113 protein-coding genes, 1 tRNA gene and 3 pseudogenes (1 of these 117 only partly in view) are annotated in these 113,328 nt (G+C 51.9%); 57 read left to right on the top strand and 60 right to left on the bottom strand.

Annotation, left to right across the window (positions count from 1 at the left end):
- Positions 1 to 246: the 3' portion of an ExeA family protein gene (locus tag CODIS_RS03175; RefSeq protein ID WP_069121283.1), read on the top strand. The gene continues 1,515 nt to the left of window position 1, outside the view; 246 of the gene's 1,761 nt are visible here — the last part of the coding sequence; the start codon falls outside the window, past its left edge; the stop codon is at positions 244 to 246.
- A gap of 1 nt (position 247) precedes the next feature.
- Positions 248 to 931, top strand: coding sequence for a general secretion pathway protein GspB (locus tag CODIS_RS03170; protein WP_069121282.1), 684 nt, complete (start codon positions 248 to 250; stop codon positions 929 to 931).
- A gap of 13 nt (positions 932 to 944) precedes the next feature.
- Here CODIS_RS03170 and CODIS_RS21145 read toward each other — a convergent pair whose 3' ends face one another.
- Positions 945 to 1,382 carry a ComF family protein gene (locus CODIS_RS21145; protein WP_083220524.1) on the bottom strand — a complete coding sequence of 146 codons (438 nt, stop codon included), beginning with the start codon at positions 1,380 to 1,382 and terminating at the stop codon, positions 945 to 947.
- 4 nt (positions 1,383 to 1,386) lie between these two features.
- On the opposite strand from CODIS_RS21145, the gene CODIS_RS21140 reads away from it, so the two are divergent.
- Complete coding sequence (locus CODIS_RS21140; RefSeq protein WP_162420113.1) at positions 1,387 to 1,527, top strand: hypothetical protein; 141 nt, start codon at positions 1,387 to 1,389, stop codon at positions 1,525 to 1,527.
- Here CODIS_RS21140 and CODIS_RS21685 read toward each other — a convergent pair.
- Positions 1,515 to 1,658, bottom strand: a pseudogene (locus CODIS_RS21685) (double zinc ribbon domain-containing protein); the annotation flags it as partial. The gene CODIS_RS21140 and the pseudogene CODIS_RS21685 overlap by 13 nt on opposite strands.
- 89 nt (positions 1,659 to 1,747) lie before the next feature.
- On the opposite strand from CODIS_RS21685, the gene bioB reads away from it, so the two are divergent.
- From bioB to bioD, 5 genes are read left to right on the top strand one after another with little or no spacing between them, the layout of a single operon-like run.
- Complete coding sequence (gene bioB, locus CODIS_RS03160; protein ID WP_069121280.1) at positions 1,748 to 2,743, top strand: biotin synthase BioB; 996 nt, start codon at positions 1,748 to 1,750, stop codon at positions 2,741 to 2,743.
- A 50-nt stretch (positions 2,744 to 2,793) separates the two neighbouring features.
- A complete protein-coding gene (bioF, locus tag CODIS_RS03155; protein ID WP_069121279.1) occupies positions 2,794 to 3,954 on the top strand; it encodes an 8-amino-7-oxononanoate synthase in 1,161 nt (386 codons plus the stop codon).
- Positions 3,951 to 4,724, top strand: coding sequence for a pimeloyl-ACP methyl ester esterase BioH (bioH, locus tag CODIS_RS03150; protein WP_069121278.1), 774 nt, complete (start codon positions 3,951 to 3,953; stop codon positions 4,722 to 4,724). Before bioF ends, bioH begins: the two co-directional genes overlap by 4 nt.
- On the top strand, positions 4,717 to 5,595 hold the full coding sequence (gene bioC / locus CODIS_RS03145) for a malonyl-ACP O-methyltransferase BioC (protein WP_069121277.1): 879 nt from the start codon (positions 4,717 to 4,719) through the stop codon (positions 5,593 to 5,595). Before bioH ends, bioC begins: the two co-directional genes overlap by 8 nt.
- Positions 5,592 to 6,278 carry a dethiobiotin synthase gene (bioD, locus tag CODIS_RS03140; protein ID WP_069121276.1) on the top strand — a complete coding sequence of 229 codons (687 nt, stop codon included), beginning with the start codon at positions 5,592 to 5,594 and terminating at the stop codon, positions 6,276 to 6,278. The genes bioC and bioD overlap by 4 nt, the downstream gene beginning before the upstream one ends.
- Here the strand turns inward: bioD and CODIS_RS03135 are convergent.
- The 10 genes from CODIS_RS03135 to ftsY form a co-directional block, all read right to left on the bottom strand.
- Positions 6,211 to 9,063 carry a choice-of-anchor U domain-containing protein gene (locus tag CODIS_RS03135; protein WP_069121275.1) on the bottom strand — a complete coding sequence of 951 codons (2,853 nt, stop codon included), beginning with the start codon at positions 9,061 to 9,063 and terminating at the stop codon, positions 6,211 to 6,213. The genes bioD and CODIS_RS03135 overlap by 68 nt on opposite strands.
- Positions 9,064 to 9,245: 182 nt before the next feature.
- Positions 9,246 to 9,758 (bottom strand): MOSC domain-containing protein, encoded by a 513-nt coding sequence (locus tag CODIS_RS03130; RefSeq protein WP_069121274.1) that lies wholly within the window; start codon positions 9,756 to 9,758, stop codon positions 9,246 to 9,248.
- Positions 9,759 to 10,193: 435 nt separating this feature from the next.
- Positions 10,194 to 10,496, bottom strand: coding sequence for a hypothetical protein (locus CODIS_RS03125; RefSeq protein WP_069121273.1), 303 nt, complete (start codon positions 10,494 to 10,496; stop codon positions 10,194 to 10,196).
- Positions 10,489 to 10,923: a hypothetical protein gene (locus CODIS_RS03120; protein WP_069121272.1), complete on the bottom strand. Its 435-nt coding sequence runs from the start codon at positions 10,921 to 10,923 to the stop codon at positions 10,489 to 10,491. Before CODIS_RS03120 ends, CODIS_RS03125 begins: the two co-directional genes overlap by 8 nt.
- Before the next feature lie 21 nt (positions 10,924 to 10,944).
- On the bottom strand, positions 10,945 to 11,610 hold the full coding sequence (locus CODIS_RS03115; RefSeq protein ID WP_235615115.1) for an HAD family hydrolase: 666 nt from the start codon (positions 11,608 to 11,610) through the stop codon (positions 10,945 to 10,947).
- A gap of 19 nt (positions 11,611 to 11,629) precedes the next feature.
- Entirely contained in the window at positions 11,630 to 12,004 is a 375-nt protein-coding gene (locus CODIS_RS03110; protein WP_069121271.1) for a hypothetical protein, read from the bottom strand.
- A 566-nt stretch (positions 12,005 to 12,570) separates the two neighbouring features.
- Positions 12,571 to 13,416, bottom strand: a complete 846-nt coding sequence (gene rpoH, locus CODIS_RS03105; protein ID WP_069121270.1) for an RNA polymerase sigma factor RpoH — start codon at positions 13,414 to 13,416, stop codon at positions 12,571 to 12,573.
- A gap of 212 nt (positions 13,417 to 13,628) precedes the next feature.
- A complete protein-coding gene (gene ftsX / locus CODIS_RS03100; protein ID WP_069121269.1) occupies positions 13,629 to 14,573 on the bottom strand; it encodes a permease-like cell division protein FtsX in 945 nt (314 codons plus the stop codon).
- Complete coding sequence (gene ftsE / locus CODIS_RS03095) at positions 14,563 to 15,246, bottom strand: cell division ATP-binding protein FtsE (protein ID WP_069121459.1); 684 nt, start codon at positions 15,244 to 15,246, stop codon at positions 14,563 to 14,565. Before ftsE ends, ftsX begins: the two co-directional genes overlap by 11 nt.
- A gap of 19 nt (positions 15,247 to 15,265) precedes the next feature.
- Entirely contained in the window at positions 15,266 to 16,255 is a 990-nt protein-coding gene (gene ftsY / locus CODIS_RS03090) for a signal recognition particle-docking protein FtsY (RefSeq protein ID WP_069121268.1), read from the bottom strand.
- Between the two features lie 158 nt (positions 16,256 to 16,413).
- Between ftsY and CODIS_RS03085 the strand changes: the two genes are divergently transcribed.
- The 7 genes from CODIS_RS03085 to CODIS_RS03055 all read left to right on the top strand — a co-directional run bounded on the left by CODIS_RS03085 (position 16,414) and on the right by CODIS_RS03055 (position 22,988).
- Positions 16,414 to 17,778, top strand: a complete 1,365-nt coding sequence (locus CODIS_RS03085; protein ID WP_069121267.1) for a M16 family metallopeptidase — start codon at positions 16,414 to 16,416, stop codon at positions 17,776 to 17,778.
- 16 nt (positions 17,779 to 17,794) lie between these two features.
- On the top strand, positions 17,795 to 19,126 hold the full coding sequence (locus tag CODIS_RS03080) for a M16 family metallopeptidase (protein ID WP_235615114.1): 1,332 nt from the start codon (positions 17,795 to 17,797) through the stop codon (positions 19,124 to 19,126).
- Positions 19,127 to 19,147: 21 nt separating this feature from the next.
- Entirely contained in the window at positions 19,148 to 19,723 is a 576-nt protein-coding gene (gene rsmD / locus CODIS_RS03075) for a 16S rRNA (guanine(966)-N(2))-methyltransferase RsmD (RefSeq protein ID WP_417903648.1), read from the top strand.
- Positions 19,724 to 19,785: 62 nt separating this feature from the next.
- Positions 19,786 to 20,262, top strand: coding sequence for a pantetheine-phosphate adenylyltransferase (gene coaD, locus CODIS_RS03070; protein ID WP_069121264.1), 477 nt, complete (start codon positions 19,786 to 19,788; stop codon positions 20,260 to 20,262).
- A gap of 106 nt (positions 20,263 to 20,368) precedes the next feature.
- Entirely contained in the window at positions 20,369 to 20,623 is a 255-nt protein-coding gene (locus CODIS_RS03065) for a YfhL family 4Fe-4S dicluster ferredoxin (protein ID WP_069121263.1), read from the top strand.
- 11 nt (positions 20,624 to 20,634) lie between these two features.
- Positions 20,635 to 22,338, top strand: a complete 1,704-nt coding sequence (ggt, locus tag CODIS_RS03060; RefSeq protein ID WP_069121262.1) for a gamma-glutamyltransferase — start codon at positions 20,635 to 20,637, stop codon at positions 22,336 to 22,338.
- 377 nt (positions 22,339 to 22,715) lie between these two features.
- Positions 22,716 to 22,988, top strand: coding sequence for an Lpp/OprI family alanine-zipper lipoprotein (locus CODIS_RS03055; protein WP_069121261.1), 273 nt, complete (start codon positions 22,716 to 22,718; stop codon positions 22,986 to 22,988).
- 78 nt (positions 22,989 to 23,066) lie between these two features.
- Here CODIS_RS03055 and CODIS_RS03050 read toward each other — a convergent pair whose 3' ends face one another.
- A complete protein-coding gene (locus tag CODIS_RS03050; protein ID WP_235615113.1) occupies positions 23,067 to 23,963 on the bottom strand; it encodes a L,D-transpeptidase family protein in 897 nt (298 codons plus the stop codon).
- A gap of 596 nt (positions 23,964 to 24,559) precedes the next feature.
- On the opposite strand from CODIS_RS03050, the gene CODIS_RS03045 reads away from it, so the two are divergent.
- The 4 genes from CODIS_RS03045 to CODIS_RS03030 all read left to right on the top strand — a co-directional run bounded on the left by CODIS_RS03045 (position 24,560) and on the right by CODIS_RS03030 (position 27,033).
- Positions 24,560 to 25,315, top strand: a complete 756-nt coding sequence (locus CODIS_RS03045; protein WP_069121457.1) for a ParA family protein — start codon at positions 24,560 to 24,562, stop codon at positions 25,313 to 25,315.
- Positions 25,316 to 25,372: 57 nt separating this feature from the next.
- Complete coding sequence (locus CODIS_RS03040) at positions 25,373 to 25,678, top strand: STAS domain-containing protein (protein WP_069121259.1); 306 nt, start codon at positions 25,373 to 25,375, stop codon at positions 25,676 to 25,678.
- A gap of 132 nt (positions 25,679 to 25,810) precedes the next feature.
- A complete protein-coding gene (ychF, locus tag CODIS_RS03035; RefSeq protein ID WP_069121258.1) occupies positions 25,811 to 26,902 on the top strand; it encodes a redox-regulated ATPase YchF in 1,092 nt (363 codons plus the stop codon).
- A 54-nt stretch (positions 26,903 to 26,956) separates the two neighbouring features.
- Positions 26,957 to 27,033 (top strand) — tRNA-Met (locus tag CODIS_RS03030).
- Between the two features lie 153 nt (positions 27,034 to 27,186).
- On the opposite strand, the pseudogene CODIS_RS21280 reads toward CODIS_RS03030, so the two are convergent.
- From CODIS_RS21280 to CODIS_RS03020, 3 genes and pseudogenes are all read right to left on the bottom strand, one after another.
- Positions 27,187 to 27,318 (bottom strand): annotated as a pseudogene (locus CODIS_RS21280) (DUF4172 domain-containing protein); the annotation flags it as partial.
- Between the two features lie 306 nt (positions 27,319 to 27,624).
- Positions 27,625 to 28,389 carry a HEAT repeat domain-containing protein gene (locus CODIS_RS03025; protein WP_069121257.1) on the bottom strand — a complete coding sequence of 255 codons (765 nt, stop codon included), beginning with the start codon at positions 28,387 to 28,389 and terminating at the stop codon, positions 27,625 to 27,627.
- Positions 28,390 to 28,444: 55 nt separating this feature from the next.
- Entirely contained in the window at positions 28,445 to 29,206 is a 762-nt protein-coding gene (locus CODIS_RS03020; protein ID WP_069121256.1) for a hypothetical protein, read from the bottom strand.
- A 161-nt stretch (positions 29,207 to 29,367) separates the two neighbouring features.
- Between CODIS_RS03020 and CODIS_RS03015 the strand changes: the two genes are divergently transcribed.
- Positions 29,368 to 29,613 (top strand): PepSY domain-containing protein, encoded by a 246-nt coding sequence (locus tag CODIS_RS03015; RefSeq protein WP_069121255.1) that lies wholly within the window; start codon positions 29,368 to 29,370, stop codon positions 29,611 to 29,613.
- A gap of 253 nt (positions 29,614 to 29,866) precedes the next feature.
- Positions 29,867 to 31,210 carry an alginate export family protein gene (locus tag CODIS_RS03010; RefSeq protein ID WP_069121254.1) on the top strand — a complete coding sequence of 448 codons (1,344 nt, stop codon included), beginning with the start codon at positions 29,867 to 29,869 and terminating at the stop codon, positions 31,208 to 31,210.
- A gap of 7 nt (positions 31,211 to 31,217) precedes the next feature.
- Here CODIS_RS03010 and CODIS_RS03005 read toward each other — a convergent pair whose 3' ends face one another.
- From CODIS_RS03005 to CODIS_RS02995, 4 genes are all read right to left on the bottom strand, one after another.
- On the bottom strand, positions 31,218 to 32,645 hold the full coding sequence (locus CODIS_RS03005; protein WP_069121253.1) for an ATP-binding protein: 1,428 nt from the start codon (positions 32,643 to 32,645) through the stop codon (positions 31,218 to 31,220).
- 6 nt (positions 32,646 to 32,651) lie between these two features.
- Complete coding sequence (locus CODIS_RS21680; protein WP_083220536.1) at positions 32,652 to 32,846, bottom strand: winged helix-turn-helix domain-containing protein; 195 nt, start codon at positions 32,844 to 32,846, stop codon at positions 32,652 to 32,654.
- Between the two features lie 3 nt (positions 32,847 to 32,849).
- A complete protein-coding gene (locus tag CODIS_RS03000; protein ID WP_162420111.1) occupies positions 32,850 to 33,305 on the bottom strand; it encodes a response regulator transcription factor in 456 nt (151 codons plus the stop codon).
- 944 nt (positions 33,306 to 34,249) lie between these two features.
- Positions 34,250 to 35,161, bottom strand: a complete 912-nt coding sequence (locus tag CODIS_RS02995; protein WP_069121252.1) for a hypothetical protein — start codon at positions 35,159 to 35,161, stop codon at positions 34,250 to 34,252.
- A gap of 276 nt (positions 35,162 to 35,437) precedes the next feature.
- On the opposite strand from CODIS_RS02995, the gene CODIS_RS02990 reads away from it, so the two are divergent.
- The gene (locus tag CODIS_RS02990; RefSeq protein ID WP_305782079.1) at positions 35,438 to 36,751 is read left to right on the top strand and encodes an ammonium transporter; all 1,314 of its coding nucleotides are present in this window, start codon (positions 35,438 to 35,440) and stop codon (positions 36,749 to 36,751) included.
- Between the two features lie 76 nt (positions 36,752 to 36,827).
- On the opposite strand, the gene CODIS_RS02985 is transcribed toward CODIS_RS02990, so the two are convergent.
- A complete protein-coding gene (locus CODIS_RS02985; protein ID WP_069121250.1) occupies positions 36,828 to 37,250 on the bottom strand; it encodes a 6-pyruvoyl trahydropterin synthase family protein in 423 nt (140 codons plus the stop codon).
- Between the two features lie 124 nt (positions 37,251 to 37,374).
- Here CODIS_RS02985 and CODIS_RS02980 point away from each other — a divergent pair, with 124 nt between their 5' ends.
- The gene (locus tag CODIS_RS02980; RefSeq protein WP_069121249.1) at positions 37,375 to 37,863 is read left to right on the top strand and encodes a hypothetical protein; all 489 of its coding nucleotides are present in this window, start codon (positions 37,375 to 37,377) and stop codon (positions 37,861 to 37,863) included.
- 16 nt (positions 37,864 to 37,879) lie between these two features.
- Here CODIS_RS02980 and CODIS_RS02975 read toward each other — a convergent pair whose 3' ends face one another.
- Positions 37,880 to 38,548, bottom strand: coding sequence for a 4'-phosphopantetheinyl transferase family protein (locus CODIS_RS02975; protein WP_069121248.1), 669 nt, complete (start codon positions 38,546 to 38,548; stop codon positions 37,880 to 37,882).
- Between the two features lie 385 nt (positions 38,549 to 38,933).
- Here CODIS_RS02975 and CODIS_RS02970 point away from each other — a divergent pair, with 385 nt between their 5' ends.
- Complete coding sequence (locus CODIS_RS02970) at positions 38,934 to 41,792, top strand: cadherin-like domain-containing protein (protein ID WP_069121247.1); 2,859 nt, start codon at positions 38,934 to 38,936, stop codon at positions 41,790 to 41,792.
- A gap of 344 nt (positions 41,793 to 42,136) precedes the next feature.
- Positions 42,137 to 43,045, top strand: a complete 909-nt coding sequence (locus CODIS_RS02965; RefSeq protein WP_069121246.1) for a DMT family transporter — start codon at positions 42,137 to 42,139, stop codon at positions 43,043 to 43,045.
- Here CODIS_RS02965 and CODIS_RS02960 read toward each other — a convergent pair.
- From CODIS_RS02960 to CODIS_RS02935, 6 genes are all read right to left on the bottom strand, one after another.
- Positions 43,003 to 44,277, bottom strand: coding sequence for a TRAP transporter large permease (locus tag CODIS_RS02960; RefSeq protein WP_069121245.1), 1,275 nt, complete (start codon positions 44,275 to 44,277; stop codon positions 43,003 to 43,005). The two genes, CODIS_RS02965 and CODIS_RS02960, sit on opposite strands and share 43 nt — an antisense overlap.
- On the bottom strand, positions 44,274 to 44,762 hold the full coding sequence (locus tag CODIS_RS02955) for a TRAP transporter small permease (RefSeq protein ID WP_069121244.1): 489 nt from the start codon (positions 44,760 to 44,762) through the stop codon (positions 44,274 to 44,276). Before CODIS_RS02955 ends, CODIS_RS02960 begins: the two co-directional genes overlap by 4 nt.
- A gap of 55 nt (positions 44,763 to 44,817) precedes the next feature.
- On the bottom strand, positions 44,818 to 45,120 hold the full coding sequence (locus tag CODIS_RS02950) for a cupin domain-containing protein (RefSeq protein WP_069121243.1): 303 nt from the start codon (positions 45,118 to 45,120) through the stop codon (positions 44,818 to 44,820).
- A gap of 189 nt (positions 45,121 to 45,309) precedes the next feature.
- Positions 45,310 to 46,314 (bottom strand): TRAP transporter substrate-binding protein, encoded by a 1,005-nt coding sequence (locus CODIS_RS02945; protein WP_069121242.1) that lies wholly within the window; start codon positions 46,312 to 46,314, stop codon positions 45,310 to 45,312.
- Between the two features lie 247 nt (positions 46,315 to 46,561).
- Positions 46,562 to 47,470, bottom strand: a complete 909-nt coding sequence (locus tag CODIS_RS02940; protein WP_235615112.1) for a TRAP transporter TatT component family protein — start codon at positions 47,468 to 47,470, stop codon at positions 46,562 to 46,564.
- Between the two features lie 80 nt (positions 47,471 to 47,550).
- Entirely contained in the window at positions 47,551 to 47,913 is a 363-nt protein-coding gene (locus CODIS_RS02935) for a cell division protein BolA (RefSeq protein WP_069121240.1), read from the bottom strand.
- A 328-nt stretch (positions 47,914 to 48,241) separates the two neighbouring features.
- Here CODIS_RS02935 and CODIS_RS02930 point away from each other — a divergent pair, with 328 nt between their 5' ends.
- A complete protein-coding gene (locus CODIS_RS02930) occupies positions 48,242 to 49,594 on the top strand; it encodes an alanine/glycine:cation symporter family protein (RefSeq protein ID WP_069121239.1) in 1,353 nt (450 codons plus the stop codon).
- 49 nt (positions 49,595 to 49,643) lie between these two features.
- The gene (locus CODIS_RS02925; protein WP_154722993.1) at positions 49,644 to 50,768 is read left to right on the top strand and encodes a S1C family serine protease; all 1,125 of its coding nucleotides are present in this window, start codon (positions 49,644 to 49,646) and stop codon (positions 50,766 to 50,768) included.
- 8 nt (positions 50,769 to 50,776) lie between these two features.
- Here CODIS_RS02925 and CODIS_RS02920 read toward each other — a convergent pair whose 3' ends face one another.
- The 4 genes from CODIS_RS02920 to arsC form a co-directional block, all read right to left on the bottom strand.
- The gene (locus CODIS_RS02920; protein ID WP_069121238.1) at positions 50,777 to 51,097 is read right to left on the bottom strand and encodes a BolA/IbaG family iron-sulfur metabolism protein; all 321 of its coding nucleotides are present in this window, start codon (positions 51,095 to 51,097) and stop codon (positions 50,777 to 50,779) included.
- Positions 51,098 to 51,207: 110 nt separating this feature from the next.
- Positions 51,208 to 51,888, bottom strand: coding sequence for a DnaA regulatory inactivator Hda (gene hda / locus CODIS_RS02915; protein WP_069121237.1), 681 nt, complete (start codon positions 51,886 to 51,888; stop codon positions 51,208 to 51,210).
- Positions 51,889 to 51,892: 4 nt separating this feature from the next.
- Positions 51,893 to 52,486, bottom strand: a complete 594-nt coding sequence (gene wrbA / locus CODIS_RS02910) for an NAD(P)H:quinone oxidoreductase (RefSeq protein ID WP_069121236.1) — start codon at positions 52,484 to 52,486, stop codon at positions 51,893 to 51,895.
- Between the two features lie 56 nt (positions 52,487 to 52,542).
- Positions 52,543 to 52,890: an arsenate reductase (glutaredoxin) gene (gene arsC, locus CODIS_RS02905; RefSeq protein WP_201259004.1), complete on the bottom strand. Its 348-nt coding sequence runs from the start codon at positions 52,888 to 52,890 to the stop codon at positions 52,543 to 52,545.
- Between the two features lie 200 nt (positions 52,891 to 53,090).
- Here arsC and CODIS_RS02900 point away from each other — a divergent pair, with 200 nt between their 5' ends.
- The 3 genes from CODIS_RS02900 to CODIS_RS02890 all read left to right on the top strand — a co-directional run bounded on the left by CODIS_RS02900 (position 53,091) and on the right by CODIS_RS02890 (position 56,107).
- Positions 53,091 to 54,323, top strand: coding sequence for a virulence factor BrkB family protein (locus CODIS_RS02900; protein ID WP_069121235.1), 1,233 nt, complete (start codon positions 53,091 to 53,093; stop codon positions 54,321 to 54,323).
- Between the two features lie 156 nt (positions 54,324 to 54,479).
- Entirely contained in the window at positions 54,480 to 55,838 is a 1,359-nt protein-coding gene (locus CODIS_RS02895; protein ID WP_069121234.1) for an SGNH/GDSL hydrolase family protein, read from the top strand.
- Positions 55,835 to 56,107, top strand: a complete 273-nt coding sequence (locus CODIS_RS02890; protein ID WP_069121233.1) for a hypothetical protein — start codon at positions 55,835 to 55,837, stop codon at positions 56,105 to 56,107. The genes CODIS_RS02895 and CODIS_RS02890 overlap by 4 nt, the downstream gene beginning before the upstream one ends.
- Before the next feature lie 42 nt (positions 56,108 to 56,149).
- Here CODIS_RS02890 and CODIS_RS02885 read toward each other — a convergent pair whose 3' ends face one another.
- Positions 56,150 to 57,805: a hypothetical protein gene (locus CODIS_RS02885; protein WP_069121232.1), complete on the bottom strand. Its 1,656-nt coding sequence runs from the start codon at positions 57,803 to 57,805 to the stop codon at positions 56,150 to 56,152.
- Between the two features lie 365 nt (positions 57,806 to 58,170).
- On the opposite strand from CODIS_RS02885, the gene CODIS_RS02880 reads away from it, so the two are divergent.
- Genes CODIS_RS02880 through CODIS_RS02860 form a run of 5 tightly spaced genes read left to right on the top strand, consistent with a single transcriptional unit; the run spans position 58,171 to position 61,652 of the window.
- The gene (locus tag CODIS_RS02880; RefSeq protein ID WP_069121447.1) at positions 58,171 to 58,653 is read left to right on the top strand and encodes a TlpA disulfide reductase family protein; all 483 of its coding nucleotides are present in this window, start codon (positions 58,171 to 58,173) and stop codon (positions 58,651 to 58,653) included.
- A gap of 11 nt (positions 58,654 to 58,664) precedes the next feature.
- Positions 58,665 to 59,204, top strand: coding sequence for a thioredoxin family protein (locus tag CODIS_RS02875; RefSeq protein WP_069121231.1), 540 nt, complete (start codon positions 58,665 to 58,667; stop codon positions 59,202 to 59,204).
- Positions 59,205 to 59,225: 21 nt separating this feature from the next.
- Positions 59,226 to 60,542 (top strand): TolC family protein, encoded by a 1,317-nt coding sequence (locus tag CODIS_RS02870; RefSeq protein WP_069121443.1) that lies wholly within the window; start codon positions 59,226 to 59,228, stop codon positions 60,540 to 60,542.
- Positions 60,543 to 60,568: 26 nt separating this feature from the next.
- Positions 60,569 to 61,363: an efflux RND transporter periplasmic adaptor subunit gene (locus tag CODIS_RS02865; protein ID WP_162420109.1), complete on the top strand. Its 795-nt coding sequence runs from the start codon at positions 60,569 to 60,571 to the stop codon at positions 61,361 to 61,363.
- Positions 61,356 to 61,652 (top strand): acylphosphatase, encoded by a 297-nt coding sequence (locus CODIS_RS02860; protein ID WP_069121229.1) that lies wholly within the window; start codon positions 61,356 to 61,358, stop codon positions 61,650 to 61,652. The genes CODIS_RS02865 and CODIS_RS02860 overlap by 8 nt, the downstream gene beginning before the upstream one ends.
- A gap of 40 nt (positions 61,653 to 61,692) precedes the next feature.
- On the opposite strand, the gene CODIS_RS02855 is transcribed toward CODIS_RS02860, so the two are convergent.
- A complete protein-coding gene (locus tag CODIS_RS02855) occupies positions 61,693 to 62,388 on the bottom strand; it encodes a hypothetical protein (protein ID WP_069121228.1) in 696 nt (231 codons plus the stop codon).
- A gap of 145 nt (positions 62,389 to 62,533) precedes the next feature.
- Here CODIS_RS02855 and sfsA point away from each other — a divergent pair, with 145 nt between their 5' ends.
- Positions 62,534 to 63,244, top strand: coding sequence for a DNA/RNA nuclease SfsA (gene sfsA, locus CODIS_RS02850; protein WP_069121227.1), 711 nt, complete (start codon positions 62,534 to 62,536; stop codon positions 63,242 to 63,244).
- A gap of 27 nt (positions 63,245 to 63,271) precedes the next feature.
- Here sfsA and cpdA read toward each other — a convergent pair whose 3' ends face one another.
- Positions 63,272 to 64,111: a 3',5'-cyclic-AMP phosphodiesterase gene (cpdA, locus tag CODIS_RS02845; protein ID WP_069121226.1), complete on the bottom strand. Its 840-nt coding sequence runs from the start codon at positions 64,109 to 64,111 to the stop codon at positions 63,272 to 63,274.
- A gap of 237 nt (positions 64,112 to 64,348) precedes the next feature.
- Between cpdA and CODIS_RS02840 the strand changes: the two genes are divergently transcribed.
- A complete protein-coding gene (locus tag CODIS_RS02840) occupies positions 64,349 to 65,299 on the top strand; it encodes a hydrogen peroxide-inducible genes activator (protein ID WP_069121225.1) in 951 nt (316 codons plus the stop codon).
- Between the two features lie 73 nt (positions 65,300 to 65,372).
- Here the strand turns inward: CODIS_RS02840 and CODIS_RS02835 are convergent, their stop codons facing one another.
- The 6 genes from CODIS_RS02835 to CODIS_RS02810 all read right to left on the bottom strand — a co-directional run bounded on the left by CODIS_RS02835 (position 65,373) and on the right by CODIS_RS02810 (position 73,648).
- Positions 65,373 to 67,340 carry a bifunctional aldolase/short-chain dehydrogenase gene (locus CODIS_RS02835; RefSeq protein WP_069121224.1) on the bottom strand — a complete coding sequence of 656 codons (1,968 nt, stop codon included), beginning with the start codon at positions 67,338 to 67,340 and terminating at the stop codon, positions 65,373 to 65,375.
- 74 nt (positions 67,341 to 67,414) lie between these two features.
- Entirely contained in the window at positions 67,415 to 68,659 is a 1,245-nt protein-coding gene (locus tag CODIS_RS02830; protein WP_069121223.1) for a NupC/NupG family nucleoside CNT transporter, read from the bottom strand.
- 12 nt (positions 68,660 to 68,671) lie between these two features.
- Complete coding sequence (gene fabA, locus CODIS_RS02825; RefSeq protein ID WP_069121222.1) at positions 68,672 to 69,187, bottom strand: 3-hydroxyacyl-[acyl-carrier-protein] dehydratase FabA; 516 nt, start codon at positions 69,185 to 69,187, stop codon at positions 68,672 to 68,674.
- A gap of 383 nt (positions 69,188 to 69,570) precedes the next feature.
- Complete coding sequence (locus tag CODIS_RS02820; protein ID WP_069121221.1) at positions 69,571 to 71,283, bottom strand: proline--tRNA ligase; 1,713 nt, start codon at positions 71,281 to 71,283, stop codon at positions 69,571 to 69,573.
- Positions 71,284 to 71,381: 98 nt separating this feature from the next.
- Entirely contained in the window at positions 71,382 to 72,083 is a 702-nt protein-coding gene (locus tag CODIS_RS02815; protein ID WP_069121220.1) for a cytochrome b/b6 domain-containing protein, read from the bottom strand.
- Positions 72,080 to 73,648, bottom strand: a complete 1,569-nt coding sequence (locus CODIS_RS02810) for a tetrathionate reductase family octaheme c-type cytochrome (RefSeq protein WP_083220535.1) — start codon at positions 73,646 to 73,648, stop codon at positions 72,080 to 72,082. Before CODIS_RS02810 ends, CODIS_RS02815 begins: the two co-directional genes overlap by 4 nt.
- 456 nt (positions 73,649 to 74,104) lie before the next feature.
- On the opposite strand from CODIS_RS02810, the gene CODIS_RS20810 reads away from it, so the two are divergent.
- A complete protein-coding gene (locus CODIS_RS20810) occupies positions 74,105 to 74,281 on the top strand; it encodes a hypothetical protein (RefSeq protein ID WP_154722991.1) in 177 nt (58 codons plus the stop codon).
- 53 nt (positions 74,282 to 74,334) lie between these two features.
- On the opposite strand, the gene CODIS_RS02805 is transcribed toward CODIS_RS20810, so the two are convergent.
- A complete protein-coding gene (locus CODIS_RS02805; protein ID WP_069121218.1) occupies positions 74,335 to 74,679 on the bottom strand; it encodes a phenylpyruvate tautomerase MIF-related protein in 345 nt (114 codons plus the stop codon).
- 6 nt (positions 74,680 to 74,685) lie between these two features.
- Positions 74,686 to 75,129, bottom strand: a complete 444-nt coding sequence (locus tag CODIS_RS02800) for a DUF4124 domain-containing protein (protein WP_162420107.1) — start codon at positions 75,127 to 75,129, stop codon at positions 74,686 to 74,688.
- A gap of 198 nt (positions 75,130 to 75,327) precedes the next feature.
- Here CODIS_RS02800 and CODIS_RS02795 point away from each other — a divergent pair, with 198 nt between their 5' ends.
- The 3 genes from CODIS_RS02795 (at position 75,328) to ilvC (ending at position 78,709) form a co-directional block, all read left to right on the top strand.
- Positions 75,328 to 77,046, top strand: coding sequence for an acetolactate synthase 3 large subunit (locus tag CODIS_RS02795; protein WP_069121216.1), 1,719 nt, complete (start codon positions 75,328 to 75,330; stop codon positions 77,044 to 77,046).
- A complete protein-coding gene (ilvN, locus tag CODIS_RS02790; protein ID WP_069121215.1) occupies positions 77,046 to 77,537 on the top strand; it encodes an acetolactate synthase small subunit in 492 nt (163 codons plus the stop codon). The genes CODIS_RS02795 and ilvN overlap by 1 nt, the downstream gene beginning before the upstream one ends.
- 161 nt (positions 77,538 to 77,698) lie before the next feature.
- Complete coding sequence (gene ilvC, locus CODIS_RS02785) at positions 77,699 to 78,709, top strand: ketol-acid reductoisomerase (RefSeq protein ID WP_069121441.1); 1,011 nt, start codon at positions 77,699 to 77,701, stop codon at positions 78,707 to 78,709.
- Between the two features lie 97 nt (positions 78,710 to 78,806).
- Here ilvC and CODIS_RS02780 read toward each other — a convergent pair whose 3' ends face one another.
- Together CODIS_RS02780 and CODIS_RS20360 are read right to left on the bottom strand one after the other, a co-directional pair.
- Positions 78,807 to 79,586, bottom strand: a complete 780-nt coding sequence (locus tag CODIS_RS02780; RefSeq protein WP_235615110.1) for a tellurite resistance TerB family protein — start codon at positions 79,584 to 79,586, stop codon at positions 78,807 to 78,809.
- Between the two features lie 343 nt (positions 79,587 to 79,929).
- Positions 79,930 to 80,688 (bottom strand): sensor histidine kinase, encoded by a 759-nt coding sequence (locus CODIS_RS20360; protein WP_083220519.1) that lies wholly within the window; start codon positions 80,686 to 80,688, stop codon positions 79,930 to 79,932.
- A gap of 376 nt (positions 80,689 to 81,064) precedes the next feature.
- Here CODIS_RS20360 and CODIS_RS02770 point away from each other — a divergent pair, with 376 nt between their 5' ends.
- Both CODIS_RS02770 and CODIS_RS02765 read left to right on the top strand, forming a co-directional pair.
- On the top strand, positions 81,065 to 82,705 hold the full coding sequence (locus CODIS_RS02770; RefSeq protein WP_069121213.1) for a tetratricopeptide repeat-containing response regulator: 1,641 nt from the start codon (positions 81,065 to 81,067) through the stop codon (positions 82,703 to 82,705).
- Positions 82,692 to 83,396, top strand: coding sequence for a sensor histidine kinase (locus CODIS_RS02765; RefSeq protein WP_069121212.1), 705 nt, complete (start codon positions 82,692 to 82,694; stop codon positions 83,394 to 83,396). The genes CODIS_RS02770 and CODIS_RS02765 overlap by 14 nt, the downstream gene beginning before the upstream one ends.
- Before the next feature lie 108 nt (positions 83,397 to 83,504).
- Here CODIS_RS02765 and CODIS_RS02760 read toward each other — a convergent pair whose 3' ends face one another.
- Entirely contained in the window at positions 83,505 to 84,083 is a 579-nt protein-coding gene (locus tag CODIS_RS02760) for a diguanylate cyclase (protein WP_069121211.1), read from the bottom strand.
- A gap of 4 nt (positions 84,084 to 84,087) precedes the next feature.
- Positions 84,088 to 84,753, bottom strand: a complete 666-nt coding sequence (locus tag CODIS_RS02755; RefSeq protein ID WP_083220517.1) for a Tll0287-like domain-containing protein — start codon at positions 84,751 to 84,753, stop codon at positions 84,088 to 84,090.
- 215 nt (positions 84,754 to 84,968) lie between these two features.
- Here CODIS_RS02755 and CODIS_RS02750 point away from each other — a divergent pair, with 215 nt between their 5' ends.
- The 3 genes from CODIS_RS02750 to CODIS_RS02735 all read left to right on the top strand — a co-directional run bounded on the left by CODIS_RS02750 (position 84,969) and on the right by CODIS_RS02735 (position 89,607).
- A complete protein-coding gene (locus tag CODIS_RS02750; protein WP_069121209.1) occupies positions 84,969 to 86,189 on the top strand; it encodes an argininosuccinate synthase in 1,221 nt (406 codons plus the stop codon).
- Between the two features lie 398 nt (positions 86,190 to 86,587).
- Positions 86,588 to 87,520, top strand: a complete 933-nt coding sequence (locus CODIS_RS02740) for a cytochrome-c peroxidase (RefSeq protein WP_069121207.1) — start codon at positions 86,588 to 86,590, stop codon at positions 87,518 to 87,520.
- Positions 87,517 to 89,607, top strand: a complete 2,091-nt coding sequence (locus CODIS_RS02735; protein WP_069121206.1) for an EAL domain-containing protein — start codon at positions 87,517 to 87,519, stop codon at positions 89,605 to 89,607. The genes CODIS_RS02740 and CODIS_RS02735 overlap by 4 nt, the downstream gene beginning before the upstream one ends.
- A 353-nt stretch (positions 89,608 to 89,960) precedes the next feature.
- On the opposite strand, the gene leuA is transcribed toward CODIS_RS02735, so the two are convergent.
- The gene (gene leuA, locus CODIS_RS02730; RefSeq protein WP_069121205.1) at positions 89,961 to 91,649 is read right to left on the bottom strand and encodes a 2-isopropylmalate synthase; all 1,689 of its coding nucleotides are present in this window, start codon (positions 91,647 to 91,649) and stop codon (positions 89,961 to 89,963) included.
- Between the two features lie 332 nt (positions 91,650 to 91,981).
- On the opposite strand from leuA, the gene CODIS_RS02725 reads away from it, so the two are divergent.
- The gene (locus CODIS_RS02725) at positions 91,982 to 92,443 is read left to right on the top strand and encodes an Lrp/AsnC family transcriptional regulator (protein ID WP_069121204.1); all 462 of its coding nucleotides are present in this window, start codon (positions 91,982 to 91,984) and stop codon (positions 92,441 to 92,443) included.
- Positions 92,444 to 92,469: 26 nt separating this feature from the next.
- Here CODIS_RS02725 and CODIS_RS02720 read toward each other — a convergent pair whose 3' ends face one another.
- Positions 92,470 to 92,877, bottom strand: coding sequence for a DUF7793 family protein (locus tag CODIS_RS02720; RefSeq protein WP_069121203.1), 408 nt, complete (start codon positions 92,875 to 92,877; stop codon positions 92,470 to 92,472).
- 819 nt (positions 92,878 to 93,696) lie between these two features.
- Between CODIS_RS02720 and CODIS_RS02715 the strand changes: the two genes are divergently transcribed.
- Together CODIS_RS02715 and CODIS_RS02710 are read left to right on the top strand one after the other, a co-directional pair.
- Positions 93,697 to 95,151 (top strand): DUF5666 domain-containing protein, encoded by a 1,455-nt coding sequence (locus CODIS_RS02715; protein WP_069121202.1) that lies wholly within the window; start codon positions 93,697 to 93,699, stop codon positions 95,149 to 95,151.
- Positions 95,152 to 95,470: 319 nt separating this feature from the next.
- Positions 95,471 to 96,643: a GGDEF domain-containing protein gene (locus CODIS_RS02710; protein WP_069121201.1), complete on the top strand. Its 1,173-nt coding sequence runs from the start codon at positions 95,471 to 95,473 to the stop codon at positions 96,641 to 96,643.
- 119 nt (positions 96,644 to 96,762) lie between these two features.
- Here the strand turns inward: CODIS_RS02710 and CODIS_RS20805 are convergent, their stop codons facing one another.
- The 3 genes from CODIS_RS20805 to argE all read right to left on the bottom strand — a co-directional run bounded on the left by CODIS_RS20805 (position 96,763) and on the right by argE (position 99,530).
- A complete protein-coding gene (locus tag CODIS_RS20805) occupies positions 96,763 to 96,903 on the bottom strand; it encodes a hypothetical protein (protein ID WP_154722990.1) in 141 nt (46 codons plus the stop codon).
- Between the two features lie 135 nt (positions 96,904 to 97,038).
- On the bottom strand, positions 97,039 to 98,367 hold the full coding sequence (argA, locus tag CODIS_RS02705) for an amino-acid N-acetyltransferase (protein ID WP_069121200.1): 1,329 nt from the start codon (positions 98,365 to 98,367) through the stop codon (positions 97,039 to 97,041).
- A 17-nt stretch (positions 98,368 to 98,384) separates the two neighbouring features.
- Positions 98,385 to 99,530: an acetylornithine deacetylase gene (gene argE / locus CODIS_RS02700; protein WP_069121199.1), complete on the bottom strand. Its 1,146-nt coding sequence runs from the start codon at positions 99,528 to 99,530 to the stop codon at positions 98,385 to 98,387.
- Between the two features lie 270 nt (positions 99,531 to 99,800).
- Here argE and CODIS_RS02695 point away from each other — a divergent pair, with 270 nt between their 5' ends.
- Positions 99,801 to 100,208, top strand: coding sequence for a PilZ domain-containing protein (locus tag CODIS_RS02695; RefSeq protein ID WP_069121198.1), 408 nt, complete (start codon positions 99,801 to 99,803; stop codon positions 100,206 to 100,208).
- A gap of 113 nt (positions 100,209 to 100,321) precedes the next feature.
- Here CODIS_RS02695 and CODIS_RS02690 read toward each other — a convergent pair whose 3' ends face one another.
- Complete coding sequence (locus tag CODIS_RS02690; protein ID WP_069121197.1) at positions 100,322 to 100,639, bottom strand: hypothetical protein; 318 nt, start codon at positions 100,637 to 100,639, stop codon at positions 100,322 to 100,324.
- Positions 100,640 to 100,919: 280 nt separating this feature from the next.
- On the opposite strand from CODIS_RS02690, the gene CODIS_RS02685 reads away from it, so the two are divergent.
- A complete protein-coding gene (locus CODIS_RS02685; protein ID WP_069121196.1) occupies positions 100,920 to 101,303 on the top strand; it encodes a DUF302 domain-containing protein in 384 nt (127 codons plus the stop codon).
- On the opposite strand, the gene CODIS_RS21485 is transcribed toward CODIS_RS02685, so the two are convergent.
- Together CODIS_RS21485 and CODIS_RS20355 are read right to left on the bottom strand one after the other, a co-directional pair.
- The gene (locus tag CODIS_RS21485) at positions 101,298 to 101,708 is read right to left on the bottom strand and encodes a helix-turn-helix transcriptional regulator (RefSeq protein ID WP_268805688.1); all 411 of its coding nucleotides are present in this window, start codon (positions 101,706 to 101,708) and stop codon (positions 101,298 to 101,300) included. The genes CODIS_RS02685 and CODIS_RS21485 overlap by 6 nt on opposite strands.
- A pseudogene (locus CODIS_RS20355) lies at positions 101,691 to 102,212 on the bottom strand (cupin domain-containing protein); the annotation flags it as partial. The gene CODIS_RS21485 and the pseudogene CODIS_RS20355, both read right to left, overlap by 18 nt.
- A gap of 117 nt (positions 102,213 to 102,329) precedes the next feature.
- Between CODIS_RS20355 and CODIS_RS02670 the strand changes: the two are divergent.
- Positions 102,330 to 102,533: a glutaredoxin domain-containing protein gene (locus CODIS_RS02670; RefSeq protein ID WP_069121193.1), complete on the top strand. Its 204-nt coding sequence runs from the start codon at positions 102,330 to 102,332 to the stop codon at positions 102,531 to 102,533.
- 148 nt (positions 102,534 to 102,681) lie between these two features.
- On the opposite strand, the gene CODIS_RS02665 is transcribed toward CODIS_RS02670, so the two are convergent.
- Positions 102,682 to 102,963 carry a DUF427 domain-containing protein gene (locus CODIS_RS02665; protein ID WP_069121192.1) on the bottom strand — a complete coding sequence of 94 codons (282 nt, stop codon included), beginning with the start codon at positions 102,961 to 102,963 and terminating at the stop codon, positions 102,682 to 102,684.
- A gap of 141 nt (positions 102,964 to 103,104) precedes the next feature.
- A complete protein-coding gene (locus CODIS_RS02660; RefSeq protein ID WP_069121191.1) occupies positions 103,105 to 103,779 on the bottom strand; it encodes a cysteine hydrolase family protein in 675 nt (224 codons plus the stop codon).
- A 443-nt stretch (positions 103,780 to 104,222) separates the two neighbouring features.
- On the opposite strand from CODIS_RS02660, the gene CODIS_RS02655 reads away from it, so the two are divergent.
- The 4 genes from CODIS_RS02655 (at position 104,223) to CODIS_RS02640 (ending at position 108,862) form a co-directional block, all read left to right on the top strand.
- Entirely contained in the window at positions 104,223 to 105,398 is a 1,176-nt protein-coding gene (locus CODIS_RS02655) for a mechanosensitive ion channel family protein (protein ID WP_235615109.1), read from the top strand.
- A 98-nt stretch (positions 105,399 to 105,496) separates the two neighbouring features.
- Positions 105,497 to 106,879, top strand: coding sequence for a M1 family aminopeptidase (locus CODIS_RS02650; RefSeq protein ID WP_162420103.1), 1,383 nt, complete (start codon positions 105,497 to 105,499; stop codon positions 106,877 to 106,879).
- Positions 106,880 to 107,514: 635 nt separating this feature from the next.
- The gene (locus tag CODIS_RS02645; RefSeq protein WP_162420101.1) at positions 107,515 to 108,486 is read left to right on the top strand and encodes a GGDEF domain-containing protein; all 972 of its coding nucleotides are present in this window, start codon (positions 107,515 to 107,517) and stop codon (positions 108,484 to 108,486) included.
- Entirely contained in the window at positions 108,476 to 108,862 is a 387-nt protein-coding gene (locus CODIS_RS02640; RefSeq protein ID WP_069121189.1) for a bacteriohemerythrin, read from the top strand. Before CODIS_RS02645 ends, CODIS_RS02640 begins: the two co-directional genes overlap by 11 nt.
- Positions 108,863 to 109,451: 589 nt before the next feature.
- On the opposite strand, the gene CODIS_RS02635 is transcribed toward CODIS_RS02640, so the two are convergent.
- The gene (locus tag CODIS_RS02635) at positions 109,452 to 109,808 is read right to left on the bottom strand and encodes a TusE/DsrC/DsvC family sulfur relay protein (protein ID WP_069121428.1); all 357 of its coding nucleotides are present in this window, start codon (positions 109,806 to 109,808) and stop codon (positions 109,452 to 109,454) included.
- Between the two features lie 189 nt (positions 109,809 to 109,997).
- Here CODIS_RS02635 and CODIS_RS02630 point away from each other — a divergent pair, with 189 nt between their 5' ends.
- The gene (locus tag CODIS_RS02630) at positions 109,998 to 110,681 is read left to right on the top strand and encodes an HAD family hydrolase (protein ID WP_154722989.1); all 684 of its coding nucleotides are present in this window, start codon (positions 109,998 to 110,000) and stop codon (positions 110,679 to 110,681) included.
- A gap of 264 nt (positions 110,682 to 110,945) precedes the next feature.
- On the opposite strand, the gene CODIS_RS02625 is transcribed toward CODIS_RS02630, so the two are convergent.
- Both CODIS_RS02625 and CODIS_RS02620 read right to left on the bottom strand, forming a co-directional pair.
- Positions 110,946 to 111,560, bottom strand: a complete 615-nt coding sequence (locus tag CODIS_RS02625; protein WP_083220511.1) for a DUF2799 domain-containing protein — start codon at positions 111,558 to 111,560, stop codon at positions 110,946 to 110,948.
- A 399-nt stretch (positions 111,561 to 111,959) separates the two neighbouring features.
- Positions 111,960 to 112,193 (bottom strand): hypothetical protein, encoded by a 234-nt coding sequence (locus CODIS_RS02620; protein WP_069121186.1) that lies wholly within the window; start codon positions 112,191 to 112,193, stop codon positions 111,960 to 111,962.
- Positions 112,194 to 113,328 lie beyond the last annotated feature (1,135 nt).

Here is a 113,328-nt window from a genome sequence, read left to right as displayed (position 1 = left end):
TCCGGCAACGCGGTTACCTGGTTGCGCAAGCGTCTGCAGCGAGTGGACGGTATCGAACCACCGGCGATCGAGGGTCTGGACCGTTTTGATGCCGAATTGGAGGAGCGCTTGAAGGCGTTTCAGCAGCAGCAGGGATTGGTGGCGGATGGTGTGGCCGGTCAACAGACCATGATCTATCTGAACAATCTGGCAATTCCGGCGGGGACGCCGGTCCTGATCTCAACCCAAGATCTGGCGGGAGGTTGAGATGTCCCTGATTCTTGAAGCGCTGAAAAAGGCTGAACGCCAGCATAAACTGGGGGAAGTGCCTAAAATCAACCCCGATGCGGAGCAACCGACTTCGACTGCATCTCATCGGTTGGGGTGGCTGATGATGGTGATGTTGGCCATGATTCTGCTCGGCACCGGCATCTATCTGGGAAGTAGTAGTTGGTGGTCGCAGCAACCGCAACAGCATGGGCCGTCCGTCTCCAGCACAGAGCCAGTGCCGCAGGGTGGTGTGCAGGAACGTGCACCCGCTGAATTGACGCTACCCGACACTGAGGGGATGGTCGGCGACTCTGATCCGGCTATATCTGTCAATCCACCGCAGGCGGCCATTGAACCGCAGCCGGTCATAGCAACATCACAAGCGAAAGAGATCGAATTGCCACAGGTGGTGGAATCGGAACCTCCGCAACCTCCACCGCCGCCTCAACCGCCAAAACCCTTGTATGAGATGCCGAGCGGCTTTGTCGCCAACCTGCCTTCCATGAATATCGATATACATAGCTACGATCAACGACCGGCAAAGCGATATGTACTGATCAATATGGAGAAGTATCGCGAGGGAGACTATCTCGCAGAGGGACCGAGGGTGTTGGAGATACTGCCACAGGGGGCTGTCATGGAGCATATGGGGGAGCGCTTCATTCTGCCCATTGGCAACTAGCTGTCTGCTGGCGTTAGGATTTAGGTGTTCTTGCAACTGCCCAGACATCGACCCGTTCTGCTCCCGCTCTTATCAGTGTCTTACTGAGTTCGGTGACGGTCGCCCCTGTTGTGATGACATCGTCCACCAGCGCCAGATGGGCCCCCTTGACATCAGCACATATCTGAAATGCATTATGCAGGTTCCTGTGCCTCTCCTGTTCGCTCAGCTCCGACTGTGCCTTGGTCTCCTTGACACGCCGGCAGAGCCGCCAGTCGAATGGAAGCCGGCATTGTCTGGCCACCGCCCGTGTGATTTCGACGGATTGATTGAATCCCCGCGCGCGAAGTCTTAGGGGATGGAGCGGGACGGGAACCAAGATATCGGGCTGCTCATATTTCTCACCCAGGCGTTCCATAAGCAATCCGGCCAGGGGTTCTGCGAGATGGAGTTTTTGCCGGAATTTGAGCATGCCAATGAGTCGATTGACCGGGGCCTCGTATGTGAAGGCGGTGAGGCTGTTCGTAAAGGGCGGTTGTCGTCTGACACAGCGTCCGCACCATTGCGTCGATGGGACATGTGGCGGAAGCGGAAGGGCGCAGCAGGGACAGGCGTGATAATTGAAGGGCAGGGAATTTTGGCAAGGGCGACAGAGGTGGTGTGCAAAATCACCCTCGGCGCCACACAGGATGCAACTCCTGGGATAGAGAAGGGATCGTACATATTTTATACAGTTGTCGACTTTCATAACCATCCTTGGTTGACAGGGGGCGGACAATCCTTACCATAGGCCCTCCGCTACGCGCCGCACAAATCATACACACAGGCTGGATCATCATGACCGAATCAATTTTACGCCACGACTGGAGTCTGGACGAGATAGAGGCGCTGTTCGAGTTGCCGTTCAATGATCTCCTGTTTCAGGCACAGAGTGTACACCGGGCCAACTTCGATCCCAATCAGGTACAGATGAGCAGTCTGCTCAGTATCAAGACAGGCGCCTGTGCCGAGGATTGTGGCTATTGTTCCCAGAGTGCGAAAAACGCCACAGGATTGGAAGCGGAAAAACTGATGCCGCTGGAAGATGTCGTGGCGGCGGCAGAGGTGGCGAAAGCGAAGGGAGCAAGCCGATTCTGCATGGGCGCTGCCTGGCGAAATCCGACCGACAAGAACCTGGAGCGGGTGGTCGATATGGTGGAGGCCGTTCACGACCTGGGCATGGAGACCTGTCTGACCCTGGGTATGCTGACCCAGGCACAGGCAAATCGCCTGCGTGACGCCGGTCTCGATTACTACAATCACAATCTCGACACTTCACCGGAGTTTTACGGCAACGTGATTACCACCCGCACCTTCGATGATCGGCTGCATACCCTGGCCCACATCAGGGATGCAGGCATCAATGTCTGTTCCGGCGGGATTTTGGGAATGGGTGAGTCGCGGCGGGATCGCGCCAGCATGTTGCGCGAGTTGTGCAATTTGCCCCGCCATCCGGAATCGGTTCCGATCAACATGCTGGTAAAGATCGAGGGTACACCCCTCTACAACGCGGAGGAACTCGATCCCTTCGAGTTTGTACGCACCATCGCAGTGGCGCGACTGTTGATGCCGCGCTCCTATGTGCGCCTCTCCGCCGGTCGAACGGAGATGGGTGATGAGATGCAGGCACTCTGTTTCCTCGCCGGGGCGAATTCGATTTTCTATGGCGAGCGCCTTTTGACTACAGACAATCCTGAGGCAGACAGAGACATACGACTGCTCCGGCGGCTGGGAATGAGCACCGAACAGCTGCAGGAGACGGAGGTCAAGGCCGCCAAGGTTTCCTGCAGCTAGGCAAAGGCCGGATAGAATCCCATTGCTTTCATATCCGAGGATTCACGCTGATGAAAGGGCTGGCTGAAGCGTTACAAAAACGCCGTCACGATGGGCTCTATCGGTCCCGCCGGGTGGTATCGACGGCACAACAGCCCGAGCTGGTGGTTGACGGTAAACGGGTGATCGCTTTTTGCAGCAACGATTATCTCGGTTTGGCCAATCACCCCGAAGTGGTAGAGGCGATGCAGCGTGCTGCCGGGAATTATGGTGTGGGGAGCGGTGCGGCACATCTCATTACCGGTCACAGCAATTCCCACCATCGATTGGAAGAGGCACTTGCGGAGTATACCGGCAGGTCCAGGGCGCTGCTTTTTTCAACCGGTTATATGGCCAATATTGGCGTGATCAGCGCTCTCCTGAAGCAGGGTGACAGGCTATTCGAGGATCGTCTCAACCATGCCTCCCTATTGGATGCGGGTCAACTCACCCGGGCCAGGATGCAACGCTACCGGCATGCCGATCCGGAGAGCCTGCGCAGCCAGTTGAAGGGCAGCGAACAGGGACAGGCGTTGATCGCCACGGACGGTGTATTCAGTATGGATGGCGACCTGGCTCCCCTGCCATCCCTGGTCGAGCTCGCGCGTCGTCATCAGGCCTGGTTGATGGTGGATGACGCCCATGGCCTCGGCGTACTGGGTGAAGAAGGCGGCGGCGTTCTCAGCCACTTCGATCTGGACAGTGACGACGTACCCATATTGATGGGGACCCTGGGTAAGGGATTCGGTACCTATGGCGCATTTGTCGCAGGTAGTGAGGAGCTCATCGAGACACTCATTCAGCATGCCCGAAGCTATATCTATACCACCGCACCACCGGCCGCACTGGCGGAAGCAACCCTGGTCAGCCTGCGTCTTGCCCGGCAAGAGACCTGGCGGCGTGAGCGGTTGCAGGATCTGATTGCCCGTTTTCGTCAATCGGTGCGACAGATCGGCCTGCCCCTGCTGGATTCCATGACCCCGATACAGCCGATCCTCGCCGGATCATCCCAGCAGGCCGTGGCCTGGAGCCGGCTGCTTGAAAAGCAGGGTGTACTGGTCAGTGCAATCCGGCCGCCGACGGTACCGGATGGGAGCGCTCGGCTTCGCATCACCCTCAGCGCCAACCATACGGACCGGCAGTTGGATCGACTGCTGGATGCCCTGTCCACACTGCCACTGGTGGTGGAATGAAGCTGGCGGCAGAGAGTCTTGGTGCGGGACCGGACTTGGTGATGCTCCATGGCTGGGGCATGAACTCATCCGTCTGGGCGGATTTTGCCGCCCGGCTGGCGGACGACTACCGCGTCACCCGAATCGACCTGCCGGGCCATGGCAACAGTCCATTCGATGGTCGGCAAGAGCTCACCGCCTGGGCCCGTGCCTGTCTCGATGCAGCCCCTGATCGGGCTGTCTGGATCGGCTGGTCATTCGGTTCCATGCTCTGTTTGCAGTGCGCTCTGCTGGCGCCGTCACGTATCGAGGGGGTTGTTGCGTTGGCCGGTATGCCGCGTTTCATCCAGGCCATGGATTGGCAATATGCCATGTCGCCGACGACCCTCGATCAGTTCATTAAGGCCTTGCATAAAGATCACGTTCAGACCCTGGAGCGTTTTCTTGCCCTGCAGATGTTGCGCAGTGATCACGCGGTACAGATGTTGAAGCGACTCAAGTCCCTATTGCGTGAACGGCCGGATCCGCTGCCGGAGGCGTTGCGGTCTGGATTGGAATTATTGAAATCTGTCGATCTTCGAGAACAACTGACCAAACTCAGCTGCCCCACAACATGGATCTACGGCAACCGGGATACCCTGGCACCGGCAAAGGCATCCGATGATCTGCGTCAGTGGCTGCCCGGAGCGTCCATGCACATCGTGGAGGGAGCCGCGCATACTCCGTTCCTCTCTCACCCGGAAGAGACCCATCAGCTGATACTTCGTAGTCTGGAGTCGATGCATGGATAAAGGGCAAACCGGCGCCATCGACAAACGGCAGGCGCGGGCCGCCTTCTCCCGTGCCGCTTCCCACTATGATGAAGTGGCTGAGCTTCAGCGGGAGATCGGCAGGCGTATGTTGCAGAGACTGACATACATCCGTCACCAGCCCCAGGTCGTGCTGGATGTGGGTGCAGGGACAGGTGAAGCGACACTGGCATTGAAAAAGCACTACAAGAAGGCGCGTACCATCGCCCTCGATTTCGCCATGCCGATGCTGCACCAGGTGCGTAAACGGGGCGGTTGGCTGAGGCGACCCGTCTGCATCTGCGGCGATGCAGAACAGCTGCCACTGGCCGATCAGTCCGTGGATATGATCTTTTCCAATGCGGTGCTGCAATGGTGCAATGACCTGCAGGGTACCTTCAGCGAGTTTCTGCGGGTTTTGCGTCCTAACGGTATGCTGTTGTTCTCCACGTTCGGTCCCGACACCCTGCAGGAGCTGCGCAAGAGCTGGTCACACGTGGATGGCCACAGCCACGTCAGCCCCTTTCCTGATATGCATGATGTAGGTGATGCCATGGTGCGGGCCGGTCTGGAGGAACCGGTGGTGGACGTGGATCGCATGCGGCTTGACTACGATGATGTGTCTTCGTTGATGCGCGATCTGAAGACGCTGGGTGCGCATAATGTGACCCGTAACAGGCCGCGGGGATTGACCGGAAAAGGACGATTGCGGGCGATGTACGAGGCCTATGAGTCTTTTCGCATGGACGGTAGGTTACCGGCCAGTTATGAAGTGGTCTACGGACATGCCTGGGCGCCCCAACAGCGTCAGATCGATGGTGTGACTGCCATTCCCGTGGATCAAATCGGCATCGGAAGGTGGGGTCAGGGATGAGCGGCGGTTTATTTGTCACCGGTACCGATACCGGCTGCGGTAAGACAGAGATTACCCTTGGGATGATGCACAACCTGCAGCAGCAAGGGGAGTCGGTGCTTGGGATGAAGCCTATCGCATCGGGCGCGGAGATGACCCAGGATGGATTACGCAATGAAGATGCGTTGCGGATACAAGCCCAATGCAGCAGGGAGATTCCCTATTCCTCCGTGAACCCCCTGGTCTATCAACCCCCTATTGCCCCGCATCTCGCCGCCATGGCCAAAGGTCAGCCGATCAGGCTGGATGAGATAATGCAGGGTTATAGCCAGCTGCAGGAGCTGGCCGACAGGGTGGTCGTGGAGGGAGTCGGCGGATGGCACGTGCCCTTAGGTGACAGCATCACCCTGGCCGATCTGGTCCGCACCCTTGATCTGCCGGTGATACTGGTGGTAGGTATCAGGCTTGGCTGTCTCAATCACGCCTTGATGACGGCCGAGTGTATGCTCAACAGCGGGGTCCCGTTCAAAGGTTGGGTTGCGAATCTGATCGATCCGCAGATGCAGGCCTTGGAAGAAAATATCATCACGTTGCAGTCCTGGTTGCCGGCGCCATGTCTGGGAGAGGTTCCCCGCCTCAAGTCGCCGACACCGGATCGTGTTGCGGAATACCTCGATGGGCCGTTGTTGGACGCAATCCAGTGACAGCCGGACAGCGCCTCATTGCGTCTATCCCATCAATGCTGTCACTTTCACGCTGCTGTTTCATCGCCTCGAGTAGTGCTGGTATGACATTCAATCCGACTCGCAGACAATGAAACATCACCAGCAGTAAAAACAGCCATGGTGAGAATATGCCGCCGCCACCGCTGCCGGACCCGCTATCGTCAGACAGGGTTGTGGTGACACCGCCCGGGTCCGCAATTCTTCCGTTGGCTCGGCCGTCGGCATCGTTGGGTCCGCCGTCCTCGATCGTCAGCTCGACACACCAGGCCCCCTCGCTCAATCCGGCCTGATAGGCGTTATCTCCGGGGGAGGGGCAGAGTCCGGCCTCACCGGGGGCCGACTTGATCAAATTGTGTTCATCGGCGACAAACTCACCCCAACCCGTCGGTGTCAGCTTGCGATAGACGGATCCCGACTCAATCACCTGCCGTTGCGGTATCACGACTTTCACGCTCGCGCCCACCTGGTTGATGCCGTCGATGCGAAAGTCGAACAGGCCGCCTGCATAGGGATAGCGTTCCGCGTCCGCTTCGCCATCCAGACCGTTGGCGATATATTCGAGAATATCGCTACGGCTGATCAGGGCCCCGTGATGCTGGGCAAAAAAGGCGATATCCCCCAGGGTAAGCAGTAATCCCGATTCGGCCTCCATCAGGTAACCGTTATCACTGCCGGACGTCTGGGGCAGGACATTGCCCGGTAATCCGGCGGGATCCAGATAGTCGGGTATGCCGTCTGCATCACTATCGCCGTTGCCTTCAGCGAAATCGGTTTCGCCGTCGCCATCGCTGTCGACGTCGGTCAGTTCGGATGTCGCGTCCACCACCCTGAGACTCAGCTCGGTGTCGGCGCTCGCAGTGGCGTCACTGACACTCAGTCTCACCCGGTAGAGACCGGGTTCGAGATCCGCGGGGTCGAATGTCAGGCTGCCTACCTCACTGTCGAGATCAGTCAGGCGCCCGTCGCTTTCACTCCAGTCATAGCTGTGGCTGTCACCGCTATTCAAATCCTCGACGGTGGCAGTCAGGGTAACGGCGCCACCGGTTTGGCTCACGATGCGTGAAGGCAGCTCACCCTGGTGAGCGGTCAATGTCACATCGGGGGCAAAATTATCGCTGCTCAACAGGATTCGGCAGGTGTTCTTTTCACCCATTACCGCATTGGTCGGTGGGGCCATCGTCAATTGCAGGCTCGCATAGTCCGATAGTTGCTCAAACAGGCCATCGGGTAGTGCGAGCATGGACTCCGGTTGAGGTTGTGCAATCTGATACGTCGCCGTCTGCAACAGCCGTTCGCTGCCATCCGCCAGCAAGGTTCCGGACAAGGTGTAGGGGACTGTGACCGGGAAACGGGCCGCTTCCCCGTTCAATATCAATGGGCAGCCAAGGTTGCCGTCAACAGGGCCGTTGCGATCCCCACCAAAGTTGACGATCGGATCGATCCTGACGATTTGAATCCCTTCGCCGGTGATTCCGTCGCTATCATCCGCCGCCCATGTCAACAGATGGGTACCCGGTGGAAGATCGAGCTGTCCCTCAGTGGGAGGCGGGGTGACAATTCCGTTACTGACCAGCTGTCTCAAATCCGTGTCGAGTACGCCTTCGTCATCGTCCCGGGCGGTTGCCATGCCTGGATCCACACGCGTCAGGGCACCGGTGGCTGGTAGTGTCAGGTCGATGGGAGGCGTCACAACCGGACGGTCAGTGGGTACCAGGCGGCCGGTAATGTTTGCCTCTGCACGTTCACGGGTGCCGTGAAGATCGGTATATGTCACGACGGCCGTTAGATAAAAGTAGCGATCGTTAATGGTCGGCACATGGGTACTGCTATTCGATCCGATATCCTGAGCCAGTGTAGAGTAGGTCCGATAACGGCGTTTCCAGTGATAGTTGAGTTCGGCGATTCCGTCCGGGTCGTAAAGGCCACTGGTATCGATCGTCAATGTTGATCCTTCTGACACCGAACCGCGTATGTATACTGAGCCCACCGGCTGATCATTGGTGTTGGCGACTTCGCCGGGTGCGCCGACAGGCAGGGATATGACACTTTCAGTGACCCCCAGGCCATCCTCGAAAATTATGGCGCAATGTATGTCATGACCGACATCATCGTCCGTCAGCAGATAGCTCTCATATATCGCCCCGGGGATTGGCTGGCCATTGCGGTACCATTGATAGCGGATCTCACCCATGCCGTTGCTATCGCTGACTGTATGACTGGTTGCGACCACATGATCCTCAGCAGCCTCACCGCTGATGATGACACGGCCTGCGGCAGGCTCATTTTCACTGACCTTGTCGATCACGATATTTTGAGAATCATGTAGCAGAAAGGGTCCTCCATTTTCGGATGTGTAGTAATTAATCGTATAGCTGCCCGAAGCAAAGGGTCCGACTTCTACGCTGTTGTCGTAACATGGCGCCACAAAACCACTCTGATAGACGCTGGCATAGATACTAATCTCGTCTCCCTCCGCGACCGCGCCAAAAAATTTGTCAATGCCATATGAGGGGCATCTCGAGCTAAGGGTAAATGGTTCAAAGTTGTTGGGTGTCTCGGAGGGAAGGTCCAGTATGTCTGATTGGACCTGGGTGTGATGGCAGAACATCATCGCCAGTATGAACCAGTGTGCTCTAGGCATGATACGCCCTGTCTCTCCGTTTCCCTGGGGGGATGAGCAGTCTAACGGGGAACAGGTTGGTGGCGCAATAATCCGGGCTTTGACGCTTTCAATGCGTCGAATGATGAGGGTAAGCAGTGCCATTGATATAACCTCCTCAAGACGGGTGACACTTCCAGTGCATGCTGAAAGATGGTTCTCCCACATCATCCGAGGGGGTCGCGGCGGCATAGGCTCCCAATATTGGCTGTAGACCGGCTGCGCATGCTAGAAAAAGCCTCCATCAAGTGTGATTGGGTCTTCCGCCAATTGCTGTAGCGTTCAATCTATTTCGCTTCTGTTGGCTTAGCGCGGGAGTATGAGACTCTGTCATGGATGCGAACCAAACCGGCTTTACAGATTCTCGCAGTAATGCCCCCATGACCTCGCATGGCGTTATATCCTCCCGCTCCAAGCTGCCTTTCCATTTTGCCGCAGGGATGACAAAGACCGCTGAATTCCAGCATCGCCTCTCCGATCCGAAAGACTTTGTCTTTTAACGCCAGCAGGTTAATGCCGGAAACCGCGATATTCCGCCGCAGCAGGGAGGGGGAGACGGATTCCACGCCAAGACAGGCGGCAATCACTTGCAGGTGTTCATGTTGAATCAAAGTCACCTGCCTGGGGTTCCCGGCACTGCCATTGAAGCGATCCCCATCCAACCCCTTGCCAACCGTCAGCAGGACAGAATCCAGGGTTATCATGGCCTCTCCCCGAGAAGGTCTGATGCCGATCCACTCGACACGTCCAACCTGTGGAAGCGTTTGCAGCAGACTATAAAGGGGCTTTGATTCTGTCAAATTCCGACACCTGTTGCGGCGGAAAAAACCAGCATCTGCATGAATGTGGCTGGGCCTGGTGCCGTATCAATCAACAATCCGGTATTCTCCTTGATATTTTCCTATGATAATGCGCGTAGGTAACTTGCACTGATACGTTTTAGAAGAGCAGAGACAGGTTTTGTTCTCTTATTAAGTTTTGTAGTTATTATTGCCGCTAACTGAATTTCAAACAGCATCAGGAACAGTTCAAGTCCTATGGCATCAATAAAAAGGTGCTAGGGCCTGTTAACACTAATCCAATACGCCCTGCTGGGGCTGTTTTTGTGCCCAGCAAGGCAGAATGAGCGTAGTGTAGTTATTCTACATGAGCGAATGATAACGCCGCTGGGGGCGAAAACAGCCCCAGCCCTTCGGGTTGCGCCTGAAAAAGCGCCACTCGGCGTTGCTCGTCGCTCATTTGGAATCACCAAACCTCTCTCCTCGCGCCCCGAAGGAAGTGCCCTTGGGGTGCGCCTTGATTGGCGCTTTTTCAGGCACAACAGGGTGCATTGGATTAGTGTTAACAGGCCCTAGCTCAATCATTTCGGGATTGAAAATGATAAACACCACAACAATCGCGGTTGCGTATTTCCATGCTTTGCTTTTCATTTTCAAATCAGATTCCTGAATTTCTGGCATGCCGATATATGGGGTGGCTGGCGATACCAGGCATTCCGACAGCTCCCAGAGGCTGTGCTTGAATATAGGGTTAGTCACCAAGCCTGCTGGCGTAATTGTCCATCCACGCCAGGTACCTTTCCATTGCCGCAGGTGTGATTTCCTCTTCCATGGATTGTATCAATTCACCTTCAAATATATATCTTGCTTCACCTTCCACAACAAGATCGGGTGCCCCGGAAAGTTTGTATGTACAGCGCCAGTTCCGAGAGAGTTTATCTCCAACCACTGTTGGTTCCGTTATCGCCTGCAATCTGCGGGAATCAAATTTACGATCGTTGCTTGAAACATCGTTTTTCAGAAATTTGATTATTGAATGCCGGCCTTTGATTTTTGGATCAGATCCACCAACGTTCCAATACGTAGCATTCTCGGCGAAATGTTTTTCAAGTCGATCCCAACGGTCATCGACAATACAGGCCTCGAAATCTGCAGCGAACGAGTTGAAACGATCAATGAGATTCATGTTGTTGTAGCTAATGTCATGTTATAAGCCAATGTATTCCATTGCCTGTTTTGCATTTTTGAAATCCATGATATTTTGATCATGCCTTGTCCTGTTTCCTACCAGCACAAAGTTGTAGCCCAACTCCTCACAGGCCATTTTGTCCCATTCCCCGTCTCCAAAATATGTACAGGGAACTTTAATTTTACCAACGGCTTTTTCTTTGGCGATTTTCATTATTTCGATGCGTGAAAAATGATTGTTTGAGGATGCAATTGGGATACCCGAAATATCAATTGCTGCGGATTCCAATTTCATTAGAGCGGTTTCATACCAGCCGCCGGTGGCGACCGACAAGCTTAAATTCTCCAGTCGGCGCAGTTCGGTAATAAATTTTGCGGCGCCAGGTACCTGCTGTGCCGGATTGTTTTTGAGGCGGCAGGCTATTTTACTCGTGAAAACCTCTTTTACTTCAGCGCGTATACTCTCTCCCTCGGCATCAAGTCCATTTTCAATAATATGCTGTTCAAGAATACCTGCGTCGCTAATGTAAGAGTACTTCGTCCAGTCGGTATCTAGATGATGACCTAAAACCTCATACACTGCCTCGAGATAGCAATTTTCATCAAGCTCGTATGATCTTACCAGCGTTCCGTCTACATCAAACATTACATGGTGCAAGATGGCTCTCTCCTTGGCTTGTAACATTTGAGTCAGACGTCATAGCTCACGGTTTGCCGAGGAGCCATTCAAGCGCTGATTGTTCATCCCTGAATACCTTAACGTAACCCCCTCTGTTCAGCCATGCTGTTTCAACAAACTGGAAGAAATCCTCGGTCTGCTCACCTACCAAATGTGCGGATCGGATGTGCTTCAGAGATGTGTCTACCGGGTCGTAATAGTCCTTGAACCAATTGACAGCATCGACAAGAGACAGGTAGTTGTCTGATTCGCTGAAATCAAACAGCAGCACGTAATTCAACTCCTTAGCCTTGGCGCGAGTTGCGGCTGCCGCCGGCCCGAGTTCATCCCGTAGCAAGGGTCCCGTAGTTTTTACGAAGATGATCCCCCTGCTATCGTCGACGCTCTCTTCATATTTCATTCAAATGCCCCTATTTGAGGAACTATAATTCGATGGCCAGACAGGCATGATGCAACATGCCTGCAAGTCGCTTAATCTCCTGGTTGCTGTCGCAACTCTTTATTTATAATTGGTTATATCCCACCTAGTTATTATATAACCAATGTTACAAATACAAAGAAACTGCCCCAAAGGGAAGAGAACCACACCTGCTCGATCGAGTCAGAGCATCCATTCAAAACCTGTAGTACGATCCTGGTACGGATCAGGCTTATGTAGACTCGATTCGCAGGTTCATCAAGATGTAAAACAAACGCCACATGCTAGAGATGGGTATTACGGAAATCGAGGCTCTTCCGATCCGTCATGCCGTTAGTCGAAATACTGTTGCGCACAAACTAGCGTTGAAAAAGCTGCATTTTCCTTACCGGGAGGCGCATGAGTGTGATCCGCCTTGGCGCCGTGGCGAAACCCGGACGAATAAGTCGAGCCGCTCAGAAGATTTTTCAGAGGTCTGGCTTTATAGTGCACAGGTTCCCTGCCACTCCCTTGGTAGGTGCAAATGACCTGATCGGTATTTAATGGCCCTAGAGAAGTTGTGCCTTGAGCTTTTTCATGGCGTTTTTCTCGATCTGACGAATGCGTTCCGCCGAGACTTGAAAACGCTCCGCCAGTTCATGCAGGGTCGATTTCTTATCGCCCAGCCAGCGGGCTTGCAGTATCTCCCGGCTGCGTTCATCGAGATCCTGCATGGCGTTGATCAGACGCTGTTTCATCTGCGACTCACTGTCCGAGGACTCGAGCAGGGATGCGGGTTCCATGCGCATGTCGCTCAGGTAACCGGCCGGGGTCGCTGTCAACTGGTCATCATCGTCTTGCATGGGGCCGTCGAAGGCGATGTCCTGGCCTGAGAGGCGCGATTCCATCTCCATCACGGTTTCGGGTTTTACACCCAGGTCCTGGGCCACGTCATTGACCTCCTCCTTGGAGAACCAGCCCAGACGCTTCTTGGAACTGCGCAGATTAAAGAACAGCTTGCGTTGGGCCTTGGTGGTGGCCACTTTGACGATGCGCCAGTTTTTCAGGATGTACTCGTGGATCTCCGCCTTGATCCAGTGGACGGCGAAGGAGACCAGGCGCACCCCCATCTCGGGATCGAAGCGTTTGACCGCCTTCATCAGGCCGACGGTGCCTTCCTGGATCAGGTCGGGCAGGGCAAGGCCATAGCCGCTGTAGTTGCGGGCAATGCGAACGACGAATCGGATATGCGAGGTGATCAGTGTCTGTGCAGCCTGGAGATCCTTGTGATCACGCAGCCTGATCGCCAGGGATTTCTCCTCCTCGGCGCTCAGCATGGGCAGTTGGAAAGCGGCGCTGATATAGGCATCCATACTGCCTGATGGCAGTGCTGTCAGTGCGTTTTCATTGCTCATCGAGTATCCCCTCATAACTGCTGGTTGAATATTAGCACTCTCTACAGAGGAGTGCCAATCGATTAGTATGACCGAGAGTCATAGCAAAAGTTCCCACTGGTCGATGGAGGTAAATTACCTTAAAAACAATAAGTTAAATTGCATGTTCTGGTTTCGTCCCAATTAGGCTGGGATTCTTGTTCCCACACCGGAGTGTCGGGTGGATGGGGGGATCAAGCGGGTTCAATGGCGCTGAGGTGTCTGCCCACCGCCAACCAGGCGCCGGCCAGTCCCAGCAGGCTGCTGCCGAGCAGGAGCGAGGCGATGGTCGCGATGTCAAACGACGCAAGATTGAAGCTGCTTTCGTATAGATTGGCCAGATTGGCGATCGGTCCGCTCAGCAGGGTGATGGCAATAGCGATCAGCAGCCAGGCGATGATGCCCCCGAACAGACCGTACCAGAAGCCGGTATAGAGAAAGGGTCTACGAATGAAGGCGTTGGTGGCGCCGATGAGCTTGGTGATCTCTATTTCGGCATGCCGATTCTGGATCTCGAGGCGAATGGTGTTGCCGACAATCAGCAGCACCGCCATGCCGAGCAAAGCGGCCAGTACCACAACCGCCCTTTGGGCGATGACCGTGAGCGCCTGCAATCTTCGCACCCACTGCAGATCGAGTTGCACAATGTCGGCATCGGGCAGGAGCTTCAGCTCACGTACCAGAAGTTGTGCCGTCTCAGCCGTAGTGAATTCCACCTTCGGTTGGACGATCAGCACTGCCGGTAGGGGATTGCTGTCGAGGGCTTCCAGGGCATCGGCATAGCCGCTGAGTTGTTGGAACTCATCCAGCGCGGCCTCCCGGGTGATCAGTTCCACAGTCTCGATGCGTTGATGCCGGCGCAGTTTATCCGCCAGGGATGCCGCCTGTTTATCGGAAACGCTCTGTTTCAGGAAAAGCGATATGCTGGCACCGCTGTCCCAGGCACCGCTGACATGCTGCAGGTTTCCAAGCAGCACGTGCAGGCCAACCGGCATCGCGAGGGCTATGCCGATCACGGCACAGGTCATCAATGATGCAAGATGGTTATTCACTAATCTGCCGAGGCTGGCGAGGGCCACTTGCGCATGCCGCTGGAGCCAGATCTTTGGCGTACTCAATAGCGGCTTTTTAAGAGACATTGCCGCACTCCGTCCGGGTGTCGCCAACCAACTGCCCCTTGCTCAGTGTGAGTACACGTTTCTGCATGCGATTGATCAGGTCGATGTCGTGGGAGGCTATGAGCAGGGTCACGCCGACCTGGTTAAACTGCCCGAACAGCGCCATGATCTCCTCGGAGAGTTCCGGGTCGAGGTTGCCGGTGGGCTCGTCCGCAAGTACCAGGGGAGGCTTACTGACCACTGCGCGGGCAAGGCCTACACGCTGCTGTTCTCCTCCGGAGAGGGTAACCGGTGCATTGCGTTCCTTGTACAGCAGTCCTACCTTGTCGAGGGCGGCCCGGACCCGGCGTCCGATCTCTTTATGGCCGACACCGGCCACCACCAGCGGCAGCGCCACATTGTCGAACACGGTACGGTCATGCAGCAGTCTGTGATCCTGGAAGATCATTCCCACATCGCGGCGGTGATAGGGGATCTGGCGACTCTTTAAACGGGTCAGGTTACGATCGTTGACATGCAGCTGTCCGTTGCTGGGCCGCTCCAGCAGGCCGATCAGTTTCAGCAGGGTACTCTTGCCGGCACCGGAATGGCCGGTGAGAAACACCATCTCTTCAGCCTCAATACGCAGACTGACGTTGCTCAGGCCGGTATGGCCCCCGGGATAGCGTTTGCTGACATTGTCGAAGTGAATCAAGGTGCTGGTGGTTTCGTATTTAGTTTTCAAACAGGGCGTCTACAAATTCGTCAGGGTTGAATTCCCGTAGGTCATCTATGGCTTCACCGACACCGATGAAACGGATCGGCACCTTGACCTTGTCGGCGATGGCAAAAACCACACCGCCCTTTGCCGTGCCGTCCAGCTTGGTGATCACCAGTCCGGTCAAGCCAACGGTCTGGTTGAACTGCATGGCTTGATTGACGGCGTTCTGTCCTGTACCCGCGTCCACCACCAATAGTACTTCATGGGGGGCTTCCGGATCGATTTTCTTCATCACCCGGCTGATCTTCGCCAACTCCTCCATGAGGTTGGATTTGGTATGCAGACGACCCGCAGTGTCGGCGATCAGGACATCGATATTGCGTGAGGTGGCCGCTTGTAGTGAATCGAATACCACTGAAGCCGCATCGGCGCCCGTATGCTGGGCGATGACAGGGATCTGATTGCGCTCGCCCCAGGTTTGCAGCTGTTCCACCGCGGCGGCGCGGAAAGTATCACCGGCGGCGAGCATGACAGATTCGCCATCCAACTGAAACTTGCGTGCCAGCTTTCCAATGGTTGTGGTCTTGCCGGCACCATTGATACCTACCATCATCATCACCAGAGGCTTGTCACCGCTGCGTTGGCTGACTGGCTTTTCGCATGCCTGAAGAATCTCTCTGAGATGCTGTTTCAACAGCTGCATCAGCATTTGCGGATCGCTGAGCTCCTTGCGATCGACCCGTTCCGTCAGATCGTCGATGATACGGCTGGTTGCCTCGACACCCACATCGGCCGTGAGGAGCAGGGTTTCGAGTTCCTCCAACAGCTCATCATCGATGGTCTTCCGTCCAAGGAGCAGATTGGCCAGCCCATCGGTGAGGTTATGGCGGGTACGTGAGAGGCGCTCCTGCAGTCTCGTAAAGAGACTGCGTTTCTCCTCTTCCGGCGGGGGGGCTGCACTACCCTGCAGTTCCTGCTTCTTGCGTTTGCCAAATCCGAACATACGGCGATTTACCAACTCCGGCGTTGGAACTCTGTGAGGATCACAGGTTCATAGTTGTTGTTTGGACAATCCCGATGGCCTCTGAAAGAATGCCCGTGATCATCGAGGACGCTATTCTACAGTGCCATGGGTCCATATATAAAGAGAGGATGTATTTAATGCGAAGATTAATCACAGGCCTGGTATTGTCGGCGCTCTGCGTGAGTTATGCTCAGGCGGGTGTTGTGGAACAACAACTCGATAATGGCATGAAGGTGATTGTAAAGCAGGATCGTCGTGCCCCGATCGCGGTCTCCCAGGTCTGGTACAAGGTGGGATCGAGTTACGAATTCGGTGGTATCACCGGTGTTTCCCATGTTCTTGAGCATATGATGTTCAAGGGCACCAAAAACCATCCGCCCGGTGAATTTTCCCGCATCATCGCAGCCAACGGCGGGGATGAAAACGCCTTCACAGGGAGAGACTATACGGCCTATTTTCAGACCATGGCGAGCGACCGGCTGGAGGTCTCGTTCGAACTCGAGGCGGACCGTATGCGCAATCTGCTGTTGCTTCCCGAAGAGTTTGCAAAGGAGGTCGAGGTGGTTAAAGAGGAGCGACGGATGCGCACCGAAGACAAGCCCCAGTCACTGACCTATGAACGCTTTCTGGCCGGTGCCTATGAGAGTTCCCCCAATCGCAATCCCGTGATCGGCTGGATGGCGGATCTGGATTCCATGCAGGTGGAGGATCTGCAGGTCTGGTACCGCAAGTGGTATGCGCCGAACAACGCCACCCTGGTAGTGGTGGGTGATGTGGAACCCGATAAGGTAATCGCGCTGGCGCAACGCCATTTCGGTCCCCTCAAGCCGGAACAGGTGGCGCGACCCAAACCGCGTATGGAGCCGGCCCAGCGCGGCACTAAACGATTTACGGTCAAGGTGCCTGCAAAGCAGCCCTATATGGTGCTGGGTTATAAAACACCTGTGGTGGGCAAGGCCGATGAGGCCTGGGAACCCTATGCCCTGGAGATGCTTGCCTATGTACTGGACGGCGGCAGCAGTGCCCGTCTCAGCAACAACCTGATCCGCGGCAGCAAGCTGGCGGTTGCGGCAGATGCCAGTTACAGCGCCTTTTCCCGACTCCCGGGGATGCTGGTGATGGATGCGGTGCCGGCTCCGGATACAACCGTCGATGTGGTTGAAAAGGCCCTGCTGAAGGAGGTTGAACGGTTCAAAACGGAGCTGGTCAGCGAGGATGAAATGGAACGGGTACGCAATCAGATTATCGCCGCCAAGGTGTATGAGAAGGATTCGGTTTTCTATCAAGCAATGCTGTTGGGACAGTTGGAGACAGTGGGACTCGATTGGCGTCTGGCGGATGATTATGTGGATCACTTAAAGGCCGTAACCGCGGAGCAGATCAGGCAGGTCGCGCAGAAGTATCTGGTTGAGGACAACCTCAGCGTTGCGGTATTGGAGCCACTGCCACTGGGCGATTCGCTGGTCAAACCCGTAGGTAAGGGGATTGCACATGCTCACTAATGCTTGGATCAGGTACATGGTTTTCTGCAGTGGTCTGCTGCTGGCTGGCTGGGCAACAGCCGCGCCGCAAATCGAGACCTGGCAGACGGCAAACGGGGCAAAGGTGCTATATGTCGAAGCGCCCGAGATAGAGATGGTGGATGTGCGCATCGTCTTCGATGCGGGCAGCGCGAGAGATGGCGGCAAACAGGGCGTCACCTCATTCACCAACAGCCTGTTGAGCGAAGGCGCCGGCGATTGGAACGCCTACCAGATCGCCGAACGTATCGAGGGCGTGGGGGCGCAGCTCGAAACCGGGTCGTTAAGGGATATGGCATGGGTTTCGGTGCGCTCGTTGACTGAATCCAAGGCCCTCTCCACAACCCTTGAGACATTGGCTGCGGTGGTCGCCGAACCCCGTTTTGCCGATGAAGATATCGAGCGGCAACGCCAGTCCATCCTGGCGGGCCTGGTCCAGGATGAGCAGTCCCCAGGCAGTCTGGGTAAAAAACGCCTCTATCAGCTGGTCTTCGGGGATCATCCCTATGCCGGTGATCCGGGGGGGAGTATCGAGTCGGTAAAGGCCATAACCCGCAAGGATATTGTGGCTACTCACAAGCGGCTCTATGTGGCAAAGAATGCCCAGGTGGCGATTGTCGGAGCGGTCAGCAGGCAACAGGCCGAGTCGATTGCAGATCGGGTGACAAGCGGACTCGAGCCGGGGCAAGCGGTGCCGAAACTGCCCCCCGTTAGACCACTGCAGGCGGCTGTCGATGAGCAGATACCCTTCCCCTCAACCCAGTCCCATCTCTACATCGGACAGCCGGGCATGCGCCGTGGCGACCCGGACTATTTCACCCTCTATGTGGGCAATCACATCCTGGGTGGCAGCGGCCTGGTTTCTCTCCTGAGCCATGAGGTTCGGCAGAAGCGCGGCTTGAGCTACAGTGTCTACAGTTTTTTCCTGCCGATGCGCCAGATCGGGCTGTTCCAGATGGGACTGCAGACCAAGAACGATCAGGCCGGCGAGGCACTGCAGGTCGTCAGGGAAACACTAAAGCGCTTTATCAGAGAGGGGCCGACAGAAAAGGAACTGGAAGCGGCGAAGCAGAATATCACCGGTGGATTTCCGCTGCGCATCGCTTCCAACGGTAAAATCGTGGAGTATCTGGCGGTCATCGGCTTTTACGATCTGCCTCTCGACTATCTGGACAGCTTCACCGATAAGGTGACTGCCGTGACCCGTGAACAGGTTCAGGATGCATTCCAGCGTCGGATAGATCCCGACCGGCTGGTCAGGGTGCAGGTAGGACGTATCACACCTCTGGCTCAAGTCTCCAAACAATCAGACGCTGATAGCAGCAAGTGACACGATAAGTACAAGGTATATATAGTGAAGTCACCTCAATCGGCTTTTCAGGTAAGAATCATCGGTGGCATGCATCGTGGTCGGCGGCTGCAATTTGCCGACCTGCCGGGCTTGCGACCGACAGGAGATCGCATACGCGAGACCCTGTTCAACTGGTTGCAGCCCTATATTGAGGGCGCCCGTTGCCTCGATCTGTTCGCCGGCAGCGGTGCGTTGGGTCTGGAGGCCGCCTCCCGTGGCGCATCCGAGGTGGTGATGCTCGATACCGCCATGGCGGTGGTCAGACAGTTGGCTGAGAACAAGCGTCTGCTGGGTTTCGATCAGGTCTCGGTTGTCAGGGCGGATGCATTGCAATGGTTGGAGCAGGATGCGACACCCTTCGATATCGTTTTCCTGGATCCGCCTTTCGTCGGTAACTTGCTGGAACCCTTGTGCCAGCGGCTGAGTATGGGATGGCTGGCGGATGGAGCCCATATCTACTTGGAAGATACCGCTTCCCGCGACATGCCGACTCTGCCCGAAGGTTGGGAGTTGAGGAAACAGAAATCAGCCGGTCAGGTGCACTATGGCCTGGCTTATGCCCCGCTCCCCGGCTGATAATTATCATTCATAGGTTCGGTTTCTGGTAATATCATGCCTTTTACCCAGACCGTGAGCTTATGATAACTGCCGTTTATCCTGGAACCTTCGACCCCATCACCAACGGTCACAGTGACCTGGTGAGGCGGGCATCCGATCTTTTTGATCATGTCATTCTGGCCATCGCTAAGAACAGCGGTAAAAATCCGGCGTTTGATCTGGATCAGCGAAAGAGCCTGGTCGAAAGGGTATTGAATGGCGTACACAATGTTGAGATACGCGTATTTGACAATCTGTTGGTTGATTTCGTGCAGGAGTGCAATGCAAACGTGATTCTGCGAGGATTGCGTGCGGTCTCCGATTTCGAATACGAGTTCCAGTTGGCGGGTATGAATCGTCGCCTGGCGCCTGAAATCGAGACGCTGTTTCTTACCCCGGCTGAGCAATTTGCATTCATTTCATCCGGTTTGGTGAGGGAGATCGCCTCATTGGGCGGGGATGTCACAGAGTTTGTCCATCCAGATGTGCAGGCGGCCCTGAGTAAACGCTTCAGCTGAAACAAATTCCCCGGGTGATACAGGGTTGAATAGACCAACTATCGATGCCACCTCACGGCTAGTGAATAGAATTCTGATCATGTGATTTTGTTAGGAGAGTAAAGATATGGCGTTAATAATCACTGACGAGTGCATCAACTGTGATGTCTGTGAGCCTGAATGCCCAAATGGTGCCATCACCCAGGGTGATGAGATCTACGAGATCGAACCGGATCTCTGTACCGAATGTGTCGGACACTACGACACCTCGCAGTGTGTCGAGGTGTGTCCGGTGGACTGTATTCCCAAGGATCCCGATCATGAGGAGAGCTATGAGCAGTTGTACGGCAAATACCTCAAGATCACCGGCGAATCCGAATAGTCGCAAGGTCAATGCGGTCAAACGTTCTCAAAAAGGCTCCCACGTGGGGCCTTATTCTTCTCTTCTTCATCTGTTTTCAGCTGGCGGCGGCTGAAAGACCCGGATCTGCCGCCATCGCCACGGCCCACCCGCTGGCCACTGCAGCGGGCCATCATCTGTTGCGGGCCGGGGGGAATGCCTTTGACGCGGCGGTGGGCGTGAGTGCGGTATTGGCGGTGGTCGAACCCTACAGTTCGGGTATCGGTGGTGGCGGCTTCTGGTTATTGCATCGAGCCAGTGACGGTTTCGAGACCATGCTGGACGGTCGCGAACGGGCCCCCCTGGCAGCTGATCGCGATCTCTATCTGGATCAAGCGGGAAAGGTTATCCCGAATCTTTCGATCGATGGAGCACTGGCGGCCGGAATACCCGGTGAACCTGCTGCCCTGGCCCATTTGGCTCGGTACTACGGACGCCTGTCGCTTGCCGACTCACTGGGGCCGGCGATCAGATTGGCCAGGGAGGGATTCAAGGTCGACAGCCACTACCGCAGAATGGCAGGCTGGCGTCTGGCTGTCTTGCGTGCCCATCCCGCTTCGGCCGAGCAATTTCTGCAGCAGGGTGAGGTGCCTGTGGAAGGTACCCTGATCAAGCAGCCGGATTTGGCGGAGACCCTGGAAAGGATTGCCCTGCATGGGGCGGATGGTTTCTACAAGGGCGAGACTGCCCAACGCCTGGTAGATGGCGTGAGGGCGGCAGGCGGTATCTGGAGCCTCGATGATCTGGCCAGCTACCGGGTAGTCGAACGGCAACCGATTGTCGGTCGCTACCGGGGATTGAAGATCACCAGCGCGGCGCCTCCCTCATCGGGGGGTATAGCCCTGGTGACCATGTTGAATATCCTGCAGGGTTTTGATCTGCAGTCCCAGGATGAACCGTTGCGCACCCACCTGCTGGTGGAGGCGATGCGACGCGCCTATCGGGATCGCGCCGATTACCTGGGTGATCCCGACTATGTCGACATCCCCGTGGATGCCCTGACGCATCCCTGGTATGCAGCCGGTATGGCACACGATATTCAGCTTCACCGCGCCAGTCCGAGTGTGGGTAACATTCCGCCTGCGCCGGAGGGGCAGGACACCACCCACTTCTCCATACTCGATAAGGAGGGAAATCGGGTGGCGGCCACCCTCAGCATCAACTATCCCTTCGGCTCCGGTTTCGTGGTGCCGGGTACCGGGGTGCTGTTGAATGATGAAATGGATGACTTCTCCGCCAGTCCCGGCGTGCCCAATGTGTATGGTTTGGTCGGCGGTGAGGCGAATGCCATTGCAGGTGGGAAACGTATGTTGTCGAGTATGACGCCGACCTTCGTCGAGGATGATCGGCGGGTAGCTATTCTGGGCACCCCTGGCGGCAGCAGGATCATTACCATGGTGTTGCTGGGTATTCTGGAGATGGCTGACGGAAAGGGGCCGGACAGCTGGGTGGAAAGGCCGCGTTTTCATCACCAATACCTGCCCGACATGATTCAATTCGAACCGGATGCATTCAGCGATTCTCTCAAGCAGCAACTCACGGCAATGGGTCACAATCTAAAGCCTCTCGATCGCCAATACGGGAACATGCACGGGATATTGTGGGACAAGAGAGAGGGTAAGGTTGAAGCGGCATCCGATCCCCGAGGTCTGGGATTGGCCCAGGTAGTGAAGACGAGTTCTCAAAATAGAGAGTAAACAGGCCACGAAGTTGTGGGAAAAATTTGAAAAAAGTTCTTAAATTTGGAAACTTGCCATTGAATTTGTTTGAGTTTTAGCTCAAGCTTTCGTGCCAGATGCTGCTACTCCTTCACCTGGTTCTTGTGGATGCAGCAAGATAGGGAGCCAGCAGCGACCACTGTCATGCCGGTATTGGTAGAAATCTTTACCTTCGGTTTGACACGTAGAGGACTGTTTGTTGAGGGTCCTTGGGGAGGAGTATCCCAAATTGGCCGTGCATGCAGTTTATTCCAGGGCCTATTTGGGAAGCTCTACATCAGCGCGACCAGGTAGAAGGGGTGTGTAGCTTTTGCACACAATGTAATAAGTAATCCGTAGAGAGATCGAGAGTAATTATGAAAACCACCATGATGAAAACCGCCGCAATGATTCTTACTGTTGGCTTGTTTGCAGGTTGTGCTACAAACAACGGTCTGAAAGAGGAAGTCGCCAACGCACAGGCTGCTGCTGATGCTGCCATGAAAGCAGCCAAAGAGGCGCAACTGGATGCAGCCACCGCTCAAGGTACTGCTGATGCTGCTCTGAAGGCGGCCAACACCGCCAAAGACGCCGCTGAAGCTTGTAGCGAGCGTTGTGGCCGTATGTCTGAGAAAGCAATGGCCAAATAAGACCGGCGCCGATCGACGATAGAACCCACGATGGGTGGGTTTTAAGACCCCGGCAAGTAGAACGCCTGCCGGGGTTTTTTAATTGCCGTCCGCGACGGCATTCTCCCGCCACAGGTAAAGTGGCATGGGTATACCGGTCTTCTGTTCAATGAAACTGTGCAGCTGATCCCAGTCCGGCCGACGCTTATCCTCGCCCAACTTCCCGATCACCGCATTCACCAACTCGGTGTAGTTGTTGCCCCGCTGTTCGACATACTCGGACAATGGTGGATGTACTTGGACATAGAGTTCACCCTTCCGCCAGCCGGCTTTAAAGGGTTTGTCGATAATTCTGACCGGGGCGCCAACATCCACTTCCTCAAAAAAGTGTTCGACATTTTCAGGGTAGAGGCGGATACAACCGTGACTGACCCGCATCCCTACACCATAAGGTTTGTTTGTGCCATGTAACAGATAGCCGTTCATGCCCAGGTAGATGGCGCGATTTCCCAATGGGTTATCGGGTCCGGGCGGTACGACGGGCGGTAGTGGATCACCTCCCTCTTCATGCTCTTGAAGGATCGATTCCGGCACAGTCCAACTCGGGTTCTTCTTCTTGCCGATGATGGTGGTCTCGCCGGTAGGGGTGCTCCAACCCTCTCGACCTATGCCGATCGGGTAGGTGATTACCACGGGGCGGTCTTGCGGAAAGTAGTAGAGGCGTAGTTCTGCCAGGTTGATGACCAGTCCCTTACGAGGTCCCGGGGGCAGGAGATACTGCTGGGGTATGACGATTTCCGAGCCTTCTCCAGGCAACCAAGGGTCCACATCGGGATTGGCCGCGACCATCTGCCGATAGCCGATGTCATAGGTGCGTGCGATATCGGAGAATGTCTCTTCATAGCGCGTGGTCAGCATAAAGATCTGTCCCACCACATCATCTCCCTCGGAAGGCAGATCAAAAGTGACGGCCCGGGCAGTTCCCAGGGCGTACATACTCAATAAAAATGTTAATAACAATTTCAAAGGCATAACTACATTCGCGCTAACAGCTACTAGGGTCTGTTAACACTAATCCAATACGCCCTGCTGGGGCTGTTTTTGTGCCCAGCAAGGCAGAATGAGCGTAGTGTAGTTATTCTACATGAGCGAATGATAACGCCGCTGGGGGCGAAAACAGCCCCAGCCCTTCGGGTTGCGCCCCGAAGGAAGTGCCCTTGGGGTGCGCCTTGATTGGCGCTTTTTCAGACACAACAGGGCGCATTGGATTAGTGTTAACAGGCCCTAGTTTACCTGAGGATTGACTGTTTTAGGTGAAAAATATGGGGCAGTTACTGCTTCACAGGGATATGGATTGTGTAAATCGCTATGCAGTTCCTGAAATCGCTGCGTTGGATCGGATTCTAAAGAATTGGGTTCCCGGGTCGATAGCTTGGATGATATTGGTATTTTTCTTTTAAGATCAAGAACCTCTGAAATTTTGGCGCCTGGCAGGCCGATTCGTGGATCAATCCGGGGTGTCGACATAAGGCGGTTAGGTCTCTTACACGGTGATGGCGGCAGAATTCCCCTCAGCGGCGGACAGGACAGGCATGCGACGAATTGCGTTAATCAATCAAAAAGGTGGTGTGGGAAAGACCACGATCACCACCAATTTGGGGCATGCGCTGGCGCTTGTCGGTCACAGGGTCACTGTGATCGATCTGGATCCGCAGGGTCAGCTGGCGTCCAGCTACGGTATCTTTCGCGCGCCTTCGAAGGGGATCGATCAAGTGATGTTGAAGTCTCAGGATCCGGCCTCGGTGAAACAGGGGATCAGGGATATGCTGACATTGATTCCCGCCGGTAATCGTTTACAAGAGATCGAGTATCTGCATGACGGAGGCGCATCAAGGGCCCGGCTACTGAAGCAGGCACTGGACGGTGTATTGGATGATCAGGCATTTGTCCTCTTCGATTGTCCACCTTCGTCGGGGTTGTTGGTGGCGAATGCCATCTTTGCCGCCGATGAAGCGCTGATTCCCGTAAGCGGTGATCACATGTCATTGAACGGATTGGCCAAGATGCTGATCACCATAAAGAAGTTCGAACCCTACCTGGACAAACCCTTGCGCAAGTGGATTGCATTAAATCGCTACTTTCCCCGTAGACGGCTCTCCATGGAGGTTTCTGAGAAGTTGAGGAAGCACTTTCCTGATCAGCTGGTCAATACCCCGATACGGGAGGCGGCAGTGATTGCAGAGTGCCCGGGCATCGGGCGCACAATTTTCGAATACAAGCCAGGCAGTCAATCGGCGAAGGAGTTTCAGACGCTGGCAACGGAGTTGCTTGAGGGCGATCCCGGGTAAAGCTTGGCCGATACATGACGATATTTAAAGCATGCATACAAGTGGCAAGGAGATACAATGTCCATATCCAGCGAGCTTTCCTCCGATGAAAAAAGCGTCACCATAGTGGTATCCGGACGGTTTGATTTTTCCACCCATCAGGCGTTCATGCAGGCGTATAAGGCCTTTCCAAGGGGTGAGAAAAATTATGTTGTAGATCTGACCAATGCCGAGTATCTGGACAGTTCCGCGATGGGCATGCTACTGCAACTTCGTGAGCACAGTGCCAAAGATACCGATGGTGTGATTCTTAAAAACGGTAACGAGGCAGTGCAGGATGTGCTGCGAATAGCCAATTTCGGTAAACTATTCGTCATTCAGTAGTGATTGATCTCGGCACAGCACTGTTTTCTGACAGCGGTTCATAAAGCAGGGCGCCGGTAATGACATCAGAGGGCTGCCCATCGGCCCTCCTTTCCGGTATGCTTGCCCCTTTTTTTCCAGGGGTCGTTCCAGATGGGATTCAAATGCGGTATCGTGGGTCTGCCGAATGTCGGTAAGTCAACCCTGTTCAATGCCTTGACCAAGGCTACAATCGCAGCGGAAAACTACCCCTTTTGCACCATCGATCCCAATGTCGGTGTGGTGCCCCTGCCGGATGCCCGCCTGGATGTGATCGCATCGATAGTCAACCCGCAAGCCGTCATCCCCACCAGTATGCAGTTCGTGGATATCGCGGGTCTGGTCGCCGGCGCGTCAAAAGGGGAAGGATTGGGGAATAAATTTCTCGCCAATATCCGCGAGACAGACGCCATCGCGCAAGTGGTACGCTGTTTTGAAGACAGTGACGTGGTGCATGTGGCCGGTCGGGTCGATCCGGTCAGGGACGTGGAGGTTATTAATACCGAGCTGGGCCTGGCCGACCTGGAGTCGGTTGAGAAGGCGCTTGAGAAAAGCGTCAGACAGGCCAAGACCGGTGACAAGAAGGTATTGGCGCGTAAGGCCTTGCTGGAGAGGGTACGCGACCATTTGAACGAGGCGAAACCGGTTCGCAGTATGGAATTGGACGACGACGAAAGGGAGGAGCTCCGCGATCTGTTTCTGCTCACGATCAAGCCGGTACTCTATATCGCCAATGTGGCGGAAGACGGTTTTACAGGCAATCCTCATCTGGATGCCTTATCCGCCTTGGCGGCTGGTGAAGGCGCGGAGGTGGTCCCGGTTTGCGCCGCCATTGAAGCTGAAATAGTCGAGCTGGATGAAGACGAAAGAGGTGAGTTCCTGGCCGACCTGGGGCTGGAGGAGCCGGGTTTGAACCGGGTGGTCAGGGCAGGTTACAAACTACTGGGCCTTGAAACCTATTTCACCGCCGGTGAGAAAGAGGTGAGGGCCTGGACCATACCTGTCAGCGCCACGGCACCACAGGCGGCCGGTGTCATCCATACAGATTTCGAACGAGGCTTTATTCGTGCCGAGGTCGTGGCCTACGAGGATTTTGTCGCTTGTAAAGGGGAGCAGGGTGCGAGAGAAGCCGGTAAACTACGATCCGAGGGCAAGGAGTATTTAGTCAGGGATGGCGATGTCATCCACTTCCGATTTAACGTCTGATATTGACAGGGGGGTATGGCAACAGTATATTCCACGCCCTTCACAACAACTTCTGGCAAGGTAGCTCAGCTGGTTAGAGCACAGCACTCATAATGCTGGGGTCGGCAGTTCGAATCTGCCCCTTGCTACCATATGCAAAAAGGCCTGACGAGCATCAGGCCTTTTTCATTTCTATAGCTTTCAGGTCGTCTGGTCAGTTTTGATTCAGGGTTCTGCGTATTGCTCCAGGCCAGTTGGACCTGAGTACTAGGCCTGATCTCGGTCAGTCTATCCCCAGCGTTGTTCTAGACGCCCATAATGGCCGGTACAAGCGAATAACTAGTGCTGCGTCCACCACCTGGGTCTTTTTGTAATGCATTTCGTTCAATAAGATCCAGAATGTCCCGGTAAGCTGTATCTTGCGAGCACTTTGCAAGATTATTCTCCGTATTGACCTCTTCCATGCCCGTTTCAGCTCTGGTTGGACGGCTAATTCGATTTAGATACCAGCCCATGCTTACTGGTCACAGTGCGGATAGTATTGCGGACACCTGCCTAAGCTATTGAATTAAAAGGCTAGAATTCGATATTGCCCATCATGCAAAGATTTATACCGATCTCAATAGATTATTCTCGTATCCAAACTAGAGATAAAAACATTAATGGTAGTGATTGTATTCAGCTGGTTCTGTCCTTTTGAGAAAGGGTGGAACAGAATTAACGAACATAGCTGAGATCTACCGTTAAAAGTCAATTGCTATTTCATCCAAGATAGCAGCTACATTTCGGCGTATTCTCTCTTCGGAATCATGCCTTAGATTGTTTAGATAATGCATTGATGTTTCTCTCCCGATCTCTCCCAATGCCGCCACGGCATTTAACCGTATATCATCATTTTGGTCCGACAACAGAGCTGCCAACGCATAAACCCCCTGTTCGCTTTCAAGTTCAGCGATAGCCCAGATTGCCGCGATCCTCACTTGCAGGTTTGGGTCATAGAGAGCGGGCTCTATATAGGCGATCATAGAGTCATTCATTTGCATACTGAGTGACTCAACGACTGTTGCCCGTATGACAGGATTGGGATCGTATAGGACATCAATAAGGGGATGATTAATTTCACTATGCTTATATCCGCTGATCGCATTTACTGCTGCTAGACGCAGTACAGCTTCACTATGGGATAACATGGGTTGTAAGTGATGCATTGTATCTATAGCGGATAGATTTTTATCTTCAACCATTTCTATCCATTGGAGCTCTGCAGAATATCTCTCTTCTGGCGGGTTAATTGGGGTATTATTCAATATTTCCGGATTTTCGCCCTGCACAGTTTTATCTACGTTGCTCGAGTCTTGGTGGGATATGTCTTGTGCTGGAGACGGCTTATTAGATTGTTCTATAACATTCTCGTAAATAGCTATCTCGTTGTGACTCTGGGTACTACAAATCCAATAACCACCAACAATCACGAATAGAGCCAGCAGTATAGATCCTGTAACTTTCATAGCAGTCTAGCTCCTGTCTTAATGCCCCTCCCTAACGGGAGGGGTTTGGTCAGTATCATTCAACAATAAAGCAGCTTTCAACCGCAGATTTATTACCGCTCTCTGCCCTAACGAGAATTTCAAACTTATATTCACCCTCCTCTGACAGAGTAAAAAAATCTGGATCAGCGACGGTCCATTGTGTTAGGTCACCAGGTATGATGCTTGTTGACTTGTAATCCGTGTCATCGATCTCAACAACAACTTCATAGTAACGAACCACTACATCACCTTCCTTTCCCAGTTCGTTGTGTGAACCGAGTACCGGTTCCCATGTCAAGGTTACCGGTGCATTAACGACAGGTAGTAGATCAGCATCACAGTCTTCTGCTGCTGGCATACCATTGACGGTTACATTGTCAGGAGCGGCAGGAATAACATGAGATAGAAATACTTCATTTTCACGCTCCTCCCCATCCAGAGTGATGCCCTCTATTTCGTAAATTCCCTCAGGAAACCGTTTAAAGAAATGCGCAGGTTCAAGTTCATCGAAAGTCGGTTCAGCACTCTCGAAAAAAAGCTCGGTGATACCCTGTCGTTTGAGGCGTCCATTTGCCCGTAAAGTCATCATGCGGCGCTCATTGGGATCCTCAATTTCTAGACGTTTCCACTCATCCCCATCCACTTTGCCATGAATACCGAGATCGCCATCAGTATCATTCAATTCGAAGAATAGTTCAGCTTCATCGAATGGTATATCCTCACCTGCAATACCAGTTGATGATGCAAGAATAAAGCCCGCAGTGATAAAATAGATGGGTAGATTTACATGGTTCATTTTACTTTCTCCTCTGTTGATATTTGATATTTACAGACTCCATGCATAAGATATTTTGTACCCATGACCTGAAATTAGCCTGATATTAAACTGAATGTTTACTGAATATCTTTAATCAGATTACACTCATGTCGTTATGAATCATCTTCAGGAAGCAACACATGAAAATAACCACATCGATTTTTATTGGGTTTATGCTTTTTGCTAGCCAAGCTGTTGCGCTAAGTAAAAGTGATGTCAGAAAAATTATAAAAGAAGCCTATCCCGGTGCGAGAATTAGTGAAGTTGAAAAAGAGACTTATAAGGGAGAAAAGATCTATGAAGTAGACTTCAGACATGATGGCAATAGACTTGAGGCCATCATTGGGCTTGATGGAAGTATCATTAAGGTTGATATCGACGATTGAGTACATAATTAGGCAGTGACAGAGACAATAAAACCTTTACCACAAACTCTATATAAATAATTTGCGGTTCAGGAAATTATTATTTTTTATTCAAGATTGTTTTTGCTATGCTTTTTTCTAATCCTTGCGTCCTCGTTTTAATGGTGAAGATGTAAGCTGGTGAGCATATACCAGCTCCAGATTAGGCCCTGCTAGCCTCATACTTCATGGAGAGTTTAATTTACCTATCTGAAGATAACCTGAGGATTGGGCATTGCGGCAATTAATTCCGGTCACCATTATTTTTAGCCTCTTGCATGCATCGCCTGCTTCTGCGCAGAGCGGCGGACACCTTTATGCCGATTTCGAAATTGACATTGAATTCAACGAATTAGATGGCTTGAGCCTTGGCAGTGAAGCTGAGCATAATCGACTGGTAGAGCAGGAAATGGAATTCGAATTCGATTTCGAATACTGGGTAAACGACAAATTTAATCTGTTCTTTACCGGCGCATTGATTGATGAAAAAGAAACCATAAAAAGTGCAGACATGAAAAACACGCGCACTGGATTGGAGTTCAGAGAACTGGGAGTTGCCTTTTTATTTGGCGATATCATAGATTCTGAAATAAATCTTGGGCGCGTAGAACATGAAAGCATCAGCCAGTGGTGGTCCTGGTGGGACGATGAATTGGATATCATCAGTTTGCAGTTGTGGTTTGGTGACTTTGAGACTTTTCTTGCCATGGCTGAAGAGCAGGCGCCAGAATCTACGGATGAGGATTTTATTGATCCTGAACTGGACGATGTTCAACGTCTGATTTTCAGTATGAGCTGGGAGATCATGGATGGACAGTTCCTCAACTTTTATTACCTCAAGCATGATGACAAATCGCCTAACTATCGGGTAGGCGATCTTGAAGATATTGAGAAGATCGATGAAGAAGATGCTGACTTAATCTGGAAAGGAATCAGTTATGTTGCCGGGATTGAACATCACGTGATAGGAGAGATCGATCTGGAACTTCACTATTCCGAGATAAGCGGTAGATCTGCTATCTATGAGTTCGAGGATTCATCTTCAGGTATCGTTGAAGTCAGTGAACGGGAAGATGAACATATCAATGGCACGGCCAGCGGCTACTTGCTGCGCTGGACACCTCGCGAAATGGATGAGTTCTCACTGATTATCGCTGGCGTAAATGGGTCTGGTGACTCTGATCTGGGAGACCGTCATAACAAATCTTATCGTCAAACCGGTTTGCAGGGAGATCTTGAATCCTACGGCGAGCTATATCAGCCGGAAATATCCAATCTTAAGGTCAACATGTTTGGCCTTCAGTGGCGGATAGCTGAGAACATGTCGTTTGCATTGATGCACTTTGACTACAGGCAGGATAAGTTATCGGATGAAATACGCGACGCTACTATCGAGGTGGACCCATCTGGGGCTAGCCGTGATTTAGGCAAGGAGTTGGATCTGGTCTATAGCATAGAATATGAGGAAACCTTGGAACTGTTTTTCACTTACGCTAAATTCAAGCCAGGCAGTGCTTATGCCGAATACCGGCAAGACTCTATTGACTATATCGGTATCGACTTCGCCTATAAATTTTAATAGCCGATCACTCCAGTACCAGTGGTACACCGGAAATAGTTACCATAAACATGCTCTGGCTATCCAGATCCAAGCTAATATCAAGTTTAAGAATTCGTGCCAAAGCATACACTAGTGTGAGACCAAGGCCTGAGTGACTGGTTTTTCCTTGTGATTTGTTTTTACGCCAGAAGCGATCCTTCATGTGTACTATATCTTCCGGTCTCAAGTCAGTAGCGACATTCTTGACCCTGAGTACGATGTGGTCATTCTTAATTTCCACGCTTAACTTAATATCTGCTTCCTGTGGACTATAGTTGATCGCGTTGACAAATATATTGCTGAGTATCATCGCGAATTTTTCCCGATCTGTGGAGATTATCAGGCCCTCTGGTATATGTTTGACCAAATTTTTACTAACCTCATGCTCATTGATCGCCATTTGCCAGACCGAATCACAAAAATCAGATAGCAGGATCTCTTGCGGATCGCTATTCAACAGGCCTGCATCAGATCTCGCCAGCTCAAGAAGGGTGATGACCACCTTCTCCATCTGGTTGGAAATTTCACTCACATCCCTGAAAAATTCAGTGAGCTGTTCTCTGTCATCCGGTATCATCTGTCCCACTTCGGAGAGCGTTTTCAATTCGGAGAGTGGTGTGCGCAGTTCGTGAGCAACATTGGACGAAAAGCGCTTTTCCCGCTCAAATGCAGATTGCAGGCGTACTAGAAAATTGTTTAATTGGTCTATAATTGGCTTGATTTCAAGACTTTGCTCACCTTGTTGACTCAGACGCACGCTTAAGCTGGATTCATCAATTTCGCTCACCTGTCTCGCCAGTGTCGAGAGTGGCAATAGACCTCTTCCAACCAGGTGCCAGACCAGTAAAGAGGTGGCCATAAGTACAACAATGACGATGGTAAAGATGGTGAGCCCAATTGCAAAAAGTGTATCATCAAGGGTTCTTCTTTCTCGGGCATAGACCAGCGAGATCGGTTTGGGCTCAGGAATCTCGACAACTCCCTCCTCATCATCTATCTCAACACGGGGCATAAAGTTGATCTCAATCAAGCGCCCGGCACGACCATCCGGCAGTTTTACATCAGCGAAATGATGCCTCTCCAGCCCAATACCGATCAACGGCAGGTTAGAGTCCGATAGCGATGGTGATTTAATGAGTAACTGAGTGCCAAGTTGCCAAAGCTGGTAATAGTGTGGATTCGGTCCTAACTCGAATTCGTTCATTACGCCATCCTCGGCAAAATCAAATTCAAGACCCTCCTCGTCGAGTTCTGTCAGGGAAATCAAGGCCTTAGCCTTGTCGAGCAATGAAGTATCATAAACTGTGATTACTTGCTGTGAAATCCGCAAATAGAGGAACACCGCAGTTAATGATAAAACCACGACCAAGGTACCGATGATGGTGAGATTTAATCTGCTGCGGATCGATTTCACGGGACTCTATTCAACCAAATAACCGAATCCGCGCCGCGTTTTCACAAGCCCAGGGGCACCTGATGCCTTCAAACGTTTACGTAGCGAACTTATATGTGCCTCTACTGCATTACGTGTTACGTAGCTGGCAGCGTCGTAAAGCTGATCTATGAGCTGATCGTGGGAAAAAACGCGTCCACGTCGGCGAGCGAGATATTCCAGTAGTTAAAACTCATGCGGTGTAAGACTAACTACATTTTCATTAAAGCTTACCTGGCGCTCCACTGTATCTATTTTGACACCCTCTATTTCGAGAACAGGATTTTTGATTCCAGAGTGACGTCTGTTCAAAGCCCGAAGTCGCGAAACGAGTTCATCAAATGAAAAAGGCTTGACCATATAGTCATCCGCACCGAGATCAAGACCACGAATTCGATCTTCTGTCTGATCATTCGCAGACAGAATCAGTACTTGGCTATTATTGCCTTGACTACGCATGGTCGATAGTACATTCAACCCATGTATCTTCGGCAAAACCAAATCGAGTATGATCGTGTCATACCGATTCAGTTTTATAAAAGTCAACGCCTGTTCACCGTCAAATGCCTGATCTACTGAAAAACCATGTCTTTTCAGACCGGCATATAGTGATCGTTGCAGGCGAATGGAATCTTCAACCAATAGTATTTTCACAATCAATATATGGCTTGAATTACAGAACAATCAGCAATGTAGTTGATCATCTTAGATAAAATCTGCTCAGATATACACTCTAGTCTAGCGTATCAACCTGATATTTTGCTGAATATTAGAGTATGGGTTCATTGGGTTTTTAATTAGTAAAAAAGTTAGGATTTATGTTGCTTTAATTATAATTAGCAGATCTCGATTCCGATTTTAGTCTGTTGGGTATTTATCAATCCCCGGGACAACACCACTGCCGCATCTATCTGAGTTATTAATGTTAGAGTGTTAACAGGCCCTAAGATAATTTTCGCTACAGAGAGAAAATTATCTAACATATTTTCCCGAGGTTTTTATTGTCGCTATTATAGAATGTGACCGGTCGATGTGAATTAACTTGGTTTGAAATAATTTCAATCAGAGAATCGGGATATTATTTTAATAATACGAAACCCTTGCTCTCTTTATTTTCAGCAACAGCAGAATAGATAGAATTCTTAATTATCGTAATTGATTTCTTTCTAGTCTTTGTTATCTCTCGGAGCAACCTTAAAAAACCGCAATACAAGAATGCTGCCGAAGAAATGGTTTCCTGGAATTAGTATTTGTGCCTACGCCTTTCAATGTTACGGGGCCGTGATTGGGGAATTTGGCTTCTACCGTGACAGGCTTCATTTCCGGAGTTGCAAAATTCATTACAATACCTCGATATCTGTTTTCTTCTTACTGTCTAAAGTGGTGCTGATATGAGAGGCTGCTGTCTCTGCAAGACTTGAACATTCATCATGTGCCCAAGGATATAGCGCTGAGCTGTGGATATCTGGCGACGTTCAAAGGTTGTCATGATCTCTGCTGCTTGTGCCCCTTGCTACCATACGTAAAAGGCCTGACGTTCATCAGGCCTTTTAAGTTTCAGTAGATCTCAGCCAGTCCGCAATGGTTCAGGATTCTGCCGTGTTGCTCCAGGCAAGTTGGATCTGGGTGCTGCGTCGGATCTCGGTCAGCCTCTCACCGAATTCATGGATATTTTCATCCAATAGGGCGGATAATTCGATCTTTCCTGTGCGGGCGGCGACCAGTTCCTGACGCTTTTCTCGCAGTTGTTCGAGCTCTTTGCGGAGATGGATATCTCTGAGGTAGATCACATTGGGGGCAGTCACCTGACTCATATTCTTTCGCAATGCTCTGCTTGTGAGCAGGATCTGCTTGTCCAGTAGGTAAATTTCATTGCTCAGGTTATTGATCACATCCAGTTGCTCATCCCAGATTGCAAACAGATTGTCGACACCCTCTTCCACCCAGTTTTGTATCTCCTGCAGGTGCTGCTCCTTAAGCATCCGCAACACATGGGAGTCGGACATGGAAATAATGTACTCAAATACCTCGAGCCAGCTCTCTTCCCGATCGTTGAAGAGTTTATCCATGTAATGCAGCATGAGTCCTACCGGTTCGGTGTAGTCGTAACCCGCGTAGGATTTGCTGACTGTATTCATGATATCGGCGTAATTCACGGCGGTGCCGATAAAGGCCTTGTCGTCTTCCAGTTGGATGCCTTTGGCGTAGATCGTAGTCAGCCGGTTGAGCATGCGAATATATCCGTCGTCCTTGATCTGGCTCTTTTCCGAACGGATGAAACCGGAGATTTCGGTCAGTAATGCACGCAGCTGTTCGACATCGGGATCACTGTGCTTGCGCCCGAGCAACGACTCCAGGTAGTCGAAATACTGTTTGATAATTTGGCACGACTCTTCCTGAGCCAGGACGGGAAGCCGCTCGACAGAGTTGATTCTGAAGGGTAAATCCTCCAGGTTTGTTGAATGATCTTGGTTTAGGTTCCGGTACAGGTTGCTCATAGCCTGGCTATATTCCCAAAATACCCTATGATTTACTAGATAAATTATATTAACATTTTCTAATATATCAAGTATTTTAGTTATATAATGTTGTGAAATTCATTGTCATAAAAATCCTATCGGCTTGCTTATCAATACCTTGAGGTGTGCTTGAGGTTGGAGAAGCCGATAGTACTGATGGCTTTAAAGTAAGTAATTTTCATCCATTTAACTTAGAATGCAACGTTTGGTCTCATGCCCAAGGGTAAAACTAGATTTGATGAGTTGGGGGGAAGCGTGATTGGTAATAAAAACAGAAGGTTAAGCGGATTGTTGGCGGCTGTGCTATTTATGCCGGGCCTGTGCCTGGCGGATGATGCCGTCCTGAATGGCGCAAATACGGGCTGGATCATGGCCGCCACAGCGTTGGTGCTTTTCATGACCCTCCCTGGCCTGGCTATGTTCTACGGCGGTCTGGTGAGGACCAAGAATGTCCTCTCGGTCCTCATGCAGTGCTTCGCGATCGCCGCTATGGTCTCCATTCTCTGGCTAATCGCGGGATACAGTCTGGCTTTCGGTGAAGGTAATGCCTGGGTGGGTGATTTCAGCAAGGTGCTGATGGCGGGTATCGGACGGGAAACCCTCTCCGGCGATATTCCGGAATCCCTCTTCATGCTGTTCCAGATGACGTTTGCGATCATCACGCCCGCACTGATCGTGGGTGGATTCGCCGAGCGCATGCGTTTCTCTTCGATGCTGCTGTTCAGCGCCATCTGGTTGTTTGTGGTCTACGTGCCGATAACCCATTGGGTCTGGGGCGGCGGCTGGCTGGGCAGCATGGGTTTATATGATTTTGCCGGTGGCACGGTGGTACACATTACCGCTGGTGTGGCGGCACTGGTAGCGGCCATGGTGATGGGGCCTCGCCATGGTTTCGGTACTGCTTCCATGATGCCTCACAACATGACCATGACCATTGCCGGCGCGGGCATGCTTTGGGTCGGGTGGTTCGGTTTCAACGGCGGCAGCGCGCTCGCTTCTGACGGCAACGCCGCCATGGCGATGCTGGTGACCCACATCTCCGCTGCAACTGGCGCCATGACCTGGCTCGTCCGCGAATGGATCAAATTCGGCAAGCCCAGTGCCTTGGGCGCTGTGACCGGGATGGTGGCCGGCCTGGGTACGATTACACCCGCATCGGGTTTTGTCGGCCCTGCGGGGGCTTTGGTGATCGGTCTGCTCGCAGGTGCGATCTGTTTCAGTGCCACCAACTATCTGAAACAGGTGTTGAAGATCGATGACTCCCTCGATGTCTTTCCTGTCCATGGGATAGGCGGTATCCTCGGCACCCTGCTTGCAGGGGTGTTTTCCTCGACCTCGCTGGGGGTCTTCTCCGGATATGGTTTTGCCGATGGTATTCAGACCATGGGTGGGCAATTCAGCGTCCAGTTAATAGGTGTTGTGACAACTGTTGTCTTCACCGGGATTGCAACCTTCGCAATCCTGAAACTGGTGGATGCCCTGTTGGGATTGAGAGTCGACAAGGATCAGGAGATCGAGGGTCTGGATATCGTGCTGCACGAAGAGCGTGGCTATAACGAAATCGGCTGAAGCGGTTGCAGCACATATGGGCCGTTAATCTGTATCAATGGTACGGCGCGTTTAAGACAGATTCTAGGTATTTGCGTTAACAGGCCCTAGTTGATGGATCGCTTCTATAACTGGCCAATGCGCTGTCTGTTTCGAATATGGCTACCTCGACGACCGGAAAGCCACCGGCTTCCACATGTTCAAAGATCAGCCGGGCTATATTCTCCGCTGTGGGGTTTGTATCCATTACATATACGGATTCTCCAGCCTGTTGCAGCAGAGGGAGAACCGGATCATCGCTATGTAGCAACATATTGTGATCCAGGGTCTGGTCGATCCAGTTTTTCACATAGTCACCGATATCGGAAAAATCGCACACCATACCCAACGGATCGAGTTGTTCGGCCTCCAGGCGGATAACGGCCTTTGCATTGTGGCCATGCAGGTGACGGCATTTCCCCTGGTGGTTGAGGAGTCTGTGGCCGTAACAGAAGTGGATCTCTTTAGTGACTGAAAACATCTCGTGAAACGTGGCTCTGGAAAAGGGGCTCAGTATAAAGCCATGATTGACGGGCTGCCAGTAGTGGTAAAGGAATCAATATCGATGCCGCTAAACTGATAGCGATTTTAATCTGTGGACGGTCATGAGCGAAGAATCAGAAAGCGAAGAGTTCGAGGTGATATTCGTGGCACGAGAGGCTGTTGGACATCTTCGGCGTCTTTCGCGTGATTTTCCCCACCTCGCCACCCAGCCGGTACGTGTAGCCATAGACACCTGGAATGAGGAGATGTTCCAAAAGGGGGAGTTGGTCCTTGTACAGAAACAGCGTGCCAAGGCCGAGCAAGACGCCCTGGAGAAGCGTGCCATCGATCTCATTGAAGAGAATCTCGTGGACGATGTTCTCGATCAGTTGAACCGGGAATCAACCAAGGAGATCGACTATTCCGATTTGATCGATATGGTTGGTAAAGACCGCTATATAGAGGCCCTCACAAGGGAGGCGGTTGAATTGAAAGTCAATGCAGTCTCTTCGGAACAGGCAGCCGAACTCTGGAACAATTGCGGAAAACCCACCGTAGGAGGTGAAAGGTGGACTGCCACCGGGGTTTCCGTGCTGATGGGAAAAAGTTAAAAAACCAGGACACGTATCAACGGCTCTGGACTGCCACCGGCGTGCCGGGTGTCAGAAAGCAGCCTGTATAGAGATGTTCCTCCGCGATCAGATAGCCACCGTGAAATTTCAGATGGTGTGGAAAATCTATTTTACATGCCGCAGTGGGTCTGAATTGAAACCGCTGCCGTGAGATATCGACATCCAGTGTGACCGATTGAAAGCCGAAAAAGCGTCCGACCAGCGGGTAGTAACATTTGTAGAGGCTCTCTTTGGCGCTGAAGATCAAGCGTCGCGGCAGATCCTGGTGACGCTGCATGAATGTCTTCTCATCCTCGGTGTCGATGTAGCGGGCAATTTTCGGTTTTAATGGCTTGAGCGGTTCCACGTCTATTCCCAGACTGATAATCTCCCCTTCCACTGCGCAGACGGCGACACAGCTGTCATCACAGTGGCTGATACTGCCGACATATCCCCGGGGCCAGATCGGTTGTCTGTCTTCACCACGCAGCAGCGGACCGTCCGGGGCATCTAGTTGTTCCAGGGCTGCGTGGGCCGCATTGCGGCCGGCACGGAACTGCCGCTGGCGCTTTTTGATACTGCCTTGAATAAGTCTTTCCTCTTCCGTATGAACGGGTGTTTCCCACATCTCATCAGTGGCATTGACGATCACGGCATTTGATGGGAAGAGTGGAGAGAGGTCCATGCTGCGAGATTGTGTCTGCTGTTTTTCCGGGGTTGGATTGTAGCATTGATGTCGGGTCGTCAGCGTCGGCTTATTGCCGGCGAATGGATTCAGCTATCAGAAGACAATGCCAGGTAAATGTAAAATAAAAAAGAAGGGGATTCCTAAAAATCGTATTTCACTCACACACGATTCAACCATTTAACGATATATCCAGTGATTTCATTCACAGATTGCTCCATTCATTGTGAACTTTTAAGCGCTTGAGAGTTTTTTCCCAAATCGCAATCCTGTCCGTCCATACACTGAATCAAGCTAATGGGAGGTGGAGGCGGATCAGGGTAGGTCCAGGGTTTATTTGATTTCCAGTTAATGTTAAGGGGCCTCTTTCATGTTTAAGACGCTTATGTCAAAAACAACAACTTTCTCACTTATTCTGCTCCTCGCCATACCGGTATTAACATTTGCCAAAGGCAAACCTGCGAAAACTCTGCGTATCACCAATGCAACCTATGACGGCACACTCACAGTCACAGGTGGCCGTGCATCCAGAAATGGAGATGTCGTCGTCAGCAATCCCAACCCTGATGTCAGCCAGTCCTGGTCGACAACCAGCAACAGGCGGGGCAGACGGGTACTGAGCGTGGCTGATCCGCAACCTGTGCCCTGCCGGGTGAGCGCTAGCGATGGAGCCAATGAAGCCAGTGCGGATGTGGTCGGCGCTCCCGATGACTGCGATGGGACGGTGGTGGTCAACACGCCGCCGACCGCGGTGGACGACAGTGCCGAGACCGATCTCAATCAACAGGTCGTAATCGACCTGCTGGCCAATGACAACGATGCCGACGGCAGTCTTGATCCGGCCAGCCTCGACTTCGTTTCCCTGCCAACCAACGGCAGCCTGAGCGACAACGGCGATGGTACGGTAGTCTATCAGCCCGATACGGACTTTTTCGGCAGCGATAGTTTCGACTATCAGGTATCAGACGATCAGGGCGCTCCGTCCAATACCGCGACGGTGAGCGTAACGGTCAACGATCCGCCACCACCGCCACCGGTCGATCCGGTCTCGATCAACTCCACAAGCGCGAACACCGCATTGCCTGCATCGCCGGTGACTGAACGGCCTGTGGCAGCCTCCAGTGAATATAAAGTGCTTGCCGCCAATGACCTTGGCATGCATTGCGCCGACCTCGATTATCAGGTCTTCAGTATCCTGCCTCCGTTCAATGTCATCCATGCCCAGGTGGTAAGGCGTGGTGTCGGCAACAGTGCGCCTCGGTTGATGGACGACAGCAATATCGATCTCTATTACTCTGCCGCTTCGAACGCTGATGATCCTGCCTTGACAGACGATCCTGTATCGCCGGTCTTCAAGTCAAATTTCTGGGCCGATCCCGACATGGATGGCCGAACCTTCGGTTTCGATACCTATGAACCGCTCTTCTTCGGCCTGTTGCTGCCGAGCGATGTTTCGACCCAGGATGTGGGATTGCCGGTCCCTGACAGCCACCTGTTGCGTGACTGCCTGGTCGGCTACCTGGACGGTACTGCGGACGCAGCCACCACGCGCCAGGCATGTGCCATGGTGCAGCAGAACATGCCGGGTCTGTTCGTACCCTTCTCCGATAATCAACCGCAGAGGTTCAGTCGTTTCGATGTGAATATCAACTTCTTCAACGAACTGTTGGGTGGTGTGGGCCTGGGTGGCCTGATCCATGACGTCAACTGGTTTGCGGCGGATGGTATTCCGATCATGCCGGTGGACGATCAGGGTCGCTCCAATCCCTATCCTTTAATGCGGGTCGAAGCGATCGATCGCGGATCACAGGCTCAGCTCGCCTCCACCGATATCGTAGTGCCGGTAGCATCGGAAGCCGACTGTCAGACCTGTCACGCCACTGCGCTCGACTGTGCCTCGGTACCGGCCAATCCCGCTTTCGAGTGCGACGGTAGCGCTCTCAATCGCACCGCCGACTGGAATATCATGAGCATCGATGGGGACGCTGAAGGTGTCATGCCGCCGGGTGACAACGACCTGCAGCGGCTGCTGAACACCGCCAAGGTCAATATCCTGCGCCTGCATGACCGCAAACACGGCACCGATCTGGACGCCTCGCGTCCGGTGCAGTGCGCCACCTGTCACTACACCCCGGCCCTCGATCTGGCACAGCTGGGTCCCACGGACTCCCCGGGTACCAGCCAGACAGCCCATATCACGATGTCGCGGGCGATGCACGGTCATCACGGTACCATCCCGGCCGATCCGAACCGGCCTTTCGATGCGGTGACCAACAATCTGTTCCCAGACATGCCGGCGCCGGATGATCCCATGCGCCATGCTCTGGCGGTGGACCACTTCCCCCAGGCAACGGACGAATCCCAGACCGTCACCGAGTATGTGCAGGAGAAGACCTGTTACACCTGCCACCCCGGCAAGCGTACCCAGTGTCTGCGCGGTGCCATGGCTGCGGGCGGCGTGGTCTGTCAGGACTGTCACGGTCAAGCCAGACACGTGGGCAACGATTTCTCCGAGAATCTGGCCGGCACACCCTGGCCCGAAGGCGCCAATCTCAACAAACGGGTGCCCTGGGCCAGCGAGCCAGGTTGTCAAAGCTGCCACACCGGTGATGCGGTCAATCCGAATCATCCTGCCGGCGCCATTGTCGCGGATGACGGCATTCGCCTGCTGCAGGCCTTCAATCTGGTGCCGGGCAGGGATCCCTCAGGGGTAGAGGACGGTACCGAACTGGCTATCGCCCACAGTGCACCGTGCTCCCGTTTCGCCGAGAACGAGACCCTCTACCGGTTGAGTAAGGGTCACGGTGGGTTGATGTGCCAGGCCTGCCACGGCAGCACCCATGCCATCTTCCCCAATCCTATGCCGAACGCCAACGACAATGTGGCTTCCAATCAGCTGCAGGGCCATGCCGGCACCATCATCGAATGCGATACCTGCCACGATCCAAGCACCTTTGAAAATGGCGGATCGTTGGAACTGACCATGAACGGTCCTCATGGCATGCATCCAGTCGGCTCCTTCCGTTGGAATAAGTCCCATAAGGAGGCACGCAACAGCGGCGGTCAGAATTGTCGTGCCTGCCATGGAGCCAATGGCGAAGGCACGGTACTTTCGGCCATGTCCACCGATCGCATGCTGTTGTGTAAAGATGAGAAAGGAACGATGTGCAGCAACGATGACTACGCCCTCTTTCCCAAGGGGCATGAAGTAGGCTGCGCCGACTGTCATGAGAAGAAACTCTGATCGACAGGTCTTTGTCGGATAGTTGTTTTGGTTTGCCCATTCCATGACGGAATGGGCAGGCCCCATGTTACCCCGGTACTACCGAAAGATGTATAAGCGCGACGGGTTTCGTCAGTTACATAATTTTCCCTTGACCTTCTCTTTGTGAGCATGCATGCTCAACTTCATGAACAACATCCACCAGGCAAAGATGACCATTAAGCGCCGCCGTCTACCCGTATGGGCAGTCGCCGTTTCATCTGCGTCCGGGAGTTTGATGCGAAGTTAGCAAACACCTAAACAAGTTTTTACAAGGCCGCAGATGACATCATCTGCGGCCTTTTTCGTTATAGGAGGTAAATAAAATGTCCGTACCGGCCGCCTATCTTGGGATCGTGCTGATTTGGGGTACCACGCCGCTTGCCATCAAGTGGAGCGGCGAGGGTGTCGGCTATCTGTTTGGCGTCACCGGCCGCATGGTGATCGGCGTCATCCTGGCGTTGTTGGTACTGCGCATGATCGGTCAGCCTCTGGTATGGCATAAGCGTGCGCGACACACCTATCTGGCGGCGGGCCTGGGGATATTCATCGCTATGACTGCTGTCTATTGGGCATCCCAGTACATACCTTCGGGATGGATATCAGTGGTTTTCGGGTTGTCTCCGATCTTCACAGGCCTGATGGCGAGGTTATGGCTGCAGGAGCCTGGGCTCGACCTGCAGCGTTTTGTGGCGGTATTGATAGCGCTGATCGGGTTGGCAACGATCTTTAGCGTGGGTGTTGAGCTCGGTGTAAGCTTTGTCATGGGGCTGAGCGGTGTATTGATCTCGGTGGTCACTCACTCTGCCAGTGCGGTATGGGTGAAGCGTATCGATGCTCAGATGCATGGCCTGGTGGTGGCGGCCGGGGGGCTGCTGGTGGCGGTGCCTCTGTTTCTCCTGAGTTGGTTCCTGCAGGGTCAGAGTTGGCCTGTGGTTATCGAACAGCGAGCCCTAACATCGATTATCTATCTCGGTGTCGTCGGTTCGGTACTTGGGTTTGCCCTCTACTTTTATGTTTTGCGATATGTGGAGACAACCAAGGTTGCGCTGATAACACTCATGACACCGATAATCGCACTGTTGGCCGGGAAGTGGCTGAACGCGGAGCAGGTGGACACGAGCGTATGGCTAGGTACAGCGCTGATTATGTTGGGACTGGCAGGGTTTGAATTGGGTGGTCGGATACGTACTCAATTGCGATTGAGCAAGGCCAGCGAGAGTGTCGGCCAATAGGTGATAATCAATACCGCGCCAAACAGAAGGGCAAACCAGGGAAGGGTGGCGCGGTATATTTCAGCAATGGGTTTATCGAAACGATAACTGGCAATGAAGAGATTCATGCCAACCGGTGGGGTGAAATATCCGATCTGCATGTTCGCCAGAAAGATGATCCCTAGATGGACCGGATCGATTCCATATTCAATAGCTACAGGCAGTATCAGCGGGACCATTAACACCAATGCAGAGAAGATATCGAGCAGGGTGCCGAGTACCAGCAGAAAGAGGTTCAGCAGTATCAGGAATGTGAGCGGGTCTTTGACCCGCTCATTTAACCATTCGAAGAATTGGTTCGGAACATCCGCGTCGATAAGGTAGTTGGTGGATGCCATCGACATTCCCAGGATGACCAGGATGCCGCCCACCAGCAGCATCGCCTCACGCATCACCTTGGGCAGCTGTTTGAGGGGTATCTCTCTGTGGATGAAGACCTCGACGACAAGCACGTAGACCGCGGTGACAGCGGCTGCCTCGGAGAGCGCGAAATAACCGCTATAGATTCCGCCAAGAATAATAATCGGCAAGGGGATTTCCCATACTGCCTCGCGTGTGGCCGCTCTTGCCTCGGTGAGTGTAAATTCGTTCAGCGGCAGGTCCCGTCCTGACCAGAGCCCCCAGGCAAGGAGTATCAACAGCATCAACAGACCGGGAAGAAGGCCCGCGAGAAACATCTCATCGACAGTGATGGAGCCGCCAATCCCCAGCTGCTGGGCCACGACGGCATACAGGATCAGCGGTAGGGCCGGGGCGAACAACAGCCCCAGACTACCGGATGTGGTGACCAGTCCAAGACTGAAATCCTGCCGATATCCAGCCTCCCGCAGGGCGGGATAGAGCAGGGCACCCAGCGCCACGATAGTGACACCTGAAGCGCCGGTAAACGCCGTGAACAGGGCGCATGCCACCAGGGCGACAAAGGCCATGCCTCCGGGAACCCAGCCAAGCAACGCCTGGGTAAGTCGTACCAGGCGGTGGGGGGCGCCGCTCTCACTGAGTAGATAGCCGGCAAAGGTGAACAGCGGGATGGCCAAAAGTACCGGCATCTTTGCCAGTCGAAAGAACTCTATGACCACAACTGACAGATCGATATCGGATCGATGGAAGCCCCACAGGGCGCTGGCGCCGACAATGGTAAAGAGTGGCGCACCGAACAACGCCAACAGGATAAGGCCCGCTGCAATAATCATTCACCTTCCTTTTGCAGCAGTTGCAGGGGAATGTTGAACAGGAAACGTAGCGTCATGATGCCGAAGCCAATCGGTATGATGATCTCGCCCAGCCAGGCCGGCAGACTGGCGAACAGTTTAACGCCATCCAGCCATTCCATGTAGACGAAGCGTATGGCGTGCCAGGTGATGATGCCACAGATAAAGGCGCTGAAAAGGTTGTTGATGAACGACACCGCAAAACGACTCCGCTTCGATAATCTATGAGAGAATAGATCGATTCGGATATGGCGATCCTCCCGGGTGGCGGCGATGGCGCCCAACAGAGCAAGCCACAAAACCATGATGCGCAAAGTAGGATCGGCCCATACCAAGCCACTGTCGAACAGATTGCGCAGTACTATCTGGCTGGCTGCAAGCAGAATCGTGGCGCTCAAAAGGATCGCCATCAGGCCATCTTCGAAAAGCAGTATCAACTGTTTAATGCGCTTCACGGTGAGTAACATGGTGCTTGCTCGTCTATCGAATGGCTAGGGCCTGTTAACACTAATCCAGTCTGAATTAAAGGATATGGACGGCAAGCCATATGCAGTGGGGCTGATGGCTGGTGGTCAAAACCCTGTGAGCGGTATTGGCCGGTATCAGTACACTATCTCCCCGATAGAGGGTGATCTCCCGGTCACTCATTTCCAGCTTCGCGCTCCCCTGTAAGACGCAAACCCATTCGTCGTGGTGCTGTTGCGATACTTCAGTGACAGTGTCAGGTGGGCTGAGTATGCGCTCAATTGTGACATTCTCGCTTTCCAGTAAGGTCTCGAAAATCTCCTTTTCTTCTACTGCCTTGTCGGGTTTGAAGAGATTCATACCAGTTTTTTGGGATTATGTTTGTGGTCAGATGCCTGAAAGACAATCCAGACGGATCGAATCGAGCTTGTGCGTTGCAAGCTTGATTGCACTGCAGCTATTGGGGGATACAGTGTGGATCATTGACTGAAGTGTTCGTGCTGATTGAGCTCTAAGTGTAGTTCATATTGAGCAGTATCGGAGGAGAATCTAACGGGTCAATGCGATCTGTCGGTACTGCTGAATCAGGGATTGCATCCTGTTCAGCATCTGTTCGCTAAAGATACTCTCTTTACTGAGTTTTCGCAGCGTCTTGCCAGCATGGGCTTCCCACGCCTGTTGTTGGACTGTGCTGGGGCTGATGAATTCGACTCCCTGTCTTTTCAGGACAATCATGGCTTGTTCATTGTCGGTGCGATTTTGACGGTCAATCCTGTCGAAAGCGGATTCGAGAGTCTGTTTTACTATGGATTGGTCCGATTGCCGGAGCTTGTTGAATGCATTCTCCTTCAAAACCAGCGTGGCATAGAGATAGGCGAGCGGTACCTGTGTCAGATAACTGACCCGGGTATGCCATTGCAGTGCGATAGCCCCGATAGGAGCGCTGGCAACGGTATCAATGAGTCCGGTTTGCAACCCGGTAAGTACATCGGTCAGGGGTAGGGGAACCGGTGATATGCCCAATTCCTGAAACATGGAGGCATTGACCTGATCACCTTCAGGAATCCAGATTTTTAAATCTTTCATGTTTTCAGTGGACGTAACCGGTGAATTCGAGAGCAGATAGGCAAACCCCCCCTCACTCAGGCCGAAGCTGATATAACCCTGCTTCTTGATGCCTTCGATGATCTGGGGATCCATCACCTGACGGACTGCATCGACTTCCTGAAGATTGCGGAACTGAAATGGAAGGGTATATACCTGGGCGTCTTTGTAGATACTGCTCAAGCCGCCACCGGTAATGGCACCGCCATGCAGTTGACCGATGCGGATCTTGCGCAGGACACTGCTGTCATTGCCCATGACACCGCCGGGATAGAAACGGATCTTGACTCTGCCGTCGGTCTGCTGCTTGATCTGCTTCGCTGCCGCCCGCATCTCTTTCATCCAGTTTGTACCATCCGGCGCCAGGGTGGCGATTTTCAAAGTGGTGCCCGCCTGGCTCATGGGATTCAACAGGAGCAGTAGCAGCAGTGTGTTGATCAAGCGGAACATGGCGCATTCCTTATTACGATTTCGGTGGTGTGATCAGTGTCCATCATATATGCAGCTTTCACTACAAGGCTGTTTTTGAACATATACAGTTTTATGTACGTTGTCAGACCGCAAACGGACGCAAAGTTTCTGAGCCTGATCTCACTTACCCATTATCCCTGATTTTGCGTGGGGAATCGGAGCCGGCCGGGGTTGACGTGAACCGGTTCCATCCCGGTCGCAATAACCGTGAGTGTCAGAATCCGCACTAAAAATAGTCATCTTCAAGCAGCTGTCTGGCCTGTTGTTGAGCCATGACATTACTCAGGGTAAGCCCGGGTTTTATCGGATCCGCCTCGATGATTTCGTTTAACAGTCTATCGTGAAGTGTTTTATCAAAAACCAAACGGGCATAGTGTCGAGCAAATTCCAGTTTTACAATCAGGTCATCTCCCGCAGAGTAGTTTAAGGCCTGTTCGAAATGGTGACGGCCGACCTCTGGTTTACCTCCCAAGGCTGGAGGAATCTGACTCTTGATCACACCAAGATAGAGCTGAGCCCGCCCACGTTCATAGTCCGGCTCTAAAGAGATTATGTGTTCCAACATGGCCTGGGCTTTGGCGAGGTCTGCAATGGCGTTCCAGTCGTCGCTATGGGCCTGGATCCAAGCCGCCCAGCTGGTGGCGTAGAGATAGAGCCCCTGCAGGTCCCCATTGCCTGCCTCATGAATTCCCTGCTTAAACTGAGCGTAGGGCCCGGTTGCCTTTTCACAGATGGCGGGTCTCGTCTGGCACAAACCACGAGCGGCGTATTCCAGAGCCTTTCGGGTCAGGGTTTTTTGCCGATTGGGGTCAGTCACCATTCCACCGGCGTAGGCACTGTAGAGTCTAGCGCCGGCATATAATAGTGATTGATCATCGGGATCCTCTTCAATCAGTGAGTCGAGGAGAAGGAGGTAGGCGGGCGCGCCGGATCGCACTATTTCAGGGTCCGTCTGATTGAGCATTGCATTGGAGAGATTGGCGGCCAGCCGATCCGTGGCCATGGAGACACAGCCACTTAATAGGGATAGTGAAATCACAAACAGAACCAGCTGAAAAAACTGTCGATCAGATATACGGCGCACAGGGGTTGTCATGCGCTGCAGGATCAGATTAGTTGTAACTCGTCCGTACACACCGGTACCTGACTTGTGGGTAAATAGAAGCGTGGATCGTTCGACAGTCCGAGCCGGTTTGTATAAAAGCCCAATCGGTATCAGCGGTGTTTTTTACCTACCTGCTCCATGTGGTGCAGCCAGTTATTGAACATGACACCAATGGAACCGCTGCCGGCACGGCGCCCCTTGAAGGTATGGAAACAGCTCTCATCCTCATCGGCGAAACGCGCAGCGCCGATGTTCAGACACATATAAATGATGAAGATATCGAACAGCAGCAGGGCTATTGCGATCGGCACATGGATAACGGCATCTTTTTTCAGCCAGCTGACAATCGGTGTATGGTAGGCAAGGACAATGTAGAGGGTGCCGAACAAGAGCGCTACTGCAAGCAGAGAAAAGATATCCGCCAGACGTTCATGTTTCCGGGTGTACCCTTTGAGACTTTTACAGACTGACATGGGTAGAATCCAAACACGAGTTGAGTAGAGATATCGAGAGATTAACCGGCAACACGCATGATCTCAAGTCGATTTTACGGCAGATCGAGGTTTCTTTTTGAATTCAGTAACCTGGGGTGTGTATAGTGGGCTGCGTGAAGGCTGAATTCCTGTAGCGTATAGTCTGTGACAGGTTCTGGTTGCGTAGATCAGGCTTGCGGGTGTGCAGTTTAAGACATGAAGTTAGCTTTACGGGTATCGTTATCAGTCGTTGGATATGCCCTTACCGGTATGGGGTGACTTTTAATAAGCTTCTGATATCAAAAGCAAAAATCGAGGGGTGTGAAGGGTGGAGAGTCTGATTGAACTGATTAAGGGTCTGAACAGCATAGTTTGGGGCCCATTGATGCTGGTGTTGATTCTGGGCACCGGACTGTTTCTCATGCTCGGTCTGAAGCTGATGCCTCTGGCTAAGCTGCGGTATGGCTTTCGCATGTTGTGGCAAGGTCGCGAGGGGAGGGGCGCGGGTGAAATCAGCCCGTTCAATGCCTTGATGACATCGCTCTCCGCGACCATAGGAACAGGCAATATTGCCGGCGTGGCGACCGCCATCGCCCTGGGTGGGCCTGGCGCGTTGTTCTGGATGTGGTGTACGGCCCTGGTCGGCATGGCGACCAAATACGCCGAAGCTGTACTTGCGGTGCGGTTTCGTGAGGTGGACGAGAACGGTAACCATGTGGGCGGGCCGATGTATTACATCAAGAACGGATTAGGCGCAAAATGGGCCTGGCTCGGTGGCCTGTTTGCCATCTTCGGCGCCCTGGCGGGATTCGGTATCGGTAACACGGTGCAGGCCAATTCGGTGGCCCACGCCTTGTCTGGGAATGATGGTCTTCAGATCGCCCCCTGGGTGACCGGGTTGGTGATGGCGGTATTGGCCGCATTGGTACTGATAGGTGGAATCCGCCGTATCGCCGAGGTGGCGGGTAAGCTGGTGCCCTTCATGGCCATAGCCTATCTGCTTGCCGGCGTGGTGGTATTGATTCTCAATGCAGGCGCCGTACCCGGCGCGGTGGTGGAGATTGTCAAGCAGGCGTTTACCCCAACCGCCGCCACCGGCGGATTTGCCGGCGCGGCGGTGTGGGCTGCGATTCGCTTCGGTGTGGCCCGCGGTATCTTCTCCAACGAGGCCGGCCTCGGCAGCGCCCCCATCGCCCATGCTGCGGCAGCGACCGACAACCCGGTGAGACAGGGTACGGTGGCCATGCTCGGTACCTTCATCGATACCCTGATAGTCTGTTCCATTACCGGTCTGGCTATCATGGTGACCGATGCCTGGACCAGTGGCGAGACCGGTGCGGCGCTCTCTTCGCTGGCCTTCGAGCGCGCACTCCCGGGTATCGGCGGTTACGTAGTCTCCTTTGGATTGGCGATATTCGCCTTTACCACAATACTTGGCTGGAGCGTGTACGGTGAGCGTTGTGTGGAATACCTCTTCGGTGTCCGCTCCATCACCCCCTTTCGTGTGGTCTGGGTGGTGATGATTCCGATTGGTGCCATTGCCCAGGACCAACTCAATTTTGTCTGGTTGATCTCGGATACCCTGAATGCCCTTATGGCGATCCCCAACCTGATAGCCCTGTTATTGTTGAGTCCGGTAGTGTTCTCTCTGACGCGGGATTACTTCAGCCAGCGTGATTGAGCACCCTCCAGGTCTGGATTCATGAGGAGGAGTTGAGGTATGCGGTCTCTTGAGTGATCCGAGTCTGCGACGTATTCAGCTGATCTTCGGCGGCCTGTTGCTGCTGATATTAGCCTGGACCTTCCTGCCACTGGCCGAGCAGTGGCTGGCGGGGCTTACCTCAGAACCGCGCCAGGTCACACCACGAGGCGATTTGGCGTCAGATGAGCAGGCCACTGTAGAGATATTTCAGCAGGCGAGCCCCTCGGTGGTCTATATCACCACCCTGCAACGGGTGCGTAATCCCTGGACACGGGATATCTTCAGCGTGCCTCAGGGGGCCGGCTCGGGCTTCATCTGGGACGATCTCGGTCATCTGGTGACCAACCACCATGTGATTGCAGAGACAGCGCAGGCCAATGTGCGACTCAACGATGGACGCAGTTATCAGGCCATGCTGGTCGGTAGCAGTCCCGATCACGATCTTGCGGTGCTGCGGATCCGGGTCCCTTTTGACCGGCCGCCGCCGGTGCCCGTCGGCAGCAGCAGCGATCTGAAGGTAGGGCAGAAGGTGTTTGCCATCGGCAACCCCTTCGGGCTCGACTACACGCTGACAACCGGCGTGGTGTCGGCCCTCGACCGCTCTCTGCCCGAGAGTCGCAGCGGGGTTGCCGTCGATCATCTGATCCAGACCGATGCCGCCATCAATCCGGGTAACTCCGGAGGACCCCTGCTCGACAGTGCCGGCCGGCTGATAGGAATCAACACGGCCATCTACAGCCCCTCGGGGGCCTATGCCGGGATTGGTTTCGCAGTGCCTGTGGATACGGTAAACCGGGTGGTGCCGGAACTGATTGCCAAGGGGCGCTATGTCAGGCCATCACTTGGGATTTCGGTGGACGAGGATGTCAACCGCACTATCCTGAGCAAACTCGATCTGGAGGGGGTGCTGGTGTTACAGGTGACCGCCGGTACCGCGGCCGAGACAGTGGGTCTGCGCAGTACCTTTATCGATCCCAATGGGGATCTGGTGCTGGGTGATGTGATTCAGGCGATCGGTGGCCGTCCGGTGACCACGGTCAATGAACTGTTGGGTCGGCTGGACGATTTTCATATCGGCGATCAGACCACCATCTCTATATGGCGCAACGGTGAGGAACTTGAATTGACAGTGGTGTTGCAGCAGGGCAATTAGGCTCGAGCTCAACCCCGATTCGAACCTCCAAGGCATGGTGGTGAGTCCGCTACCTTGCCTCCCTGGTCAAACCAGTCTTCCGGGGTTAGGGTGTGGAGCGCGAGGGCGTGTACACCTCCCTGCAACTCCTCCGTCAGCACTTTGTTGACTCGCCGATGACGGTTGATCAGCTTCTCTCCCTTGAAGGCGTCACTGACGAGCACAACCTTGAAATGAGATTCCGAGCCCGCCGGCACATTGTGCATATGGCTTTCGTTGACAACCTCGAGATGCAGCGGTGCGAACGCGGACGCCAGTTTAGTCTGTATAGTCTCCTGGATGGTTGTCATATCACTACCTCGGTCATCGTTATGTATGGAGAGTATGGCCAGGCTGGCCCAAGCCCTTAAGATGCAGCAGGGCCGGCTGTAACAGTGTTTACAGCCCCAGTATACTCCATTTACAGTTTCAGGATTTCACGTACAAATGGTATGGTCAGCCGCCTCTGAGCGGCCAGGGATGCCTGGTCGAGCCGTTCAATGAGCAGAGACAGAAAGTGGATGTCCCTGGGTGTACGCTGCAGCAAAAAGTTGGCGATCTCCACGCTCATGGTCATGCCCCTTCGCTCGGCATTGCTGATTAACAGCTCCAGGCGCTCGTCATCATTCAGGGGAAACAGTTGGTAACAGGGTCCCCAAGTCAGTCTTGAGGCCAGATCGGCGAGTTTCAAGGGCAGTTTTGCGGGTGGACGGTCGCTGGCGACGATCAGTTTCGCTGCTCTCTCCCGTAGTTGATTGTAGAGATTGAAAATCGCCAATTCCCAATCATCTTTACCCGCCAATACTTCAAGATCGTCGAGGCAGACCATGGAGAATGCCTCAAGTCCCTCCAACATGGCCGGCTCAAGACCATGCTCGGATTTAAATGGCAGGTAAGCGGGTTGACCTTGCTCCTGTTGTGATTGGTGGCAGCAGGCCTGGAGCAGATGGCTCTTGCCGCAGCCTGATGTGCCCCATAAATAGATAAACGGGTCCGATCCACTGCGCAGGCGGGATACCGCCTCACCATTTCGTCCGCTGATGAAGCCGGAGAAATCAACACTGGGTCGGATACTGAGGCTTAATGGAAGCTGAGCTGGCATGGGTTCAGGATTTCAGGCGTTTCACGGTCTCTGCCATACGTCTGCCCTGGGTCTTGCATATGCGTTTCTCTTCATCGCTCACCGGCAGCTTGCTGTCACCTCCGGCCAGATGACTGGCGCCATAGGGTGTGCCGCCGCTTTGGGTATGCAGCAGTGCGGTTTCACTATAGGGAACGCCCTGTATCAACATTCCGTGGTGCAGCAGGGGGAGCATCATCGACAGCAGGGTGCTCTCCTGTCCGCCGTGCAGGCTGGATGCTGAGGTGAAAACCGAGGCAGGTTTGTCGATCAGGGCGCCACTCATCCAGAGTTGGCTGGTGGTGTCGAGAAAATATTTCATGGGTGCGGCCATATTGCCGAAACGGGTTGGACTACCCAGTATCAAGCCATCGCACTCGCGCATATCGGTCTCACTGACGTAGGGAGGGCCGCTTTCGGGAATGGTGTCTTCAGTCGCTTCACAGAGTGCGGAAACTTCGGGAACCGTGCGTAACCTGGCTGTGACACCCGGTATCTCCTCGACACCTCGTGCAATGTCGCGCGCCATTTCGGCTGTGGCGCCGTGGCGACTGTAAAAGAGAATCAACACTTCTGCCATAACTGCTACCTGTTGCTTTACCTATACGGCCGATATTTAATTCAGCCTGTTTCTGTTTACAGAATATCCAGGACCTTTTCAGGTGGCCTGCCGATTGCAGCCTTGCCGTTTTGAATGACAATGGGGCGTTCAATCAGTTTGGGATTGGCGATCATCGCATCAATCAACTGGTCCCGACTCAGGCTCGGATTGTCCAGTTGCAGTGCCTTGTATTCCTTCTCCTTTGTACGCATAAGCTCCCGTGGCTCCAATCCGAGCATATCGAGAATCTGCCCAAGGGTGGCCTTGTCTGGCGGCGTTTTCAGATATTCAACAACATCTGGATCGATACCCTGGTCCTGTAACAGTTGTAGGGTCTGTCTGGATTTGCTGCAGCGTGGGTTGTGGTAGATCTCAACACTCATAATCGATGACCTCCTGTTAGGGTCGGTTGGATGAGTGCTAACAGGCCCTAGCTCTGTTGTGTCTGACAATGCACCATCCATCAATAAACCGGCGTGGCGGTTTGCCTCAAACTTAATTTGCCGTCATTGTATCCATACAGAGAGAATGGCTCCAGAAGCGGTTCCATAAAATCGATATTGAAAAAACGTGGAATTCAGTGATGAACCAGAAAAATTTTAGTGGTAGGGGATTCTCGGCGATCCGGCATATCAATTCATTCCTGCGCCTGTGGCTGCACCATTTCAGCCATGATGGGGGAATTCAGCATGTGGCTGCATTGACCTATACCACACTTCTCTCACTGGTGCCGTTGATGACGGTCATGTTTGCGCTGTTATCCATATTTCCCGTTTCTGACAGAATCTCGGAGCAGATCGAAAACTTCCTGTTTCAGAATTTCGTTCCCGCAGCCGGTGAAGCTGTACAGCAACACCTTAAAAATTTCAGTCAAAAGGCAGCTCAGCTTACCGGAGTTGGTTTTCTGTTTCTGATTTTGGTGGCGCTGCTGCTGATGAGTAACATCGACAAGGCGTTCAACACTATATGGCATGTCAGGCGAAAACGTTCGCCGCTTGCTAAGTTTACCGTCTATTGGGCAATTCTCTCGCTGGGTCCTATATTGATCGCGATTAGCGTCGGTGTGACCTCTTATCTGGTCTCGATTCCCTTCTTCAGTGAGGCTGAAACAGTGGTGATGGTGCGCTCAAGGTTGTTGGGTATGATGCCGGTCATGATTTCGGCACTCGCCTTTACATTGTTATATGCCCTGGTCCCCAACCGGTCTGTTATGCTGCGCCATGCACTCGCAGGTGGAATCATAGCTGCACTTTTGTTTGAGGCTACAAAAAGGGGGTTTGCACTCTATATCACGACCTTTCCTACCTATGAGGCGATCTATGGAGCGCTTGCCGTAATTCCCATCTTTCTAATCTGGGTTTATCTGTCCTGGCTGGTTACCCTGTTGGGGGCGGAGTTCAGCTATTGTCTGGGTATCTACCGCCATGATTGGCGTGAAAGAATGGGGCAGCGTGGGGACAGGTTTTTACTTGCTGTGAAAATACTCCACCAACTACGTGAAGCTCAACACCAGGGTGTGTCGATCACAACTCGCCAGTTGCAGGAGCAATTGCAGCATGCCACAGAAGAACAGTTGGACGCTATACTCCTCTCATTGCAGAGAGCCCGTCTGGTATTGCATACGGATGATAAGGGTTGGGTGTTGGCGCGAGATCTCAGGGAGGTCACTGTGGCCGAGTTTTACAATTCCGATGCCTATGTGTTGCCGGATGACAACCAATTGAAAATGGCCCCGGATACCCTGGGAAAATTGCTTACAAAGATCAATTGCAATTTACAACAGACAATGAATTTGCCATTGGACGATTTTCTATAGCATTCTTTAAAAGTGGGAATAAACCCCCTATAGTGTGATCTGTAGGTAGATTGCACTTCAATATGGCTTGTATGTCTGCCGTCGCATTGATCGGCCTATTCCGCAGCTTTTGGCAGGCATGCAGTCCGTATGTCAAATCAATGGATGATATGTCCCATGACAGTACACACAATTGTCAGCGAAGAAGGTCCGTTTTATGGCGACGGCGTTACCACAACATTTCCGTTTTCCATCGCACTGTTCAATTCCGGGCAACTCAGGGTAACCAAAATTACCAGAGTGGGTAATGAAGAAGTTTTGACGGAAGGCGTTGACTATACGGTTAATCTGAACGCGAATCAGCAACACAATCCGGGCGGGGAGATCGGATACACAGGTATAAACGGCCCCTTACTCAGTGATGAGGCGTTGCATATCAAGCGTGTGGTCGATCTGTTGCAGCTGACGGATCTTCAAAGTCTGGGTAGTTACGCACCCGAGGAGATCGAGCACTCACTGGATAAATTAACCATGATCGCTCAACAGTTGAGCGATGATGTGGCAACTATAAAGAATTCACTTGCCTTAACTGAGACCGTTAAATTTGCCGTCTTAGGGGCCAGTGAGACAGTATTTCCGTGGCGACAGACATGGGTGGACCTCATTGATGACGCATTTAAATCCGAAGGTCTTAAGGTTAATGTCTTTCATTCCGGGACAGGCGCCCTGACCCATCATCTGGCGATGACGCAACCCGATGCTTTAACCGGAGAGACCCGGGCCGAGCTGACGAGTGAAAGCGATCCTGACGTGATCATATTAGAATTGGGGATAAATGACGCCATACTTTCCTTCGGAAATCGATCGCAGACTGAGATGATTGCAGATGCCAGGGCGTTGTACGGGTTTTTCAGGGATAACAATCCACGAGCATTGATTCTCTATTCCAGGTTGGTGCCCTATGATGAGGAAAAGCATCGTCAGGTTGCGGTGGAGAACATAAAGAAAAAATATTGTGTGCCGTTTCTGCATCAGACCTCGGGAATGCCGGGTGAAGAGAACCTATATACCTCCGAGCGTGCCGAAGTCGAGAAGATAATTTCACCCGAGATGCAGGGTAGGCTCAATAACTGGCGAGCCTTGGATGCTGAGTGTCAGGCGTTGGCGGATGTCTCAATCGATACTAGCTATTTTCAAGTGGCGAGATTGGGTCTGCTTTCTCATGATCGTTTTCATCCTACATCACTGGGCCATTACTTTATCATGAGTCGTGTCTGGAATGCTTTTCAGAGAGATGCAACGATCAGGGCGGCAGTTCCCGAACTTGGCAGGATCAGAGTTCTGGGAGACTTCACTAACTTTGAACTGTTATGGAGGTCTGTGCTGAAAGTGGACTCGGAAGGAGATGGTTACGTCGTTGACCCGGCCTTTTTGTCAGGATTTGAATATCCGATGTGGATGAACATCTACGGTGATACCAATCTGATCTACTTCATAGAATATTGGGCAAATCAACAGCGCCTACAATCGATGTGACCAATAGTATCGATAAATCCGGCAACAGCATGTTTCTGGTGATGATGAATGATCTATGGCCGAACCTTGAGATCGAGACCAAGATATGGATCGAGGGTGATAGTGAACCCTCTGCATGGAACAGGGCATCGCCCAGACAATTGACATCTTCAACTGGCGGTCACATCAGTTCCCAGCAGAATGTCAACCTGCCCATTGGCAATTGGAAAATAAAGTATAAAGTCGGCAACGATGTATTTGGGCCGTTTGACGTTGCCATTACCGATTGATGCAACTGCACCGATTGGATTGGTTTTTAACAGGCCCTGGAATCAGGCGTTCTTGATTCGGTATCTTTCGAATCTTGATGTCGTCTCAAGCAGTTGTAAAGGTGTTACGCTGGGTGCCGGGATCATCTCTTCAACACGGTATTCATGGCCGATGATGAAGAATTTTTTCGGCACGATAAGAGAGCTGCGGTGAGTATGGCCCTGATCGATAAAGATGGCCGCTCGATCCTTTGACGGTTGCGATGTTTGTTGTTGATTTGTCCGGCGCAAGGTAATAGGTTCGATCTTTCCGAGAATAAACTGTATCCCTATTTCCAACAGATTCTCGTTACAGTTCAATGCACGCTTTATAATGCCGATTTTCCACTCATTCTCATGTCTTTGCTGGTGAGTGGAAAACAACACCAACTCTCCGACAAGGGGCATATTGACGCTGCTTTTTGAGATCTTGAGCGCCACACCGGAACGGCTTTGATTTGTGCGTATCGCCGTGAATTGATGTGTGGAATCTGACTCTTCTCCACGTTGAATGCCGCTGAGTTGAGTCATATCGATCTCTTCATCATCAGTCTGCGACGACACGCTTTTTCCTGTGAGATAAGCGTATATAGCGTCAATGCCAATCCATATCATAACCTGTCCGGTGGTGGAGTGACGCTCACTGTCGCGTTTCAGGCGGATGTGCCAGGACTTCAGCATTCGCGCCATCAGATTAGTGGATTCCTGCATGCTCAATTTCACCAGGGCATCCGGTTTTCCCTGTTCAGATCTTTCCATCTGTCTGAGTTTCTGGTGCAGCTGTTTACTGACAGGAGTGAGATCGAACAGGGTAAAACGGGGTTGTGTCAGATTGTTCAGACACTCAGGATGAAAAAGGTAGGGTGGTACCTCGCCCAAGCGGTCGATGACATAGTGTCCAGTGGTTTCCGTCTCTTGGGTAGGGGCCGAGATAAGAGCATTTCCAGCCAGCGTGTTGAGATACTCGAAACACAACCGCGGCTCACTCTCCTGCAGATGGCAGGGATCGAGCAGTAACAACAGGAGAAAACGATTGTACTGATGGGATATGGTGGCATATTCCGGTTGTTCCTGATCCGCGTCTTCGATTTGATTGTGTTGGATCTTTTGCTCTTCAGCGTAGGTCACCAAACGTGTTACATCCCGGTACACTCTCCCGCTTCTGCAGTCAAAATCCTCACATGCAAGCAGGTACTCCTGGACGAAATACTTGATCGCATAGTAGATCGTATGGCTGAGGCGTTGCAGGTTTTTCCTGCTGGCCTTGTTGCTGACGCATTCATTAGCGATATGGCAATGTCCAAAGGCCATCTCCAGTATTACCTGACGTATCAGATGAACTGGTGTTTCCGACTTACGCTGCGCATGACTATGGGCCAGTCTTATGCAGGGCGTTGTGTAGACCGCCATCAACTCCTCACGCTTTTTGACCTGTCCCGGATACCGGTTGAGACGGCTTAGACTGGTGAGCACCGTTTCCGCCAACTGTGTTTGGTTGGCAAAGGGTAATGCCGTGGCCCATTGGCGAAGCAAGGCGGGATCGGTTTCCACCAGGGGATTTTCAAACGGATCCTTTTGAGGCACAAAAAAAAGTGCCTGGGAGGGTGGTGCGCTCCTGTGGGAAAAAAAATCAAACATGGTGATCTGAATGAGTGTTCCTTCGAGCCCTTGCTCAGACACCCACTATATCATCCCGGTTGAGACGCGGAATAGTCCTCATCTGGTTAAATTGTTGGTGTTTTTGATCAAACATGCCTTCAGGAGAGTAGGAGGTTGTTGGGATGCTTTAAATTAATTCAATAAATACAGTTGCATAGGTTGCATTATAGGAAAAACGTTTTGATACAAAAGGGCATTCAATGAGATGAGATCCGGAATGCCGGTCAAATGAGGGGGTTCTACGATGGATTCCATAATATTGTGGTTTTCATGAATTGCACTTCCTGGAATTTACCCTGAGAATGCAGGTCAGAGAAAATTACCGGAACCTGTGTGATGTATTTGAGCCTGGCAGGCCGGTCATTGATAGAAATATGGAGAGTAATATGTCCCTGATGAGTCTGTTGCTGCGTGCGCTGGGTATCTTTGCGTTATCGCTTTTATCGATCACGGCAACGGCGGAAACGGTGGATTTCGAATTGCAGGGATTGGATGGTAAAAGTTATCGCCTCTCTGACTACAGGGGTAAATGGGTATTGGTGAATTATTGGGCGACCTGGTGTCCTCCCTGCCGTGAGGAGCTGCCTGAACTGGAAGTTTTTCATAATAATCATAAGGATAAGGATGCGGTCGTCCTGGGTGTAGCCATGGAACGTATCGAAAAGCCACGCTTGAAGGCCTTCGTCGATGAACAGTTTCTCAGCTATCCCATTCTCATGGCGGAGCCGGCGGCACGGACAGAACTGGGAAGGGTGCCGGGTCTGCCCACTTCCTTTCTGGTCAGTCCTAAAGGTGAACTGGTCGCCCGTCAGGTGGGGCCACTGACCATGGAAGATATCGAGAGTTTTATCGATACCATGCGCGAGTAAGGAGAAAACAGATGTCACGGTATCTCATTTCAATTGCCTTGCTGCTGCTTCCGTTCGCTGATATTGCCGCCGCAACACGGGATCCGGGAGACCATTTTTTCGACCAGTCGTTAGGTAACTTCAGCGACGAACTGGAGGTGGCGAGGGATGAGGGCAAAAAGGGGGTGCTCATCATGTTTGAGATGGACGAGTGCCCGTTCTGCCACCGGATGAAGACCCGGGTGCTCAATCAGGTCGATGTTCAGGACTATTTCAAACAACATTTTCTCATCTATACGGTAGACATCGAAGGGGATGTTGAGATTGCTGACTTTCGCGGCAACACCATGAAGGAGAAGGACTTTGCATTCAAGCAATTCAGGGTCAGGGCTACACCGGTATTCGGATTTTTCGATCTGGAGGGGAAGATGATCGCCCGGTTTACCGGGGCTACGAATGATGCCCAGGAGTTTTTGTGGTTGGGAGAGTTCGTCGTCAATGATCACTACAAGACGACCAATTTTTCGCGTTACAAGCGTGAAAAGAGAAGAGCGCTGCGCAAAGTTAGATAGGTAATGTTTTATTGCATGCTGATGAGTGGGAAAATTCCTTCGCCACCTATGCGAATGGTAAAGTCACTGCTGCTTATACCATCTTTGTTGCTAGGCCATCTTGCCCATGCATTGGAGCCTCTACCCTCACCACTGACATTGCAATATGCCTTGGAACTGGCCGATCACGCACATCCCGAACGAAGCTTGATAGAAGCCGATCTTGCACAAGCCCGGGCTTTCGCTGAACAGGTTGCCGCAGATGACGATGCCCATCTCGCATTGACTGCGGAGTTGCGAGTCATCGATCCGTCTGACATTGCAGCAGACGATTCCAGAAACGACAGCTTGGCCCGACTCAATCTGAGCAAACTGCTCTATGATTTCGGTCGTACCAGTCATGCGCAAGAGGCGGCCGAGGCTGGACTGACATCCCGGCAATGGCAATTACTCCAGGTCAGACAGCAACGTAGACTGGATGTCATGGCAAGATTTTTCGATGTCCTGCTGGCTGACCTCGAGTTTGCCAGAGATAACGAAACACTCGCCATCGACTACATACGCTTCGACCGGGCGCGTACGAAAAATGAGTTGGGAAAGGTATCCGATGTCGACATGTTGGAGCTCGAGTCCACCTACCAGCAGTCGCTGCGCAAGATGACGGCAAGTCAGAACAGGCAACGCATCACTCGCTCGCAGTTGGCAATCAGCTTGAATCGGCCGCTGGATCTGCCGGCCGAATTGGAGTCTCCGCAGTTTGGCTCATTGGGGGAGCTGCCGGAAATCGAGATACTGGTTGAGAAGGCGTTGCGGGAGAATCCGAAAATCAGGGCCCTGCAGGCCGAGCTGCGGGCGGCGAAGAAACAGCTCCAGGCCAGTGAGGCAGAAGACAACCCGGTATTGCGTGCAGAATTGGAGGCCGCCGCATACCAGCGTAGGTTGGGGGGACGCAATCCTTTGACAGCGGCCCTGGTGATCGAACTACCGCTCTATCAAGGTGATCGGGTTGCATCGGATATTGCGGAGCAGCGGGCGCGTGCAGATAGGAAACAGGCCGAACTGGCAGCTTATGAACTCGTTTTGCGGCAACAACTCTTGGACTTCTGGATGGAGTTGCAGAGGTTGAAGGTTGAGCGCCAGGGATTGCAGGTGACAGAAGATTTTCGTGATCTCTACCTGGATCGTAGCCGCACACTGTATGAACTGGATATGGCGGCGGATTTGGGTGATTCCATGTCCCAGATTGCCGATATACAACTGCAGCGGGCAAGAAATGATTATCAGATCCATTTGACCCATGCCCGTATCAAAGCGCTTACAGGCGATCTTTTGACGTCGCCTGAAAATAAGAGTGAGTGAATGGGGGGATTAGGATGATGAAGGGTATGCTTGAAGTCCTGAACACGGCTTATTTGGCGGCCGGAATCATATTGATATGTCTGTTATTCAGCAGCCAGTTGATGGCACAGGACCTGGAGGCGGTCACCGACTGGAATAACAGGACAGAACTGACTACCCTGGTCAGCGGTATGGTGGGTCGTGTTAATGTGGACGTGGGAGCCTCCGTGAAGCGTGGGGAGGTGCTTCTGGAGCTCGATCAGCGAAGGTATCAATCAAGGCTCGCCGCAGCGGAATCACGCCTTGAAGCAACATCTCAGCAGAATGAAGAGGCAAAACGAGAGTTGGATCGGGCATTGGAACTATACGATCGAACCCTGCTGTCGGATCATGAGCGGAAGCAGGCCGAAATTGCCGCGGCCAGTTCAGATGCTGCCTATCGCGAAGCGGAAGCCAAATTGGTCAAGATCCGCTTGCAACGGGAGTACAGTCGTATAACCGCGCCTTTTAACGGCATTGTAGAGTCCATTCACGTGCAACCCGGTCAAGCGGTAATCAATCGTTATTCGGCCATGCCTTTGATGATACTGTTCGACAACAGCCGAATGAAGGCGCTTGCCGAGATCGATGAGCAGACAGTGAATGGATTGAAGCAGGGTATGGGCGTACAGGTAGGCGTGCAAGGGCAATGGTTGGAAGGCAAGATCCACAGGCTGGGTATGCATCCGATAGGGCGGGATGCCAATGGTTCAAAGTATCTGCTGGAGGTAGTGTTTTCCCCTGCCTCAGATAGGGTGATTCGTGCCGGTGAGAAGGCGGTTGTGAGGCTGAGCGATGAGTGAAAGGGCTGACAATGGTACTGTGAAGATCTGTGTCCGCTGTCATGTGGCGGGACGGGTGCAAGGCGTCTTCTACCGGGCGACAACTCGGCATGAAGCCCGGCAATTGGGCATCAAAGGCTATGCCAAAAATCTCCACGACGGTCGTGTGGAGGTTGTGGCATGCGGTAGCGTGGAGGCGATCGAGGCCCTACAGTCCTGGCTAAGCAAAGGTCCGGCGGATGCCAGAGTGACCGGTGTCTCCTGCGAGGCAATCGATTATCGTGATTACCAAAGCTTCACCATCGCCTGAGTCGTGGTGAGCTTAGGGCCTGTTAACTGGCCCGGGAAGGCTATTCCGAAAATCCCGGTTTATCCAGGGGCCTGAATTTCATTTGACTCTCCTGTGTGCCGTATTGCGCCTCCAGGCTTGGTTTATAACTCTGTTGCATGGTTTGCGCGCCCAGAGTGCCAGCGGTCTGACCGGCCGGTTGCCGAGCAGTTGGATAGCCTAAGGGTGCAGGGGATTGCGGAGTTACCTTTGTGGGTATCTCTGTACTACCCGTTGTGGTTGCCGGGATCGTTTTGTCCGTTGCCTGCTCACCGCTGTTCAAGGGGCGGAAACGGAATCCCTCGCCATAGACAGGTTGATCCGAAACTGTGGATCCATAGCCGGAGACGGGTGGAGCTTGAGGGGGCTTCGCATCGACTGCAGCTGTCGGGGTTTGCCGCGCTGGAGTGTTTGTAGGTTGGCTGCCGGCGTGCGGTTGTGGCTGATAGCCCGGGTATATGGGCGGATAACCGTAAGCCGCACCGGGATAGCCGTAGCCCGGGTGATAGCCCGGGGGTGGGGCATGCCTGTAGTTGTAGTAGTCATCAGAATATCGGTTTGAACCGCCAAAGAAATTACGCATCGGGTTGAACATGCCGCCCATCATATTTCCCGGGTTCACGTTAAATTGCCTGTTGCTATAGTCGGAATCGTCTGCCTGAAGATGGGTGGAGATCAATAATGTGCCGCTGATTAACAGCCATATCTTTGATTTCATTTTCAGCTCCCTCGCTGCATGGGTCGTTTGATTCGTTAGTTCTGAAACTACGAATTTTAGTTATGTAATATAGGTGTGGATTGGAAGAAGCATATACCTCATCAACTGCCATAAAATCGTAATAATGAAATAATACACGATCACTATGCAACTACCACCGCTTACAAATGGAAGAATCCTCAGGCGCTATAAGCGGTTTCTCGCGGATATAGAATTGCCTGATGGCAAGGTTGTGACCGCACACTGCCCGAATACCGGCAGCATGCTCGGTTGCTGGCAACCCGGTGCGTCGGTGCAGATCAGTCACAGCGACAACCCAAAACGGAAGCTGGCGTGGACACTGGAGAGAGTGGATATGGGGCAAGGCTGGATTGGTGTACATACCGGTCGCACCAATCCGGTCATCGAGGAGGCGATCAGGGAGGGCAGGGTGGATGATCTGTGCGGTTACCGTTCCGTACGTCGAGAAGTCGTATTCAGGCATAAGGATGAGAAATCGAGGTTCGATCTCTACCTTACCGAGGGTGACCGCGCCAACGCCTGGGTGGAGGTCAAGAACGTGACCCTGTGGCAGGGAACCGCATTGAGTTTCCCCGATGCAGTGACATTACGAGGTCGTAAACACCTGGCGCAGCTTGCCGAGGCCTGTCGGCAAGGATACAGGGGGGTCATGGTCTACGCGCTGAATCGCCCTGAGGGTGACTGCTTTAAGCCTGCCGACGAGATCGACCCGGACTATGGGGCGACGCTACGCCGTGTTGTCCTGGAGTTTGGTGTAGAGATTCTTGCGCTGCGAATCGAGCACGGCAAGAACAGCATGCGGGTAACAACATCCGTAGAAGTTGTCTTGGACTGAACTGTTTATAATTTCGCTGGCCGCTGATCAATATCCCATGGAAGCGAGATCGAGTCCCGATGGGATTTTCGGCAGTGAGTTGAGACCCGTCCGGATAGTACCGTCGGGTTGCAGGCTCAACCATCTGTAGCCTGGCGGAATGGCGTCGATGGCGAAATCGTCGACCCTGGGAATGAACTGCACACAGGTCGAGGGTGAACCCATCAAGCGTACACCTCGGTATTCGGTGTCGAATGCCTGATGGATATGTCCGCAGAGAACCGCCTGGACCTGCGGATTGGCATCGATCAATTTGAAGAAGGCGTCCGGGTTTTCCAGCACCATGGTATCCATCCAGCGACTGCCGACAGGAACGGGATGGTGATGCATGCAGATCATGGTGTGTTTGTCGGGATGGGCACGCAACAATACTCTGAGTAGTTCCAATTGACTTTCGTCGATACGGCCGCCGTCACTTTTGGCTATGGTCGAATCGAGGAAAATCAGAGACCAGCCTTTCGTCTGCACGCTCGGTATACAGTGCACATTGTCCTGATTCAGGATCTGTTTCATCTTGCCCGGTATATCATGGTTACCCGGCAGGCAGTATGTAGGGATTTCAGTCAGTTGTAATCTGCCCAGTAGCCGTTTGTAGCCTGTGTCGGAGGCATCGTGCACCAGATCGCCCGTGGCCAGAATGAAATCCGGGTTGCCGGTTTCCTGCAGTGCCTGGGCTAGCACCTGGTCAAAGGTCTCCAAAGTGTTGATACCCAAAAGGCTGCGGGATGGGTCGGCATAGAGGTGGCTGTCCGTCAATTGCAGCAGGTTGAGGCTCTCTGCAGGGAACTGCTTGAAATTTGGCGGCTGATTGTCAGGACTGCTACCCATAGAACGGTTCGCTTTTCTGTTTTTTAGTCTGACGAGCAATTTATTTCTCCGCGCCCCATCAGGACCCTTGTCATATTGCCATAATATTAGAACAGGTTTTACTAAAGCAAAATCCAAATTTTTACTTCTTTGACCTATGCTTAGGGATTATTCCATATTCTCCTTCGATTTCTGTTGAGGCGTTAACATTTTTTAAGCCAATTAGTTTTTTCTATCTTAGCGGCTACACTATAGGTTATGACACTTAACGAACTCCGATACATCGTGGCAGTGGCGCAGAAACGCCACTTTGGACATGCTGCAGAGGCCTGTTATGTGAGCCAGCCGACCCTCAGTGTGGCAGTGAAAAAACTGGAGGAGGAGCTGGGTGTCGGGCTTTTTGAACGTGGTCAGGGGGAGGTGAGTCTGACTGCGGCGGGTGAACGCATCGTGACCCAGGCTCAGCGGGTGTTGGAGGAGGCCGGCATGATACGCCAACTCGCCAGCCAGAGTGTGGACCAGCTGGTGGGTCCTCTGCGGGTGGGAGCCATCTACACGGTAGGGCCCTATCTGTTTCCTCATCTGGTACCGCAACTTAAACAACTGGCGAGCGATATGCCCCTGGTGATCCGGGAAAACTACACTGCCGTACTGACGGAACAGTTGAAGCAGGGGGATTTGGATGTGATCCTTATCTCATTCCCCTATGACGAACCAGGGATTGTTACCCGACCGCTCTATGATGAATCCTTTTCCGTACTGTTACCCATGAAGCATCCGCTGACCGAGTTTGAAACAATCACCATACAGCAGCTTCAGGAGGAGAATGTTCTCCTGCTCGGTGAAGGCCACTGTTTTCGCGAGCAGGTCAAGCAGATCTGTCCGGGCTGTGTGAATAAAGGCAACGGTGATGCCAACCAGCAGGAGAATCTGGAGGGGGGCTCATTGGAAACGATTCGCTATATGGTGGCCAGCGGAATCGGCATCACTGTACTACCCGATACGGCGCTTGGAACCGAATATCTACGCTGGGACCTGCTTACCACCAGGCATTTGGCGGTGAAATCGCCTCAGCGCCGTATTGGACTGGCCTGGCGGAAAAGCTTTCCTCGCCCACAGGCGGTAAACCTGCTTTGGGAATCGATTCGCACCTGCCAGTTGCATGGCGTGAATCTGGTATCGGAACCTGCCCAGCTGGCTGTCGGCTGACTGCTGATACTCCCTCTTTGTCTCTCCGGCGGTCGAGGCTCCATACCTGGTGCCGGCACGCGATAGCAGGCGCCTAAATCACCCGGTCATTGCCGCCATCCACCGGTATCTGTGCGCCAGTAGTCTTGCTGAATCGCTGATCACAAAGCTCCGATGCCAGTTCCGCCACATCTTTACTGCTGATTTCACACTTCATCAGATTGCGTTTTTTATAGTCGGCGATGCTGATTCCATAGTGACTTGCCCTGGCGGCCAGGACCTCTTCGGTCCAGATGCCGGTGTCGAAAACGGCATCGGGATGGAGTGTATTGATGCGAATGGCATCACTCGCCCACTCCAGTGCAACCACCCTGGCCAACTGTGTCAGCGCGGCCTTGGATGCGGAATAGGCGGCTGCTCCCTGGCCCGGTGCGGGTACATTTTTCGATCCGATGACGACGATCCTGCCACCGTGGGGCGCACGTTTCAGATAGGGATGGCACGCCCGCAGCAGACTCAGGTTTGCATCCAGATTGATGCCCATGACCTGACGCCACTGGTCATCCTCCAGTTCCGATACAGGGCAGCCACCTGGGAAGATACCGGCGTTCAGAACCAGCATATCGATGCCCCCAAAATGCAATACTGCCTGTTCCAGCGCCACTTTTACGCTGTCGATGTCGCTGATATCACAGTGCAGGCCAAGGAAGTCCGCATGAGTGTGTTGATCGACGATATCCGGTGTTTTATCCAATCCGACGACTGCGGCGCCACGTTGCAGCATCGAATCGACGCAGGCCCTGCCGATTCCCGAGGCGGCACCGGTGATTAACGCCACCTCCCCCTGGAAAGGGTGAGGCTGGCTGTTTCTATGCAGTTTTGCCTGCTCGAGTTCCCAGTACTCCACATCGAAGATGGTCTGAGTCTGCAGGGCCTGCCAGCCGCCCAGCAGCTCGGCCCGCTGGATGATTGCCATGGTGTGCTGGTAGATGTCGGCCACGATGCCTGCATCACGGCTGTTTTTGCCGACACAGAGCATGCCGAGTTCCGGATCGAGTATGACTCTGGGGGCCGGGTCCAGCATCTCCACAGGGGTCCTGGAGGAAGGGGCGTGATGTTCAAAGTAGCGTTGATAGTCCGCGACGTATTCGATGACATCCCGGCCCAGCATGGGCAGCTGTTTGGTGCGGATGACATGGTCGGGTGTGGCCGGTCCACGCTGGGAGATCTTTGCAAGGTCCTGGCGCTGGCAAAATGCAAGCTCGGCACCCTCCCGATGACTCTGCAGGATAATCGGAAAGCCTGCAACATCGGAGATCTCCTTGCGCAGGTCGGCCAGCAGCTGAGGCTTGATTTCATGTTCTGTGCATTGTTGAGGGAGTTCCCAGGCCCCGGATTGCCGTATATGGTGCTCGGCTTCGTCAACCAGCTGAATCATGCGTTCATAGCTCAGTTGTGCAGTATCGCCAAAGGTAAACAATCCATGGTTCATCAACACCATGCCGATGGTGTCCTGATGGGCATTGCACGGAAACAGTGTCGCCACAGATTTCGCCAGATCAAAACCCGGCATCACATAGGGAATGACCACCACCCGGTCACCGTAGAGTTCGCGAATGATCCGCTCTCCTTGCGGCGTGTTTGTCAGTGTTACGATGGCATCTGCATGGGTATGATCCACATATTTAAAGGGGAGAACCGCATGCAGGATCGCCTCTACCGACGCCGTTGGCGCAGCGGCCAGGGTTTGCTGGGTTTTCAGCTGGTTTACCATTTCGCTGTCACTGAGTGACTCTAGCTGGGCCAGTCGCAGCAGATGGTCCATGCGTACGGGGGTGAAACCTTCACGTTCGATTGTTGCCAGATCCCAGCCACTGCCCTTGACGTAGAGGATCTCCTGCTCCTCACCGAACAGGTTTGGTTCGCTGATTTTTACCGATGTGTTGCCGCCTCCATGCAACACCAGCGATGGATCTGCACCGAGCAGGCGGGAGCTGTAGACGCGTAGATCCAGTTCACTCTCGCAGGCTGTTGCTTTGACGTCATTCCAAAGGCTTTTCATCAAATTAGTTCCGGGTTATTTCACTCGGTTGTTGCAAGCTTGCACATGTCCTGAAGAATCAGCACTTCTTTCATTCACCATATCAGACCGACCACGGTACCGGTGAGCAGGGTAGCCAGTGTGCCGGCGACAATTGACTTCATGCCCAAAGCAACAATCTCGCTGCGACGTTCCGGTACCATCGACCCCAGTCCTCCGAGCATGATACCCAAGCTGCCGAAATTGGCGAATCCGCAAAGCGCGTAGGTGAGAATCAGGCGGCTGCGCTCATCCAAGGCGTCCGCTGGTAAGCGGATAAGATCAATATAGGCCAAGAGCTCATTGAGGACCGTCTTGGTACCCAGCAGTGAACCGGCGGTGATCGCCTCTGACCAGGGGATGCCCATAACCCATGCCAGCGGGGCCATCAGCCACCCCAGGAGGCGTTGCAGGCTCAGTGGTTCCCCTGTGATATCCGGCAGCAAGTCAAGCATCTGGTTGAGAAGGCTGACCAGAGCGACCAAGACAATCAGCAAAGCGACAATGTTGGCCAGCAGTTTCAATCCCTCGATGGTTCCATTGGCGATCGCCTCCATGCCGCTGTTGACCGGCTGTAAATCGAGCAGCTCGCCAGCCGTGCCGGGCTGGGTTTCGGGCACCATCAGCCGGGAGATCATGACGGCAGCGGGTGCGGAGATCAGCGAGGCGGTCAGCAGATGCCCGATGGGATTGTCGATTACGCCCTCGAGGAGGCTGGCGTAGAGTACCAGCACGGTGCCGGCGATGGTTGCCATACCGAGGGTCATCAGGCTGAAGAGTTCGCTGCGTGTGAGTTTGCTCAGGTAGGGGCGGATCAACAGGGGCGATTCCACCATACCGACAAACACATTGGCTGCCGCGCCCAGGCCCAGGGCGCCGCTGATACCCAGGCTCTTTTGCAGCAGCCATGAGAAAAATCTCACCACCAGCGGTAGTATCCGCCAGTAAAAGAGCAGGGCTGAGAGGGCGCTGATCACCAACACCAGCGGGAGGGCGCGAAAGGCGAGAACAAAGCTGCTACCGCCATCGCTCGCCAGAAAAGGGGATTCGGCGCCACCAAGATAACCGAACACGAAGCCGGTACCCGCTTCCGTCGCCTGCTGCAGTGCCAGCAATACCTGATTAAGTTGGATAAACAGTGCCTGGAACAGGGAGAGTTTCAACAACAGCAGTGCGAGTATCAGTTGTAGGGTAAGCCCGGCAACCGGCACACGCCAGTCGAAAGCCCGCCTGTTTTCGCTGATCAACCAGGCTAGCAATGGGATAAGGAACAGACCGGTCAATCCCTGCAACATGGCCATCGGCCGGAGGGATCAGAAATTGTCGGTAGAGGTGAAGAGACCGACACGCAGGTCCTTCGCGGAATAGATCTCACGGCCATCGACCTTCATCACCCCATCGGCCACACCCAAAACCAGCTTACGGGCTATCACCCGCTTGATGTTGATGTGGTAGGTAACCTGCTTGGCAGTGGGCAACACCTGGCCGGTAAACTTCACTTCACCGACACCGAGAGCCCGACCGTGTCCCGGATTACCGATCCAGGCGAGAAAGAAGCCCACCATCTGCCACATGGCATCGAGTCCGAGGCAGCCCGGCATCACCGGATCACCGGGAAAATGGCAATCGAAGAACCACAGATCGGGTTGAATATCGAGTTCGGCCAGAATCTCCCCCTTGTTGAATTCCCCGCCGTCATCCGTGATTTTGATGATACGGTCCATCATCAACATATTGGGTGTCGGCAGCTGAGCATTGCCCGGACCAAACATATCACCATGGCCGCAACTCAACAGCTCATCGCGGTTGTAAGCGTTTTGTCTGGTCATCTTGGTTCTGCCTCTCTGTGAAATAGCCCGGTGGGGTATAAAAGCGGCATAGTTTCCCCGCTTCAACGGTAAGCTGTCAAATCCCCGTCCCTGTTCTTTGCGGCAGTCCTATAGTTATTGCTCCACAAAAGCGCTAATGGACGCCGATCACTGCCAATGAACGCAAATGAAATCCCATGTTCAGGATCAGTGAGTCTCTGTCTATTATGAAAAACCTTCAATGGATAGCTGACAACGCGTATCAAAGGATCCAAAAATCTAACCGAAGTTAAGTGCTAATCCCATTGATCTACAAACCGCACGCTAAACAATTATTTTCTCGTACATTGGCTTTTGTTGTTTGCTTGTGGTGATCGGTTTCCATTCGTGGGTTGATTTATACCTCATCGATCAAGGATGAACCCGACAATCTCCTCGAGGGGAATATAACTGTTCTCATTCTCCTTGCGTCCCCGGTACTCCACCTTGCCCCCGTCGAGAGACTTTTCGCCTACCACGATGCGGTGGGGGATGCCGATCAACTCCATGTCCGCGAACATGAAACCGGGGCGCACACTGCGGTCGTCGAGCAGCACCTGGATTCCGGCGGCCTGCAGATCGGCGTACAGCATCTCCACTGTCTCCCGCACCCGCTGGGATTTGTCCATCTTCATGGGGCAGAGGGCGACCTGGAAGGGGGCCAGGGCGGTAGGCCATGCGATACCCTTGTCGTCGTGGTGCTGTTCGATAGCGGCGGCCACCACACGGGTGACGCCGATGCCGTAGCAGCCCATGGTCATTACCACCGCCTTGCCATTCTCGTCGAGAACGGTGGCATTCATTGCGTCGCTGTACTTTTTACCGAGCTGGAAGATGTGACCCACCTCGATGCCACGGGCGATAGTGAGTACGCCCTGACCGTCGGGGCTGGGATCGCCCTCCCGCACATTGCGAAGATCGGCGATCTCCGTCGGCTCCGGCAGGTCGCGGTCCCAGTTGATACCGAAGTAGTGTTTGCCGTCCTGATTGGCGCCGGCGCTGAAGTCGGCCATCTTGGCCACCGTGCGGTCGACGATATAGGGGATCGGCAGCTTGACCGGACCGAGGGAGCCGGGGCCGGCACCGATGGCGGCGCGGATCTCCGCCTCCTCGGCAAACTGCAGTGGGGAGGCCACCTGGGCCAGCTTGTCCGCCTTGATCTCGTTCAGATCGTGGTCGCCACGCACCAGCAGGGCCACCAGTTCGGCATTCATCTCCTCCGATGCTTTTACCACCAGGGTCTTCACTGTCTTCTCAATAGGCTGGTCGAACTGTGCCACCAGCTCCTGGATGGTCTTGGCGCCCGGGGTGTCGACTAGGGTCATCTCCATGCCGGGTTTCGGACGCTCCCCCGCCGGTGCAACCGCCTCGGCCAGCTCCACGTTGGCGGCGTAGTCGCTGATGGTGGAGAAAGCGATGGCGTCCTCGCCCGATTCGGCCAGCACGTGGAACTCATGAGAGCCGCTGCCGCCGATACTGCCGGTATCAGCAGCCACCGGACGGAAATCGAGGCCGCAACGGCTGAAGATGCGGGAGTAGGTTTGGTGCATCACCTCGTAGGTCTGCTGCAGGGAATCCTGGTTCAGGTGGAAGGAGTAGGCATCCTTCATGAGAAACTCGCGGGCACGCATGACGCCGAAGCGGGGGCGTATCTCATCCCGGAACTTGGTCTGGATCTGGTAGAAGTTGACCGGCAGTTGTTTGTAACTGCGCAGCTCGTTTCGCGCCAGCTCTGTGATGATCTCCTCGTGGGTGGGGCCGTAGCAAAACTCCCGCTGGTGGCGGTCGTGCAGGCGCAACAGCTCAGGGCCGTACTGCTCCCAGCGGCCCGATTCCTGCCAAAGTTCGGCGGGCTGTACTGTCGGCATCAGCACTTCCAGGGCGCCGGCCCGGTCCATCTCCTCGCGTACGATGCTCTCCACCTTGCGCAGCACCCTCAGGCCCAGGGGAAGCCAGGTGTAGAGACCGGCTGCCAACTTGCGGATCAAACCGGCACGCAACATCAACCTATGGCTTGCGGTCTCGGCATCGGCGGGTGTCTCCTTGACGGTGTGTAGAGGAAAGTTTGAAGTACGCATGGGTCTGGCTCGGCCTGGTAGTGAAAAGGCGTGATTCTATCCCGCTTCGGGTGGCGGGTCACGGTCGGAGAGGGTCGATACGAGTTATGCCGTCTATTTCAGTCCTTCATCGAGACTGCGTGGGTCTCTTCGATATATGCAACTTCAGCCTCGGTCAGCTCGATGTTGTCGTAACCGGTGATCATGGTCTTGATGTAGTGGGTCGGTGTCTTGCCGGTGGTGGTCATGTAGACATGGATGATCACGAAAGTGCCCATGAGGTAAGCCGCCGCGGTGTGTGCGAAGGCGATCAGAGTCAGCCCCAGGCCCGACCAGCTGTAGCCGCTCCACAAATCGTAGAGCAGATAGATGATACCGGAGGCCCAAAGGGTGGGACCGATCAGTAACATGAAGCTCATGTAAGCCAGCGACTGGAGTGCATTCTGCTTACGCTGCAGCCCTTTCTTGTAGGGATGGGGCTCGCCCACCAGGATGCCGTAGGCGTAGAAGCGGATCACTTTCATCACCCCCTCCTTGAAGAGATACTGGCGCCATTGGCCGGTGGTGAAGTTCCAGAAAGTGGTGAAGATCCATAACAGAATTAGCGCCAGTGCGGCATAGCTGTGGACGACCACCGCAGTGCTGAAATCGAGCCAATCGTGCAGTCCATGCAGCCCCAGCCCGGTGTAGAACAGTGTGAAGATCAGCAACGCCTGGGACCAGTGCCAAAAGCGCTCGTAGCGGGTGTAGAGCATGACATAGTGTTTCTCGCCCCGCCGCTTGATGGAGGCGTTCGTTACACTGCTGGTATTGCTGCTCATGATGCGCTCCTCTGCCGGTTTTTCTTGCCTATGAGTTTGCGCAACAGGCCGTGGAAAAGTACACCCACCAACGCGCCGCCCATTGCGAAGTAGCCTAGGATGTCGAGCCAGCGGAAACTGTCACGGCCCGGTATGTAGAATCCCTTGAGATCGTCGAGACGACCGTCGCGGCTATGGCATTCGGCACAGCCGAGGGCATCCTCGCCGGGTGCTACCATGTGGGTGATGGGCCAGTAGGAGTAGGTCTCGACAAAGTCGTACTTACCGCTGTAGGGGATATTGTTGTTTGCCATGCCGACCCTGATGGCGCGGGCAAAATCGTAGTTGCCCCAGTAGGCGTCATCATCGTCCCCCCACAGGTGCATGTAGACCATGGTGTTATTGCCCTTGTCGTAGGGTTGCACCGTATGCATACGCTTGAAGGGCCAGATGCGGGAGGTGCCATCGTCCTGAGAGCCTTTGAAACCGTTGATCTCCACCGGACCCGTGGATGGGTCGAATCTGGTGTCGATGGTGGTATAACGCATCTGACCGTCGAACCAGCCATAGTGCGGTATCAGATTCTCATCGTACTCGAAATTACCCTTGATCGATTTATAAGTGGCGCGATGATCACCATTGCCCTGGGTGTAGTTCTTCTCCTTGAAGCCCTCGCCGTCCTTGGTCCTACCGGCCGTGCGCCAATCCCAGTCGACCATTGTGGCGACGCCGCCGCGTGCGATGGTGGGTATATGGCATGTCTGACAGGCGATCTTGTCCACATGGCCATTGAGCTTGATACCTACCAGTTCGGTCTTCTTATGGGGTGTGTCGCCGTGGCACGACTCGCAGGTAGCCACGTCGCGACGCTCACCCGGCAGTCCCAGCCCCTCAGTGTCGTGTGCCATGACGTTATAGTGGCTACCTGCCCACAGATGCTGCTTGGTTACATGGCAGGTTGTGCAGGCGAAATTGAGGCCCCCGGCGTCCATGTGCACATCGAGCTGCCTGTTGGGTGATTTCAGCGAGGAGTCCAGGTCGCCGTGCTTTACGCCATCGCCGCCACCACCGTAAAAATGGCAGGAGCCACAGTTCTCACGCCCCGGTTTGCCGACACTCTGCGCCACCTTTGCCCACTGGATCGGCTGTTTGCCCTCGAACATCACCGAACACGCCTTGTTGCCCATACTATTCGGTGTCTTGTAATAGGTGCCGGTACGGTCGTGGCAGACCAGGCAGTCAATGTTGTCCTGATTGGAGAAATCATAGTGTTGGTCCTTCCAGCCATATCCGGCGTGGCACTGGGCGCACATCCCCTCGTTGCCGCGGGCATTGGTGCAGAAGGTGTTGATCAGATGTTTCTTGCCCAGTATCTGGCCAGTCTCGGGATTAACATATTCCCAGGTCCAGTGTACCGACTTCATGAAGTGGCGACCCGCCTCGGTGTGACAGGATAGACAGGCCCTGGTGACTTCCGGGCCGTGCTCAAAGGGGCCTTCAAGGACTTCGAATTTACTGTGATCGGCTGTTGACTCGCCATCATCGCGGATACTCGGTTTGGTATCCGTGATGACGCGGAAGTTCATATCTATATCGTCATGTTCCGTGGCGGCAGTGTGCTTGGTGTCGGCTAGGGTTTGGTTTGAAATTCCCAGTAGAAAGGCCGTAAGACAGGCCAGTATTCTGGGGTTGATAACCAGCTTGGCTTGTTTATGCATCTTCATTTCCGCATTGACGGTTTATGACCGTGACACATAAACGGCAATGTCCGGTCTTGTTTAAGCACACTAGCCGCCCCAAACCGGAGAGGTTCGGGGTTGCTAGATTTGAGCATGAAATCCCTATTCAAAATCAGGGTACTGAGCCTCGTACCGGATGACATTGATAATTCCCAATGAGCGCGTCAGCGGGGCGCACAATATCAGTGCAGTGCAGTGCCGGGGTGAGCTTACGACGTGATAGGGTGCAGTTATGGCTCTGTGCCATGTCGGTCGATAGATACCGGCAGTATGCGGTGCCGCCAGGGACGGGAATCTGCCACTATGAGTGAAGTTGACAGAGGATTGCCGGTACCTGACATACAGCCGGTAAGACAGGCGCTACAACCTGTGGAGACAAGGTTGTGGATGCCGTCCATGAAGTACTACAGTGAAGGGCGGCCGTATCGGTCATTGATGCTTCGCAAAAGCATGAAAAGAGTAAATGATTGTCTCTATTGATAAAAATCAAACAGATAAGCTATTGTCGGGCTTTATCACCCAATTCGGCTGGATTAAAAGGTCGAGGAGTTCCAACCCCATTGATGGCGTTCAGCGGCGCTGAACTCTATGTAAATCCTGTCAGGAGATATGGCCAGTTGCCGCTCCATCAGTTGACATAAGGCGTTGGATATCTGTCGTGTCTGATCATCTGGAAGGCCGATGCTTTTCAGCTCCAGATAGGCTAGCGCGTCACGGCTGCCCGCAAACAGCATCTGAGGGTTGTGTTCGATGCTGACCATGACATACCGCTCGGGTTTACCAAGGATGGCTGCCACTGACTCAGAGGCATGCTTGAGCAATGGCTCCAGCCTGTCCTGGTCGAGAGGCTGATTTGTGGTGATCTTGAGCAGCGGCATCTGCGGCTACCTTTTGCAGTGCTCTTTGATCTGTTCCCTCGCCTGCTGCATCTTCTTTTGGCGATTCTCCTCGGTCAGGCGGACATAGCCGTCCTCTGTCTTGTACAGACGGTTTCCCAAGGCCGTGAGCTGCTCCAGATTCTTTCGAGCGATATTACAGTTTTTCCTGTTTTCAGCTTTGATTTCAGCCTGCTCTTTCTTCTGCGCCTTTTTCAGCGCCCTGTCTTCGGCGCTGTCTGCCAGTCTTTGCCGCAGTTCTTCCAGTTGTTTTTTTGAATCGACGCCACTGCCCGCGGGTGTGGTCCTTATCTTCACGGTTTCAGCTTTGACATCCGGCGGTGGTGTTTGTGAGTAGGTCACCACTCCCTCTTCGTTGACCCAGCGATAGGTTTCAGCGGAAGCCACGGTTAAGAATGGAAGTAATAGCGCGAGTAAAAGTGTCTGTTTCACGGATTGGATCCCTGTGTCATACATCATTGATCAGGATCATTATGGAGCATGTTGCCCGAATGGCAAGTAATGAGAGAAGCTGAAAGTACAAAATGAGAGGGGATATCCGCTTGACCTGTAAAGGTAGTATTAGTATTTTGCACTGTTTCTATAAGTTTAGTGTCCGAAAAGACAATCGGCGCAATTGGAGGCCTCAAGGTGGAACTCAGCGGTGGCGAGATCATCGTTCAATGTTTGAAAGATGAGGGTGTGGAGCATGTGTTCGGTTATCCGGGCGGTGCTGTACTGCATATCTACGACGCTATTTTCAAACAGAAGGATGTGAAACATATTCTGGTGCGCCACGAGCAGGCGGCGGGACACGCGGCCGACGGTTATGCGCGCGCCACCGGCAAACCGGGCGTCGTACTGGTGACCTCCGGTCCGGGGGCGACCAATGCGGTGACAGGCATTGCCACGGCCTTCATGGACTCAATCCCGATGGTAATTCTCACCGGCCAGGTTCCGACGCCGGTGATCGGCAGTGATGCGTTTCAGGAAGTCGATACGGTTGGCATTACACGCCCCTGCGTGAAGCACAACTTTCTGGTCAAGCGGCTGGAAGATCTGGCAGAGACCATCAAAAAGGCCTTCTACATCGCCACCAGCGGTCGTCCCGGGCCGGTGGTGGTCGATATACCCAAGGATGTGACGGACCCTGGGATCAAGATTCCCTATAAATATCCCAACAAGGTCAAGATGCGCTCCTACAATCCGGTGGTCAAAGGCCACCTTGGGCAGATCAAGAAAGCGGTCAAGATCATGATGGAGGCCGAGCGCCCGGTCTTCTATACCGGTGGCGGGGTGGTGTTGGACGATGCCGCCAAACCGCTGACCGACCTCGTGGACAAGCTGGGGTTTCCGATCACCCAGACCCTGATGGGTTTGGGCGCCTATCCGGGTAGCGGCAGGAACTTCCTCGGTATGCTCGGCATGCATGGCACCTACGAAGCGAATATGGCAATGCACGAGACCGACGTGCTGATCGCTGTCGGCGCCCGTTTCGATGACCGGGTCACCGGTCACGTGAAACAGTTTTGCCCGGATGCGACCATCATCCATATCGATATCGATCCTTCATCGATCTCCAAGAACGTCCGTGTCGACGTACCCATCGTGGGTCCGGTCAAGCAGGTGCTTCGGGATATGCTGAAGGTGGTCGACGAAGGTGATGAGCAACCCAGGAAGCAAGCCTTGAAACAGTGGTGGGAGCAGATCGAAAAATGGCGCTCTATGGATTGTCTGAAGTATGACCAGAAGAGTGAGCTGATAAAGCCGCAGCACGCGGTCGAGATACTGCACAAGGTCACCAAGGGAGACGCCTATGTGACTTCCGATGTGGGTCAGCACCAGATGTTCGCGGCGCAATTCTACCGTTTCGACAAACCGCGGCGTTGGATCAACTCGGGAGGGCTCGGCACCATGGGTTTCGGCCTGCCCGCGGCGATGGGGGTTCAGATGGCCTTTCCGAAGGCTGAAGTGGCGGTGGTCACCGGCGAATCGAGTATCCAGATGTGTATCCAGGAGTTGGCGACCTGTCTTCAATACGAACTGCCGATAAAGATCATTTTGCTGAATAACGGATATATGGGCATGGTGCGGCAGTGGCAGGAGTTTTTCTACGAGAGCCGCTACTCCCAGTCCGGCATGAGCGTGACACCGGATTTTGTCAAATTGACCGAGTCCTACGGCCACGTGGGAATGCGCGTTGATAAAACGAAGGATCTGGAGGGAGCGATGAAAGAGGCCTTCTCTCTCAAGGACCGGCTGGTCTTCCTGGATGTGGTGGTCGATCCCTCGGAGAATGTCTATCCGATGATTGCGGCAGGCAAGGGGCATCATGAGATGTATCTGTCACCCGGGAGCGAGTTGGTCTGATGAGACATATCATATCTATTCTATTGGAGAATGAGTCCGGCGCACTGGCGCGGGTGGCAAATCTGTTCTCTGCACGCGGCTACAACATCGAATCGTTGACGGTGGCGCCCACCGAGGATCTGAGCCTCTCCCGCATGACCCTGGTAACCAGCGGCAGTGACGAGATCATTGAACAGATCACCAAGCAGTTGAATAAGCTGATCGACACGGTAAAGCTTGTCGATCTCACCGAAGGCAGCCATATCGAACGCGAGATGATGATGATCAAGCTGCGGGCGGAACGTACCCAGCGTGAGGAGATCAAGCGCCTGGTGGATATATTCCGCGGCAAAATCATCGATGTCACCGACACCAGTTACACTGTCGAGCTGACGGGTGCGGCGAGCAAACTGAATGCCTTTATCGAGGCGGTGGACGAAGATCTGATCATCGAGGTGGTACGCACCGGTCCCTCAGGCATCGGCCGCGGATCGAAGGGATTGGGGCTCTGAGGATAGTTTGTCATCTGCGACTTTCCAGATGCGGTGCGGCAAGCCGCACCCTACCGTTGAATGAGGCGTAGGGTGTGGCTTGCCGCACCGTGTATAACGTTCATTTGCGGCGTAAGACCAGAATATAAAACACAACATTTTCCGAAGGAAACAACATGGCTATCAACGTTTATTACGACAAAGACTGTGACCTGAATATCATCAAGGGCAAGACGGTCTCCATCATTGGTTACGGTTCTCAAGGGCATGCCCATGCCAACAATCTGCAGGACTCGGGTGTGAACGTCGTCGTCGGTCTGCGTGAGGGCTCTCCTTCGGCCATCAAGGCACAGAACGCAGGACTGACGGTGAAGTCGATCGAAGAGGCGGTGCAGGTCGCCGATGTGGTCATGATCCTGGCCCCTGACGAGTTCCAGGCCAGGCTCTATCGCGAGCAGATCGAGCCCAATATCAAGGAGTCTGCGGCGCTCGCGTTTGCCCATGGTTTTGCGATCCACTATAACCAGATCGTGCCGCGTGAGGATCTTGACGTAATCATGATCGCGCCCAAGGCGCCCGGCCATACCGTACGTAGCGAATATCAAAAGGGTGGCGGCATACCCGATCTGGTTGCTATCTATCAGGATGCCACAGGCACGGCCATGGATACTGCCCTGTCTTATGCCTCCGCCATCGGCGGCGGTCGAACCGGAATCATTGAAACCACCTTCAAGGATGAGACAGAAACCGATCTGTTTGGTGAACAGGCTGTGCTGTGCGGTGGTGCCGTGGAACTGGTGAAAGCCGGTTTCGAAACACTTACAGAAGCGGGTTACGCACCCGAGATGGCCTATTTCGAATGTCTGCATGAGCTGAAACTTATTGTGGACCTGATGTACGAAGGCGGTATCGCCAACATGAACTACTCCATCTCCAATAACGCAGAGTATGGTGAGTATGTGACCGGTCCCAAGGTCATCAACGATGAGAGCCGCAAAGCGATGCGGGAGGCTCTGCGCGACATTCAAAGCGGCGAATACGCCAAGCAATTCGTTTCTGAGGGCGCCCTTGGTTATCCATCGATGACCGCCTACCGCCGACTCAATGAGGCTCACCCCATCGAGCAGGTGGGTGAGCGTCTAAGGGCCATGATGCCTTGGATTAAAAAGATCGTGGATAAGTCAAAGAACTGATCCATATTCAAATATCGGGGTGGGGGGCGGCTCTGCCGCACCCTGAACCATAAGAGCCGTACGATCTTTCGCGTACGCCTGCTACAGTAAATTGCTTTCAGGTCCTGTAGATGGATGGTGCGCCAAACTGTTCGTGGATTTGATTGCTGACCTGAGGCGAGATTCGGGTCGCCTGGGCAAGACTGTGCAGATATTGAGCTTCCGCTTGACTGTCCAGATCTATGGCCATCAGCGATATGGCGTAGACTTGTTGCTCCAACCCTTGCGGTATGGAGCGAACGAATCCCTCCAGATCCAACGGCTGTGCAAGTTCATTGCGAACGAACTCGATCTCGTCCTGGGTAACCTCACCGAGCTTACCGAGAATCTTCTGCTGTTCTTCCTTGTCGACCTTGCCGTCGGCCTTGGCGGCATTGATCATGGCGCGAATCAACAGGGCCGCCTGATCCGTTGCCTGCTGATAATCCATGCCCTGGGGCAGATGATCGCTGGACTTGAAGTGGGTCACAGGCTGGGCGCCCTGCTGTCCGCCGAATTGGGACATGGCGGCACCCAGTAAACCTCCCAATCCCGCGCCTCCAGCGCCACCGCCAAGCAGACCGCCAAGCAGATCGGTGAGATCACCGCCGCCAGGCTGGCTGGATCCTGTCCTGCTGCCACCGCCCAGCAGGTCTCCGAGACCTCCTGTTCCCGTTTGAGCACCTCCGCCACCCAGAACGCTGCCCAGGATATTGCCGAGTCCACCACCAGTCGAGGTTTGGCCGCCTCCCATCATGGATCCGATAACCGAACCCAAAATGTTGGAGCCGGAACCGCGGGACAAGACACCGCTGTTGAGTATGCTGCCAAGCAATTTAATCGCATCTATGTTAGCCATTATTCATCATCCCATTTGTAGCTGTCATTACTCAGGTGGTTTCCGATATGCACAGTAAACGAACTGAGGCTGTAGCGGCTGTATAATAGTGCCCTGAAACCATGAAATAACGCTGATGCCGGTTATAACCGAAGTGAAATTCTCGAGAGCCTGTGAGCAAAGCCTTGGGTCGCTCCGCATCAATTCATTGATATACGATACACCTTGCAGTGTTGCGAGTCCCAGGGTGACATCAAAGTTAACAATTCAGCGCGTCTTGTCGATGAAATAAAACCTGCCTGGGCAAGGGTTTATGAAATTCCGCGCTTGACGCGGTGAGATGATGAAAGTCTGAGGATTTTGTTCAAGTGTCGCAGAGTGTCATTGTTCGAAGTGGAAAATATGCTTGAATTTCAACTCCCGAATTGACGGCGGCAGCGATTTCCAGTTTGCCGTTCACCGATTCCACCCTTTCACGCATGCTCATTAATCCCAGACCAAGCCCCTCGTGGATAGAGGCAATGTCGAATCCTATGCCATTGTCAATAACACTCAAGTGGACCGATTCATCTTGCAGGGAGAGTGTGACTCCGATTCGGCTCGCATGGGAGTATTTCAGGGCATTGTTTAATGATTCCTGTACGATGCGGTAGATTGCTGTTCTGTAAGCAACGGCTATCTGGTTCTCTTCAATCCTGTAATCGGTCACAATCTTTAAAGATGGGGAGGCCTGTGAGATCTGCCTGCATTGCCAGGAGATGGCCGCCAGGACGCCGAGGTCATCGAGAATGGAGGGTCGAATAGCGCTGCATATGGACCTGACTTCACCAATCGCTTCTTTCACCATGGTTGAAATCTGTTGTAACGAGGCTTTGTGGTCATGTGGTGACAGGCTGGGGAATGAATTGCTGTCATAATGATTCAGGCATTGTTTTACCTGCAATCCTATCGTAGTCAAAAGCTGTCCCAACCCGTCATGCAACTCACGCGATAGTCTTTTTCTCTCCTCTTCATCGATCGAAGATGAAGAAGAACTCTTCTGTCGACTAGAGATTTTATTTGTATCCGGTAATTGAGAGTGAGTGAAGGCGTGACGAATTGTATTCTTTTTAGCTACCGACATTTTTTTCTCTTATTTGCGAACTTGAGCGGATCTACAGGTTCGAGGGTATTGCAATCCAATACATCCATTGATTGATCAAATGCTCTGCAACATGATGGATATAGCGTTTGTCCATTTAACAGCTTGAGTGATCTGTTAAGTTAATTCCTTAAACAGGGCCGATGTTATGATCTGCTGATTGGTAAAGGGATTTGGTCTTCAGTGTTGAGGAGTATAGCTAATTGGAATAGTCATCTTGTTCGTATTCTAATTGATCTAAATCAACAGAGTTTACAATTCCGTTTAAGCGCGTACAGATTTGCGCGATATGAGATTTATGTACCGAGGCGCTTATCCTAGCGCCTCTCATGCTTAACCAAGGGATGGATCTATTCTCATGGAAGAACTACGGCAAAACCTCAACTACCTGATAATCGACGATTTTGACCAGATGCGGGTCTCCTTTAAGGGGATGCTTACCAGTTATGGCGCAACCGATGTCACAACCTGTGCCTCGGGTGAAAAGGCTCTGAAGCTGCTGGCAAACAATAGTTACGACGTAGTGATATGTGACTATAACCTGGGTGATGGAAAAGACGGACAGCAGGTTCTTGAAGAGGCGAGGTATCTCGGTTACCTGGGGCATGCGGCCACCTTTTTCATGATCACGGCAGAAAGCAATATGCCGATGGTGATGAGCGCATTGGAGCATCAGCCCGATGACTATATGGTGAAACCGATTAATCGGGAGGTGTTGCACCACCGTTTGACAGTGGCATTAAACAGAAAACGTCAACTGAAGGCGATTGATGATGCGCTTATTCGTGATGACAAATTGAGTGCCATAGATCTATGTCGGGACCGCTGCGGTAAGGATCTCAAACAGCGACTCTATCTGGCTAAACTCCAGGCAGAGCTGTGCTTGGATATCAAGCGTGTTGACGAAGCCGAAAAGATCTATCAAGAGATTTTGGCGATTCGCAATTTTCCCTGGGCTCGATTCGGATTGAGCAAGATCGATTTTCTGAAAGACAATCATGACCGGGCCGAAGTGGAATTCAGAACGCTGATTGAACAAAACCACCTCTACCTCGAGGTCTATGATTGGCTGGTCCGGTTGTTGGAGAAGAGAGGGGATACCGAAGAGGCGCAACATCTGTTGCAAGAGGCAGTTGATTTGTCCCCCAAAGCGGTTGTCAGGCAAAGGAAGCTTGGACAGTTGGCGGAGCGCAACGGCGATGCCGTCAGAGCTGAGAGGGCCTATCAGGCTGCCATACGCTGGGGAAGAAATTCGTGTTTTGCCAGCGCACAGGAATACAGGTACTTGGCGAATATCTACCAAAATACTGGCCGCAGACCAAAGATGGTAAAACTGCTCAGTGAAGGGCGTAAGCGCTTCAGTCATCAGCCGGCAGACCGTATCCAAATGTTATGCGGCCAGGCGCTGGCGCAACATCATCAGGGTGTGATGACAGGTCTTGAAATCTATCTTGATGAAATAGTAAGACTGGTTGATGAGCATAAAAGGGATGTTACCGCCCATCATTTACTGGATGCTGCCGATGACCTGTTTCAATTGTCAAAATCCGATGAGGCGCAGGAGCTGTTGAAAGTGCTGCTCGGCAATCACCATGACGATGAACGCTGGATAGACCGTGTCCGTCAGCTGATGCTGCAACATGGCAGGGATCATCATATTGAAGAATTGGTTTCAATTGCCAGGACTGAATTGCAGCAGATACATGTAAAGTGTACCGAACTGTTACGTTCAGACAGACTGAAGCAGGCGATTACTTTGCTAAACGACACCATTGAGCGTTATCCAAGGAATAGAACGCTGATGTTGATGGCGGCTGGGGCAATGATCAATTACATGCGTGATAACGGTATTGATCCAGGTTACCATTTCAGGTGCCGATTCTCGCTTAACCGATTGCTTGAAAGGGATCACCAGGATTCAGACGCCGGCCGCTTTCTTGATATGTTGAATAAGATTACACCGGTTTCAGTTGAGGAGGGTTTTAGTGGACAAAATTAAGGATGACAGGGATGGGATCGATCTAAAATCGGCTTTTGCAATGGTGTCCCATGATATAAAAAACTCATTGGGTATATTGCTCAAGTTCATCGGTACGATTTCAGAGAGCAGTGAGATGGAAGGGTGTGCCGGAATTCAACAATGCGCTGATATGGAATATGAGGTGCGTAGGATCAATAACAATCTGGTCAAGTTATTGACCCTGTTCAAGGTCGAGGAGGGAGTCTATCTGTTGAATGTGGATGCCCATTCAGTCAAGGATTTTCTGGACGAGGCACTGCTGGAGCATGCTGTCATAATGAGGCAAAAGGGGATCGAGTACGATATTGAGTGTGATCACGACCTGTATTGGTATTTCGACAGAAATCTGATGATGGGCGTTATGGGGAATGCGATCAGCAATGCCTTGCGTTATACCGGCGATAGCATTCGATTGACTGCGGAGGCGTCGCCTCATGGTTTGACTATTGGGGTCGAGGACAATGGAGAGGGATTTCCCAGTAATATACTGGCACAACAAAACGGATTCATGAATCCTGAGTCGGGCTTTATCACCAATAATACCGGCTTAGGACTCTTTTTTACCCAAACTGTGCTGGATCTGCATCAGCATGACGGAGTTCGTGGCCGTGTTGAGTTGGCGAATCGCGCAGATGCTGACGGAGGCGTCTTCTCAATACTATTACCCTAGGACCTGTTAACAGGCCCTTGGAGTGGCTGAGCACGCCACCGTCAGGATCTGTATGGATGCGTAGATGATTGGTGGCTGATTGCTCAACGCGGGAAGTTCCGTCCGTTACTAACCGGGTTGATTGATTTTATCCTGTAACACCACTATTTCTGACGAGGCGCTTACACTATGGTCATGGGCGTCAATTTCAATGCGGTTTCGTCCCAGTTGCTTACTACGGTAGAGTGCGTCGTCAGCCCGCTTGATCAGTTTATATTGGGACGGATAGTCATGGGCCTCGGTGGCCACGCCAATACTCAGGGTAAGATGTTCACCGACAGGCGAATTGGGATGAGGTATGGCTAAGGCGGCAATATCCTGTTTGATGCGCCTGGCGACTTTCTCTCCGCCGTTTAAATCCGTATTGGGTAGAATGATAATGAACTCCTCTCCCCCGTAGCGCGCACACAGGTCGCCGCCACGTTGTAGTGACGAATGAATTGTTTTCGCCACTTTTACGAGACATTCATCACCTTCCAAGTGGCCAAGAGAGTCATTGTAAAGCTTGAAATAATCAATATCACAGATCATCAGTGTCAATGCGGTTGAGTTGCGGCTGGCGCGACGGTATTCGGCAAGTAGTCGATCGATAAAATGACGACGATTCGGAATGCCGGTCAGTGCATCGATGATTGATTGCTGATGCATTTTTTTATAGCTTGCGGATAGCCTTTGAGAGAGGCTGGTGATTAACGTTATGCCGATCATGCCTATGGTGATGTGGCCAATAACCAATCCCCAGATTGGAGCTGTATTGACATCGGGAATCGTGACGCTGATACCCCTGCTTTTCATGACAACGAAGACAAGCGCGAGTGGTCATCAAGGGTGCCATGTAGAAGAAACGCAATCCGCTTTGATCCTCAATCAAGTGGCTGTACTCCTGTGTAGCACCGGTTTCGAACATGAGAAGCGCTTCCCGTTCCAGGTCGGTAGGTTGGTTACTTGGTCGGATAGGTTTAAGACTGGTGATGTGTAACTGGATGCCTTTGTTATGCGCAGCAAGTTCCGATAATTGCCGAGTCATATAGGCTGGATTGATCAGTGTTAAGGTCAGTTCGTCGCTTACCTCAATATCCCGGTTATCGACCTCAAGGTACTCGTTAGGCGGGGTGGATTCTGAGACGGGCACATAAACTCCACCGTGACCGGCGCTCCAATCTCTGACCAGCTTGATATGATCAAACATCAGGCGTGCGGTATCTTCCAGAAAATGGTGATGTTCATCTTGGGTGTGTTTAATGTTCCAGCCGAGAGAGATCAGCACCACCAAGCTCCATGCGGCCAGAAGGATGATAGCTACTCTTTTAGAATTCAAAAGTTTTCGCCGTCAGCACTATTCAGTATGCAGATGATAAAATGAGGGACAAGTCAGGTAGAGTATAGCAGCTAATAAGTCTTTAATATTAAGATGTAATTGGGTCGAGCATGCATTCACCGTACGCGCATGTCGGGTGCTTCACGGCATATCATCTGTTTCAAGATAGGTTATAATGAGCTGTTTTTAATAGCATCTTTTCTGGGAGATAGCAGATGTCAAAAGATGGCATTAAGAAGGTGGTTCTGGCTTACTCGGGCGGTCTCGATACATCGATTATCGTCAAGTGGCTGCAGGATGAGTATCAGTGTGAGGTGGTGACCTTTACTGCGGATATCGGGCAAGGCGAGGAAGTCGAGCCAGTGCGCGCCAAGGCTGAGGCGGCAGGTATCAGGGAGATCTACATAGAGGACCTTAAAGAGGAGTTTGTCCTTGACTATGTGTTCCCGATGTTTCGCGCCAATGCCATCTATGAGGGTGAGTATCTGCTGGGGACCTCCATAGCAAGGCCTCTGATCGCCAAGCGCCTGATTGAAATCGCCAACGAGACCGGCGCAGACGCCATCTCCCACGGCGCCACCGGCAAAGGCAACGATCAGGTGCGTTTTGAATTGGGCGCCTATGCATTGCGGCCAGATATCAAGATCATCGCGCCATGGCGTGAGTGGGATCTAAATTCCCGGGAAAAGCTTTTGGCCTATGCAGAGGCCAATGGAATCTCGATCGAGATGAAGCGGGAGGGCAAGAAATCACCCTATTCGATGGATGCCAATCTGCTCCACATCTCCTATGAAGGGTATGATCTTGAAGATCCGTGGAATGAACCAGGCAACGACATGTGGCGCTGGACGGTCTCCCCGGAAGAGGCCCCAAACCGGACAACCTATGTCGAGATCGGATTTGAAAACGGTGACCCGGTCTCCATTGACGGTGAGAAGCTTTCCGCGGCGGCACTATTATTGAAACTCAACCAGTTGGGCGGTGAGAATGGTATCGGGCGAGCCGATATTGTCGAGAATCGCTATGTGGGCATGAAGTCGCGCGGCTGTTACGAGACGCCCGGCGGCACAATCCTGCTCAAGGCGCATCGTGCCATGGAGTCATTGACTCTGGATCGGGAAGCTGCGCATATGAAGGATGAGCTGATGCCCCGGTATGCCAAGCTGGTCTACAACGGTTACTGGTTCACGCCGGAAAGGGAGATGTTGCAGGCTGCGATCGATCACACCCAACAGGTGGTCAATGGTGTGGTGAGAGTCAAACTCTACAAGGGCAATGTGGACATTGTCGGGCGCCGCTCCAATACCAACAGTCTGTTCGATGAGTCGATCGCCACATTTGAAGACGACGCCGGCGCCTATAATCAACAGGATGCGGAGGGCTTTATCAAGCTCAATGCCCTGCGCCTGCGGGTAGCCGCCTCGAAGAGCAAGTAACACCCTGACCTGTCTTCATGAAAAAGGCCGGACATTATCGGATGTCCGGTCTTTTTAATATATATTTCAGAGTGTTGTGGCTGTGGCTGGCACAGTTCCCAGCTTCCGATGTGAATTCCATTCAACTCGACAATCACCAATGCCGGGGGAGGCTCAATGTCCACTTGGATACCTTCGCGGAAGATACCGTGCATAGAATCACTATGTCGAACCTGTATAACAATTTTACAATTAAATCTGGAGAGTGGGCTGTATACCAATAAAATCAATCATCTACAAAAATAGCAGAAGGGGCGCTGGTTTAAGAAACAGTGGTCTCAGCCGATACCATTGGGTATGTCGTTTTCGACTCCCGTTGTCGATTTTGGGGGAAAATAATCAATGATCGGAAATATTCGATGCCGAGAGTATTTATACTAAGTCTCCTCTTGCTGGTATCGCACCTGCCCAATCAGGCCATGGCCCTGCAGCCTTTGCCTCAAGAAGTGGACTATGACGAAGGCAAGGCACGATTGGGTAAACGCATGTTTTTCGATACCCTGCTCTCCAAGGACCGTAGTGTGTCCTGCGCCACCTGCCACGATCCTGATCACGGTGGCGCGGAGCCTCGCGAGGTCTCCATTGGGATCGGAAACCAGAAGGGCACACTGAATGCGCCGACGGTTTACAACACCTATTACAATTTCAGGCAGTTCTGGGATGGCCGCGCCCTTGACCTGAAAGAACAGGCGGCAGGTCCCCTGCACAACCCTATCGAAATGGCGATGACGGCTGAGGAGGTCGAGCAGCGTCTCAACGATCATGCCGAATATCTGCTGCTTTTTTCGCGTGTCTATCATCAGTCTCGCGTCCGGTTCGAAGATGTCACCGATGCCATCGCTGAATTCGAGAAGGCCTTGTTTACACCGGACAGCCCCTTCGATCGTTACCTGAGAGGTGAAATCGAGCTGGCGGCGGATGAAAAAGAGGGGTATCTGTTATTCAGAACCATGGGTTGCGTCACCTGCCATAACGGGATCAATCTGGGTGGCAATTCATATCAATATATCGGTGCGGTCAATCCGCTTGAGAAAGACGTAGTGACCGGGGACCTCTATGCCCGCACCGGCGATCCCTTCGATCGCAACCGGTTCAAGGTGCCGAGCCTGCGCAATATTGAACTTACGTCACCCTATCTGCACGACGGCAGCAAAAGCACGCTGGGCGAGACCCTGGCGGCCATGGCATTCCACAATCTGGGGTTTGATCTCACAGCGGAGGAGAACCGCCTGCTAACCGCTTTCCTCAAGACGCTCACCGGCAAACGCCCGGCGATCCTGGAGTCGCCGTGAGGCTTCAATTCAAGATCTATGTAGCGCTGATTCTCGCCCTGCTGGCGGGATTGACCTTTTTTTATTCCAAGTCACGAACTGATGCGCTGCTGTCAGGTCATAATCAGCTCATCCATAATCTGGCGGAGATGGAGCTGCTGAACAAGCGTGTTGACGAAGAGATCTGGAGCACCGCCTACCGTCTCTATCACAATTATGACGAGGTGCACCGACTGATAAAGGAGATCAGGAATTTGGGGGGGGAGATACGCCTCCTGGCGTTCCTCGATTCAGCGGAATACCAAGCTTTCTGGAAAAAGTTGGACAAATTCGACCAGCTGTTGGAGCAAAAGGAACAGGCCATCATCCGATACACGACACTCAATTCCCTGGTCAAGAACTCGGTCTCCCATGTGCCGGGACTGACGCATCGCTACATAAAGAACTTCGTCAATGAAGACCAGGCGTACGTGGAGGACCTGTCTCAAGCGACCTCCCTTGTGTTTCTTGCCAGCAACGCTATGGATGCCGAGTTGCTGATCGGATTCAATGAGGTGCTGCAAAGGCTGCAAGACAAGGAGTTTGCCGATCCGGACAGAAAACGATTCAATCGGGTGTTTCTATCGCACGCCCGAATCGTCGACAGATACCTGGCTCAGTACATACCGGTTTTTATGGGGATTCTCGATATCCCCATTGATAAGGCCCTGCATCAAACCAGTGAATTGTTTCTCGATATCAGTAAAAGGCAGGCAGAGAGTGTCCATCTTTGGTCACTGTTGATCACCCTTGCATTCATCGGTTCTCTGGGCATGATCGTCATTTTTTTGATCAACCTGGACAGGCGGCACAGGGAACTATCGGGTTTACATAACGCACTTGAACAGGGTGCAACCATCGACCATCTGACCGGTTTAAAAAACCGTTTCGCATTTGAGCGTTCACTCGACACAGGTACTGACCAGGCACTGATCATTATCAACATCGACGGCTTCAAACATATTAATAACTTTTACGGTCATGAGGCCGGAGACAGTATTCTTGTGCAGATGGCAGCGGTTTTACAGTCTGCCCTTGCACGGTCGGAGCATGGACTTTTCCGTCTTGGCGGGGACGATTTCGGTGTCCTTGTCGAAGGTGGAACGGATGATCCGCAAATGCTCGCTCGTAAACTGATTGGTACAATGGAATATACGCTTTTTACCTTTGACGGCAATCCGGTACCGATCAACGTGACTGCCGGCCTGTCAACAGCCGCCCCACTGCTGGAAACGGCCAATCAGACACTCAACCAGATCAAACGTACCCGGATGAAGTTTCTCGCCTACGATCCTGATGTGGGTCAAAAGGCCAGGATGAGAGACAACCTGAGAATTATCCGTGTGTTGAAAGAAGCGATCAATAATGATTTGGTCATACCCTATTTCATGCCGATCATGAATAATTCAAACCATCGCATTGAGCGTTACGAATGCCTGGTCCGTGTCGTATCCGAAGATGGTGCACTACTATTGCCGAATGAGTTTCTATCGGTAGCGAGAGAGGGACGCCTGAATGCGGATCTGACGCGGATCATGATCGAAAAGAGCTTTAAGGCATTTACCGATACGGAGCTCGAGTTTTCGGTCAATCTTGCGATTGAGGATATACTTGATCCTGAGGTGACCGACTTCCTGTTCAATCGACTTGAACAGTCACCCGATATAGGGCGGCGTTTGACTTTTGAGATACTGGAGAGTGAAGAGGTCAAAAGCTACGAAGCGATAGCGGATTTCGTCAGACGCTCGGCAGACTACGAATGCAGGATAGCCATCGATGATTTCGGCAGCGGTTATTCAAACCTGCGCCATCTATTGGAACTGAACATTCACACGCTGAAAATCGATGGGTCGCTGATACGGAACATCATGGAGGATCCGCATGCCGCACAGGCCATTCAGGCAATCACCACGCTCGCACATAAAATCGGCATCACTTCGATTGTTGCGGAATATGTGTGCTCAAAAGAGATCCAGGCTCGGGTCAGCGAAATGGGGATCGACTATTCACAGGGATTCTATATCGGCCAGCCCCTGCCTCATTTACTTGAGCTGTCGATGCTGGATTGACCATTCTCAGCTATCCACTGTCACTCTATCTCTTACCCGCGGTGAGTGTCGTAAAAGCGAGCCGCTAATAGACGCAAATCTTGATCAGTCCGCAAATGGATGCAAATTTTATGTTTTTGTCTGTCCTGTATGGAGAAGTGGGTTAAAGTCTGTGTTGAGGCATGTTGAACAGCAAATAAATATATTTGCGTTTATTCGCATTTATATGCGGATATAAAGAATCATTCGCGTGTATTCGCGGCATACTTATACCTCTCACTATCGCCAGGTTACCAATTCAGTGGTTGAATATTGTGAGTAATCAGGATCTGTTTTGTATCGGTTGCGACAATTCGGCAGCTGTCTGGTCAATGCTATCCTGTCATGCCCATATTCATCACACTCTCCTGCGCGATCTGATAAAGATTCAGTGCCGATATAAGGGATTTAAGTGAAGCGCTGACACTATCCTGATCAAATGCCGCTCCGGCGAATGTTTGGCCATCTATATCAAGCAGTACATAGGCGACAGCTTCCGCATCGGTACCCTCACCGATCGCATGTTCATGATAATCGAGAACTCGCGCCTGTGTGCGATAGGCTTGTGTCCAGGCATCCATAAATGCAGAGATTGCCCCCTCACCCTGACCGTGAATCGTTCTGGGTTTATCCTTGTCTGACAGCTTAACATCGATCACGTCACTGCCCCGATGGGAGTCGAGACGGTAGCCTTCCAGCCTGGTGGGGTGGATGTCGGCCACGAAGTGGTTCTGAAAGAGTTCAAAGATGGTTTTGCTGTCGACCTCTCCCTCACATGACTCGCTTGTCCGTTGTACGATGGCGGACAATTCTGTCTGGATCCAGCGCGGCAGCATCAGAGCGTAATCCCGTTCCAGGACGTAGGCCACCCCTCCCTTGCCCGACTGGCTGTTGACCCTGATTACCGCCTGATAATCCCGGCCGATATCCTGTGGATCGATCGGCAGATAGGCGACCTGCCATGGCTCGTCCGGTTGCTGGCGATGCAGACATTTACGAATAGCATCCTGATGGGAACCGGAGAAGGCGGTATACACCAATTCCCCCACCCAGGGATGCCGTGGGTGCACCGGCAGACCGGTGCACTGAGCATAGATCTGAATGATCTCGTCAGGTCGGGAGAGATCGATCTCCGGGTCAATACCCTGACTATAGAGATTCATGCCCATCGTAATAAGGTCCATGTTGCCGGTTCGTTCACCATTGCCCATCAATGTGCCCTCGACACGATCGGCGCCGGCAAGCAGGGCGAGTTCTGCGGCGGCTATCGCGCATCCACGATCATTATGGGTGTGAACAGAGACGATTACCGATTCCCGGTTCTGCAGATGTCGGCAGAAATATTCAACCTGGTCTGCAAACAGATTTGGGGTGCTGCTCTCTACCGTGGCGGGCAGGTTGATAATACAGGGATCTTCCGGTGTGGGCCGCCAGACATCGAGGACCGCCGCGCAGACCGCAACGGCGTAATCCCATTCGGTATTGGAAAAACTCTCCGGTGAATATTGAAAAACCCATTCGGTTTCAGGGTGGTTGGCGGCCTCCCTTTGCAACATTTCTGCGCCATCAACAGCGATTTTCATGATACCGTCGCGATTACGGTTGAAAACCCTCTCACGCTGCACCGTGGAGGTGGAATTGTAGACATGTACAATTGCCCGGTGCACGCCCTTCAAGGACTCGAAAGTCTTGCGGATCAACGTTTCACGGGCTTGCACCAGAACCTGGATCGTAACGTCGCGTGGTATCTGATCCTCTTCGATCAGCCAGCGCACGAAGTCATAATCGGTTTGGCTGGCGGCGGGGAAGCCGACTTCTATCTGCTTCAGACCGAGCTTCACCAGGAGTGCCCACATACGGCGTTTTTGTACCACATTCATGGGTTCAAGCAATGCCTGGTTGCCATCGCGTAAATCGACGCTGGCCCAGATCGGAGCACTATCGATCGTATGGTTCGGCCACTGGCGATCGTGCATCGGCACGGCCTGCATGGAACGGTATTTACGGTGGTCAAAGCGGTTCACGGTGAATCTCCTGCAGCAGGTTTTGTTGGCTGACTATCTGAGCTTTTCCTGGCAACCGGGATGCCACCACCGGCCATAACCAAATCCTTGGTCTTTAAATGGCGATGAGGACCCCCCTGTGAAAACCCTTATGGGGTGATTGCCCTGTTCCCGGAACTTGTGATTCCGGATCTTATGAGTACGGCTTGTGGCCGATGGTGAAAGATTAGTGCAGAATGACCGGCAAGAGATTGCGAAATATACTCTAATATTTGCAAAATAAATATAAAAATAGCTAAAATAAGTAAAATCACGCAATTAATTAGCAATATCTTTAGCGATAGGGCAACTTGATGAATCTGGACCGCTATGATCGACACATACTTGATGAGCTGCAGCGGGATGGACGTATCAGTAATCAGGACCTGGCCGAACGGATCGGTCTCTCTCCCTCGCCCTGCCTGCGTCGGGTACGCGCGTTGGAGGAGTCCGGCATCATCACCGGATATAGGGCCCAACTGGATGCTGGGAAATTGGATCTCAACCTGATGGCGCTGATACACATCGCCATGGATCGCCATACCCCTGAGCGTTTTGAAAATTTCGAACATAAGATCAAAAACCTGCCGGAGGTTCTGGAGTGTCTGCTGATCACAGGCCAAGATGCGGACTATCAAGTCAAGGTGGTAGTGCGGGATATGGAGGCCTATCAGGCCCTTTTATTGAATAAGATCACACGTATCGAGGGGGTAACGGGTGTCCACTCCAGTTTTGTCATGCGCAAGGTAGTGGACAAAAGGGCGTTGCCGGTTTGAGTGAGTCCCACAACTTAATGTTGCGTCTATGCGCTGTTTTGCGCGTCGCTCAGTAATGGGGTCTGATAAAAGTGTTGCGACAGCCAGTTGACCGCCTCCTCCTCGTCATAGAAGGACTTTACCGGGATATCCTTGAAATAGGTATTGGCTGCAATGCGCGTCATGATTACATCCTTGTGATCCCGTTCTAAGAAGGCAACTGCCTTCAAGCGTCTTTTCGTCTGCTGAAGCATGGCTATCTGCACAGGAATTGAGATAGCGTAGCGCCCCTTTCTAACGATGAGTGTGGGAAGCGGAAGAGTGAACCTGTCCAAATAGTCAGTGACGGGTTTGATATCCTGTTCTGCCAGTTCTCCATTCGTATAGATGACAGCATGCAGATAGCGACCATCTTCTATACAGAGGGAGACTTTTCCAGTGTCAAGCGGTTCCATGCATACGATTATAGACGATCCCGCACAACAGTTTGTGTTCGAAATTTTCGGCTGTCATAGATTGAGTCGCGTTGCTGTTTGAGTGTTCATGTAGGGCCTGTTAACACTAATCCAATACACCCTGTTGTGCCTGAAAAAGCGCCAATCAAGGCGCACCCCAAGGGCACTTCCTTCGGGGCGCGAGGAGAGAGGTTTGGTTATTCCAAATGAGCGACGAGCAACGTCGAGTGGCGCTTTTTCAGGCGCAACCCGAAGGGCTGGGGCTGTTTTTGCGCCCAGCGGCGTTATCATTCGCTCATGTAGCATAACTACACCTCGCTCATTCTGCCTTGCTGGGCACAAAAACAGCCCCAGCAGGGTGTATTGGATTAGTGTTAACAGGCCCTAGTTGTTTCCATGCATTTACAAAGGTCCGATATGAGGTATGAGAACTGCCCCGTATCGAGGCTGTTGATCGCTCCCACTCTCTATTACACAGGTGTCAATGAGTGAGATTTGGGCTGGTGGCGGTGTTGCCACCACGGAAGGACATCGATTTGGCACAGATCATCGGCTGTCAAGCGGGAATCACCTTCCCTACATTGCTGTCATCCATGTTGTGCCGGTATGGGTGAAAATCATAAATAATTTTTTATATTCAGAGTGTTAAAGAATTTATCCATGGTAGGTGCCTTAATCAAATATTAATAAAAATCCACTTGAACAATTCTGGATTCATCATATACTTCATATGCAAATGGGAAATAATTCCCAATATTTTTCACATACAACTATATACAACGCCTTTGCCAAGGAATGTGTGTAGCGGAGGATGTGCTAATGATCCAGTCTAAATCAGTATTGCTTTCTTCCACCTTTCTTGTCGCTTTGCTTGGGGCCTGTGGTGGTGGTGGGAGCGGTGACAGCGCTACCAGCAGCGGCGGTGATTTCATCACCGTTGGCAGGATCGACGGGTTTGGCAGTGTTTATGTCAATGGCATCAGGTTCGATACTTCACATACCCAATATCGGGTCGACGACGAACAGGGCTATGACGATTCATCGCTGGCGGTGGGAATGAAGGTGCGGGTGGAAGGATCAGTAAATCGGGATGATATGACGGGTGTCGCCAATGTCATTACCTATGACGATGACCTGGAGGGCCCGATAGATAGCGGATCTCTTGTGAAAAACAGAGAAATGGCCACTTTTACCATCTTAAGGATGGCTGTCATGGTGGATGCCGGCAGTACTGTGTTCGATGACGGGGCATCGTTTGAAGGCCTTGCTGAGGGACAAGAGATCGAAGTCAGTGGATTTTTCGATGGCAGTCAGATTGTCGCATCTCGGCTTGAACTGCAGAACGATAATGATAGCGATTATGAGATAAAGGGAACGGTTACCAGTTATGACGGCAGCGAGATCACGCTGGTATTGCAGAACGGAGTGGTAGCCGGGCCGTATCCCATCAGTTCAACTGTCGATTTGGATATACCCGCAGATCCTCTCGGCCTGTTTGTTGAGCTGAAGCTTGACAGCAGCGGGGGTTCTACTGAGGTTGTTCGCATCGAGAGCGATGACAGCGATCTTCTCGATGATGATGACGAGGAGGTTTCACTGCGCGGGATTCTTTCAGACGACGGAATTGGTGGATTTTCAGTGAATGGTGTCCAGATCGATATTTCCCCGGATACACGCTATGAACCCGATACACTCGAAGGTAACCTCGATGCAGGGATGGAGGTGGAAGTCGAAGGTTATATGCAGGGCGACATCTTGATCACTGAAAAGATAGAGGCTGAAGACGGCGAGATTGAAATTAAAGCTCGGGTGAGCGGTGTTCAAAGCGTCGATGCGAAGAATGGTACGGTTACCCTGGACCTGGGTAACAGTCAGGGTTTGGATATTGTGACCGATAACTCGACACTGTTTGAGGATAGTTCCGATTTTGATCAGGATGACGATGGTAGCTTTAATCTCAATGAGTTGATGGATGGAGATTATGTTGAGGTGGAGCTTAAGCGCATGGGTGATCAGTATATTGCCATCAGTATAGAGCGGGAGGATGAGTCGTCCGCGACAAAAGTAGAGGCACCGATCGATGCTTTCAGCAGCCAGGTTTCTGTTACCCTGGTCGGCGCTGTATTCACTGTGTATGAAGCTACGGAATACAAGCTGGATGATGATCTGACAGACGCTGACTCATTTTTCAGTCAGTTGAATATCGGCGAAAGGGCCAAGATAAAGGACCGGGACGGGGATGCTTCCGTCGAAGAGATTGAATTGGAGCGATAAGGTCTTTTCGGAGCCATTAGCCTATACTTTTTCACTGTATCAATGTTTTGCCAGAGCTTGGCGGCAGATGCTTCGATAAGAGGTGTCTGCTGTCATTTTTTGTGAGTGACTTTTAGGTTATGCCAGGATACCGCTCATGCATTGATCAACATCTTTCGATCACGACAGCGTCAGGCAAGCCAATATTGACAGGCTTTGGTATTTGTCTATAAAAATTGTTGATGTTTAGCTTTTTGAACGGTGCCTGTTGTAAATGCACCCTTTATATATGTCTTTAAAATAAATAAGATTGGGGTCCCCTGACCCAATGGAACAGACCATGTCGGTATTCAGATCATTTATTCAACATCTCGGTGATAACTCCCGCATCTACTCGATAGGTGAACTGGATAAACTCATTTCCTCGGATGAGCATCCGGCGTATATGCGCAAGCATCGCGCTGAACTGTTGCTTGAACGAATACGCTTTATCGCTTCACTGTTATCAATCTTGATTCCCCTCTGGCTGGTCATCGATTTTCTGCTTCTGCCATTAAATCTGTTTTGGCCGATTGTGGTGATCAGGTTGTTGTCGACTGCACATTTTGTCTATCTGGCACGTTATCGTACAGAACAGGCCACGCTTAAAACGAGTCTGCTCCTGCTGGCGGGTATGCTGATCAATCTGCCGCTGACATTCTTCGCCTCTGCTCACTATCTGGCGATGGTTCCACCAGAAAGTGTTTATCATCTTCCGCTGGCGCTATATACACTTTTGCCCTACATCGCAGTCGGCCTGTTGGGTTTGTTTCCTCTGACACTCCTGGAGTGTGCGGTATTGGCGCTGCTGATAGCCATGTTGACTGTGACAGGTTGGAGTTACTACTCGACTGTACCGGCATTGGAGCTATTGCCGACCTTGTGGCTGCTGATAATCATTCTGGGGATTGTCTTATTTACATCCACGATACAGTTGCAGTATATGATCTCAATAATAACACGTACGGATCACGATCCCGTGACGGGTGCGCAGACCAGAAAGTCCGGAGTGCAGAGTCTGGCAAAGGCCTTTCAGCAGGCTAAATTACAAAATGAATTTCTGAGTATCGCGCTTGTTGACCTCGATAATGTGCAGAACATCATCGCTGAATTTGACTACGCGACTTATGATCATGTCGTGCTGGAAGCAGCCGATATATTGTCCGATGGCCTGCGCCACAACGATATGCTGGTCCATTGGGGGGAAAAGGTATTTATGATGATTTTGCCGGGTACGGATTGCAAGGGGGCAAGGATTATTGCGCAACGAGTTCTCAATCAGGGCCTCGGCACCCTGCCTGACGGGCGTCCGGTCACGGCCAGTATCGGGGTTTGCGAAAGATCTGCCGATGATATTGAGGAATGGTCCAGCATGTTGGAACTGGTTGATAACCGCAGAGATGACGCGAAGAGACAAGGTAAGGATCGGTATATCATTTGCAATGAAGAAATAGGAATGGCTGCTGCGGAATAGAATATTATCTTTAAACCAGGCTTCAATCTCATCGGCGGTGCCGGGATTGCAACAAAGCTAGCCCCGCGCGGCCTGGTATCCTTTCTTTAAAAAGGGTGCTGAGGCGTGAAACCCATTGTCTATTGAAGCTTTAGAAACTCCGGTATAAGCCAGGGATCTCCCAAAACAATGCTCACATGGTTAATGATCAACAACATAAAGCCCATACACAGCAGGGTATAGCCGGTTAGGCGCTGGAGGTCCGCTACTGCCTCTGTCATGGTTGTCTCCTCGTCTGTTTTCAGACCACGAAACTATTATTAGCAGGAGATCCATGAATATAACAGAGTATTTTAGTAGGGAAATTGGGGGCCGCCCCGGAACTTCCCGGGGGGGCCGTTCTGCGATTGGCCGGCTCAGATCTTCTTCATGAAGACTTTTGCGTTACGACGGTAGTTGTAGAGTGCCTGTTTGCGCATTGGCAGGTCACGCAGATTGGCCTGTACAAAACCCCGCTCCCTGAACCAGTGAGCGGCTTGGGTGGTCAATATGAAAAGCTTATCTATCCCGGTTTGCTGCGCTTTCCTTTCCATATACGCCAACAGCCGGTCACCCCGATCACTGCCCCGATAGTCGGGATGTACCACCACACAGGCCAGTTCGGCCATCGCCTCCTTGGGATAGGGGAAGAGTGCGGCACACGCAATCGCCATGCCATCCCTCTCCATTAGGGTGAAACCGTCGATCTCTGTCTCCAGCAGCTCACGGGAACGACGAACCAGAACACCTGTCTTCTCAAGTGGCTCAATCAGTTCCAGTAGGCCGCCCACATCATCGATACGGGCAGTACGGGTCTCTTCATAGGGCTCGGCGGTGATAAGCGTGCCGATACCGTCCCGGGTGAAGAGCTCATTCAGCAGCGCCCCGTCTCGCTTACGGTTGACGATATGGATGCGCTTGACGCCACTGCGGCATGCATAGACGGCTGCCTCGAGATGCTGCCTGAGATCATCCGGTAACTTTTTACGCCGTTGCAGCAACACATCAACCTGTTTTGGAACTATGTTCGTAATCAGCTGGTTGCGTGAATCAGTCACCCCTTTGGCTTCGACAAGAGAGATCAGTTTTTCGGCGCCCAATGCAACTGCCACCGATGCGGCGACATCGGCTGATCTCAGATTGAATACCTCGCCTGTAGGTGAGTACCCCAGCGGCGGTACAATGGCGATGGCCCCTGCCTGTAACCGTTGTTCCAGCCCTGTTGCGTCCACACGCCGAACCTCACCGGTATGACAGTAGTCGATGCCGTTCCTGACGCCGATCGGCTTGGCGGTGACAAAGTTTCCCGAGGCAGCCCGGATACGGACACCCGCCATGGGCGAGTTTGCCAATCCCATCGACAACAGGGCTTCTATTTCCACCCGTACCGATCCGGCAGCCTCTTTTACACAGGTCAATGCAGCATTGTCGGTGACGCGCAGGCCTTCGACATATGCTGTTTTCACACCCCGGGTCTTGAGTCGTTCCTCGATTTGAGGGCGGGCGCCGTGAACCAATACGAGGCGTATTCCCAAACCATGCAAGAGGGCGATGTCGTGTATCAGGTTGGCGAATCCGGCATCCACAACCGCCTCTCCCCCGAAGGAGATGATGAAGGTACGGCCTCGATGGGCATGGATATAAGGGGATGAGCCCCGAAACCAGTCGACGAAGCTGTCTGGAGCATTGTTCGTGGGTTTTGTCATACAGTTTAACCCATTGTCTATAAACAGAATTGCCTGATCAGTGACTGTATCAGGTTGATCGCGGGTTGAATATGTTTTAGCGGCAGATATTCGTCCGGCTGGTGGGCCTGTTCGATACTGCCGGGGCCGCAGATAACAGTCTGCATTCCCATGCTGTTGAAAAAGGGGCCTTCAGTACCGAAGGCAACCGCTCCCGATTCGGCGCCGGTGAGTTGTTCCACAGCTTGGACAATTGCAGCATCCCGCGGCGTCTCCATTGCCGGGATGCCGTCGAAGACCGGCGTCAACTCCCAGTTTAAGTCGGCGTCATGCAGACATTTACTCAGCCTCTGCCTCAATTCACCACGCAGACTATCCAGGGACATCCCGGGTAATGGACGAAGATCGAACTGCAGTTCGCACTGACCGCAGATCCGATTCGGGTTGTCCCCGCCATGGATATGGCCCAGATTGAGCGTCGGAAACGCGACCTTGAAGGCCTGGTTTCGATATCGCTGTTGCAATTCGCTTCGCCATTGGATGACTTCGCCAAGCACCTGATACATAGCATCCAGGGCATTCACTCCGAGGGAGGGATCACTTGAGTGCCCCGACCTGCCGTTGATCCGAATCGACTCCATGGATATGCCTTTGTGCTGCCTTACCGGTTTCATGTCGGTAGGCTCACCTATAATCGCATGACGTCCCAGCCGGCGATGCAGATCGGTGAGTGACTTTGCGCCACACATCGTACTCTCTTCATCCGCTGTGGCGATGATGACCAGAGGCTGTTTCAGTTGCTGCAGTGGCACTTCCCGAATCGCTTCGATTATCACGGCAAAAAAAACCTTCATGTCAGCGCTTCCCATACCGTAGAAACGCCCATCCCTTTCTTGCAGTTTCAGCGGATCACTGTGCCATTTAGCTTCATCGAAGGGAACGGTATCGGTATGGCCCGAAAGCACCAGGCCCTCATTCCCCTGGCCGGCACTGGCGATGAGATTGAATTTGTCAGGATGACCGGGAATGGTGAGTACTTCGGTCCTGAAACCCAAGGCATCGAACCAGCTCTCGAGATGCTCGATGACCTCCCGGTTGCTCATATCCCAGGCGGGGTTGACGCTGCTGACTGAAGCGGCATTGATCAGGCGGCTTAGCGTGTCTTGTAATGTCATTCTTGTCATGGCTCAGATTCTGTGTTCATGGATGACATCTTGCAACCCGGTTAAACAGGGAGACAGGCCATTCATTCCGAATTGACTGTAATACTTCACGAAAAAAAGGATGTGGATCTGAAGAGCCACTTTAGCAGTCATAGTGAATTTCATCGTAACTTGCAAAAATCCGCTTCCTTTGCTTTTGTTATAACCAGGATTATGATAACAGGAGTTGTTCTCGCTAATCGTGTTATCAGGATTTGCCACAGTCCTGGATTGTGGTGAGAAAAAACAGAAATGCGCCTATATATCCGACATCCGACTGATGTGCCGATCGATTTCCAGATTGGTGGGCAAGCCTCAACCAATCGTGAAACCTTGACTAACTACAGTGAAGGCGGGCTCTGTTTTATGTCCGATGTGAAGATAGATGCCGGCACCGAGATCCATATCGCTATCCCCATTACACCGCCCCAATTTCACGCCACAGGTATCGTGGTATGGTGCCATAAGGAACGGGACAATTATCTTGTAGGCATCAAATTCTCTGAGGAGGAGACGGCCTATGCGGTACGCATGGTAGAGCAGCTCTGTTATATCGAACACTATAAGCAAAGCATTAAACAGTCACAGGGACGCGATCTCACGGGAGAAGAGGCAGCCCTGGAATGGATCGATAAATATGCCGGTGATTTTCCCACATAAGATGGTTTGGTTGTCTGATGGTTGTTCCAATCCCGGGGATCTCGACCTATCACGCAGTGTGTCGATCCTGCCTCCGCATGCGGGGGTTGCTGTTGCACATAGGCGTATCGGCCCTATTTCATCAGAACGGCTGCCGCGAATGCGCCGATACTCAACAGAAAGAATACCGCGGCGGAGGGTTTCCACATCGTATAGTTCAATGTCTGTGCATTGCTGTTGTGCATCACAATCGTTAGAATCCCGGCGATCAGAAAGATCCCGCCTGCGGCGTAGGCGATTACCTGCAGGTATTCGATCTTGACCCGGGTCGAGCCTGAGACGCCTCCACCGATGGTTTCGAATTTGTTGGCCAGGAGGGGGGCCGAGAAAAGGAGCGTCAGAAACAGGCTCCTTGCCAGGTATCTAATATAGCGAACAGGTCCAAGAGTCACTGTGATAGCCCTCAATTAAACATTATCAAGTGTAGTCAATTCCAGTTGTCGGCAGTAGGCTCTATTTCTTCACTTTCTACCCCATGGCCATGACGATCGGTTGCAGGCCAAGCTAGCCTGTATGAATCGGCTAAATCAGGTCAACGGCTCCAACGACGGGAAGGAACACATAATTCTCATGGGGCCTATTTGGCGTTTATCAATGCTATCCTCGGGTAGTTTACGGAGCATTGTCTGCCACAACGAATGTGTCTAAGCATATATATACAAGAGGTGTTTTATGTATAGCTTTAAAACCAGTGTTGAAGGTGATCTGGAGCGGGTTGAAACTCGGGTCGTGGAGGCCCTGAAAAATGAAGGATTCGGGGTGCTGACGGAGATTGACGTCCAGGCGACGATGAAGAAGAAGCTGGGTATCGATAAACGTCCCTATAAGATATTGGGCGCCTGCAACCCATCATTGGCGAATCAGGCCCTCGATGCTGAACCGGATATCGGCCTTTTATTGCCCTGTAATGTAGTCATTCGTCAGGAGAAGGACGGTGGGATTACAGTTGCCTTCATGGACCCGGTTGCCGTGTTGCAACTCGTGGAAGGAGAGAAAATCGCCGATCTGGCAAGGGATGTAAAAAGCCGCCTGGAAAGGGTGCGTGATGCACTATGACCCGGTTTCGGTCTGGTTTGGCGGTCTGTTTTTCCTTGCCACTCCCGGGCCATAACCGAACTGTCTTTTAAACGCCTTTGCGAATGCGGCTTCCGACTGGTAGCCGGAGAGTGCAGCAACCTGAGTCACAGAGTGGTTTCCGGTCTGAAAGAGTTGATGGGCCTGGGTCATGCGCCAGCGGCTCAGATAGTGCATTGGCGACAACCCGACGAGGTGGTTGAAGCGTCCGGAGAAAGCCGAGCGAGACATACCGGCAACTTGTGCCAGGCGTTCGACATTCCAGTTATGCGAGGGCGATTCGTGAATCCTGCTCAAGGTCTTGCCTATCTTCTCATCGGCCAGTGCGGCGATGAATCCCACATGACTGCTGTTTTTCAAGTAATGTCTTATCGTATTGATAAACATGACCTCCGACAGTTTATCGATCACCAACGCTCCACCAAGCTGTGTGGCCTCGATCTCATGAATCAACAGCTGCCGTAATGAATGGGAGAAGGGAACGCCAGTGGTGCCGTCATTACGGATGATCATGACGGCCGGCAGCGCGTCGACGAGTGGATTTCAACTATCCCGGTCAAAGTCGAAATAACCGCAAATCAAAGTGACACCGGGACCCGTGGATGACTCGTCGGGCAACTGATTGCGGGGAAAGTCCTCGGCAATCGGGAGTTGGCTGTTACTGATGGTATGTTGGGCGTCGTGTGGAAAGACGATCAGGTCGTCGCCGGCGAGCGCAATCGGCTCCTCCCGATCAGGCATGTGCAGCCAGCACCCTCCGTTGGCTACCAGGTGGAACGTGGCGCGACGCTGGCCTGATGTGTCCACTGCCCAATCTCCACGAAAACAGGCGTGTAGAAAAACGCTCGCCTTGAGGTGCAGCGACTGTAATATTTCGCTCAGTACATCCATATCCATAAATTTAGCAAAATTAGACGAATAGACATAAAAAAAACATAAATAGTCATAGTTAGTCTTGTAAGTAAGCTTGATAATAGCCTCCGTGTTAACTAATAACGGAGAGAGAAAATGACTGACGTATCCATTTACACCAAGCCGAACTGTCCCTATTGCAGTCATGCAAAGGCGTTGTTGGAGTCGCGCGGTATCGCCTATGTAGAGCTGGATGTCACTGAAGATCCCAAGATTCTCACCGAAATGGTTGAGCGTACCGGCGGCAGGACCTTCCCGCAGATTGTGGTGGGTTCCCAGGCAATTGGCGGTAATGACTGATTTTCGCTATATGACGAATGCGTTATGGAACACGGATAAGGCCGTAAAAGGATTGCGGCAGTTGGGCAATCGTCTGCTTGGTCAAAAAACCTGAGTGGCTGTACGATGGAAAGCCGTGGTCGGGGCCGTCCGGCCATGCGGCTTTTCATCATTCGGTGACCTCCACACCATGCCAAAATGCCACATAGTTCTTGATCTCCTCGGCCGCCGATGAAGGTGAGGGGTAGTACCAGGCCGCATCCCGATTGATCTTGTCGCCGACACAGATTGTGTAATAATTGGCCATGCCTTTCCAGACACACATTGACGTCGTATCACTGTTTCTGAAGTACTCTCGGTTTAATGAATCAGGAGGGAAGTAATGGTTGCCCTCAACGATCAGGGTTTTGTTGCTTTCGGCCAGTAATCCGCCATTCCATATCGCTTTCATATTTATACCATTGTGTGGGGTAAAGCATGCAATCCAAGATCATAATAACAATGAGGTGTCCAAAGAGTGATTGGATATATCCATCGTGTAGCCGGAAGCTATATAACTGGTACTTTTAGAATCGGCTTACACGAAGATTGATTATGCCAGATCCATGATATCTATTAGTTCTTTACTGGACATGACGTGGCAATAGATCATATTGATGATTTCCAGCTCCCGATAGTGTAGTTCATCGGTACCTGCCGCGCAGCAGTCTTCAACAACTACTACATTAAAGCTCTCGTCTGCAAGGCTTCTCACAGTGGAAGAGACACACTGGTCGGTAAATATGCCGCACATGATGACATTTTCGATTCCCATATTGTGCAGCACTAATCTAAGGTTGGTACCGGTAAGCGCGCTGTCTGTTGTTTTGCTTACGACGATCTCTCCTGCTGCAGGGCTTAACTCAGGCACTATTTGCGAGTCTTCCGTATTTAGCGGCAGCAGCAGGTAGTTCCAGCCGGGTTTCTTTTGACTGAGTGACCGATCGCGCCCGTCATCGAGGAGGCAGGCAATGCGGGCATGGAGGACATCCATCTCTTTTCGGCGAAAGCGGTCCTGCAGATCGCGGGTGGCGGGAATGACGATCTCGTTCATTCGCTTTCTAAACGGTGCCCAACGTGTTCGTTCAATTGGGTCTTCAGCAGGTTTCATGTAAATATTCTGTATGTCAATGGTCAGCAATGCGGTGTTTTGATAGCGAAGATTGAGATCCTGAGGGTCAGGTGCGCCTTGATAGTAAAAAGAACGATATGCCTGCTTCCAGTTCATCTCTCCTCCCAAAAAAGAAATTGTCAGGACACGAGCGTTAATCAGTGATGGCAACCCGTCAGATGAAATCGGGGATGCCGGACCTGAATTGTATTGTAGCGGAATGGTGCGTTGAGTGCCGGTTGAGCGAATGCGGTTGGAAAAAAGTCTGTCCTATGCTGTAAAGAGACCAGTAAAAGGACCAGGCGGATATTGAAGATTTATACTGAAAACATGGTGCGATCAGCCGTGATGAGGCTGTCGTAAATGGTGAACAAACGTTAATATCAGATAAAAATGGCAAGACAATATTATATCGTAAAGTTTTAATTTGAGGTGTCATCGATAGCGGGCTCAGTCTTGTTGTGGTGTATTGAGTCTGTCCTGTTATAGTGTCGTTGTTAATGATCGAATATCGAATGACGCTTCTATGAACAATTTCAAAATAAGGATTGAATGTGGCCATGGCGAGTGAAAACGAAGATACAGAGATATTGGAATCCGGCGAGCCAGTGGAATCGGCATTGAAGTCTGGCATGGAGCAACTGGTTGATAAGATAGATGTACCTGATCAGTTAGAGCCGGTAATAGCGTTGTTCGGCAATCACCCTTGGGTAAAGGGTCTGATTGTATTGCTGATCTTTATTGTTTTGGCCAAGGTGGTTGAGTGGATCGTGATGCCGTTGGTCAGAAGACTTACTTCCCATACTTCAACCCATATCGATGACCTGATAGTACAATATCTACGCAGTCCGTTGTTCTGGACATTGGCCCTGATTGGTATTGTCGCCTCATCGTCAATGATGGGGATCGATGAGAGTGTTCGCAGTACACTGGTATCCTTCGTTATTTCTGTTCTGATATTGTTATGGATGCTGTTTGCTGTCAGGATTTCAAAACTGTTGTTGTCTGAAGCCAGTCGCAGGGCTAAGCCGAATGCAGTGGTGAGACCTCAAACGCTTCCACTCTTTACCAATATCGCCGCCATAACCATTATTGTATTCGCCGTCTATTTCATATTTCAGTCATGGCATGTAGATATGACGGCGTGGTTGGCATCTGCGGGTATCGCGGGTATCGCCATTGGCTTTGCAGCGAAAGATACACTGGCCAATCTGTTTTCCGGTGTCTTCATTATGGCGGACTCACCTTATAAGATCGGTGATTATGTTGTCTTGGATGATGGGGGTGGCATACGGGGCAAAGTCACCCACATTGGAATTCGCAGCACACGTCTGCTAACTCGGGATGATGTTGAGGTGACGATACCGAATTCAATTATGGGCAACTCGAAGGTCGTCAATGAGTCAGGTGGGCCGCATGTAAAGTACCGCATCAGAGTTGCGGTGGGTGTCGCCTATAGCTCTGACATTGACCAGGTGCGGGATGTTTTAATGTCCGTGGCTCGTGAGTCAGAGACGGTCTGCGATCAACCTGAGTCGCGTGTGAGGTTTAGGGCCTTCGGCGCATCCTCCCTGGATTTTGAACTGCTTTGCTGGGTTGACAATCCTGAATTACGTGGCCGCGTGTTGGATGCCCTTAATTCAGCTGTTTATAAACGGTTTTTAATGGAAGGTATAGAGATTCCCTTTGCAAAACAGGATCTCTATATCAAAGAAATGCCCGACAATGCTGTTTGATCTGCCTTACCCAAACCAATAGCAGAAAAAACGGCTGTTGTTTATATCAACGCATGAACATCTTTTATTGTTGAATGGGAATTAAGAGTTACAGTTTCATGGATGTATCAACCAGCCGGTCACTATATTTAAGGTACATGCCGACGCCTGTGTGTGAACGTGCATTGCAATTATCGGTATTTTTTCTGCTGCTAACTTCACTATTGACTGCATGTGTCACTGATAGGAGTGATGCAGGCGGCGATGACCTCCCGGATACTTCGACTGACTGGTCCAGGGATATCTTGCATACCAGTCTGAATATTGATCTAGAAACAATGACGGGAATTGCCGACCTGGTCCTGTCGGGTTCACTATTATCATCAGCTGCCTCGTTTGAGATTGGTGATCTGACGATCATCAATGTTGTCTCAGATGGCGATCAACTGAAGTTTAATGCAAAACTAGGTCAGCTAGATGTGGGTATTCCTCTGTCAGTTGGGCCGCAGACGATAACAATAGAGTACTACCTTAATCTGCATCATAACTTTGACGGTATACTTGACAGCGGTGTAACTTTCACCTGGCCATATTACTGCGGCAATATTTTTCCATGCAAGTCGCAACCAGCTGAAGGAAGTGGTTTTGAATTGGTGGTTAGTGGAATACCAGATGGCGATATCAGTATATATCCTGAATTGATTACTGCCGATGCCCCTTCATATATGTTGGCTTGGGCTGTTGGTGATTACGATTACAGCATGCTTGGTATAACGGCAAACGGTACCGAGGTGGGTGTCTACTATTTTCCTGATGAGGCAGAAAAAGCTCTGAATGGAACCCGGTATCTGAGAGATGTCTTCGACTGGTATGAACAGACATACGGAGATTATCTCTTCGGTGAGAAAGTGGCTAGTGTCTCTGTAAAATGGCCCGCGGGTGGGTTTGGTGGCCTGGAACATCACCCATTTTGGCATATAGCCGGCGAATCCTTGAACAATCCGGTGGTACATGCGCATGAGGCCTCTCATGGCTGGTTTGGCAATGGTGTTCGTATTGGATGCTGGGAGGATTTCGTCTTATCTGAGGGTATTGCATCCTATCTTGCGGCTCGGGCGCTCAATGAGGTTGCCGGTGAGGAATATGGTAATCAAATTTGGCAATCATATGAAAACAGACTCGATCTGTTACAAAACAGCAATGAGAACAAGATTGCCTGGCCAGAGGGTTGTAATGAGATAGATATACTGGAGGATGGCCTATATGGCGCGGCACCCTATATGAAAGGTGCATTTTTCTTCAAACACCTTGAGTACAAGTTGGGAAAAGAAGTGCTGGACAGGTTGCTGAGAAACTTTTTCAGTGTGAACAGCGGGCACGCTGTTAACATGCAAATGTTAATCACAGCAATAAAAGAGGGTAGCACATACGACCCTACGGCCTGTGCGCAGGCATGGCTGCGTATGGAGTCTATTGTGGATACTGATGCCTGTATCTACTGAGTGTATGGTAATGTGTTTCTAATTCGAAAGCTTCTCGTATGCGAACCACATAAATAACCATATCGTTGTGATTCTCAATTCAGTTACGTTGTACACTAATCCAGATAATATCCGCCTTGATTGATAAATCTAAAGATCTGAAGTATACAAGATCCAAACAATGGGATCTGGAAAGTTAAGCGCCAAAGAAACCATTCCAAACCCTCAATTCGCCGGATTATCCATAGATCCACTAAGGTGTAATTGTTACAGGATTGTAAACTTTCACTGCGCTACCGTTCAATTAACCGGTAACGGGTTATCATAATCCGATTTTCGGTATATTTATAGGTTGCGTTAAGCATTGTTCATGAAAAGGCAAGATGCCGGCGCTTTGATTCAAAGACAGCAGATGTCCGCTTTTGTGGTTGAATTGCAAGGGATCTATATATTAATTCAGACGAACAGAAATGGTTAGGGTTCAAGAAACAGCGAATTGGCCTCGGGTCTCTTCGTGCAGGGAATCAAGATGGATCTATAACTAAACTTCACAGTCACCAGTCGAATGACAATGAATGGTTTTGTGCATACTTAATAAGGACAGAAGAAGTGAATATAGCAAATAAAAAATAAATTATATGCAGAAATATAATATCGTGTATAAAGAAGCACAAAAATCAGGATATGAACTATCAAACGCGCATTTGCTTATATTCGATAATGACGATGAAAACATCCCAGTCTTAAATCGATTATTTAAGAACGATTACAATACTACGTGTGCCAGTTCCGTTGATGATCTGAAATGTCTGCTAAATCGACATCAATATCCGGACCTGGTTATATTGGATCCGTTCAAGTACGCAGGTGATGGACTTGATGTCTGCCGGACACTAAAGGAAATTCCCAATACCGCAAATATTCCAGTGGTTCTGATTGCCAACAGGCAGGATCCAAATCATGAGATTAATGCACTATCTTCAGGAGCGGAAGACTTATTAATAAAACCATTCAGCCTGTCTGTTATAAAGGCAAAAATCAATAGCCACCTTACTGCCAAATATAGAACGGATCTGTTGGAGCAACTCTTAAATATAGATCCGCTGACTCGTATACCCAACCGTCGCAGGTTAGACGATACACTTGAGCTGGAGTGGAGACGGGCAATACGCGGGGGATCGTATATTGCGATACTGATAATCGACCTGGATGGATTTAAAGTCTATAACGACATGTATGGACACAGTAGAGGTGAAGAGTATCTAAAAAAGGTGGAACACTGTCTGTCGGTGTTATTACAGAGACCGGGTGACATAGTTGCACGCGATGATGGTGAGGATTTTGTTGTAGTACTACCAGAATGCAGCTTGCAAATCACTTTTAAGATAGCTGAACGTATCCGCTCAGCTGTAGAACATATATCCAGGCAAAATAAAGAAATCGGACAGAAAAATCTAGTTACTGCCAGTATTGGATGTGCTGCCATGAAAGCCACAATTAACCAATCCGCCAGACAACTTATAGTAGAAGCAGATGAGAAATTATATGAGGCAAAATCACTTTTGAAAAACTGGGTATGTTGTGGTGATGATGAGTTAGATAGGGTGAGTCAGAATAATGCAAAATAGACTACAAGGCTGGTCAAAAGAATATGAACTTGGTATCAAAGAGATAGACCTGCAACATCAATATTTCTTCAGGTTGATTACCAGGCTTGCAGATGAGTTAAAAAACAGTAGTGACTTCCCGTACCAGAAGTCTCTCTTTGTCGAACTGGGTTTATATACCCATTTCCACTTCGTGAGCGAAGAAAACTTAATGCAGCGTTCTGGCTATCCGGGTTTGCATGAACACAATAAACTCATTGACGGCTTGAATAAGAATAAATTGCTTTTTGAGGAGGGACATATCGAAGCAATCCAGGTGATAGACTTTTTAAAAATGTGGTTTATAAGTCATACGGTTAAAGAGGATAGAAAATTTGCGGAGTACATAATCGGGTAATATTAAAATACTGCAATCTCGTAACCTAGCGTTGTCCAGATTATTTATAATTACAAGCTATCCAGAAATAATCAGTTGACAGTAGTCACACAGCAGGACGTATAACTGTATGCCTCAAAAACAACAACATCAGTTGTAAGATCCGTAACAACCTTCTTTTTCTATCTGATGGCCGATCCGCGTTCCGTGTTGTGGTCAGTCCTGGTGGTACTCGCAAGTTCGAAATAGTTGGCATAGAATCATTTTATAGTGAAGGGTGAGAGAAGTGTTGTCAGGGTAATGACTATAATCTTACCTGCATAAACTTCGATATTGAATATAAACGTCAACCTGATAAAAGAACGTTGACTGACTCAGGGCGTGACATGGTCATTAAAATTTGAATCGATCAGAGGTTCAGAAAGTAAACGCATCTTTTTCGATACAACCCGGAATCCACAAAACAGTTCAAAACAGTGTGCTGGATTCCGGGTCTGTAAGTTGCTTACATAGCTAGATAACAGTCCAGACCGCTTTTATATATCCGGATGAAGCGCTTTCATACCAACACGAAATACAGTGTTTATGGGCTACCTTTATCTGAGTCGTTCTAGGCTTCCGTGTCTGATGGCAGTGGCTTAGGGAGACCGGCAAGCTTGGCAAGTTGCTTGTCAGGGCCATGCGGAAACAGTTGATAGAGATATTTATCGATCGAGCGTCTGTCCACTATCGGATCCTGGCCCAGATTATCCGCAATCATATGAATAACCTCTCGAGTTGAAGGAGTGTTCTGCTTTTCGAGGTAGAACTCTCTGGCCTTATGAATCAGCAGCGAGTGTTCCGTAGAAATCTCCAAACCCTCGTTTTTAGCCAGATGTTCAGCCACATCTTCGTCCCAGTCCTCCAGGTTAACGAGAAAGCCTTCCTCGTCAAGGTTGATCGTCTTACCATTCACAATGATGGACATGCGTTTCTCCCTTTTATATATCATTAAGACAGGCAGTCTTGTCAGTATAGTGTCAGGTTGGGAGGGGACTGTAATTACCACAAAAAATATGTGTGTAAAGTCATATGACAATTCAATAATCATATTGCCATCTGCGAATTGACCGGAGTAAATACGAATGTGTTACAGATCTCAATCAAACAGAAAATCATGAAATCACCATACAAGGCCATTTTGTTTGATCTTTTCGGCACCCTGATCAGTGTCTCAAAGGCCGCGGGCGACGGAGGCCGTTACACGGCTGATATCTTGGACTTGGATCGCAAGGCATGGAATCAGGCGTGTTTCAGTGAACACCACGATATACTGAGCGAAACCGATCCTGTAGAAACCGTTAGGCGCATGGCGCACAGTCTCGACCCAACCATCCCACTCTCCACAATTCGTAAGGCCGCAGAAGTGCGTCAGATACGCTTTGATACGGCATTGACCGATATAGAACCAGGTATCATAAAAGCACTTGAGAGGCTTAATGATAGGGGTCTGTCACTGGGGCTTATTTCCAATGCCTCGACGGGTGAGGTTCGCGCATGGTCCGATTCGCCTCTTGCGCCACTATTCAAAACAGCGCACTTCAGTTGTAAGCATGGGGTAAAAAAACCTGAGCCAGAAATCTATCGGATGGCTCTGGCTGAAATGGAGATTAATTCAAACCAGGCCCTTTTTGTCGGGGATGGCAGCAGCAACGAACACTTGGGTGCAAAAAAGTGTGGTATCGACAGTCTTCTCGTGACCTATTTCCTGGATACGAAGAATAAAGACGATCTGAAGCGCCGCGGTTTAGGTTCAAAGGGTACAATTTCCCACATCCGCGAACTGCAATCACGGTTGTGATAAAGAGAGACGACGGCACACACAGTTCTAGGGCCTGTTAACACTAATCCAATACGCCCTGCTGGGGCTGTTTTCGTGCCCAGCAAGGCAGAATGAGCGAGGTGTAGTTATACTACATGAGCGAATGATAACGCCGCTGGGCGCAAAAACAGCCCCAGCCCTTCGGGTTGCGCCCCGAAGGAAGTGCCCTTGGGGTGCGCCTTGATTGGCGCTTTTTCAGGCACAACAGGGTGCATTGGATTAGTGTTAACAGGCCCTAGTTGTTTAGTAGCGGTAACGTTCCTCCACTTCCTCCAAGTTGTTGCGTTCATACGTTACTCTATCCTGGAACTCAGTCAGTTTGATCTCCGCTATATCCAACTCGTCGTTTAGTTCTTTGACTTCAACCAAAAGTGCTCTGCGTTGTTTACTGCTAATTCCATCACTGATCAATCTGGCCTCAGAATCCTTAAGCTGCTGGTATAGTGTATCGACCAGTTTTTGCTGCTGTTTCAATCTGCGTTCACTTGCCAACAGTTTGGATTTGGCGTCATAGACCTCACGCCCATCCTGCCAAGCCTGCTTAAACACCTTGGTGAGGGGTGGGAGGCAGACAGGGTTAAACTTGCTACCCGACTTTCCAAGTTCAAAGCCATTTTGTCGTGTGCAGTATTCATTCAGACCAGCCAACCGTCCCTGCTCATAAAGTTCTGAATCCGGTGCTATACCATGACTGGCACAGGCTTTTCGGTGATTACCGAGGTAAGAGAGACTATGACCCTTGGCACCATCCTCATATCCGATAACGTACCAATCAGCAACCCGGCACTCATCCTTATCCATGGTTGCACAGCTTGCCAAAGAAAACAGAACGGTAATATGGACTAAGTGTCTGATCATGATTTATTCCACTAGCGTAGTGTGTTGTAAGAGCGTGTAAAAGGATAAATTAAAGCTCAAGCGCAGGCTAACCCTTAAACTGCTTTCCCCATATGTGCTGGAACTCAAATACGGTTGCTGTACGCAAAATGTATGCGGTGTGACAGATGAGACTACCAAGGCCAGTCAATACATCCGGTATTATCATCGGTGTCCCGGCAACGAATTTATCTGAAGACGAGATTACAGACATGACTCAAAGTCGATGTCCCATCTAAACTGTTTTGTTTGGATTCCTTAACAGGCATTATCTGCCGGATAACAGAACTGTGCAGGCAGATGTCATATTTCAGAGAACTGTCATCGATTGCTTACCCGGTTAAACTTCCGGAAAAAAATGAATGCCATTTAGTGACAATCTTATTCTCTTCCTGTGGCAAGTTTTGCAACAATACCATGTAGCGCCACCTCAGCATTCTCAAAGGCGTCTGAGAGGTCATCTATTGTGGTCTCTCCTTGCCTGGCACCATTAAGGCCCTTTGCAATTTTCTCCATCAGTTCGGCGATTATTGAGAGTGCTTCATCACCGCCTGCACTATGTGCTTGAGTGACGGCGTCTATGATTTGGCTGTTAACGGCAGTGGGAAACGACATTTCAAATACCTCAAGTGTTTTATAATGATTTTATTAGTAACCAAACTGAATTAAAACTGCCCATATATAAAGGAATTGTAGGAATAAAATAACATGAATTATAGATTTCTTTTATCTGCCATGTGGCTGCAACAGTCAGCTCCCCCATCTCATCTGAATGTTATGTCGCCTATAGGGATGTATTGCTTTGGTAATCGGACCACGATCCTAAAAAAATATACATGCCCTTATTGGTGGATGATTATTTTTAGAAAACAGTAGAGAAATACAAACTGTTAGAGGAAAAACCGGGCGATGTGCTATTGCGACATCGCCCGCCTGCAATGGCAGGTAGTGAGGAGTGTTCCTGAAAGCACCTTATGTGTATCGAAGCGCTTGTCTTGCTAACCTTCCTGACTCTAAAGATAAATGATCCTTCCATTGATCCAACGTCCTTGTCACCAACTGTGTTCGTCGACAAACCGGGCACTCATAACGCAACTGTTCAATTTTCACATCCTTCTGTGTCTCGATCTCGGCCATCAGTGAAGAACAGTGTGTGCAGTGCATTTTGTTTACCCCTAATAAATAAGTTTTGACTCTTTAGAGAATGAATTCGCTGCACTCATACCTCTTCAGGGTCTTGAGCGCCGCCAACTTCCATGACTCGAAAAACAACATTCCAAAATACCACCTGTTTGACACCAGGTGCCAAACTTTGCAAAGAAATACCACTTTTTCAGGCTTCTCATATGGGCAGTAATTCTGGCTATTACGATCGGTTGTAAAAATTACGATGCGAATGCATTGGCCTAGATAATCTGCCTTTTGCCACCATTTGTCGGTCTGTTCCCCCGTAACCAGACTATATCGGCTAACCATAGCGTAACCAGTCTAAAGATACAAGATATTGTGCTGGGAAGAATCGTGACCACAATATCTGGGCTTTCATCGGGATGGTAGTCGTTTTATCTCAGTTCAAATGGATAAGCGAGATTAGCAAAGTGGTTTCTCACCTTTTGAAGGTATCTTGTTGAACTGAACCTAGGTTATTGCGCTGTTAGCTCAAAGACCTCTAGCAGGCTGTTGATTTTTACCCGTCGTCAGCCGTCAAATTCGTTTGGCGGTGTAATTACCGCTCAATCTAGCGATTGAT

Source organism: Candidatus Thiodiazotropha endolucinida (assembly GCF_001715975.1).
GTDB lineage: Bacteria > Pseudomonadota > Gammaproteobacteria > Chromatiales > Chromatiaceae > Thiodiazotropha > Thiodiazotropha endolucinida.
This window is presented reverse-complemented; position numbering and strand designations above follow the sequence as displayed.

What these genes read in the sequence shown, in the direction of transcription:
- CODIS_RS03170 (WP_069121282.1), top strand. Translation starts at nt 248, where the DNA reads ATGTCCCTGATTCTTGAAGCGCTGAAAAAGGCTGAACGCCAGCATAAA.
- CODIS_RS21145 (WP_083220524.1), bottom strand. Translation starts at nt 1,382, where the DNA reads ATGCTCAAATTCCGGCAAAAACTCCATCTCGCAGAACCCCTGGCCGGA.
- CODIS_RS21140 (WP_162420113.1), top strand. Translation starts at nt 1,387, where the DNA reads ATGAGTCGATTGACCGGGGCCTCGTATGTGAAGGCGGTGAGGCTGTTC.
- bioB (WP_069121280.1), top strand. Translation starts at nt 1,748, where the DNA reads ATGACCGAATCAATTTTACGCCACGACTGGAGTCTGGACGAGATAGAG.
- bioF (WP_069121279.1), top strand. Translation starts at nt 2,794, where the DNA reads ATGAAAGGGCTGGCTGAAGCGTTACAAAAACGCCGTCACGATGGGCTC.
- bioH (WP_069121278.1), top strand. Translation starts at nt 3,951, where the DNA reads ATGAAGCTGGCGGCAGAGAGTCTTGGTGCGGGACCGGACTTGGTGATG.
- bioC (WP_069121277.1), top strand. Translation starts at nt 4,717, where the DNA reads ATGGATAAAGGGCAAACCGGCGCCATCGACAAACGGCAGGCGCGGGCC.
- bioD (WP_069121276.1), top strand. Translation starts at nt 5,592, where the DNA reads ATGAGCGGCGGTTTATTTGTCACCGGTACCGATACCGGCTGCGGTAAG.
- CODIS_RS03135 (WP_069121275.1), bottom strand. Translation starts at nt 9,063, where the DNA reads ATGGCACTGCTTACCCTCATCATTCGACGCATTGAAAGCGTCAAAGCC.
- CODIS_RS03120 (WP_069121272.1), bottom strand. Translation starts at nt 10,923, where the DNA reads ATGAATCTCATTGATCGTTTCAACTCGTTCGCTGCAGATTTCGAGGCC.
- CODIS_RS03115 (WP_235615115.1), bottom strand. Translation starts at nt 11,610, where the DNA reads ATGTTACAAGCCAAGGAGAGAGCCATCTTGCACCATGTAATGTTTGAT.
- CODIS_RS03110 (WP_069121271.1), bottom strand. Translation starts at nt 12,004, where the DNA reads ATGAAATATGAAGAGAGCGTCGACGATAGCAGGGGGATCATCTTCGTA.
- rpoH (WP_069121270.1), bottom strand. Translation starts at nt 13,416, where the DNA reads ATGAGCAATGAAAACGCACTGACAGCACTGCCATCAGGCAGTATGGAT.
- ftsX (WP_069121269.1), bottom strand. Translation starts at nt 14,573, where the DNA reads ATGTCTCTTAAAAAGCCGCTATTGAGTACGCCAAAGATCTGGCTCCAG.
- ftsY (WP_069121268.1), bottom strand. Translation starts at nt 16,255, where the DNA reads ATGTTCGGATTTGGCAAACGCAAGAAGCAGGAACTGCAGGGTAGTGCA.
- CODIS_RS03085 (WP_069121267.1), top strand. Translation starts at nt 16,414, where the DNA reads ATGCGAAGATTAATCACAGGCCTGGTATTGTCGGCGCTCTGCGTGAGT.
- CODIS_RS03080 (WP_235615114.1), top strand. Translation starts at nt 17,795, where the DNA reads ATGGTTTTCTGCAGTGGTCTGCTGCTGGCTGGCTGGGCAACAGCCGCG.
- coaD (WP_069121264.1), top strand. Translation starts at nt 19,786, where the DNA reads ATGATAACTGCCGTTTATCCTGGAACCTTCGACCCCATCACCAACGGT.
- CODIS_RS03065 (WP_069121263.1), top strand. Translation starts at nt 20,369, where the DNA reads ATGGCGTTAATAATCACTGACGAGTGCATCAACTGTGATGTCTGTGAG.
- ggt (WP_069121262.1), top strand. Translation starts at nt 20,635, where the DNA reads ATGCGGTCAAACGTTCTCAAAAAGGCTCCCACGTGGGGCCTTATTCTT.
- CODIS_RS03055 (WP_069121261.1), top strand. Translation starts at nt 22,716, where the DNA reads ATGAAAACCACCATGATGAAAACCGCCGCAATGATTCTTACTGTTGGC.
- CODIS_RS03050 (WP_235615113.1), bottom strand. Translation starts at nt 23,963, where the DNA reads ATGTACGCCCTGGGAACTGCCCGGGCCGTCACTTTTGATCTGCCTTCC.
- CODIS_RS03045 (WP_069121457.1), top strand. Translation starts at nt 24,560, where the DNA reads ATGCGACGAATTGCGTTAATCAATCAAAAAGGTGGTGTGGGAAAGACC.
- CODIS_RS03040 (WP_069121259.1), top strand. Translation starts at nt 25,373, where the DNA reads ATGTCCATATCCAGCGAGCTTTCCTCCGATGAAAAAAGCGTCACCATA.
- ychF (WP_069121258.1), top strand. Translation starts at nt 25,811, where the DNA reads ATGGGATTCAAATGCGGTATCGTGGGTCTGCCGAATGTCGGTAAGTCA.
- CODIS_RS03025 (WP_069121257.1), bottom strand. Translation starts at nt 28,389, where the DNA reads ATGAAAGTTACAGGATCTATACTGCTGGCTCTATTCGTGATTGTTGGT.
- CODIS_RS03020 (WP_069121256.1), bottom strand. Translation starts at nt 29,206, where the DNA reads ATGAACCATGTAAATCTACCCATCTATTTTATCACTGCGGGCTTTATT.
- CODIS_RS03015 (WP_069121255.1), top strand. Translation starts at nt 29,368, where the DNA reads ATGAAAATAACCACATCGATTTTTATTGGGTTTATGCTTTTTGCTAGC.
- CODIS_RS02995 (WP_069121252.1), bottom strand. Translation starts at nt 35,161, where the DNA reads ATGAGCAACCTGTACCGGAACCTAAACCAAGATCATTCAACAAACCTG.
- CODIS_RS02985 (WP_069121250.1), bottom strand. Translation starts at nt 37,250, where the DNA reads ATGTTTTCAGTCACTAAAGAGATCCACTTCTGTTACGGCCACAGACTC.
- CODIS_RS02980 (WP_069121249.1), top strand. Translation starts at nt 37,375, where the DNA reads ATGAGCGAAGAATCAGAAAGCGAAGAGTTCGAGGTGATATTCGTGGCA.
- CODIS_RS02975 (WP_069121248.1), bottom strand. Translation starts at nt 38,548, where the DNA reads ATGGACCTCTCTCCACTCTTCCCATCAAATGCCGTGATCGTCAATGCC.
- CODIS_RS02970 (WP_069121247.1), top strand. Translation starts at nt 38,934, where the DNA reads ATGTCAAAAACAACAACTTTCTCACTTATTCTGCTCCTCGCCATACCG.
- CODIS_RS02965 (WP_069121246.1), top strand. Translation starts at nt 42,137, where the DNA reads ATGTCCGTACCGGCCGCCTATCTTGGGATCGTGCTGATTTGGGGTACC.
- CODIS_RS02960 (WP_069121245.1), bottom strand. Translation starts at nt 44,277, where the DNA reads ATGATTATTGCAGCGGGCCTTATCCTGTTGGCGTTGTTCGGTGCGCCA.
- CODIS_RS02955 (WP_069121244.1), bottom strand. Translation starts at nt 44,762, where the DNA reads ATGTTACTCACCGTGAAGCGCATTAAACAGTTGATACTGCTTTTCGAA.
- CODIS_RS02950 (WP_069121243.1), bottom strand. Translation starts at nt 45,120, where the DNA reads ATGAATCTCTTCAAACCCGACAAGGCAGTAGAAGAAAAGGAGATTTTC.
- CODIS_RS02945 (WP_069121242.1), bottom strand. Translation starts at nt 46,314, where the DNA reads ATGTTCCGCTTGATCAACACACTGCTGCTACTGCTCCTGTTGAATCCC.
- CODIS_RS02935 (WP_069121240.1), bottom strand. Translation starts at nt 47,913, where the DNA reads ATGTCAGTCTGTAAAAGTCTCAAAGGGTACACCCGGAAACATGAACGT.
- CODIS_RS02920 (WP_069121238.1), bottom strand. Translation starts at nt 51,097, where the DNA reads ATGACAACCATCCAGGAGACTATACAGACTAAACTGGCGTCCGCGTTC.
- hda (WP_069121237.1), bottom strand. Translation starts at nt 51,888, where the DNA reads ATGCCAGCTCAGCTTCCATTAAGCCTCAGTATCCGACCCAGTGTTGAT.
- wrbA (WP_069121236.1), bottom strand. Translation starts at nt 52,486, where the DNA reads ATGGCAGAAGTGTTGATTCTCTTTTACAGTCGCCACGGCGCCACAGCC.
- arsC (WP_201259004.1), bottom strand. Translation starts at nt 52,890, where the DNA reads ATGAGTGTTGAGATCTACCACAACCCACGCTGCAGCAAATCCAGACAG.
- CODIS_RS02900 (WP_069121235.1), top strand. Translation starts at nt 53,091, where the DNA reads ATGAACCAGAAAAATTTTAGTGGTAGGGGATTCTCGGCGATCCGGCAT.
- CODIS_RS02895 (WP_069121234.1), top strand. Translation starts at nt 54,480, where the DNA reads ATGACAGTACACACAATTGTCAGCGAAGAAGGTCCGTTTTATGGCGAC.
- CODIS_RS02880 (WP_069121447.1), top strand. Translation starts at nt 58,171, where the DNA reads ATGTCCCTGATGAGTCTGTTGCTGCGTGCGCTGGGTATCTTTGCGTTA.
- CODIS_RS02875 (WP_069121231.1), top strand. Translation starts at nt 58,665, where the DNA reads ATGTCACGGTATCTCATTTCAATTGCCTTGCTGCTGCTTCCGTTCGCT.
- CODIS_RS02870 (WP_069121443.1), top strand. Translation starts at nt 59,226, where the DNA reads ATGAGTGGGAAAATTCCTTCGCCACCTATGCGAATGGTAAAGTCACTG.
- CODIS_RS02865 (WP_162420109.1), top strand. Translation starts at nt 60,569, where the DNA reads ATGCTTGAAGTCCTGAACACGGCTTATTTGGCGGCCGGAATCATATTG.
- CODIS_RS02860 (WP_069121229.1), top strand. Translation starts at nt 61,356, where the DNA reads ATGAGTGAAAGGGCTGACAATGGTACTGTGAAGATCTGTGTCCGCTGT.
- CODIS_RS02855 (WP_069121228.1), bottom strand. Translation starts at nt 62,388, where the DNA reads ATGAAATCAAAGATATGGCTGTTAATCAGCGGCACATTATTGATCTCC.
- sfsA (WP_069121227.1), top strand. Translation starts at nt 62,534, where the DNA reads ATGCAACTACCACCGCTTACAAATGGAAGAATCCTCAGGCGCTATAAG.
- cpdA (WP_069121226.1), bottom strand. Translation starts at nt 64,111, where the DNA reads ATGGGTAGCAGTCCTGACAATCAGCCGCCAAATTTCAAGCAGTTCCCT.
- CODIS_RS02840 (WP_069121225.1), top strand. Translation starts at nt 64,349, where the DNA reads ATGACACTTAACGAACTCCGATACATCGTGGCAGTGGCGCAGAAACGC.
- CODIS_RS02835 (WP_069121224.1), bottom strand. Translation starts at nt 67,340, where the DNA reads ATGAAAAGCCTTTGGAATGACGTCAAAGCAACAGCCTGCGAGAGTGAA.
- CODIS_RS02830 (WP_069121223.1), bottom strand. Translation starts at nt 68,659, where the DNA reads ATGGCCATGTTGCAGGGATTGACCGGTCTGTTCCTTATCCCATTGCTA.
- fabA (WP_069121222.1), bottom strand. Translation starts at nt 69,187, where the DNA reads ATGACCAGACAAAACGCTTACAACCGCGATGAGCTGTTGAGTTGCGGC.
- CODIS_RS02820 (WP_069121221.1), bottom strand. Translation starts at nt 71,283, where the DNA reads ATGCGTACTTCAAACTTTCCTCTACACACCGTCAAGGAGACACCCGCC.
- CODIS_RS02815 (WP_069121220.1), bottom strand. Translation starts at nt 72,083, where the DNA reads ATGAGCAGCAATACCAGCAGTGTAACGAACGCCTCCATCAAGCGGCGG.
- CODIS_RS02810 (WP_083220535.1), bottom strand. Translation starts at nt 73,648, where the DNA reads ATGAACTTCCGCGTCATCACGGATACCAAACCGAGTATCCGCGATGAT.
- CODIS_RS20810 (WP_154722991.1), top strand. Translation starts at nt 74,105, where the DNA reads ATGAGTGAAGTTGACAGAGGATTGCCGGTACCTGACATACAGCCGGTA.
- CODIS_RS02805 (WP_069121218.1), bottom strand. Translation starts at nt 74,679, where the DNA reads ATGCCGCTGCTCAAGATCACCACAAATCAGCCTCTCGACCAGGACAGG.
- ilvN (WP_069121215.1), top strand. Translation starts at nt 77,046, where the DNA reads ATGAGACATATCATATCTATTCTATTGGAGAATGAGTCCGGCGCACTG.
- CODIS_RS02780 (WP_235615110.1), bottom strand. Translation starts at nt 79,586, where the DNA reads ATGGCTAACATAGATGCGATTAAATTGCTTGGCAGCATACTCAACAGC.
- CODIS_RS20360 (WP_083220519.1), bottom strand. Translation starts at nt 80,688, where the DNA reads ATGTCGGTAGCTAAAAAGAATACAATTCGTCACGCCTTCACTCACTCT.
- CODIS_RS02770 (WP_069121213.1), top strand. Translation starts at nt 81,065, where the DNA reads ATGGAAGAACTACGGCAAAACCTCAACTACCTGATAATCGACGATTTT.
- CODIS_RS02760 (WP_069121211.1), bottom strand. Translation starts at nt 84,083, where the DNA reads ATGCATCAGCAATCAATCATCGATGCACTGACCGGCATTCCGAATCGT.
- CODIS_RS02750 (WP_069121209.1), top strand. Translation starts at nt 84,969, where the DNA reads ATGTCAAAAGATGGCATTAAGAAGGTGGTTCTGGCTTACTCGGGCGGT.
- CODIS_RS02740 (WP_069121207.1), top strand. Translation starts at nt 86,588, where the DNA reads ATGCCGAGAGTATTTATACTAAGTCTCCTCTTGCTGGTATCGCACCTG.
- CODIS_RS02725 (WP_069121204.1), top strand. Translation starts at nt 91,982, where the DNA reads ATGAATCTGGACCGCTATGATCGACACATACTTGATGAGCTGCAGCGG.
- CODIS_RS02720 (WP_069121203.1), bottom strand. Translation starts at nt 92,877, where the DNA reads ATGGAACCGCTTGACACTGGAAAAGTCTCCCTCTGTATAGAAGATGGT.
- CODIS_RS02715 (WP_069121202.1), top strand. Translation starts at nt 93,697, where the DNA reads ATGATCCAGTCTAAATCAGTATTGCTTTCTTCCACCTTTCTTGTCGCT.
- CODIS_RS02710 (WP_069121201.1), top strand. Translation starts at nt 95,471, where the DNA reads ATGTCGGTATTCAGATCATTTATTCAACATCTCGGTGATAACTCCCGC.
- CODIS_RS20805 (WP_154722990.1), bottom strand. Translation starts at nt 96,903, where the DNA reads ATGACAGAGGCAGTAGCGGACCTCCAGCGCCTAACCGGCTATACCCTG.
- argA (WP_069121200.1), bottom strand. Translation starts at nt 98,367, where the DNA reads ATGACAAAACCCACGAACAATGCTCCAGACAGCTTCGTCGACTGGTTT.
- argE (WP_069121199.1), bottom strand. Translation starts at nt 99,530, where the DNA reads ATGACAAGAATGACATTACAAGACACGCTAAGCCGCCTGATCAATGCC.
- CODIS_RS02695 (WP_069121198.1), top strand. Translation starts at nt 99,801, where the DNA reads ATGCGCCTATATATCCGACATCCGACTGATGTGCCGATCGATTTCCAG.
- CODIS_RS02685 (WP_069121196.1), top strand. Translation starts at nt 100,920, where the DNA reads ATGTATAGCTTTAAAACCAGTGTTGAAGGTGATCTGGAGCGGGTTGAA.
- CODIS_RS21485 (WP_268805688.1), bottom strand. Translation starts at nt 101,708, where the DNA reads ATGTTTATCAATACGATAAGACATTACTTGAAAAACAGCAGTCATGTG.
- CODIS_RS02670 (WP_069121193.1), top strand. Translation starts at nt 102,330, where the DNA reads ATGACTGACGTATCCATTTACACCAAGCCGAACTGTCCCTATTGCAGT.
- CODIS_RS02665 (WP_069121192.1), bottom strand. Translation starts at nt 102,963, where the DNA reads ATGAAAGCGATATGGAATGGCGGATTACTGGCCGAAAGCAACAAAACC.
- CODIS_RS02660 (WP_069121191.1), bottom strand. Translation starts at nt 103,779, where the DNA reads ATGAACTGGAAGCAGGCATATCGTTCTTTTTACTATCAAGGCGCACCT.
- CODIS_RS02655 (WP_235615109.1), top strand. Translation starts at nt 104,223, where the DNA reads ATGGCGAGTGAAAACGAAGATACAGAGATATTGGAATCCGGCGAGCCA.
- CODIS_RS02650 (WP_162420103.1), top strand. Translation starts at nt 105,497, where the DNA reads ATGGATGTATCAACCAGCCGGTCACTATATTTAAGGTACATGCCGACG.
- CODIS_RS02640 (WP_069121189.1), top strand. Translation starts at nt 108,476, where the DNA reads ATGCAAAATAGACTACAAGGCTGGTCAAAAGAATATGAACTTGGTATC.
- CODIS_RS02635 (WP_069121428.1), bottom strand. Translation starts at nt 109,808, where the DNA reads ATGTCCATCATTGTGAATGGTAAGACGATCAACCTTGACGAGGAAGGC.
- CODIS_RS02630 (WP_154722989.1), top strand. Translation starts at nt 109,998, where the DNA reads ATGAAATCACCATACAAGGCCATTTTGTTTGATCTTTTCGGCACCCTG.
- CODIS_RS02625 (WP_083220511.1), bottom strand. Translation starts at nt 111,560, where the DNA reads ATGATCAGACACTTAGTCCATATTACCGTTCTGTTTTCTTTGGCAAGC.
- CODIS_RS02620 (WP_069121186.1), bottom strand. Translation starts at nt 112,193, where the DNA reads ATGTCGTTTCCCACTGCCGTTAACAGCCAAATCATAGACGCCGTCACT.